109 protein-coding genes and 2 pseudogenes (2 of these 111 running past the window's edge) are annotated in these 110,696 nt (G+C 69.5%); 57 read left to right on the plus strand and 54 right to left on the minus strand.

Annotated elements, in window-relative coordinates:
- The 3 genes in view from ACFPOE_RS06335 to ACFPOE_RS06345 are tightly spaced (at most 44 nt apart) and all read right to left on the minus strand, a layout consistent with a single transcriptional unit that may run on beyond the window.
- Positions 1-421: the 5' portion of a TlpA family protein disulfide reductase gene (locus ACFPOE_RS06335; RefSeq protein WP_376849167.1), read on the minus strand. It extends 77 nt beyond the left edge of the window; only the first 421 of its 498 coding nucleotides appear in the window; its start codon is at positions 419-421; its stop codon lies off the left edge, out of view.
- Between the two features lie 44 nt (positions 422-465).
- A complete protein-coding gene (locus ACFPOE_RS06340; RefSeq protein WP_376849168.1) occupies positions 466-1,203 on the minus strand; it encodes an alpha/beta fold hydrolase in 738 nt (245 codons plus the stop codon).
- Between the two features lies 1 nt (position 1,204).
- Positions 1,205-2,440 carry a CaiB/BaiF CoA transferase family protein gene (locus ACFPOE_RS06345; protein WP_376849169.1) on the minus strand — a complete coding sequence of 412 codons (1,236 nt, stop codon included), beginning with the start codon at positions 2,438-2,440 and terminating at the stop codon, positions 1,205-1,207.
- Between the two features lie 34 nt (positions 2,441-2,474).
- Between ACFPOE_RS06345 and ACFPOE_RS06350 the strand changes: the two genes are divergently transcribed.
- From ACFPOE_RS06350 to ptsP, 5 genes are read left to right on the plus strand one after another with little or no spacing between them, the layout of a single operon-like run.
- The gene (locus ACFPOE_RS06350) at positions 2,475-2,993 is read left to right on the plus strand and encodes a hypothetical protein (protein ID WP_376849170.1); all 519 of its coding nucleotides are present in this window, start codon (positions 2,475-2,477) and stop codon (positions 2,991-2,993) included.
- Positions 2,990-4,222, plus strand: a complete 1,233-nt coding sequence (locus tag ACFPOE_RS06355; protein ID WP_376849171.1) for an MFS transporter — start codon at positions 2,990-2,992, stop codon at positions 4,220-4,222. Before ACFPOE_RS06350 ends, ACFPOE_RS06355 begins: the two co-directional genes overlap by 4 nt.
- On the plus strand, positions 4,219-4,677 hold the full coding sequence (locus ACFPOE_RS06360) for a PTS sugar transporter subunit IIA (protein WP_376849172.1): 459 nt from the start codon (positions 4,219-4,221) through the stop codon (positions 4,675-4,677). Before ACFPOE_RS06355 ends, ACFPOE_RS06360 begins: the two co-directional genes overlap by 4 nt.
- A complete protein-coding gene (locus ACFPOE_RS06365; RefSeq protein WP_376849173.1) occupies positions 4,646-4,915 on the plus strand; it encodes an HPr family phosphocarrier protein in 270 nt (89 codons plus the stop codon). The genes ACFPOE_RS06360 and ACFPOE_RS06365 overlap by 32 nt, the downstream gene beginning before the upstream one ends.
- A 22-nt stretch (positions 4,916-4,937) precedes the next feature.
- Positions 4,938-6,701 (plus strand): phosphoenolpyruvate--protein phosphotransferase, encoded by a 1,764-nt coding sequence (gene ptsP, locus ACFPOE_RS06370; RefSeq protein ID WP_376849174.1) that lies wholly within the window; start codon positions 4,938-4,940, stop codon positions 6,699-6,701.
- 8 nt (positions 6,702-6,709) lie between these two features.
- Here the strand turns inward: ptsP and ACFPOE_RS06375 are convergent, their stop codons facing one another.
- From ACFPOE_RS06375 to ACFPOE_RS06400, 6 genes are read right to left on the minus strand one after another with little or no spacing between them, the layout of a single operon-like run.
- Positions 6,710-7,534, minus strand: coding sequence for a DMT family transporter (locus tag ACFPOE_RS06375; RefSeq protein ID WP_376849275.1), 825 nt, complete (start codon positions 7,532-7,534; stop codon positions 6,710-6,712).
- 10 nt (positions 7,535-7,544) lie between these two features.
- Positions 7,545-8,534, minus strand: coding sequence for a lipoyl synthase (lipA, locus tag ACFPOE_RS06380; RefSeq protein ID WP_376849175.1), 990 nt, complete (start codon positions 8,532-8,534; stop codon positions 7,545-7,547).
- A 6-nt stretch (positions 8,535-8,540) separates the two neighbouring features.
- Entirely contained in the window at positions 8,541-9,227 is a 687-nt protein-coding gene (gene lipB, locus ACFPOE_RS06385; RefSeq protein WP_376849176.1) for a lipoyl(octanoyl) transferase LipB, read from the minus strand.
- A 2-nt stretch (positions 9,228-9,229) separates the two neighbouring features.
- The gene (locus ACFPOE_RS06390) at positions 9,230-9,538 is read right to left on the minus strand and encodes a YbeD family protein (RefSeq protein ID WP_376849177.1); all 309 of its coding nucleotides are present in this window, start codon (positions 9,536-9,538) and stop codon (positions 9,230-9,232) included.
- A 9-nt stretch (positions 9,539-9,547) separates the two neighbouring features.
- Positions 9,548-10,432, minus strand: a complete 885-nt coding sequence (locus ACFPOE_RS06395) for an aminotransferase class IV (protein ID WP_376849178.1) — start codon at positions 10,430-10,432, stop codon at positions 9,548-9,550.
- A 23-nt stretch (positions 10,433-10,455) separates the two neighbouring features.
- Positions 10,456-10,902 carry a DUF4149 domain-containing protein gene (locus tag ACFPOE_RS06400; protein WP_376849179.1) on the minus strand — a complete coding sequence of 149 codons (447 nt, stop codon included), beginning with the start codon at positions 10,900-10,902 and terminating at the stop codon, positions 10,456-10,458.
- 165 nt (positions 10,903-11,067) lie between these two features.
- On the opposite strand from ACFPOE_RS06400, the gene ACFPOE_RS06405 reads away from it, so the two are divergent.
- The 10 genes from ACFPOE_RS06405 (at position 11,068) to ACFPOE_RS06450 (ending at position 18,998) form a co-directional block, all read left to right on the plus strand.
- Complete coding sequence (locus ACFPOE_RS06405; protein WP_376849180.1) at positions 11,068-11,538, plus strand: ATP synthase subunit I; 471 nt, start codon at positions 11,068-11,070, stop codon at positions 11,536-11,538.
- Between the two features lie 6 nt (positions 11,539-11,544).
- The gene (gene atpB, locus ACFPOE_RS06410) at positions 11,545-12,420 is read left to right on the plus strand and encodes a F0F1 ATP synthase subunit A (RefSeq protein ID WP_376849181.1); all 876 of its coding nucleotides are present in this window, start codon (positions 11,545-11,547) and stop codon (positions 12,418-12,420) included.
- A 64-nt stretch (positions 12,421-12,484) separates the two neighbouring features.
- Positions 12,485-12,748 carry a F0F1 ATP synthase subunit C gene (atpE, locus tag ACFPOE_RS06415; protein WP_376849182.1) on the plus strand — a complete coding sequence of 88 codons (264 nt, stop codon included), beginning with the start codon at positions 12,485-12,487 and terminating at the stop codon, positions 12,746-12,748.
- A 63-nt stretch (positions 12,749-12,811) separates the two neighbouring features.
- Positions 12,812-13,282: a F0F1 ATP synthase subunit B gene (locus ACFPOE_RS06420; RefSeq protein ID WP_376849183.1), complete on the plus strand. Its 471-nt coding sequence runs from the start codon at positions 12,812-12,814 to the stop codon at positions 13,280-13,282.
- A gap of 12 nt (positions 13,283-13,294) precedes the next feature.
- Positions 13,295-13,825, plus strand: coding sequence for a F0F1 ATP synthase subunit delta (locus ACFPOE_RS06425; RefSeq protein ID WP_376849184.1), 531 nt, complete (start codon positions 13,295-13,297; stop codon positions 13,823-13,825).
- Positions 13,826-13,853: 28 nt separating this feature from the next.
- Complete coding sequence (atpA, locus tag ACFPOE_RS06430) at positions 13,854-15,407, plus strand: F0F1 ATP synthase subunit alpha (RefSeq protein ID WP_376849185.1); 1,554 nt, start codon at positions 13,854-13,856, stop codon at positions 15,405-15,407.
- Positions 15,408-15,436: 29 nt separating this feature from the next.
- Entirely contained in the window at positions 15,437-16,303 is an 867-nt protein-coding gene (atpG, locus tag ACFPOE_RS06435) for a F0F1 ATP synthase subunit gamma (RefSeq protein WP_376849186.1), read from the plus strand.
- A gap of 33 nt (positions 16,304-16,336) precedes the next feature.
- On the plus strand, positions 16,337-17,770 hold the full coding sequence (gene atpD / locus ACFPOE_RS06440; protein WP_376849187.1) for a F0F1 ATP synthase subunit beta: 1,434 nt from the start codon (positions 16,337-16,339) through the stop codon (positions 17,768-17,770).
- Positions 17,771-17,821: 51 nt separating this feature from the next.
- Positions 17,822-18,250 (plus strand): F0F1 ATP synthase subunit epsilon, encoded by a 429-nt coding sequence (locus tag ACFPOE_RS06445; RefSeq protein WP_376849188.1) that lies wholly within the window; start codon positions 17,822-17,824, stop codon positions 18,248-18,250.
- A gap of 286 nt (positions 18,251-18,536) precedes the next feature.
- Positions 18,537-18,998: a cache domain-containing protein gene (locus ACFPOE_RS06450; RefSeq protein ID WP_376849189.1), complete on the plus strand. Its 462-nt coding sequence runs from the start codon at positions 18,537-18,539 to the stop codon at positions 18,996-18,998.
- 55 nt (positions 18,999-19,053) lie between these two features.
- On the opposite strand, the gene ACFPOE_RS06455 is transcribed toward ACFPOE_RS06450, so the two are convergent.
- Genes ACFPOE_RS06455 through ACFPOE_RS06465 form a run of 3 tightly spaced genes read right to left on the minus strand, consistent with a single transcriptional unit; the run spans position 19,054 to position 21,089 of the window.
- Complete coding sequence (locus ACFPOE_RS06455; RefSeq protein ID WP_376849190.1) at positions 19,054-19,581, minus strand: TPM domain-containing protein; 528 nt, start codon at positions 19,579-19,581, stop codon at positions 19,054-19,056.
- Positions 19,581-20,492, minus strand: coding sequence for a TPM domain-containing protein (locus ACFPOE_RS06460; protein WP_376849191.1), 912 nt, complete (start codon positions 20,490-20,492; stop codon positions 19,581-19,583). Before ACFPOE_RS06460 ends, ACFPOE_RS06455 begins: the two co-directional genes overlap by 1 nt.
- A gap of 6 nt (positions 20,493-20,498) precedes the next feature.
- On the minus strand, positions 20,499-21,089 hold the full coding sequence (locus ACFPOE_RS06465; protein WP_376849192.1) for a LemA family protein: 591 nt from the start codon (positions 21,087-21,089) through the stop codon (positions 20,499-20,501).
- A gap of 45 nt (positions 21,090-21,134) precedes the next feature.
- Between ACFPOE_RS06465 and ACFPOE_RS06470 the strand changes: the two genes are divergently transcribed.
- From ACFPOE_RS06470 to ACFPOE_RS06480, 3 genes are read left to right on the plus strand one after another with little or no spacing between them, the layout of a single operon-like run.
- Positions 21,135-21,881, plus strand: a complete 747-nt coding sequence (locus ACFPOE_RS06470) for a hypothetical protein (RefSeq protein WP_376849193.1) — start codon at positions 21,135-21,137, stop codon at positions 21,879-21,881.
- Positions 21,882-21,907: 26 nt separating this feature from the next.
- Entirely contained in the window at positions 21,908-22,354 is a 447-nt protein-coding gene (locus ACFPOE_RS06475; RefSeq protein ID WP_376849194.1) for a YybH family protein, read from the plus strand.
- Between the two features lie 7 nt (positions 22,355-22,361).
- A complete protein-coding gene (locus tag ACFPOE_RS06480) occupies positions 22,362-23,351 on the plus strand; it encodes a YheT family hydrolase (protein WP_376849195.1) in 990 nt (329 codons plus the stop codon).
- A 16-nt stretch (positions 23,352-23,367) separates the two neighbouring features.
- Here the strand turns inward: ACFPOE_RS06480 and mrdA are convergent, their stop codons facing one another.
- The 4 genes from mrdA to ACFPOE_RS06500 all read right to left on the minus strand — a co-directional run bounded on the left by mrdA (position 23,368) and on the right by ACFPOE_RS06500 (position 28,308).
- The gene (mrdA, locus tag ACFPOE_RS06485; RefSeq protein ID WP_376849196.1) at positions 23,368-25,737 is read right to left on the minus strand and encodes a penicillin-binding protein 2; all 2,370 of its coding nucleotides are present in this window, start codon (positions 25,735-25,737) and stop codon (positions 23,368-23,370) included.
- 76 nt (positions 25,738-25,813) lie between these two features.
- Positions 25,814-26,332, minus strand: coding sequence for a rod shape-determining protein MreD (gene mreD, locus ACFPOE_RS06490; protein ID WP_376849197.1), 519 nt, complete (start codon positions 26,330-26,332; stop codon positions 25,814-25,816).
- Complete coding sequence (gene mreC, locus ACFPOE_RS06495) at positions 26,329-27,246, minus strand: rod shape-determining protein MreC (protein WP_376849198.1); 918 nt, start codon at positions 27,244-27,246, stop codon at positions 26,329-26,331. Before mreC ends, mreD begins: the two co-directional genes overlap by 4 nt.
- An 18-nt stretch (positions 27,247-27,264) precedes the next feature.
- Positions 27,265-28,308: a rod shape-determining protein gene (locus tag ACFPOE_RS06500; protein WP_376849199.1), complete on the minus strand. Its 1,044-nt coding sequence runs from the start codon at positions 28,306-28,308 to the stop codon at positions 27,265-27,267.
- A gap of 237 nt (positions 28,309-28,545) precedes the next feature.
- Here ACFPOE_RS06500 and gatC point away from each other — a divergent pair, with 237 nt between their 5' ends.
- The 3 genes from gatC to gatB are packed head-to-tail and all read left to right on the plus strand — an operon-like array spanning position 28,546 to position 31,777.
- Complete coding sequence (gatC, locus tag ACFPOE_RS06505; RefSeq protein ID WP_376849200.1) at positions 28,546-28,845, plus strand: Asp-tRNA(Asn)/Glu-tRNA(Gln) amidotransferase subunit GatC; 300 nt, start codon at positions 28,546-28,548, stop codon at positions 28,843-28,845.
- Positions 28,842-30,302 (plus strand): Asp-tRNA(Asn)/Glu-tRNA(Gln) amidotransferase subunit GatA, encoded by a 1,461-nt coding sequence (gatA, locus tag ACFPOE_RS06510; RefSeq protein ID WP_376849201.1) that lies wholly within the window; start codon positions 28,842-28,844, stop codon positions 30,300-30,302. The genes gatC and gatA overlap by 4 nt, the downstream gene beginning before the upstream one ends.
- 2 nt (positions 30,303-30,304) lie before the next feature.
- Positions 30,305-31,777 (plus strand): Asp-tRNA(Asn)/Glu-tRNA(Gln) amidotransferase subunit GatB, encoded by a 1,473-nt coding sequence (gatB, locus tag ACFPOE_RS06515; protein WP_376849202.1) that lies wholly within the window; start codon positions 30,305-30,307, stop codon positions 31,775-31,777.
- Here gatB and ACFPOE_RS06520 read toward each other — a convergent pair.
- Positions 31,743-32,456: a DUF4124 domain-containing protein gene (locus ACFPOE_RS06520; RefSeq protein WP_376849203.1), complete on the minus strand. Its 714-nt coding sequence runs from the start codon at positions 32,454-32,456 to the stop codon at positions 31,743-31,745. The genes gatB and ACFPOE_RS06520 overlap by 35 nt on opposite strands.
- A 15-nt stretch (positions 32,457-32,471) precedes the next feature.
- The gene (gene pyrE, locus ACFPOE_RS06525; RefSeq protein ID WP_376849204.1) at positions 32,472-33,152 is read right to left on the minus strand and encodes an orotate phosphoribosyltransferase; all 681 of its coding nucleotides are present in this window, start codon (positions 33,150-33,152) and stop codon (positions 32,472-32,474) included.
- Positions 33,153-33,162: 10 nt separating this feature from the next.
- Between pyrE and ACFPOE_RS06530 the strand changes: the two genes are divergently transcribed.
- Positions 33,163-33,954, plus strand: coding sequence for an exodeoxyribonuclease III (locus ACFPOE_RS06530; RefSeq protein WP_376849276.1), 792 nt, complete (start codon positions 33,163-33,165; stop codon positions 33,952-33,954).
- Here ACFPOE_RS06530 and ACFPOE_RS06535 read toward each other — a convergent pair.
- Genes ACFPOE_RS06535 through ACFPOE_RS06545 form a run of 3 tightly spaced genes read right to left on the minus strand, consistent with a single transcriptional unit; the run spans position 33,936 to position 36,449 of the window.
- Complete coding sequence (locus ACFPOE_RS06535; protein WP_376849205.1) at positions 33,936-35,381, minus strand: sensor histidine kinase; 1,446 nt, start codon at positions 35,379-35,381, stop codon at positions 33,936-33,938. The genes ACFPOE_RS06530 and ACFPOE_RS06535 overlap by 19 nt on opposite strands.
- Positions 35,381-36,040: a response regulator transcription factor gene (locus ACFPOE_RS06540; RefSeq protein ID WP_376849206.1), complete on the minus strand. Its 660-nt coding sequence runs from the start codon at positions 36,038-36,040 to the stop codon at positions 35,381-35,383. The genes ACFPOE_RS06535 and ACFPOE_RS06540 overlap by 1 nt, the downstream gene beginning before the upstream one ends.
- A 13-nt stretch (positions 36,041-36,053) precedes the next feature.
- Positions 36,054-36,449 (minus strand): PepSY domain-containing protein, encoded by a 396-nt coding sequence (locus ACFPOE_RS06545; protein WP_376849207.1) that lies wholly within the window; start codon positions 36,447-36,449, stop codon positions 36,054-36,056.
- A gap of 49 nt (positions 36,450-36,498) precedes the next feature.
- Here ACFPOE_RS06545 and ACFPOE_RS06550 point away from each other — a divergent pair, with 49 nt between their 5' ends.
- The 3 genes from ACFPOE_RS06550 to ACFPOE_RS06560 are packed head-to-tail and all read left to right on the plus strand — an operon-like array spanning position 36,499 to position 38,190.
- Positions 36,499-36,900, plus strand: coding sequence for a DUF1924 domain-containing protein (locus ACFPOE_RS06550; protein ID WP_376849208.1), 402 nt, complete (start codon positions 36,499-36,501; stop codon positions 36,898-36,900).
- 28 nt (positions 36,901-36,928) lie between these two features.
- Positions 36,929-37,441: a diheme cytochrome c gene (locus ACFPOE_RS06555; RefSeq protein ID WP_376849209.1), complete on the plus strand. Its 513-nt coding sequence runs from the start codon at positions 36,929-36,931 to the stop codon at positions 37,439-37,441.
- 29 nt (positions 37,442-37,470) lie between these two features.
- Positions 37,471-38,190 (plus strand): cytochrome b/b6 domain-containing protein, encoded by a 720-nt coding sequence (locus tag ACFPOE_RS06560; protein ID WP_376849210.1) that lies wholly within the window; start codon positions 37,471-37,473, stop codon positions 38,188-38,190.
- 6 nt (positions 38,191-38,196) lie between these two features.
- On the opposite strand, the gene ACFPOE_RS06565 is transcribed toward ACFPOE_RS06560, so the two are convergent.
- The 3 genes from ACFPOE_RS06565 to ACFPOE_RS06575 are packed head-to-tail and all read right to left on the minus strand — an operon-like array spanning position 38,197 to position 41,830.
- Positions 38,197-39,291, minus strand: coding sequence for a phospholipase A (locus ACFPOE_RS06565; RefSeq protein ID WP_376849211.1), 1,095 nt, complete (start codon positions 39,289-39,291; stop codon positions 38,197-38,199).
- 8 nt (positions 39,292-39,299) lie between these two features.
- Positions 39,300-39,719: a hypothetical protein gene (locus ACFPOE_RS06570; RefSeq protein WP_376849212.1), complete on the minus strand. Its 420-nt coding sequence runs from the start codon at positions 39,717-39,719 to the stop codon at positions 39,300-39,302.
- Positions 39,716-41,830, minus strand: a complete 2,115-nt coding sequence (locus ACFPOE_RS06575) for an ATP-dependent helicase (RefSeq protein ID WP_376849213.1) — start codon at positions 41,828-41,830, stop codon at positions 39,716-39,718. The genes ACFPOE_RS06570 and ACFPOE_RS06575 overlap by 4 nt, the downstream gene beginning before the upstream one ends.
- 254 nt (positions 41,831-42,084) lie before the next feature.
- On the opposite strand from ACFPOE_RS06575, the gene ACFPOE_RS06580 reads away from it, so the two are divergent.
- From ACFPOE_RS06580 to ACFPOE_RS06600, 5 genes are all read left to right on the plus strand, one after another.
- Positions 42,085-43,050: an AEC family transporter gene (locus ACFPOE_RS06580; protein WP_376849214.1), complete on the plus strand. Its 966-nt coding sequence runs from the start codon at positions 42,085-42,087 to the stop codon at positions 43,048-43,050.
- A gap of 72 nt (positions 43,051-43,122) precedes the next feature.
- Positions 43,123-44,256 (plus strand): ATP-binding protein, encoded by a 1,134-nt coding sequence (locus ACFPOE_RS06585; RefSeq protein WP_376849215.1) that lies wholly within the window; start codon positions 43,123-43,125, stop codon positions 44,254-44,256.
- 104 nt (positions 44,257-44,360) lie between these two features.
- Positions 44,361-46,241: a malto-oligosyltrehalose trehalohydrolase gene (gene treZ, locus ACFPOE_RS06590; protein WP_376849216.1), complete on the plus strand. Its 1,881-nt coding sequence runs from the start codon at positions 44,361-44,363 to the stop codon at positions 46,239-46,241.
- Positions 46,234-48,276 (plus strand): amylo-alpha-1,6-glucosidase, encoded by a 2,043-nt coding sequence (locus ACFPOE_RS06595; RefSeq protein WP_376849217.1) that lies wholly within the window; start codon positions 46,234-46,236, stop codon positions 48,274-48,276. Before treZ ends, ACFPOE_RS06595 begins: the two co-directional genes overlap by 8 nt.
- A 66-nt stretch (positions 48,277-48,342) precedes the next feature.
- Positions 48,343-48,732 carry a phage holin family protein gene (locus ACFPOE_RS06600; RefSeq protein WP_376849218.1) on the plus strand — a complete coding sequence of 130 codons (390 nt, stop codon included), beginning with the start codon at positions 48,343-48,345 and terminating at the stop codon, positions 48,730-48,732.
- Between the two features lie 10 nt (positions 48,733-48,742).
- Here ACFPOE_RS06600 and ACFPOE_RS06605 read toward each other — a convergent pair.
- A pseudogene (locus ACFPOE_RS06605) lies at positions 48,743-50,557 on the minus strand (carboxyl transferase domain-containing protein); the annotation flags it as partial.
- A gap of 43 nt (positions 50,558-50,600) precedes the next feature.
- On the opposite strand from ACFPOE_RS06605, the gene ACFPOE_RS06610 reads away from it, so the two are divergent.
- Positions 50,601-51,605 (plus strand): asparaginase, encoded by a 1,005-nt coding sequence (locus ACFPOE_RS06610; protein WP_376849219.1) that lies wholly within the window; start codon positions 50,601-50,603, stop codon positions 51,603-51,605.
- A 52-nt stretch (positions 51,606-51,657) separates the two neighbouring features.
- Entirely contained in the window at positions 51,658-52,569 is a 912-nt protein-coding gene (gene rocF / locus ACFPOE_RS06615) for an arginase (protein ID WP_376849220.1), read from the plus strand.
- 210 nt (positions 52,570-52,779) lie between these two features.
- Here the strand turns inward: rocF and ACFPOE_RS06620 are convergent, their stop codons facing one another.
- Together ACFPOE_RS06620 and ACFPOE_RS06625 are read right to left on the minus strand one after the other, a co-directional pair.
- Positions 52,780-54,513, minus strand: coding sequence for a RecQ family ATP-dependent DNA helicase (locus tag ACFPOE_RS06620; RefSeq protein ID WP_376849221.1), 1,734 nt, complete (start codon positions 54,511-54,513; stop codon positions 52,780-52,782).
- Between the two features lie 7 nt (positions 54,514-54,520).
- Positions 54,521-54,847, minus strand: coding sequence for a hypothetical protein (locus tag ACFPOE_RS06625; RefSeq protein ID WP_376849222.1), 327 nt, complete (start codon positions 54,845-54,847; stop codon positions 54,521-54,523).
- 173 nt (positions 54,848-55,020) lie between these two features.
- Here ACFPOE_RS06625 and ACFPOE_RS06630 point away from each other — a divergent pair, with 173 nt between their 5' ends.
- Positions 55,021-59,676 carry a CheR family methyltransferase gene (locus ACFPOE_RS06630; protein WP_376849223.1) on the plus strand — a complete coding sequence of 1,552 codons (4,656 nt, stop codon included), beginning with the start codon at positions 55,021-55,023 and terminating at the stop codon, positions 59,674-59,676.
- Here the strand turns inward: ACFPOE_RS06630 and ACFPOE_RS06635 are convergent.
- Positions 59,673-62,666 carry an L-glutamate gamma-semialdehyde dehydrogenase gene (locus tag ACFPOE_RS06635; protein WP_376849224.1) on the minus strand — a complete coding sequence of 998 codons (2,994 nt, stop codon included), beginning with the start codon at positions 62,664-62,666 and terminating at the stop codon, positions 59,673-59,675. The genes ACFPOE_RS06630 and ACFPOE_RS06635 overlap by 4 nt on opposite strands.
- Positions 62,667-62,740: 74 nt before the next feature.
- Between ACFPOE_RS06635 and ACFPOE_RS06640 the strand changes: the two genes are divergently transcribed.
- From ACFPOE_RS06640 to ACFPOE_RS06650, 3 genes are all read left to right on the plus strand, one after another.
- Positions 62,741-63,217, plus strand: coding sequence for an Lrp/AsnC ligand binding domain-containing protein (locus ACFPOE_RS06640; RefSeq protein WP_376849225.1), 477 nt, complete (start codon positions 62,741-62,743; stop codon positions 63,215-63,217).
- Positions 63,218-63,241: 24 nt separating this feature from the next.
- A complete protein-coding gene (glpK, locus tag ACFPOE_RS06645) occupies positions 63,242-64,735 on the plus strand; it encodes a glycerol kinase GlpK (RefSeq protein ID WP_376849226.1) in 1,494 nt (497 codons plus the stop codon).
- A 77-nt stretch (positions 64,736-64,812) separates the two neighbouring features.
- Positions 64,813-65,379: a DUF3617 domain-containing protein gene (locus ACFPOE_RS06650; protein ID WP_376849227.1), complete on the plus strand. Its 567-nt coding sequence runs from the start codon at positions 64,813-64,815 to the stop codon at positions 65,377-65,379.
- Positions 65,380-65,415: 36 nt separating this feature from the next.
- Here ACFPOE_RS06650 and ACFPOE_RS06655 read toward each other — a convergent pair whose 3' ends face one another.
- Entirely contained in the window at positions 65,416-66,117 is a 702-nt protein-coding gene (locus tag ACFPOE_RS06655; RefSeq protein ID WP_376849228.1) for a YggS family pyridoxal phosphate-dependent enzyme, read from the minus strand.
- A 40-nt stretch (positions 66,118-66,157) separates the two neighbouring features.
- Here ACFPOE_RS06655 and ACFPOE_RS06660 point away from each other — a divergent pair, with 40 nt between their 5' ends.
- From ACFPOE_RS06660 to ACFPOE_RS06675, 4 genes are all read left to right on the plus strand, one after another.
- Positions 66,158-67,201: a type IV pilus twitching motility protein PilT gene (locus ACFPOE_RS06660; RefSeq protein WP_376849229.1), complete on the plus strand. Its 1,044-nt coding sequence runs from the start codon at positions 66,158-66,160 to the stop codon at positions 67,199-67,201.
- A 34-nt stretch (positions 67,202-67,235) separates the two neighbouring features.
- Complete coding sequence (locus ACFPOE_RS06665; protein ID WP_376849230.1) at positions 67,236-67,868, plus strand: cyclic nucleotide-binding domain-containing protein; 633 nt, start codon at positions 67,236-67,238, stop codon at positions 67,866-67,868.
- 29 nt (positions 67,869-67,897) lie between these two features.
- Positions 67,898-69,034 carry a PilT/PilU family type 4a pilus ATPase gene (locus ACFPOE_RS06670; RefSeq protein WP_376849231.1) on the plus strand — a complete coding sequence of 379 codons (1,137 nt, stop codon included), beginning with the start codon at positions 67,898-67,900 and terminating at the stop codon, positions 69,032-69,034.
- Positions 69,035-69,147: 113 nt separating this feature from the next.
- The gene (locus tag ACFPOE_RS06675) at positions 69,148-70,050 is read left to right on the plus strand and encodes an NAD(P)-dependent oxidoreductase (protein ID WP_376849232.1); all 903 of its coding nucleotides are present in this window, start codon (positions 69,148-69,150) and stop codon (positions 70,048-70,050) included.
- 142 nt (positions 70,051-70,192) lie between these two features.
- Here the strand turns inward: ACFPOE_RS06675 and ACFPOE_RS06680 are convergent, their stop codons facing one another.
- Both ACFPOE_RS06680 and ACFPOE_RS06685 read right to left on the minus strand, forming a co-directional pair.
- Positions 70,193-70,840 carry a BON domain-containing protein gene (locus tag ACFPOE_RS06680; RefSeq protein WP_376849233.1) on the minus strand — a complete coding sequence of 216 codons (648 nt, stop codon included), beginning with the start codon at positions 70,838-70,840 and terminating at the stop codon, positions 70,193-70,195.
- The gene (locus ACFPOE_RS06685) at positions 70,837-71,436 is read right to left on the minus strand and encodes a phosphoheptose isomerase (protein ID WP_376849234.1); all 600 of its coding nucleotides are present in this window, start codon (positions 71,434-71,436) and stop codon (positions 70,837-70,839) included. Before ACFPOE_RS06685 ends, ACFPOE_RS06680 begins: the two co-directional genes overlap by 4 nt.
- A gap of 109 nt (positions 71,437-71,545) precedes the next feature.
- Between ACFPOE_RS06685 and ACFPOE_RS06690 the strand changes: the two genes are divergently transcribed.
- The 3 genes from ACFPOE_RS06690 to ACFPOE_RS06700 are packed head-to-tail and all read left to right on the plus strand — an operon-like array spanning position 71,546 to position 73,811.
- Entirely contained in the window at positions 71,546-72,316 is a 771-nt protein-coding gene (locus ACFPOE_RS06690; RefSeq protein WP_376849235.1) for a basic amino acid ABC transporter substrate-binding protein, read from the plus strand.
- 18 nt (positions 72,317-72,334) lie between these two features.
- Positions 72,335-73,102 (plus strand): amino acid ABC transporter permease, encoded by a 768-nt coding sequence (locus ACFPOE_RS06695; protein ID WP_376849236.1) that lies wholly within the window; start codon positions 72,335-72,337, stop codon positions 73,100-73,102.
- Entirely contained in the window at positions 73,089-73,811 is a 723-nt protein-coding gene (locus ACFPOE_RS06700; protein WP_376849277.1) for an amino acid ABC transporter ATP-binding protein, read from the plus strand. Before ACFPOE_RS06695 ends, ACFPOE_RS06700 begins: the two co-directional genes overlap by 14 nt.
- Positions 73,812-73,813: 2 nt before the next feature.
- On the opposite strand, the gene ACFPOE_RS06705 is transcribed toward ACFPOE_RS06700, so the two are convergent.
- The gene (locus ACFPOE_RS06705) at positions 73,814-74,191 is read right to left on the minus strand and encodes a YraN family protein (protein ID WP_376849237.1); all 378 of its coding nucleotides are present in this window, start codon (positions 74,189-74,191) and stop codon (positions 73,814-73,816) included.
- Between ACFPOE_RS06705 and rsmI the strand changes: the two genes are divergently transcribed.
- Complete coding sequence (gene rsmI, locus ACFPOE_RS06710; protein ID WP_376849238.1) at positions 74,191-75,114, plus strand: 16S rRNA (cytidine(1402)-2'-O)-methyltransferase; 924 nt, start codon at positions 74,191-74,193, stop codon at positions 75,112-75,114. The genes ACFPOE_RS06705 and rsmI overlap by 1 nt on opposite strands.
- Before the next feature lie 35 nt (positions 75,115-75,149).
- Here rsmI and ACFPOE_RS06715 read toward each other — a convergent pair whose 3' ends face one another.
- The 8 genes from ACFPOE_RS06715 to ACFPOE_RS06750 form a co-directional block, all read right to left on the minus strand.
- Positions 75,150-77,195 (minus strand): primosomal protein N', encoded by a 2,046-nt coding sequence (locus tag ACFPOE_RS06715; RefSeq protein ID WP_376849239.1) that lies wholly within the window; start codon positions 77,193-77,195, stop codon positions 75,150-75,152.
- A gap of 364 nt (positions 77,196-77,559) precedes the next feature.
- Positions 77,560-78,654 carry a uroporphyrinogen decarboxylase gene (hemE, locus tag ACFPOE_RS06720; protein WP_376849240.1) on the minus strand — a complete coding sequence of 365 codons (1,095 nt, stop codon included), beginning with the start codon at positions 78,652-78,654 and terminating at the stop codon, positions 77,560-77,562.
- A gap of 19 nt (positions 78,655-78,673) precedes the next feature.
- Positions 78,674-79,054 (minus strand): response regulator, encoded by a 381-nt coding sequence (locus tag ACFPOE_RS06725; protein ID WP_376849241.1) that lies wholly within the window; start codon positions 79,052-79,054, stop codon positions 78,674-78,676.
- Between the two features lie 109 nt (positions 79,055-79,163).
- Positions 79,164-79,484: a hypothetical protein gene (locus ACFPOE_RS06730; RefSeq protein ID WP_376849242.1), complete on the minus strand. Its 321-nt coding sequence runs from the start codon at positions 79,482-79,484 to the stop codon at positions 79,164-79,166.
- A gap of 155 nt (positions 79,485-79,639) precedes the next feature.
- A complete protein-coding gene (locus ACFPOE_RS06735; RefSeq protein WP_376849243.1) occupies positions 79,640-80,974 on the minus strand; it encodes an O-acetylhomoserine aminocarboxypropyltransferase/cysteine synthase family protein in 1,335 nt (444 codons plus the stop codon).
- 1 nt (position 80,975) lies between these two features.
- Positions 80,976-81,467, minus strand: coding sequence for a CoA-binding protein (locus ACFPOE_RS06740; RefSeq protein WP_376849244.1), 492 nt, complete (start codon positions 81,465-81,467; stop codon positions 80,976-80,978).
- A gap of 2 nt (positions 81,468-81,469) precedes the next feature.
- Positions 81,470-83,497, minus strand: coding sequence for a protein-disulfide reductase DsbD family protein (locus ACFPOE_RS06745; protein ID WP_376849278.1), 2,028 nt, complete (start codon positions 83,495-83,497; stop codon positions 81,470-81,472).
- Between the two features lie 122 nt (positions 83,498-83,619).
- A complete protein-coding gene (locus tag ACFPOE_RS06750) occupies positions 83,620-84,399 on the minus strand; it encodes an alanyl-tRNA editing protein (protein WP_376849245.1) in 780 nt (259 codons plus the stop codon).
- 63 nt (positions 84,400-84,462) lie between these two features.
- Here ACFPOE_RS06750 and ACFPOE_RS06755 point away from each other — a divergent pair, with 63 nt between their 5' ends.
- From ACFPOE_RS06755 to ACFPOE_RS06765, 3 genes are all read left to right on the plus strand, one after another.
- A complete protein-coding gene (locus tag ACFPOE_RS06755) occupies positions 84,463-85,863 on the plus strand; it encodes a PQQ-dependent sugar dehydrogenase (protein WP_376849246.1) in 1,401 nt (466 codons plus the stop codon).
- Between the two features lie 122 nt (positions 85,864-85,985).
- Positions 85,986-86,447, plus strand: a complete 462-nt coding sequence (locus ACFPOE_RS06760) for a (2Fe-2S)-binding protein (protein ID WP_376849247.1) — start codon at positions 85,986-85,988, stop codon at positions 86,445-86,447.
- The gene (locus tag ACFPOE_RS06765) at positions 86,444-88,621 is read left to right on the plus strand and encodes a xanthine dehydrogenase family protein molybdopterin-binding subunit (protein ID WP_376849248.1); all 2,178 of its coding nucleotides are present in this window, start codon (positions 86,444-86,446) and stop codon (positions 88,619-88,621) included. Before ACFPOE_RS06760 ends, ACFPOE_RS06765 begins: the two co-directional genes overlap by 4 nt.
- A 24-nt stretch (positions 88,622-88,645) precedes the next feature.
- On the opposite strand, the gene ACFPOE_RS06770 is transcribed toward ACFPOE_RS06765, so the two are convergent.
- Entirely contained in the window at positions 88,646-89,110 is a 465-nt protein-coding gene (locus tag ACFPOE_RS06770) for an Lrp/AsnC family transcriptional regulator (protein WP_376849249.1), read from the minus strand.
- A 104-nt stretch (positions 89,111-89,214) separates the two neighbouring features.
- Between ACFPOE_RS06770 and aceE the strand changes: the two genes are divergently transcribed.
- Entirely contained in the window at positions 89,215-91,902 is a 2,688-nt protein-coding gene (gene aceE / locus ACFPOE_RS06775) for a pyruvate dehydrogenase (acetyl-transferring), homodimeric type (RefSeq protein WP_376849250.1), read from the plus strand.
- Here aceE and ACFPOE_RS06780 read toward each other — a convergent pair.
- Positions 91,899-92,051, minus strand: coding sequence for a hypothetical protein (locus ACFPOE_RS06780; RefSeq protein ID WP_376849251.1), 153 nt, complete (start codon positions 92,049-92,051; stop codon positions 91,899-91,901). The genes aceE and ACFPOE_RS06780 overlap by 4 nt on opposite strands.
- Positions 92,052-92,196: 145 nt before the next feature.
- On the opposite strand from ACFPOE_RS06780, the gene ACFPOE_RS06785 reads away from it, so the two are divergent.
- The 6 genes from ACFPOE_RS06785 to ACFPOE_RS06810 all read left to right on the plus strand — a co-directional run bounded on the left by ACFPOE_RS06785 (position 92,197) and on the right by ACFPOE_RS06810 (position 96,047).
- Positions 92,197-93,015, plus strand: a complete 819-nt coding sequence (locus ACFPOE_RS06785) for a creatininase family protein (RefSeq protein ID WP_376849252.1) — start codon at positions 92,197-92,199, stop codon at positions 93,013-93,015.
- Between the two features lie 3 nt (positions 93,016-93,018).
- Complete coding sequence (locus tag ACFPOE_RS06790) at positions 93,019-93,438, plus strand: PaaI family thioesterase (RefSeq protein WP_376849253.1); 420 nt, start codon at positions 93,019-93,021, stop codon at positions 93,436-93,438.
- A 128-nt stretch (positions 93,439-93,566) separates the two neighbouring features.
- Positions 93,567-94,007, plus strand: coding sequence for a CBS domain-containing protein (locus tag ACFPOE_RS06795; protein WP_376849254.1), 441 nt, complete (start codon positions 93,567-93,569; stop codon positions 94,005-94,007).
- 110 nt (positions 94,008-94,117) lie between these two features.
- On the plus strand, positions 94,118-94,339 hold the full coding sequence (locus tag ACFPOE_RS06800) for a hypothetical protein (protein WP_376849255.1): 222 nt from the start codon (positions 94,118-94,120) through the stop codon (positions 94,337-94,339).
- 94 nt (positions 94,340-94,433) lie between these two features.
- Positions 94,434-94,901: a nuclear transport factor 2 family protein gene (locus tag ACFPOE_RS06805; RefSeq protein ID WP_376849256.1), complete on the plus strand. Its 468-nt coding sequence runs from the start codon at positions 94,434-94,436 to the stop codon at positions 94,899-94,901.
- A gap of 90 nt (positions 94,902-94,991) precedes the next feature.
- Positions 94,992-96,047 (plus strand): RNA methyltransferase, encoded by a 1,056-nt coding sequence (locus ACFPOE_RS06810; RefSeq protein WP_376849257.1) that lies wholly within the window; start codon positions 94,992-94,994, stop codon positions 96,045-96,047.
- A gap of 8 nt (positions 96,048-96,055) precedes the next feature.
- Here ACFPOE_RS06810 and ACFPOE_RS06815 read toward each other — a convergent pair whose 3' ends face one another.
- From ACFPOE_RS06815 to ACFPOE_RS06860, 10 genes and pseudogenes are all read right to left on the minus strand, one after another.
- Positions 96,056-96,343, minus strand: coding sequence for a KGG domain-containing protein (locus tag ACFPOE_RS06815; protein WP_376849258.1), 288 nt, complete (start codon positions 96,341-96,343; stop codon positions 96,056-96,058).
- A 137-nt stretch (positions 96,344-96,480) separates the two neighbouring features.
- On the minus strand, positions 96,481-96,828 hold the full coding sequence (locus tag ACFPOE_RS06820; RefSeq protein WP_376849259.1) for a thioredoxin domain-containing protein: 348 nt from the start codon (positions 96,826-96,828) through the stop codon (positions 96,481-96,483).
- Between the two features lie 25 nt (positions 96,829-96,853).
- Positions 96,854-97,525 (minus strand): histidine phosphatase family protein, encoded by a 672-nt coding sequence (locus ACFPOE_RS06825; RefSeq protein WP_376849260.1) that lies wholly within the window; start codon positions 97,523-97,525, stop codon positions 96,854-96,856.
- Positions 97,526-97,623: 98 nt separating this feature from the next.
- Positions 97,624-98,600, minus strand: a pseudogene (locus ACFPOE_RS06830) (threonine dehydratase).
- Positions 98,601-99,281: a VOC family protein gene (locus ACFPOE_RS06835; RefSeq protein ID WP_376849261.1), complete on the minus strand. Its 681-nt coding sequence runs from the start codon at positions 99,279-99,281 to the stop codon at positions 98,601-98,603. It lies immediately after the preceding pseudogene.
- A complete protein-coding gene (locus ACFPOE_RS06840; protein ID WP_376849279.1) occupies positions 99,278-100,126 on the minus strand; it encodes a PhzF family phenazine biosynthesis protein in 849 nt (282 codons plus the stop codon). The genes ACFPOE_RS06835 and ACFPOE_RS06840 overlap by 4 nt, the downstream gene beginning before the upstream one ends.
- Positions 100,127-100,166: 40 nt before the next feature.
- Positions 100,167-100,787, minus strand: coding sequence for a glutathione S-transferase family protein (locus tag ACFPOE_RS06845; protein ID WP_376849262.1), 621 nt, complete (start codon positions 100,785-100,787; stop codon positions 100,167-100,169).
- Between the two features lie 2 nt (positions 100,788-100,789).
- A complete protein-coding gene (locus tag ACFPOE_RS06850) occupies positions 100,790-102,013 on the minus strand; it encodes an aminotransferase-like domain-containing protein (RefSeq protein WP_376849263.1) in 1,224 nt (407 codons plus the stop codon).
- A 27-nt stretch (positions 102,014-102,040) separates the two neighbouring features.
- Positions 102,041-102,937, minus strand: coding sequence for a DMT family transporter (locus tag ACFPOE_RS06855; protein ID WP_376849264.1), 897 nt, complete (start codon positions 102,935-102,937; stop codon positions 102,041-102,043).
- Complete coding sequence (locus ACFPOE_RS06860) at positions 102,934-103,548, minus strand: LysE family translocator (RefSeq protein ID WP_376849265.1); 615 nt, start codon at positions 103,546-103,548, stop codon at positions 102,934-102,936. The genes ACFPOE_RS06855 and ACFPOE_RS06860 overlap by 4 nt, the downstream gene beginning before the upstream one ends.
- A gap of 133 nt (positions 103,549-103,681) precedes the next feature.
- On the opposite strand from ACFPOE_RS06860, the gene ACFPOE_RS06865 reads away from it, so the two are divergent.
- The gene (locus ACFPOE_RS06865; protein WP_376849266.1) at positions 103,682-105,088 is read left to right on the plus strand and encodes an aminotransferase-like domain-containing protein; all 1,407 of its coding nucleotides are present in this window, start codon (positions 103,682-103,684) and stop codon (positions 105,086-105,088) included.
- Between the two features lie 3 nt (positions 105,089-105,091).
- Here ACFPOE_RS06865 and ACFPOE_RS06870 read toward each other — a convergent pair whose 3' ends face one another.
- Both ACFPOE_RS06870 and ACFPOE_RS06875 read right to left on the minus strand, forming a co-directional pair.
- Positions 105,092-106,810, minus strand: a complete 1,719-nt coding sequence (locus tag ACFPOE_RS06870) for a phospholipase D family protein (protein ID WP_376849267.1) — start codon at positions 106,808-106,810, stop codon at positions 105,092-105,094.
- Positions 106,811-106,894: 84 nt separating this feature from the next.
- Positions 106,895-108,778 carry an ATP-binding cassette domain-containing protein gene (locus ACFPOE_RS06875; protein WP_376849268.1) on the minus strand — a complete coding sequence of 628 codons (1,884 nt, stop codon included), beginning with the start codon at positions 108,776-108,778 and terminating at the stop codon, positions 106,895-106,897.
- Between the two features lie 99 nt (positions 108,779-108,877).
- On the opposite strand from ACFPOE_RS06875, the gene ACFPOE_RS06880 reads away from it, so the two are divergent.
- On the plus strand, positions 108,878-109,366 hold the full coding sequence (locus ACFPOE_RS06880; RefSeq protein ID WP_376849269.1) for a (2Fe-2S)-binding protein: 489 nt from the start codon (positions 108,878-108,880) through the stop codon (positions 109,364-109,366).
- Positions 109,363-110,696 carry the 5' portion of a xanthine dehydrogenase family protein molybdopterin-binding subunit gene (locus tag ACFPOE_RS06885; RefSeq protein WP_376849270.1) on the plus strand. It continues 931 nt past the right edge of the window, so the window shows 1,334 of its 2,265 coding nt (coding positions 1-1,334); the start codon lies at positions 109,363-109,365; the stop codon falls past the right edge of the window. Before ACFPOE_RS06880 ends, ACFPOE_RS06885 begins: the two co-directional genes overlap by 4 nt.

A 110,696-nucleotide genomic window follows, 5' to 3' on the forward strand; every position in this document is an offset into this window, starting at 1 on the left:
TCTCGCCGCGCTTGTTGACCACGAAGGTGGTCGGCGTCAGCTGGACATCGCCCCAGGACTTGGCCACCGCGCCGGTGTTGTCGATCGCCACCTGGAACGGCAGCTTGCGCGTCTCTGCGTAATTGACGACGTAGCTGGGCGGGTCGTAGCTCATGGCCACCGCCAGCGTGTCGTAGCCACGGCCCTTGTATTTCTCGTAGGTCGAAATGACCTTGGGCATCTCCGCCACGCAGGTCACGCAGCTGGTGGCCCAGAAATTCACCAGCGTCACCCGGCCCTTCAGGTCGGCCGTGGTCTTGCGCGTTCCGTCCAGCAGCACGAAGGTCGATTGCGGCGCGGCGGGGCTGGCCGTCCCCATGTACAGCGCCGCACCGCCGGCGACGGCTGCAGCGACTGCCAATCCAATGAACACTCGTTTCATGGCTGCATTTTACGGCCGGACGGTCCGCCCCGACTTGCGCAAGGTCAGGCGGCGCCCTCCAGCAGGATCCGGGTCAGGTCGGCCGGCGCCGTGATCATCGGATCGTGGCCGGTCTGCAGGTCGATCACCCGGGCGCCGCCGCCGCCCTGCCAGGCGCCGTCCCAGAAGCGCGGGTCCCGCACCCGCGGCCGGATCGCGTCGATGGTGCCGAGCGTCGGATTCACGCAACTGACGAAGGTGCGCGGCACCGTCGCAACCCGCACCGGGTCGAACTGCAGCGCCGCCTGGTAGGTGTGGCCGGGATGCGGGGTCTGGCGCCGCCGCACCCATTCCAGGTCGGCACCGGCCAGGCCGAACACCGCCGGGTCGGGCGGCGGGAAGCTGTAGTCGGGCGAAGCAGCGGCGGCGGCCAGGCGCGCCTCCCGCACCGCGCTGGAATGCGTCCCGCCCCAGCTCTCGCCCGGCCGGGGGACCACCGCATCGACATACACCAGTTGCCTGAGCCGCTGCGGCTCGCGGTCGGCGACGGCGGTGCCGAGCATGCCGGCGTAGGAATGGACGGCCAGCACCACGTCGTCCATCTCTTCCGCGTCGATCGCCGCCAGCACGTCCGCGATGTGAGTTTCCAGCGTGATGGCCGACGACATCAGGTGGGCCCGCTCGCCGACGCCGGTGAGCGTGAGCGCATGCGCGCGATGACCCTGCGAAGCCAGCGCCTGCACCACCCGGCGCCAGCACCAGCCGCCGTGCCAGGCGCCATGAACGAGCACGAAATTCGCCATCTCAGACCACCTTCCTGTCCTTGAGCTGCGCCAGTTCCGCCGGCGTGCGCCGCAGCAGCTCGCCAAGCACTTCGTCGGTGTGCTGCCCCAGCAGCGGCGGCGGCAGGTCGGTCCGCACCGGCGTCTTGCCCAGCTTCATCGGGCTGGCCACCAGCCGCAGGTCGCTGTGCAGCGGATGCTGCCACCGGTCGACCATCGCGCGCTCCTGCACCTGCGGATCGGCGAACACCTCTGCCAGGTTGTTGATCGCGCCGCACGGCACCTTCGCGCCTTCCAGCGCCGCCAGCCATTGCGGCTTGCCGCGCTGCTTCATGACCGCTTCCAGCATCGGCACCAGCTGCGCGCGGTTGCGCACCCGGTCCTGGTTCTTGGCGAAGCGCGGGTCCTGCGCCAGCTCCGGCCGTCCGGCCACCTCGCAGAATTTGGCGAACTGACCGTCGTTGCCGACCGCCAGGATGATGTGGTCCTTGCTGCCGTCGGCGGCCGGCGCGGTTTCGAACACCTGGTAGGGCACGATGTTCTGGTGGGCGTTGCCCGAGCGCCCCGGCACCTTGCCGCTGACCAGGTAGTTGGCCCCGAGGTTGGCCAGCATCGCAACCTGGGTATCGAGCAGCGCCATGTCGACCGCCTGGCCCTCGCCGGTGCGTTCCGCATGGCGCAGGGCCGCCAGGATGGCGACCGTCGCATACATGCCGGTGAACAGGTCGGCCACCGCGACGCCGACCTTCTGCGGACCGCCGCCGATGTCGTCGCGCTCGCCGGTGATGCTCATCAGGCCGCCCATGCCCTGGATGGCGTAGTCGTAGCCCGCGCGTTCGCGGTACGGCCCGGTCTGGCCGAAGCCGGTGACGCTGCAATAGACCAGCCGCGGGTTCAGCGCCTTGAGCGCTTCGTAGTCAAGCCCGTAGCGCGCCATGTCGCCGACCTTGAAGTTCTCGACGAACACGTCGCACAGCGGCACCAGCTCCCGCACCAGCGCCTGGCCTTCCGGCTGCGAGATGTCGCAGGTGACCGAGCGCTTGTTGCGATTGGCGCCCAGGTAGTAGGCCGCTTCGGCCGTTTCCCGGCCCTCGCTGTCCTTGAGGAAGGGCGGGCCCCAGCCCCGGGTGTCGTCGCCGCTGCCGGGCCGCTCGATCTTGATCACGTCGGCGCCCAGGTCGGCCAGGGTCTGGGTGCACCAGGGTCCGGCCAGCACGCGCGAGAGGTCGAGAACACGGATGCCGTCGAGTGAGTTCATCCGGGCATTCTCGGCGCAAACCGATAATGGCGGGATGCTCCGTCCCGCCTTCGCGGCCGCCACGCTCGCCCTGGCCGCCTGCAGTCCGACCTTCAACTGGCGCGAGGTCCGCGCCGAATCTGTCCCGCTCAAGGCGATGATGCCGTGCAAGCCGGACAAGGCCGCCCGCACGGTACCGATGGCCCGGCGGCAGGTGGAACTGAAGGTGCTCGGTTGCGAGACCGGCGGCGCCACCTTCGCGCTGCTGGCCGGCGACATCGGCGACCCGTTGCGTGCCGGCGAAGTGATGGCGCAATGGCGGGCGGCGACCCTGGCCAACCTGCACAGCGCAGCCGGCAGCGCGCAGGACCGGCCCTTCCTGCCGGCCGGCGCGATGGCGCTGCCGCAATCGCTGCGGGTGACGGCGTCCGGCCAGCGTGCCGACGGCAGCAAGGTGGAAAGCCAGGCCGCCTATTTCGCGCGCGGCAGCCAGGTGGTGCAGGCCGTCATCTATGCCGACAAGGTGCCGCCCGAGGCGGCTGAGACCTTCTTCGCCGGGCTGGCCTTCGAATGAGCCTGCTGCGGCCCCGCACCGCCGTCGCGGTGTTCCTGGCGTTTGCATTCGCGTATTTCTTCGCCGCCTTGCTGCGCGCCATCACGGCCACGCTGTCGCCGGTGCTGACGCAGGAGTTCGCGCTGCATTCGCGCGACCTCGGCCTGCTGGCCGGCGGCTATTTCCTGGGCTTCGCCGCGATCCAGCTGCCGCTGGGCGCCTGGCTGGACCGGCACGGCCCCAAGCGGATGATCCTGGCCTTCCTGGGGATCGCGGTCGCCGCCTGCATCGCGTTCTCCCTGGCCCGGACCTTTTCCACGCTGCTGGCGGCGCGCATCCTGTGCGGCGTCGGCCTGGGCGCCTGCCTGATGGCGCCGCTGACCGGCTTCCGGCGCTGGCTGGAGCCGGCGGCGCAGTTGCGCGCCAACAGCTGGATGCTGATGACCGGATCCTTTGGGATGATGGCGTCGACGCTGCCGGTGCAATGGCTGGTGCCGGTGTTTGGCTGGCGGCCGCTGTTCCTGGTGCTCGCCGCCGCGATCGCGCTGTCGATGCTCGTGATCGCGCTGGCGGTGCCGGCCTGGCAGCGCCCATCGGCACCGGCCGGCGAGCGTCCGGGCAGCTACGCGCAGGTGTGGCGCGATCCGTACTTCCGCCGGCTGGCGCCGCTCGGGTTCTTCAGCTACGGCGGGATGATCGCGATCCAGACCCTCTGGGCCGGTCCGTGGCTGGTGCGGGTGGCGGCCGATCCCCCGCTGCAGGCGGCCGCGGGCCTGTTCACGATCAACATCTGCATGCTCGGTGCCTTCCTGAGCTGGGGCGCGCTCAATCCGCAGCTGGCGCGGCGCGGCATCACCACCGACCGCTTGATCGCGGCCGGCCTGCCGCTGAGCCTGGCGGTGCTGGCGGCCATCGTCCTGGCCGGCCCGGCGGCCGGCGCCTGGGCCTGGGCCGCGTTCTGCGTCTGCAGCACCTTCGTTTCGCTGGCGCAGCCGGCGGTCGGCATGGCGTTTGCCCCGGCGCTGGCCGGCCGCGCCCTGTCGGCCTTCAACCTGGTGATCTTCAGCGGCGTGTTCGTGGTCCAGTGGGGCATCGGGCTGCTGGTGGACGGTTTCGGCGCGGCCGGCCTGGGGACGGTCGACGCATTCCGGGCCGCGATGGCGGTGTTCCTGGCATGCAGCGCGGGCTCCTACGGATACTTCATGCTCGCGAATCGGGATAATGACCGGACCGTCACCGTCCATCCATGAACGCCATCCTCCTGATCGCCCACGCACCGCTGGCCAATGCCCTGCGCCAGTGCGCGCTGCACGTGTTTCCGGATTGCGAGGCCATGGTGGCGGCGATCGACGTCCAGCCCAATCTGTCGCCCGACGAGACCCTGGCGACCGCCCGCATCGCGCTCGAACAGCTCGGCGGACTGCCGCAGGTCAAGGGGGTGTTGGTTCTTGCCGACATCTTCGGCGCGACGCCGAGCAACGTGGCCCAGAAGCTAGTCGATGGCGTGCGCAGCCGCCTGATCACCGGCGTCAACCTCCCGATGCTGCTGCGCAGCGTCAGCTACCGCCACGAACCGCTCGAGGCCCTGGTGTCGCGGGCGGTGATCGGCGGCACCCAGGGCGTGATGCAGGTGGCCGTCACCGCTCCCCAGAACCAGCCCAGGCGCACCACCAATGATCAAGACCAGCACGACCATCAGCAATAAGCTCGGCCTGCACGCGCGCGCCTCGGCCAAGCTCACCAAGCTGGCCGGCAGCTTTCCCTGCGAGGTCTGGATGAGCCGCGGCGACCGGCGCGTCAATGCCAAGAGCATCATGGGCGTGATGATGCTGGCCGCCGGCATCGGCAGCGAGGTGGTCGTGGAGACCAGCGGCGAGCGCGAGCAGGAGGCGATGGACGCGATCCTGGCGCTGATCGCCGACAAGTTCGGCGAAGGCGAATGAGCACCGCCGGCGTGAGGGCCCTATGACTTTCAGCATCCACGGCCTGCCGGTCGCGCGCGGCATCGCCATCGGAAGGGCGGTGCTGATGGCGTCCAGCCGGGTGGACGTCGCGCACTATTTCATCGAGCCGGGCCAGGTGGAGTCGGAGATCACCCGGGTCCGGGTCGGGCGCAACGCGGTGGTCGACGAGATCCACCGGCTGCAGCAGACCATCGCCGCGATGGGCCCGAAGGAAGCGCCGCACGAACTGGCCGCGCTGCTGGACGTGCACCTGATGCTGCTGCAGGACGAAGAGTTGATCAGCGGCGTCAAGCACTGGATCAGCGAGCGCCTGTACAACGCCGAGTGGGCGCTCACCACGCAGCTGGAAGTGCTGGCGCGCCAGTTCGACGACATGGAGGACGAGTACCTGCGCGAGCGCAAGGCCGACCTCGAACAGGTGGCCGAGCGCATCCTGCGCTACATGAAGGGCGTGGGCTCGCCGGTGGCGCCGCCGGCGGCCCGGCGCAAGACCCAGCAGGACCTGCTGCTGGACGACAGCATCGACGTGCCGCTGGTGCTGATCGCGCACGACCTGTCGCCGGCCGACATGCTCCAGTTCAAGCAGAGCGTGTTCGCCGGCTTCGCCACCGACGTCGGCGGCAAGACCTCGCACACCGCCATCGTCGCCCGCAGCATGGACATCCCCGCGGTGGTCGGCGCCCGGGGCTCCAGCCACCTGGTTCGGCAGGACGACTGGGTGATCATCGACGGCGACGCCGGCGTGATGATCGTGGACCCGTCGCCGATCATCCTGGCCGAGTACGGCTTCAAGCAGCGGCAGGCGGAACTGGAGCGCGGCCGCCTCTCGCGGCTGCGCCACACGCCCGCGGTGACGCTGGACGGCCAGAAAGTGGAGCTGCTGGCCAACATCGAGATGCCGGAAGACGCGCCGGGCGCCGTGCTGGCGGGCGCCGTCGGCGTCGGCCTGTTCCGCAGCGAGTTCCTGTTCATGGGCCGCAAGGGCGACCTGCCCGGCGAAGAGGAGCAGTACCAGGCCTACAAGAAAGCCGTGGAGGGCATGCAGGGCCTGCCGGTGACCATCCGCACCATCGACGTCGGCGCCGACAAGCAGCTGGACGACTCGATCAGCGACGCCGCCCACCTGAACCCGGCGCTCGGGCTGCGGGCGATCCGCTGGAGCCTGGCCGATCCGGCGATGTTCCTGACCCAATTGCGCGCGATCCTGCGTGCCGCGGCCCATGGCCAGGTGAACCTGCTGATCCCGATGCTGGCCCACGCCAGCGAGATCCGCCAGACCCTGTCGCTGGTGGACTTCGCCCGGGCCGAACTGGACAACCGGGGCCTGCCCTACGGCCCGGTGAAGCTGGGCGCGATGATCGAGATCCCCGCCGCGGCGCTGACGCTGAAGATCTTCCTGAAGTACTTCGACTTCCTGTCGATCGGCACCAACGACCTGATCCAGTACACGCTGGCCATCGACCGCGCCGACGAATCGGTGGCGCACCTATACGACCCGCTGCATCCGGCAGTGCTGCGGCTGGTGGCCGAGACCATCGCCGAATGCGACGCCCAGGGCAAGGGCGTGAGCGTCTGCGGCGAGATGGCGGGCGACATCACGCTGACGCGGCTGCTGCTGGGCATGGGGCTGCGCAGCTTCTCGATGCATCCGGCGCAGATCCTGGCCGTCAAGCAGGAAGTGCTGCGCGCCGACGCCGCCCGGCTGGCGCCGTGGGCGCAGCGGGTCATCGAGGCCGAAGACCCGGCCAGCATGCTGGCCAAATAGCCGCCGCCTCAGCGCGCGCGGGTGCCCAGCACCGCGGCGCCGATGATCATCGCCGCCGCCAGCCCGATCGACGCACTGAAGGGCCGGCCGCTCACCACCATCAGCAAGGCGGTGGACAGCAGCGGCGTGAGGTAGCTCAGGATGCCGATCTGGCGCGGGTCGCCGAGCTTGAGCGCGCGGTCCCACAGGAAGAAGGCCGCGCCCAGCGGCCCCAGCCCCATGGCGGCGACCAGCAGCCAGTCCCGCACCTGGAGCGTCACCGGCGGTTCCAGCAGCGCGTGGCATAGCAGCGACAGCAGGCCGGACCCCAGCCCGAACAGGCCGATGGCGGCGGTGGGAAAGGCCCGGACCCGGCGGGTGCCCAGCGAATAGCTGGCCCAGATGAAGGCCGAGCCCAGCGCCGGCAGGTAGCCCCAGGACCACGCCGCGGAGGTGCCGCCAGCAGCACCCAGGATCGCGACCGCGGCACCAGCGAAACCGAGCAGCGCCGCCACGACGTGAACGGCGCGCAGTTTCACTTCGCGCAGGAACAACGGCGCCAGCACCACCAGCAGCAGCGGCCACAGGTAATTGACCAGGTTGGCCTCCACCGGCGGCGCCAGCCGCAGCGCGACGAACAGCAGGAAGTGGAAGCCGAACAGGCCGTAGATGCCCAGCGCCAGCGTGGCAGCCGGCACCCGCCATTGCCGCGCCAGCGGCCAGGACGGGATGCTGCCGATCACCAGCGCCAGGCCGGTCAGCAGGAACGGCGGGACGTGCTTGAGCGAGACGCCGAGCGACGCCAGCGTGGCCCACAGGACGATCGCGCCGAGCGCGTGCAGATTGGCGCGCAGCGCGGCACCGTCAGGTGTTGGCGACGCCTGCCGCGTGGGCCTGTTCGTCGGCGTGGTAGGAGCTGCGCACCATCGCGCCGACGGCGGCGTGGCTGAAGCCCATCTCGCGCGCCTGTTCCTCGAACATCCTGAAGGTGTCCGGATGCACGTAGCGGCGCACCGGCAGGTGGCTGCTGCTGGGCGAGAGGTACTGGCCGATGGTCAGCATGTCGATGTCGTGCGCGCGCATGTCGCGCATGGTCTGCAGGATCTCGTCGTCGGTCTCGCCCAGGCCGACCATGATGCCGCTCTTGGTCGGCACGCCAGGGTGCAGGGACTTGAACTTCTTGAGCAGGTTCAGGCTGAAGGCGTAGTCGGAGCCGGGCCGCGCTTCCTTGTACAGGCGCGGGATGGTTTCCAGGTTGTGGTTCATCACGTCCGGCGGCGCGGCCTTGAGGATCTCCAGCGCGCGGTCGTCGCGGCCGCGGAAGTCCGGCACCAGGATCTCGATCGTCGTGCCGGGCGACAGCTCGCGCGTGCGCTTGATGCAGTCGACGAAATGCTGGGAGCCGCCGTCGCGCAGGTCGTCGCGGTCCACGCTGGTGATCACCACGTACTTGAGCTTGAGGCGGGCGATCGTGCGGGCCAGGTTCTCCGGCTCGTTGGCGTCCAGCGGATCGGGCCGGCCGTGGCCGACGTCGCAGAACGGGCAACGCCGGGTGCACTTGTCGCCCATGATCATGAAGGTGGCCGTGCCCTTGCCGAAGCATTCGCCGATGTTCGGGCAGGAGGCCTCTTCGCAGACCGTGTGCAGGTTGCTCTCGCGCAGGATCTGCTTGATCTCGTAGAAGCGCGTGCTCGGCGAGCCGGCGCGCACCCGGATCCAGTCCGGCTTCTTCAGCACCTCGCCCTGCTCCACCTTCACCGGAATCCGCGACAGCTTGGCGGCGGCCTTCTGCTTGGCCAGCGGGTTGTAGTTCTCGGCGCTTTGCGCTTCGCGGACGACGTTGTCGGTGCTCATGGTGGGTCAGGGGGCGAGGTAGGCATTGAGCTTTTGGCCCAGCACCGATGCCGCTTCGTTCCAGGTGGTTGAGACCCCGATTGTAGAAAGGTCCACCGTTTCCAGCCCGGCGTAGCCGCATGGGTTGATGCGCCGGAAGGGTTCCAGGTCCATCGCCACGTTCAGCGCCACGCCGTGGTAGGTGCAATGCCGGCTGACCTTGATGCCCAGCGCCGCGATCTTGCCCAGCGGGATGCCGTTCTCCCTGAGCTTGTCGAAGGGCGCGCCGCCGGGGGCTTCGGGAAGCCGCGCATGCCCGAACGGGTCGTCCAGCCGCACGTAGATGCCGGGCGCGCCGCCGACGCGGTGGCCGGTCACGCCGAAATGGGCCAGGGTGCGGATCACCGCTTCCTCCACCCGGAACACGTATTCCTTGACGTAGATGCCGGTGCGCCGCAGGTCCAGCAGCGGGTAGCCGACCACCTGGCCGGGGCCGTGGTAGGTGACCTGGCCGCCGCGGTCGGTCTGCACCACCGGGATGGCGCCGGCGTCCAGCACGTGGTCCGGCTTGCCGGCGACGCCCTGCGTGAAGACCGCATCGTGCTCGCACAGCCAGAGTTCATCGGCGGTCGAGGCGTCGCGGGCGGCGGTGAATTCCCGCATCGCCTGCCAGGTCGGCAGGTACGCGACCCGGCCGAGGTCGCGCATGTCCATGCCTAGAGGACGACCTTGACCATCGGATGGGTCGAGAGCGTGCGGTACAGCTCGTCGAGCTGCGCGCGGCTGGTGGCCGTGACGGTGATCGTCACGCCCAGGTACTTGCCGCCCTTGCTGTCGCGCAATTCGATGGTGGATGCATCGAAGGCCGGATCGAACTGGACGGCGATGGCGGTGATGGCGTGGACATAGCCGTCCACGTTCTCGCCCATCACCTTGATCGGGAACTTGGAGGGGTACTCGATCAGCGATTCGCTGGTCGGGTCGGTCGCCAGGACGGGCGGGAGCGCGGGGGTGGGAGTGGTCATCGGGTGGTTTCAGGCAAGCTTGGCACGCTGGTAGCCGGCGTACAGAGCCTGGTAGATGGGGCCGGGGCGGCCGGTTCCAATGGGCTGGCCGTCCAGCAGGGTCACGGGCAGCACCTCCTTGGTGGCGGACGACACCAGCAGCTCGTCGGCCGCGAACACCTCGGCGCGCGAGATCCGGCGCAGCTCGAACGGGATGCCGGCCTCGCGGCACAGCGTTTCGAACAGCCCGTAGCGCACGCCCTCCAGCACCAGGTTGTCCTTGGGCGTGCCCAGCAGCTTGCCATCCTGCACGACCCACATGTTGGACGCCGCCGCCTCGCTCAGGAAGCCGTCGCGGAACATCACCGTCTCGGTTGCGCCGACGTCGGCGCTGATCTGGCGCGCCAGCACCGCGCCGGCCAGGCTGATGCTCTTGACGTGCGCCTTCTTCCAGCGGAAGTCGTCGGCCGTGACGCAGGCCACGCCCTCGATGCGGTCCTTCTCTGGATAGATGTACATCCGGTTGCTGGTGACGAACACCGTGGGCGTCAGGCCCGGCGGCATGACGTGGTCGCGCATGGCGACGCCGCGCGTGATCTGGATGTAGACCATCTGGTCGGTCTGCTCCGGGCGCTTGTCCATCGCCTTGGCGTAGGCGGCGATCAGCTGCAGCACCAGCTCGCGCCACTGCGCGTGGCTCATCGGGTTGGCGATGCGCATTTCCGCCAGGCTGCGGTCCAGCCGCGCCATGTGCTCGTCGAAGCGGAACGGCCGGCCGGCGTAGGCTGGCGCCACCTCATAGACGCCGTCGCCGAAGATGAAGCCGCGGTCCAGCACGCTCACCTTGGCGTCGCGCAGGGTGGAGAACTCGCCGTTCAGGTAGCAGGGCAGCAGGGGCAGGGTGGTGTCTGTCATGAACCGATTGTGGAAGAAGTCGTTCAGCGCCAGAGCATCACGGCGGCGATCGCCAGCCAGCCCAGGCCGAGGTTGATCTTGACCAGCAGCGCGATCTGGCCGGCGCGGCGGCCGCCCTCGGCCCAGTCGGCGGCAGCGACCGCCGAGATCAGCTTGCGATAGGGCGAGAAATAGATGTGGCCGAACAACAGCATCATCAGCAGGCCGATCCCGAGCATCGCGTGCCAGCCGGGCGGCGCCTTGGCCATGCCGGCCTGCGCCAGCAGCGCGGTGCCGGTGACAAGCAGCACGCCGATGCTCGCGATCACCACCAGGAAGAAGCGCTTGAGCACCGCCACCATCAGCGGCAGCCGCTGCGACGGCCCGAGCTGCTGCGCCAGCGCCGGGCGCAGCGCCAGCACCATGAAGGCCATGCCCCCGATCCAGAAGATGGCGGCGGCGAGATGGAAGAAGAGGATCAGTGGCTGCATGGCGGGCCTGTCGGGATGAAGCGTGCATTGTGCGGCGCGGGCAAAACTGTTTTGACCGCGCATTTAGCTGACTGATGTACTCAGAGTTGTGGAGTGGACCCGGGGTTTTTACTTATAATCAGTGGCTTTGTGTAATTTCAGGCCGGACAAGAGTGGCGCCAGATCATGAAAACAATCGCCCGCCTGCCTGAAGCGGAGGAAGAAGTCCCGTTCCAGCCGCTGACCGCCGAACAGGCGCGACAGCTGCGGGAGCGCAACCCGCCGGTGTCCCCCTGGTGGGTGATCGCAGGACAGGTGGTGGTCGGACTCGTGGTGGCCCTGGCCGCTTGGGCCCTGACCGGGAGGCAGAACGTCGGATGGTCGGCCGGATACGGCGCGTTGGCTGTGGTGATTCCCTCGGCCGTCTTCGCGCGCGGGCTCACGGGGCGGTTCGCCTCCCTGAACGCCGGGTCGGCCGCCGTCGGATTCATGCTGTGGGAGATGGTCAAGATCGCCTTGACGGTGGCCATGCTGGTGGCCGCGCCAAGGCTGGTGTCAGCGCTGAGCTGGCCGGCGCTGCTGGTCGGCCTGGTGTTGACGATGAAGGTGTACTGGCTGGCCCTGGCGTATGCGCCCAGGCGAAAACTGAAGAACTGAAGAAACATGGCTGCTGAACAAGGACAAACCTCCGGTGAATACATCATTCACCACCTGACGCACCTGCGAAACCACCCGGCCAGCAACGTTGTCGATTTCTCGGTCTTCCATTTCGATTCGATCTTCTTCTCGATTGCAGTCGGCGTGCTGGGCTGCTGGCTGCTGTGGCTGGGGGCGCGCAAGGCCACCTCGGGCGTGCCCGGCCGGTTCCAGGCCGCGGTGGAGATTCTGGTGGAAATGGTCGACTCGCAGGCCAAGGGCATCATCCACAACGCGCACAGTCGCAAGCTCGTGGCCCCGCTTGCGCTGGTGGTGTTCGTCTGGATCCTCTTGTTGAATGCGATGGACCTGCTGCCGGTCGACCTGCTGCCGTTGATCTGGCGCGGCATCTACGGCGCGGCCGGCCACGACCCCGAGCATGCATACCTGCGTGTCGTGCCCACCGCCGACCTGTCGATGACGATGGGCCTGTCGGTTGGCGTGCTGGTGCTGGTCTTGTTCTACAACATCAAGATCAAGGGCGTTGGCGGCTGGGCGCACGAACTGGTGACGGCGCCGTTCGGCACCAGCAAGAATCCGGTCTTCGCCTTGCTGCTGGGCTTCGTCAACTTCGGCATGCAAATGATCGAGTTCGTCGCCAGGACCGTTTCGCACGGCATGCGACTGTTCGGCAACATGTACGCCGGCGAACTGATCTTCCTGCTGATCGCCATGATGGGTGGCGCCTGGTCGCTGTCGGCCACCGGCATCGGCCTGGCCATCGGCCACATCGTCGCCGGCACGGTCTGGGCGCTGTTCCACCTGATCATCATCACGCTGCAGGCCTTCGTGTTCATGATGCTGGCCCTGGTGTACCTGGGCCAGGCGCACGACGCGCACTGATCCGTTTTCGTTTTCCCCCTGCCTTTTCCCTTTTCTCGTTAACCAAAGTCCCTTAGGAGCAATCATGGAAGTTATCAGTTTCACCGCACTGGCCGCCGGCCTGATCATCGGTCTCGGTGCCATCGGCGCCTGTATCGGTATCGGCATCATGGGCAGCAAGTACCTCGAGTCGGCCGCCCGCCAGCCCGAGCTGATGAACGAGCTGCAGACCAAGATGTTCCTGCTGGCCGGCCTGATCGACGCGGCCTTCATTATCGGCACCGGTATCGCGCTGTGGTTCGCCACCGCCAACCCGTTCCTGGCGCAGATCGCCAACCTGCCGCGCTAAGCATCCCTCGGTCCATGTCATGTCCCGGCGGCGCCACGGCGCAGCGGGACGAAGGATGAAAAAGTGAGCATCACCGGTACCCTGATCATTCAGATGATCGTGTTCCTGATCCTGGTCGGGTTCACGATGAAGTTCGTGTGGCCGCCGATCGCCGCGGCGCTCGACGAGCGCGCCACCAAGATCGCCGACGGCCTGGCCGCCGCCGACAAGGCCAGGTCCGAGCTGTCCGCCGCCAACCAGCGGGTGGAAGCGGAGTTGGCGAAGTCGCGCGCCGAGACCGCCGCGCTGCTGGCGGACGCCGAGCGCCGGGCCCAGCAGATCGTGGAAGAAGCCAAGTCGCGCGCCACCGAAGAAGGCAACAAGGTGCTGGCGGCAGCCCGTGCGGAGGCCGAACAGGCCACCGTCCAGGCCCGCGAGGCACTGCGCGAGCAGGTCGCGGCGCTGGCCGTGCGCGGCGCCGAGCAGATCCTGCGCAAGGAGATCAATCCCGGCGTTCACGCCGAGTTGCTCAACCGCCTGAAGACCGAGCTTTGAGGATCCAGGCCCATGGCTGAACTCGCCACCATCGCAAGACCGTACGCCGAGGCGCTGTTCAAGGCGTCGCAGGCCGACCTGGAGGCCACGGCCGGCTGGCTGGAGCCGCTGGCGGCCGTCGCCGGCGACCCGCAGCTGCTGCAGCTGGCTGCCAACCCCAACGTGCGCGCCCAGCAGGTGATCGACCTGATCGCCGGCGTGGTCGGGCAGCCGCTGCCCGGGCCGGCCATGAACTTCCTGCGGGCGGTGATCGAGAACGATCGCATCGCCGCGCTGCCGGAAATCGCCACCCAGTTCCGCGCGCTCAAGAACGCCCGCACCGGCTCGTCCGATGCCGTCGTCTACAGCGCCTTCCCGATGGACGCCGGCGCGCTGGCCGCGGTGGCGCCGTCGCTGGAAAAGCGGTTCGGTCGCAAGCTGAACCTCACGGTGCAGGAAGACCGCTCGCTGCTGGGCGGCATCCGCGTGGTCGTCGGAGACGAGGTGCTGGACACCTCGGTCAAGGCTCGCCTCGAACAAATGAAAGTCGCGCTGACAGCCTGATGGCTGCCAGCTAACCCAAGGAAGAGTCATGCAACTCAATCCCGCAGAAATTTCCGAACTGATCAAGAGCCGCATCGAGGGCCTCGCCGCCAGCGCCGACATCCGCAACCAGGGCACCGTGGTGTCCGTGGCCGACGGCATCTGCCGCATCCACGGCCTGTCCGACGCGATGCAGGGCGAGATGCTGGAATTCCCGCCGACGGCGGACGGCACGCCCACCTACGGCCTGGCCCTGAACCTGGAGCGCGACTCGGTCGGCTCGGTGATCCTGGGCGAGTACGAGCACATCTCCGAAGGCGACACCGTCAAGTGCACGGGCCGCATCCTGGAAGTGCCGGTCGGCCCCGAGCTGATCGGCCGCGTGGTCAATGCGCTGGGCGCGCCGATCGACGGCAAGGGCCCGATCAACGCCAAGATGACCGACGTGATCGAAAAGGTCGCCCCCGGCGTGATCGCGCGCCAGTCGGTCAGCCAGCCGATGCAGACCGGGCTGAAGTCGATCGACTCGATGGTGCCGATCGGCCGCGGCCAGCGCGAGCTGATCATCGGCGACCGCCAGACCGGCAAGTCCGCCGTGGCGGTGGACGCGATCATCAACCAGAAGGGTCAGAACATGACCTGCGTGTACGTCGCCATCGGGCAGAAGGCGTCCACGATCAAGAACATCGTGCGTTCGCTGGAGCAGGCCGGCGCGATGGATTACACCATCGTGGTCGCCGCTTCCGCTTCGGAATCGGCCGCCATGCAGTACGTCTCGGCGTACTCCGGCTGCACGATGGGCGAGTACTTCCGCGACCGCGGCCAGGACGCGCTGATCGTCTATGACGACCTGTCCAAACAGGCCGTCGCCTACCGCCAGGTCTCGCTGCTGCTGCGCCGCCCGCCGGGCCGCGAAGCCTATCCCGGCGACGTGTTCTATCTCCACTCCCGCCTGCTGGAGCGCGCCGCCCGGGTCAACGAAAAGTACGTGGAAGACTTCACCAAGGGTGCCGTGAAGGGCAAGACCGGCTCGCTGACCGCGCTGCCGATCATCGAGACCCAGGCCGGCGACGTGTCCGCCTTCGTCCCGACCAACGTGATCTCGATCACCGACGGCCAGATCTTCCTGGAGACCAGCCTGTTCAACGCCGGCGTCCGTCCCGCCATCAACGCCGGCATCTCGGTGTCGCGGGTCGGTGGCGCTGCCCAGACCAAGCTGATCAAGAACCTGTCGGGCGGCATCCGGACCGACCTGGCCCAGTACCGCGAGCTGGCCGCGTTCGCGCAGTTCGCCTCCGACCTGGACGAAGCCACCCGCAAGCAGCTCGATCGCGGCGCCCGCGTGACGGAACTGCTCAAGCAGGCCCAGTACAGCCCGCAGCCGATCAGCCTGATGGCCGCCACGCTGTTCGCCGTCAACAAGGGCTTCCTGGACGACATCGACGTCAAGAAGGTGCTGGCATTCGAGCACGGCCTGCACGGCTGGCTCAAGGACAAGCATTCCGCGCTGCTGGCCAAGCTGGAAGCCGACAAGGCGATGGACAAGACCGCCGAGTCCGAGCTGGGCGAAGCCATCGAGAAGTTCAAGAAGTCGTTCGCCTGAAAAGCGGACTGAACGAATAGGAGCCGCCAGTGGCTGCAGGTAAAGAGATTCGGGGCAAGATCAAATCGGTGGAGAACACCAAGAAGATCACCAAGGCCATGGAAATGGTGGCCGCCTCCAAGATGCGCAAGGCGCAGGAGCGGATGCGCCACGCCCGGCCCTACAGCGACAAGGTGCGCAACATCGCCGCCAACCTGGGCAAGGCCAATCCGGAATACACGCACGCCTTCATGAAGATCAACGACTCGAAGGCCGTGGGCTTCATCGTCGTGACGACCGACAAGGGGCTGTGCGGCGGCATGAACACCAACGTGCTGCGGATGGTGACCAACAAGCTGCGCGAGCTGCAGGCCGAAGGCGTCAAGTCGCAGGCGGTGGCCATCGGCAACAAGGGCCTGGGCTTCCTGAACCGCGTCGGCGCGCAGGTGGTTTCGCATGTCACCCAGCTGGGCGACACGCCGCACCTGGACAAGCTGATCGGCCCGGTCAAGGTGCTGCTGGATGCGTATGCCGAAGGCAAGATCAGCGCCGTGTACCTGGGCTACACGCGCTTCATCAACACGATGAAGCAGGAGCCGGTGGTGGAGCAGCTGCTGCCCCTGACCGCCGACAACCTCAAGGCCGACGAAGGCCAGCCGGGCTGGGACTACATCTACGAGCCGGACGCGCAGTCCGTGATCGACGAGCTGCTCACGCGCTACGTCGAGGCGCTGGTGTACCAGGCGGTGGCGGAGAACATGGCGTCCGAGCAGTCGGCGCGGATGGTGGCCATGAAGGCCGCCACCGACAACGCCGGCAGCGTGATCGGCGAGCTCAAGCTGGTCTACAACAAGACGCGCCAGGCGGCGATCACGAAAGAGCTTTCGGAGATCGTGGCCGGGGCTGCGGCCGTTTGAGTTTTACAGATTAATTTATTGGAGCAAGGTCAAATGGCTCAAGCACAAGCAAACGCACCGACGAACACAGGCGTTCAGGGCAAGATCGTTCAATGCATCGGCGCCGTGGTGGACGTCGAGTTCCCGCGCGACAAGATGCCGCGCGTCTATGACGCGCTGAAGATGGAAGGCACGGCGCTGACGCTGGAAGTGCAGCAGCAGCTGGGCGACGGCATCGTGCGCACCATCGCGCTGGGCTCGTCCGACGGCCTGCGCCGCGGCAACATGGTCTACAACACCGACAAGCCGATCACGGTGCCGGTGGGCAAGGCCACGCTGGGCCGCATCATGGACGTGCTGGGCAACCCGATCGACGAGCGCGGTCCCGTGAGCTCGGAACTGATGGCCTCGATCCACCGCAAGGCGCCGGCGTACGACGAACTGTCGCCGTCGCAGGAACTGCTGGAAACCGGCATCAAGGTGATCGACCTGATCTGCCCGTTCGCCAAGGGCGGCAAGGTCGGCCTGTTCGGCGGCGCCGGCGTCGGCAAGACCGTGAACATGATGGAGCTGATCAACAACATCGCCAAGGCCCACTCCGGCCTGTCGGTGTTCGCCGGCGTCGGCGAGCGCACCCGCGAAGGCAACGACTTCTATCACGAGATGGCCGAATCCAAGGTCGTCGACCTGGAGAACCTGCCCAACTCGAAGGTGGCCATGGTGTACGGCCAGATGAACGAGCCGCCGGGCAACCGCCTGCGCGTGGCGCTGACCGGCCTGACCATCGCGGAATCGTTCCGTGACGAAGGCCGCGACGTGCTGTTCTTCGTCGACAACATCTACCGCTTCACGCTGGCCGGCACCGAAGTGTCCGCGCTGCTGGGACGGATGCCGTCGGCCGTGGGCTACCAGCCGACGCTGGCCGAGGAAATGGGCCGCCTGCAGGAGCGGATCACGTCGACCAAGGTCGGCTCGATCACCTCGATCCAGGCCGTGTACGTCCCGGCGGACGACTTGACCGACCCGTCCCCCGCCACCACCTTCGCCCACCTGGACTCCACCGTGGTGCTGTCGCGCGACATCGCATCGCTGGGCATCTACCCCGCGGTGGACCCGCTGGATTCCACCAGCCGCCAGCTGGACCCGCTGGTCGTCGGCGAAGACCACTACAACACCGCCCGTGCCGTGCAGAACACGCTGCAGCGCTACAAGGAACTGCGCGACATCATCGCCATCCTGGGCATGGACGAACTGGCGCCGGAAGACAAGCTGGCCGTGGCCCGCGCCCGCAAGATCCAGCGTTTCCTGTCGCAGCCGTTCCACGTGGCCGAAGTGTTCACCGGCTCGCCCGGCAAGTACGTGCCGCTGTCGGAGACGATCCGCGGCTTCAAGATGATCACCGCCGGCGAGTGCGACCACCTGCCCGAGCAGGCGTTCTACATGGTCGGCTCGATCGACGAGGCCTTCGAGAAGGCCAAGAAGGTTTGATTTGTCTTGCGGGGCAGACCTTCAGCTCTGTCCCCAACTGACTAGGAACATATGGTTGATTCCACCCACACCATCCACGTCGACGTGGTCAGCGCCGAGGAGTCGATCTTCTCCGGCGAGGCCCGCTTCGTGGCGCTGCCCGGCGAAGCCGGCGAGCTCGGGATCTTCCCGCGCCACACGCCGCTGATCACGCGCATCAAGCCCGGCTCGGTGCGCATCGAGATGGCCGACGGCTCCGAGGAGTTCGTCTTCGTCGCCGGCGGCATCCTGGAAGTGCAGCCCAACGCCGTCACCGTGCTGTCGGACACCGCGATCCGCGGCAAGGACCTGGACGAAGAGAAGGCCAACAGCGCCCGCGCCTCGGCCGAGGAAGCGCTGCGCAACGCCAAGGGCGACATCGACATCGCCAAGGCGCAGTCGGAGCTGGCCGTTCTGGCCGCGCAGATCCAGGCGCTGCGCAAGTACCGGCAGAAGAAATAAGCACGAAGTACGGCTTTGGGGGGCAGACCGGAACATTTACTGCTCTGCCCCCCAACTGATGAGATCATTGGCGCTTGACCACATCTCGACGAAATAAGAAGCGCTAAAAACCGCGCCCTCGGCCCCGCTCGCAAGACCGGGGCCTTTTTATTGGCCGGCCATTAGTGAAACAACGTGTTGCAATATGTATCACATTGTGGCAATCTGGCGCCTGCCACTGCCGTGGATCGCACAACGGGCCCCCTCGGAGCCCTCCACCGTCGTCGGCTCAACTGAGGACGAGACAATGCGCAATATTTCGATCGTGGCGGGACTGGTTCTTGGCGCCCTGTCGGGGGCGGCGGTGGCCGCAACCGCGGAACGGGCCACGGCCAAGGAGGCAGAGGCCATGGTCAAGAAGGGCGTGGCTTACATCAAGGCCAATCCCCACGACAAGGCCTTTGCGGACATCAGCGATCCCAAGGGGCAGTTCGTCGATCGCGACCTGTACCTGGTCGTCTATCGTCTCGATGGCATGAACCTGGCGCACGGGTACAACAGGAAATTCATCGGCAAGAACATGATCGACCTGCAGGATTCGGACGGAAAGCTGTTTCATCGCGAACGGATTGAGCTGGCCAAAACCCAAACCAGTTTCTGGCAGGACCTGAAGTTCGTCGATCCGCTGAGCAAGAAGATCGAGCCCAAGCAGACGTATTGCGAGCGCACCGCCGACATGCTCGTCTGCGGCGGCATCTACAAGCCCTGATCGAGCCCGTCCGTCGCGGGACTCCGCAGTGGTCAGGCGAAGCCTAGCCGCTGCGTCAGCCCAGCACCGGTTCGTCCGGCAACTCGTTGCTGTTGCTCGCGCCGGGCGCCAGCGGATAGTGCCGCGCCAGCACCGCGGACACCTCGTCCACCGCCTGGGTCAGCCCTTCCTCGAAGCGGCCCTCGCGGAACGCGGCGCCCATGCGCTGGACCATTGCCGCCCATTCGGCTGCGGGCACCCGCCGGCTCAGGCTGCGGTCGGCGACGATCTCGATGGCCCGCTCGGCCAGCAGCAGGTAGATCAGCACGCCGTTGTTGTGCTCGGTGTCCCAGACGCCCAGCTTGGCGAACATCGCCACCGCCCGCTCGCGCGGCGTGGCATCGCGCCACACATAGCCGGACGGCAGGCTGGCCTCCACGTAGATGCGGATTTCGCCGCTGTGCCGGCGCTCGCTGGCCGCCACCTGCTGCTGCAGGCGGGCCAGCAGCGCCGGCGGAATCGCCTTGCGGGTGTCGGATTCGTCCAGCAGGCGGTGCTTGAACAGGCGCCCGATGCGGGAGGTGAGTGCGCGCTTGGCCGCCATTACCAGCTCCCCGATGCGCCGCCGCCGCCGAAGTCGCCGCCGCCGCCGGAGCTGAAGCCCCCGCCGCCGCCGCCGCCGCCGGAGAATCCACCACCGCCCCCGCCGAAGCCGCCGCCACCCCAGCCGGTGCGCCGACCGCTGCCAAGGGCGCTGCCGAGGCCGGACAGGCCCGACGACAGCAGCGTATAGAGCAGCGCCGCGATGCCGGCAACCGCCGCGACCACGATGCTGGAGGTGATGGCCATCGCGATCGCCCCGACCCCGCCGCCGACGGCCAGCGCGCCGAGCTTGCTGCCCAACATGCGGCGCAGGACGGCGCCGGCGATCGGCACGGCGAAGAACAGGAAGATCGCCAGGTCCATCCAGTCGAAACCATGGCCGCTGCCCTGGGCCGGCTGCGGCGCGGCGGCCGGGGGCGCCGGCAGCGCCTCGCCCTTGATGCGCGCGATCAGCTGGTCGGCCGCGGCCTGCAGCCCGCCGGCGTAATCGTCCTTGCGGAAACTGGGTTTGATCGCGTCGTCGATGATCTGGCTGGCGGCCAGGTCCGGCAGCGCGCCCTCCAGCGTCTTGGCCACCTCGATCCGCACCTTGCGGTCGTTCTTGGCCACCACCAGCAGCACGCCGTCGCCCACGCCCTTGCGGCCGATCTTCCAGTCATTGGCCACGCGGTTGGCGTAACTGGCGATGTCCTCCGGCTGCGTGGTGGGCACCAGCAGGAAGGCGATCTGCGTGCCCTTCTCCTTCTCGAATGCCGCCAGCTTGTCGTCCAGGCCCTTGAGCTGGATGGCGTCCAGGGTGCCGGTGGTGTCGATCACCCGCGCCGTCAGCGACGGCACGGGCAGCAGGCCCTGGGCCTGCGCGGCAGAGAGCCACAGGAACAAGGCCCACAGGAAGACGCGCAGTGCTTTCAAGGCGTGCTACTTCTTCGGCCCGAAGTCCACTTGCGGCGGGGTGGAGATCTGCGCCTCGTTCTGCACCGTGAACACCGGCTTGGGCTGGTACTTGAACACCATCGCCGTCAGGTTGGTCGGGAAGCTGCGCGCCAGCACGTTGTACTCCTGCACGCTGGCGATGTAGCGGTTGCGCGCCACCGTGATCCGGTTCTCCGTGCCTTCGAGCGACACCCGCAGGTCGCCGAAGGCCTTGTTGGCTTTCAGGTCCGGGTAGCGCTCGCTGACCGCCATCAGCCGGCTGAGCGCGCTGGACAGCTCGCCCTGGGCCTGCTGGAATTTCTGGAAGGCGGCCGGGTCGTTCAGCGTCTCGGGCGTCACCTGGATCGAGGTGGCCTTGGCGCGCGCCTCGATCACCTTGGTCAGCGTCTCCTGCTCGAAGTTGGCCTCGCCCTTGACGGTGGCCACGATGTTGGGGATCAGGTCGGCGCGCCGCTGGTATTGGTTGAGCACTTCGCTCCAGGCCGACTTGCTCGCTTCGTCCAGCCGCTGGAAGTCGTTGTAGCCGCAGCCGGTGAGGGCCAGCGCGGCGACGATGCACAGTAACCACCGTTTCATGGGTTCGTCCTTTGGTCGGGAGGGGGCAACGGTAGCATAGATGGGATGCCAGCCGACCCGTTTCAAGCCTTGCAGGCCGCCGCGCGCCGGCCGGGCGCCGCGGCCGGCAAGCCGGCCCTGCTGATCGCCGGCGCCACCGGCGCGCTGGGCAATGAGATGCTGCGCCGGCTGGCCGGCTCGGGCCGCCACGGCCACGTCAACGTGCTGGCGCGCGAGCCGATGACCGAGGGCCTGCGCGGCGTCGCCTGCCTGGTGGTGCCGCCGGAGGTGGATGGCGGCTGGCCGGCCGTCGATGCCCAGGTCGGCGTGATCCTGTTCGATCCGCCGCGCCTGTTCTACGACCGCGAGCGCGCGCTGTGGACGCCGCGCCCGGACCAGCTGCCGGCGCTGGCGCTGTGGATGCGCCGCTGCGGCGTGACGACGCTGGCGGTGGTGCTGCCGCACGCGCAGGGCCGGCTGCCCGATGCGCTCAAGCGCGGGCTGGCCAGCCTGGACGAGCACGCCGTGGCCGCGCTGGGCTTCGAGCGCGTGCTGTTCGTGCGGTCGGCGCAAAAGCCCGTGCCGCGGCCGGCCGGCAACCTGCTGCGGCAGGCCGCGAACCTCATGCTGTCGGTCTTCCACTACATGGTGCCGGGCAGCGAGCAGCCGGTGCGCGCCACCAAGGTCAGCGAACTGGTGGCGGCAGCGCTGCAGATCGCGCCGCCGGGCATCCACGTCGCCGGCCCGGAGCTGGTCTGGAGCGCCGCACAGGGCAACCTGCGCGAGCTGGTGGCCGCCTGGCTGGCCCGCTGAAAGCAGGCAGAATCGCGGACAACCCCATGCGCAAGAGCCGAATCCCCGCCAGCCTCCAGGGCAGCCCCGACGAGATCGAGGCGGCTTTCTACGAGGCGCTGCAGACGGCCGACATCGACAAGCTGATGGCCTGCTGGGCCGACGAGGACGACATCGTCTGCATCCATCCGGGCGGCCCGCGGGTGATCGGCGCCGGCGCGATCCGGGCGACCTTCGAAGCGATGTTCGCCAACGGCAGCATCCGCGCCTGGCCGGAACGGGTGCGCAAGACCGAGTCGCTGGCCAGCGCCGTGCACAACCTGCTCGAGCGGGTGGAGGTGCCGTCGCCCGAAGGACGCAAGAACGCGTGGGTGATTGCAACCAACGTCTATCTCAAGACCGCGCAGGGCTGGCGGCTGGTGGCCCACCACGCGAGCCCCGGCACCGAGAGCGAGGTGCAGGAAGTCTCGCTCTCGCCGCCGGTCCTGCACTGAGGCGGCGATGAATTACGTCGCGCCGTGGTGGTTGCCCGGCGGCAACCTGCAGACCATCTGGCCGGCCCTGCATGCAGCCCGTGGTGCGCGGCCCGCTTACCGGCGCGAGCGCTGGATCACGCCGGACCAGGATTTCGTCGACGTCGACTGGCTGGACTCAACCGTTCGCCCTGAGCCTGGCGAAGGGCCCTCGCAGCCGCTCCTCGTCCTGTTCCATGGCCTGGAGGGCTCCTCGCGCAGCCACTACGCCGAAGCCTTCGCCGACTTCGCCCGCGAGCGCGGCATGGCCTTCGCGGTGCCGCATTTCCGCGGCTGCGGCGGCGAGCTCAATCGGGCGCCGCGCGCCTACCACTCCGGCGACCACGAGGAGATCGGCTGGATGCTGCAGCAGCTGCGCGCGGCCCACAGCGGCCCGCTGGTAGCGGTCGGCGTCTCGCTGGGCGGCAATGCCCTGCTGCGCTGGGCGGCAGAAACGGGCGACAGCGCGCGCCAGGCCGTGCGGGCAGTGGCCGCGGTGTGCTCGCCGATCGACCTGGCCGCCGGCGGCTGGGCGATCGGCCGCGGCTTCAACCGGCTGGTCTACACCACCATGTTCATGCGCACGATGAAGCCCAAGGCGCTCGCCAAGCTGGACCAGCACCCCGGACTGTTCGACCGCGCGCGGATGCTGGCGGCGCGCGACCTGCGCGACTTCGACAACCTCTTCACCGCCCCGCTGCACGGCTTCCGGGATGCGGATGACTACTACGCCCGGGCGTCGGCCAAGCCGCACCTGGCGCGGATCCGGATACCGGCGCTGGTGCTCAACGCGCGCAACGATCCGTTCGTGCCGGCCTGGAGCCTGCCGTCGCAGCAGGAGGCGGGCCCGAACGTCACCCTGTGGCAGCCGGCGCAGGGCGGCCACGTCGGCTTTCCGGACGGCCACCTGCCGGGGCACGTGCGGCGCATGCCGGACGAGGTGGGCAGCTGGCTGCGGCGCGCGGCCCAACTAGGCTGAAGCGCCCGTTCGGGCCTCAGTCCTGTGTCGGCACGCTGGCGCCGCCGGTGGCGGAACCGGTCGCAGGCCTGGCAGGCGCGGCCGGCGCAGCGGCCTGGGGCCGCGCGGCCGGCACGTGCGCCTTCGGCGGGGAGGCGGCCGGACGGGCAGCGGCGGCCACTTTTGCAACTGCTGCGGATGCGGCCGGCCGCGCGGCTGGCGCCGAGGCCACTGGCGCAGGCGCTGAAGCAGGCCTGGCGATGACCGCAGGCAGCGCCACCGGGATCGCCGACGCTGCCGACGCCGCTGCGGCCGCCGGTCTGCCCGGCGCCGCGCCGGAGGCCGGCATCGATGCCGACACCACGGCTTCCAGCGAGGCTGGCGGCGCGGCCGCCGGCGGGATCAGCGTCGGGGTTGCCGCCGCCACGGCTGCTGCCGTCGCCGCGACCGAGGCGGCGCTGCCGCTGGGCGGCCACGCCGCTTCGGCCGCGCTGCGCTGCTTGCCGATTGGCGCCGTCGCCTGGCCCTTGCGCACCGCCGCCATGTCTTCCTCGCTGGGGTACAGCCCGGTCAGCCAGTAGTCGAAGGCGCGGCGGGCGATCGGCGCCGCGTTCTGCGCGCCGAAGCCGGCGTTCTCCACGATCATCGCGATCGCGATCTTCGGGTTGTCGGCCGGCGCGTAGGCGGTGAACAGCGCGTGGTCGCGGTGGCGCTCATCGGTCTGCGAGGCGTTGTACTTCTCGCCCTGCTTGATCTGGACCACCTGCGCCGTGCCGGTCTTGCCGCCGCTGGTGTAGGGCGCGCCGCGGAACGCCGCCGCCGAGGTGCCTTCCAGGTTGACGCCGACCAGCGCGTTGCGCACGATCGCGATGTTCTCCGGCTTGGCGGTGAGCGTGCCGGTGGTGGTGAATTCGGTGGTCTTGGGCGTCTTGGTGACGATGTCCACCACCTCGTGCACCAGGTGCGGCTTCATCTTGACGCCGTTGTTGGCGATGATGCTGGTGGCCAGCGCCAGCTGCAGGATGGTGAAGTTGTTGTAGCCCTGGCCGATGCCAAGCGAGATCGTCTCGCCGGCGTACCACTTCTGCTGTTCCGGCCGCTTGTAGGCGGTGCGCTTCCACTGGGTCGACGGCAGCAGCCCCTTGGCCTCGCCCAGGATGTCGATGCCGGTCAGCTCGCCGAAGCCGAAGTGCTGCATCTGCTCGTGCATCAGGTCCACGCCCATGTCGTTGGCCAGCGCGTAGTAGTAGGTGTCGCAGGACTGCACGATCGACTTGTACATGTCCACCGAGCCGTGGCCGCCTTCCTTGTCGTCGCGGAAGCGGTGGCCGCCGAAGTTGAAGTAGCCCGGGTCGAAGGTGATCTGGTGCGGCGTGCGCTTGCCGGTCTCCAGGGCCGCCAGCGCCATGAACGGCTTGTAGGTGGAGCCGGGCGGGTAGGTGCCGCGCAGCGCCCGGTTCAGCAGCGGCTTGTCGATCGATTCGTTCAGCGCCTGCCAGTTCTCGCTGTCGATGCCCTCGACGAACAGGTTGGGGTCGAAGGTCGGCTTGCTGACGAAGGCCAGGATCTCGCCGGTGTGGGGATCCATCGCCACCAGCGCGCCGCGCCGGTCGCCGTACAGGTCCTCGATCAGCTTCTGCAGCTTGATGTCGATCGACATCACCACCGTGTTGCCCGGCGTCGCCGGGTTGCTGGCCAGCTTGCGCACCGCGCGGCCGCCGGCCGAGGTCTCCATCTGCTCGACGCCGGTGATGCCGTGCAGCTGCTGCTCGTAGCTCTGCTCGACGCCCAGCTTGCCGATGTATTCGGTGCCGCGGTAGTTGGCCTCGTCGTCGCCCTCGTCGATCCGTTCCTTCTCGGCCTGGTTGATGCGGCCGATGTAGCCGATCACGTGGCTGGCCAGCTCGCCCCAGGGATAGTTGCGGAACAGCCGGGCCTTGATGTCCACGCCCGGGAAGCGGTAGCGCTGGGCGGCGAAGCGCGCCACTTCCTCGTCGGTCAGGCGGGTGCGGATCGGCAGCGACTCGAAGCTCTTGGATTCGTCCAGCAGCTTCTTGAAGCGGCGCTTGTCGCGCGGCTGGATCTCGATCACCTGGCCCAGCGCCTCGATGGTCTTGTCCAGCGTCTGCTCGATCCGCGAGGGCGTGATCTCCAGCGTGTAGGCCGAATAGTTGCTGGCCAGCACGATGCCGTTGCGGTCCAGGATCAGTCCGCGGTTGGGCACCACCGGCACGATCGCCGTGCGGTTGTTTTCCGCCTGTTCGCTCAGGTCCTCGTGGCGCACCACCTGCAGGTAGACCAGCCGGGCGCACAGGAGCATGAAGGCCACCAGCACGCCGATGCTGACCACCAGGACCCGCAGCCGGAAGCGGGACAGGTCCGCTTCGACGTTGCGCATCTCCGTCATGCGACGACCCTGATCGGTTGGGGACAGAGCAGTGCTCTGCGCTGACGCGCGCGCCCCAGGTCTGTCCCACAAGGTCTCATAGAGGCCTATTTTCGTCCGGGTCGGGCGCGCGGCGCTGGGGCGCCAACAAAATGACACTGATCACCGGCCAGAGCACCGCTTCCAGCAGCGGCGCCAGCAGGATGTTCAGGCCCGGGAAGGCGCTCCCGGACAGCATCCGCAGCGCCAGCTCGATCGCGTGGGCGGCGGCGAACAGCGGCAGCACCTGCACCGCCTGCGACGGCACCGAGAACCACAGCAGGCGCCGGTGGATCGTGATCGCGAAGAAGCTCAGCGCGGTGTACGACAGCGCGTGCTGGCCCAGCAGCGAAGCCTGGTGCACGTCCATGCACAAGCCGAAGAAGAAGGCCACGCCGATGCCGACCCGCTGCGGCTGGTGCACGCTCCAGAACACCAGCGCCACCGCCACGATGTCGGGAATCCACGGCGTGCGGCCCAGCGGCAGCATGTTGACGATCAGCGCCAGCAGCAGGCTGCCCCAGATGAAGAAGGGATTGGCCGGCAGCAGCAGCTGCTGGCCGGGACGCATGATCATTTGCGTCCTCCCCGCTTGGCCGGCGGCACCTCGTCGGGCGCCGGCCGCGCCGGGATCTGCACCGCCACCGGCTTGAGCACCATCACGTGGCGGGCACCGTCGACCAGCGCCTGCGGCGCGCAGGAGATGCGGGCGAAGGCCGAGTCGGCGCGCCGCTCCACGCTGACCACCTTGGCCACCGGCAGGCCCGGCGGATAGACGCCGTCCACCCCGCTGGTGGTGAGGATGTCGCCGGCCTGGACGTCGGCATTGCCGGCCATGAAGCGCAGTTCCAGCGAGCCGCCGCGGGTGATCGGGTCGCCGAAGGCCACGCTGCGGGCGCCGGTGCGGGCATTGAGCACCGGGATGGCGTGGTCGCGGTCCGTCACCAGCGTCACTTCGCTGATCAGCGGGTGGACCCGCGTCACCTGGCCCAGCACGCCGGATTCGTCGATCACCGGCGAGCCGGCCTCGATGCCCTGCGTCATCCCCTTGTCGATGATCACCTTGCGGGTGTAGGGATCGGCGGCGTCATAAAGAACCTCGGCGGCCTCGGCCGGCGTCGTGATGCGTTCGCGCAGCCCCAGCAGGTTGCGCAGGCGGGCGTTCTCCTGCGCCAGCTGCTCCACCTGGCTGGCGCGCTGCGATTGCAGGGCCAGCTTCACGCGGGCCGCCTCCTCGCTGGCCTGCGCCGACTTGAGCGATTCGAAGTAGCTTTCCGCATTCTTGAGCAGCTTGACCGGGCCCATCGCGACCAGCTGCACCGGATACAGGACCGTCGCGATCGCTGCGCGCACCGGCTGGGTGACCTTGAAGCGGGCGTCGGCCACCATCAGGAACAGCGCCAGCGCGCTGCAGACCATGAGCTTGGACAGGGCCGAGGCGCCCTGCCGGAAAAACGGCGGTGGGGTTCTGTCCAGCGTACCGAGTGGCATCGCTGCTCCGGGGGCGGGTTATTCGCTGGTGAAGATCGAGCCGAGCCGGTCCATGCGCTCCAGCGCGATGCCGCAGCCCCGCACCACGCAGGTCAACGGATCCTCGGCCACCAGCACCGGCAGCCCGGTTTCCTCCGCCAGCAGCCGGTCCAGGTCGCGCAGCAGGGCGCCGCCGCCGGTCAGCATCATGCCGCGCTCGGCGATGTCCGCGCCCAGTTCGGGCGGCGTCTGCTCCAGCGCGTTCTTCACCGCCGAGACGATGTTGTTCAGCGGGTCGGTGAGCGCTTCCAGGATTTCGTTGGAGGAGATCGTGAACGAGCGCGGCACGCCTTCGGAGAGGTTGCGGCCCTTGACTTCCATTTCCTTGACTTCGCTGCCGGGGAAGGCCGAGCCGATGTTCTTCTTGATCGCTTCGGCCGTCGGCTCGCCGATCAGCATGCCGTAGTTGCGGCGGATGTAGCTGATGATGGCTTCGTCGAACTTGTCGCCGCCCACCCGCACGCTGCCCTTGTAGACCATGCCGCCCAGCGAGATCACGCCGACCTCGGTGGTGCCGCCGCCGATGTCGACCACCATCGAGCCGGAGGCTTCGGAGACCGGCAGGCCGGCGCCGATCGCCGCCGCCATCGGCTCCTCGATCAGGTACACCTCGGAGGCGCCGGCGCCCAGCGCCGATTCGCGGATGGCCCGGCGCTCCACCTGGGTGGAGCCGCAGGGCACGCAGATGATGATGCGGGGGCTGGGCTTGAGGACGGACCGGGGATGGACCATCTTGATGAACTGCTTGAGCATCTGCTCGGTGACGGTGAAGTCGGCGATCACGCCGTCCTTCATCGGGCGGATCGCCTCGATGTTGCCGGGAACCTTGCCGAGCATTGCCTTGGCTTCGCGGCCGACTGCCTGGATGGTCTTCTTGCCCTGGGGGCCGCCTTCGTGGCGGATCGCGACCACCGATGGTTCGTCCAGCACGATGCCCTTGTCGCGAACGAAGATGAGGGTATTGGCGGTGCCCAGGTCAATGGCCAGGTCGGTGGAAAAATACCGACGAAACGCTCCGAACATCAGGAAGTCCTCTCGCGGGCATGGGCGGCAGTGCCAGCCGCTGCCTTTTTATCGATCAATGGATTGGCCCGAAGACCCCAGTTTTTTCGGCCCCTCCGGGCCGATTTTGTCCGTCGTACAACGCCGTTCGCAGGTGCTGCACTAAAGGCGGGATAATACCCGATCCCCTGTGAATCCCCGGGCCGTCGCCGCCCGAAATATGCGCTTACATGTGTCGGCGCGCCAACGTTCTTCACCATGTCCCTCAGTTCCCAAGACATCGACCGCATCGCCAACCTCGCGCGGCTGCAACTGCGCCCTGAAGAAAGCGAGCGCATGCTGACGCAGATCAACGGCTTCTTCGACATCGTCGAACAGATGCGGGCCGTGGACACCACGGGCATCGAGCCGCTGGCCCATCCGGTCGCAACGGTGCAGGCGATCTCCTTGCGGCTGCGGGAAGACCGCGCCACCGAGGTGATCGACCGCGAGGCCAACATGCGCAACGCCCCGGCCCGGGAGGCCGGCCTGTTCCTGGTGCCCAAGGTGATCGAATGAGCGCCCTGCACGACCTGACGGTGGCCGAACTGGCCGCCAGGCTGCGCAGCAAGGACGTCTCCGCGATGGAGGCGGCGCGCCATTTCCTGGCCCGCGGCAAGGCGAACGAGAAGCTCGGGGCGTATCTTTCGACCAACGAGGATGTGACGCTTGCCCAGGCCGCGGCGGCCGACCGGCGCCTCGCGGCCGGCGAGCGCTCGCCGCTGCTGGGGGTGCCGATCGCCCACAAGGACATCTTCGTCACCCGCGATTTCCCGACCACGGCCGGCTCGAAGATGCTCGAGGGCTATCTGTCGCCTTTCGACGCCACCGTGGTGCGCCAGCTCGCCGACGCCGGCATGGTGACCCTGGGCAAGCTCAATTGCGACGAATTCGCGATGGGATCGTCCAACGAGAATTCGGCGTTCAAGCCGGTGCTCAACCCCTGGGACCCGTCGCGCATTCCCGGCGGCTCCTCCGGCGGCAGCGCTGTGGCGGTGGCCGCCCGGCTGGCGCCGGCCGCCACCGGCACCGACACCGGCGGCTCGATCCGCCAGCCCGCGTCCTTCACCGGCATCACCGGCATCAAGCCCACCTATGGCCGGGCGTCGCGCTACGGGATGATCGCCTTCGCCTCCAGCCTGGACCAGGCCGGCGCGATGGCGCGCACCGCCCAGGACTGTGCGCTGCTGCTGTCGGCGATCGTCGGCCCGGACCCAGACCGCGATTCCACCTCGCTGGACCTGCCGGCGGAAGACTTTTCCCGTTCCCTCGACGGCTCCATCGACGGTCTGCGCATCGGCGTGCCGAAGGAATTCTTCGGCGAAGGGCTGGCGCCGGACGTGCGCGCCGCCATCGAGGCCGCGCTGCAGCAGTACGTGAAGCTGGGCGCGACGCTGGTGGACATCTCGCTGCCGCGCACCGAGCTGTCGATCCCCGTCTACTACATCATCGCCCCGGCCGAGGCGTCCTCCAACCTGTCGCGGTTCGACGGCGTCAAGTTCGGCCACCGCGCCAGGGACTACGGCGACCTGCTGGAGATGTACAAGAAGACCCGCGCCGAAGGCTTCGGCGACGAGGTCAAGCGCCGCATCATGATCGGCACCTATGTGCTGTCGCACGGCTACTACGACGCCTACTACCTGCAGGCGCAGAAGATCCGCCGCATGATCGCCGACGATTTCCAGCAGGCATTCAAGCAGTGCGACGTCATCGCCGGCCCGGTGGCGCCCACCGTCGCCTGGAAGCTGGGCGAGAAGAGCGACCCGGTGGCCAACTACCTGGCCGACATCTTCACGCTGCCCGGCTCGCTGGCCGGCCTGCCCGGCATGAGCCTGCCGGCCGGCTTCGGCGCCGGCGGCATGCCGGTGGGGTTGCAGCTGCTTGGCAATTACTTCGGCGAGGCCAGGCTGCTGAACGCGGCCCACAAGTTCCAGCAGGCGACCGATTTCCACCTTCGCAAGCCGGAAGGTTTCTGACCATGAGCTCAAGACTAATCCAGGGGTATGAGGTCGTGATCGGCTTCGAGACCCACACCCAGCTGTCCACGCAGTCGAAGATCTTCAGCCGCGCATCGACCGCCTTCGGCGCCGAGCCCAATACCCAGGCCGCACCGGTCGACCTCGCCCTTCCTGGCACGCTGCCGGTGATGAACAAGGGCGCGGTGGAGCGCGCGATCGAGTTCGGGCTGGCGGTGAACGCGACGATCGCGCCGCAAAGCGTGTTCGCGCGCAAGAACTACTTCTATCCCGACCTGCCCAAGGGCTACCAGATCAGCCAGTTCGAGATCCCGGTGGTGCAGGGCGGCAGCGTGGAGTTCTTCCTTCCTTCGACAGGCTCAGGACAGGCGGTTCTGGAAAAGAAGTCGGTGCGGCTGGTGCGCGCCCACCTCGAGGAAGACGCCGGCAAGTCGCTGCACGAGGACTTCGTGGGCATGTCGGGCATCGACCTGAACCGCGCCGGCACGCCGCTGCTGGAGATCGTCACCGAGCCCGACATGCGCTCCTCCGACGAGGCGGTGGCCTATGCGAAGGAACTGCACAAGATCGTGACCTGGATCGGCATCTGCGACGGCAACATGCAGGAGGGGTCGTTCCGCTGCGACGCCAACGTCTCGGTGCGCAGGCCCGGCGCCCCGCTGGGCACGCGGCGCGAGATCAAGAACCTCAACAGCTTCAAGTTCATGCAGCAGGCGATCGACTACGAGATCCGCTGGCAGATCGCCGAGATCGAGGACGGCCGCGCGATCCAGCAGGCCACCGTGCTGTTCGACCCCGACACCGGCGAGACGCGCGCGATGCGGACCAAGGAAGACGCGGCGGACTATCGCTACTTCCCGGACCCGGACCTGCCGCCGCTGGTGGTGGCGCCCGAATGGGTGGAGCGGGTGCGCTCCGAGATGGCGGAGCTGCCGCGCGTGATGGCGGCGCGCTTCGTCGCCGACTACGGCCTGCCGGAATACGACGCCACCACGCTGACGCAGAGCAAGGCCATGGCGGCCTATTTCGAGGCCGCGGCCAAGGCCAGCGGCCAAGCCAAGCTGGCCAGCAACTGGATCATGGGCGAGCTGTCGCGGCGGCTCAATGCCGGCGACACGACGATCGAGCAGGCGCCGGTCGATGCCAAGGCGCTGGCGGCCTTGATCAACCGGATTGCGGACGGCACGATCTCGAACAACGCGGCCCGCCAGGTGTTCGATGCGCTGTGGAGCGGCGAGGGCAAGGACGTGGACGCCGTCATCGAAGCCAAGGGCCTCAAGCAGATGAGCGACACCGGCGCGCTGGAAAAGATCATCGACGACGTGCTGGCCGCCAACGCCGACAACGTGGCGCAGTTCAAGGCCGGCAAGGAAAAGGCGTTCAACGCGCTGGTCGGCCAGGCCATGAAGGCCAGCAAGGGCAAGGCCAACCCGGCCCAGGTCAACGAGTTGCTGAAGAAGAAGCTGGCCGGCTAGCGGAGGCGGCGCGGGCCACGGTGGTCGGGACCGGCGCCGCCGCGGATGCGGCAGCGGCGCCCTGTTGCTGCGCCCACAGCAGCTTCAGCCGCGACAGTTCCTCGTCGAAGCGCGCGTTCACGCGCACCTTCTCCACCTCCTGGCTGGCCACGAAGCGCCGTTGCGCGTCCAGCTGCTTGTCCACGTCCTCGATCTGGCGCTTGAGCTTGGGCGGCGTGCGCGACGGATTGATCTTGTAGAACTCCACCTCGCCGTCCAGGTACTTGCGCTGCACCTGCAATTCGCGGGTGCGGACGAGCGCGGCGGCCGTGACGCTGTCCACCATCGTCAGCGCTTCCGCCCGCTCCTTGTCGTGCACGGCGCGGTTCGGGTAGCGGGTGAGCAGCGCCTTCTCGCGCTTCCTTTCCTCGGCCTGCCGGCTGCGGTCTTCCTCCAGCCGGCGCACCTTTTCTTCCTCCGCGGCGCGCTCGGCGGCAGTCAGCGACGGGCCGATCCTGCGGCGCACGCCGCCGGAGCTCAGTTCCACCTGCTCGCGGTCGATGCATTCGAGGATCGGACGGTCTGCGGTGAGATGGCGCCCTTTGGCATCGGTGCAGGTGTAGACGCCTTCGGCCAGGACCGGTGCGGCGAGCGCAGCCAGCAGCGGAGCCAGGATGGCCACCCGGACGGTCGCAAACACCACTTGTCGGTCCCTTTACTCCACGCCGTAGCGCTGTCGATAAGCCAGCACCTGCGGGTAATGAGCGCCGATCGCGTCGCCGCTGTGCTGCTGCAGATACTGGAGCAAATCCGACAGCCGTGCAATCGCGCAAACCTCGAGCCCCAGCCGGTCGCGGACATATTGCACGGCGGAGTAGGGCGAATCCTCCCCGTTGTCGGTGGCCATCTCCTGCCGGTCCAGCGCGATCGCCACCGCATGGGCGCGGGCGCCGGCCGCCTCGATGATGCCGATCGATTCGCGCACCGCGGTGCCGGCCGACATCACGTCGTCGACGATCAGCACCCGGCCGCGCACCGGCGCGCCCACCAGCGAACCGCCTTCGCCGTGGTCCTTGGCTTCCTTGCGGTTGTAGGCATAGGGCAGGTTGCGTCCCAGCCGCGCCAGTTCGATCGCGACCGCCGCCGCCAGCGGGATTCCCTTGTACGCGGGCCCGAACAGCATGTCGAAGCCGATGCCCGAGGCCAGGATGCGCTTTGCATAGAATTGCGCCAGCCGACCGAGCTTGGCGCCGTCGTCGAACAGGCCGGCGTTGAAAAAATAGGGGGAGAGCCGCCCGGCTTTCGTCTTGAATTCGCCGAAGCGCAGGACACCCGATTCGACGGCGAACTGCACGAACTCCTGGGCCAGCGGATCCTGGCTGCCACCTGCCACCATGGGAATGTCCTTGTTCAAACTCACCAGCCTCAACCTCAACGGCCTGCGCTCGGCCGCCAGCAAGGGCGTGGAAGCGTGGATCGCCAAGGCCAGGCCCGATTGTATTTGCGTGCAGGAGGTCAGGGTGCAGGCAGCCGACGTGGAGGGCCGCTTCGAGGAGATGGCGGGCCTGAAGGGACACTTCCATTTCGCGCAGAAGAAGGGCTACTCCGGCGTCGCGGTTTACTCCAGACACGCGCCCAGCGACGTCATCGTCGGCTACGGCTCGCCGGAGTTCGACGCCGAGGGCCGCTACGTGGAGCTGCGCTTCGACACGCCCAAGCGCAAGTTCTCGGTGATCAGCTGCTATTTCCCCAGCGGGTCCTCGGGCGAGGAGCGGCAGCAGGCCAAGTTCAGGTTCCTCGACGAGTTCGATCCGCACCTGGCCCGGCTCAGGACGCAGCGCGAGTTCATCCTGTGCGGCGACGTCAACATCGCCCACCGGGAGCAGGACCTGAAGAACTGGCGCAGCAACCGCAAGAACAGCGGCTTCCTGCCGCAAGAGCGGGCCTGGATGACCAAGATCCTGGCGGACACCGGGCTGGTCGACGTCTACCGCAAGCTGTGCCCGGACAGCACCGAGGACTGCTACACGTGGTGGAGCAACCGCGGCCAGGCCTATGCGAAGAACGTCGGCTGGCGGCTGGACTACCACCTGGCGACGCCCGCGATCGCGGCGCTGGCGCGCAGCGAGTCGATCTACAAGGCCGAGAAATTCTCCGACCACGCGCCGATCACGGTGGACTACGAGTTCACGCTCTGAGCCTTGCCGGGCACCGCCGCCGCCGGCAGCAGCAGAACCGCATGCAGGCCTCGTGGCGCCGCCGGCTCCAGGTCCAGCCGTCCTCCGTACAGGCCCACCAGGTCCTGCACGATCGCCAGGCCCAGCCCTGAGCCGGGCACCGTTTCGTCGGCACGGACCCCCCTGGCGCGCACCGTTTCGACGTCCGCGGCGGCGATGCCTGGCCCGTCGTCCTCGATGTGGACGGCGAGTGCGGCACGCGTGTCGATCGCGGCCGCTTCCACCCACACCTTCACCTCGGCGGCGGCCCACTTGCAGGCGTTGTCCAGCAGGTTGCCCAGCATTTCCTGCAGGTCCTGCGCCTCGCCGGCGAAGGACAGCTGCTGCGCGCAGGGCGCGACCCGGATGCGCAGGCCACGTTGCGCGTGGACGCGTTCCATCACCCGCACCAGGCCCGCGATCGCCGGGCCGATCGGCGTCCGCAGGCCCGGCAGGCGACGCGTCGCCGCGACGCGCGAGCGCGCCAGGTGCCAGTCGATCTGGCGCATGGCCAGGCCCAGTTGCTCCTGGACCACCCGCGCCAGCTCGCTGTCATGCGTGCGCAGCGCGCGTGCGGCGGCCTGGTCGATCACCGACAGCGGCGTCTTCAGCGCGTGCGCCAGGTTGCCGGCGTGGGTGCGGGCCCGCGCCAGCCCGGCGGCCTGGTCGTCCAGGATGGCGTTGAAGTCGTCCACCAGGGGCTGGACTTCGGAAGGAAACCGCCCGTGCAGGCGCCCCGCGCTGGCCTGGCGGACTCCCTGCACCGCGTCCTGCAGCGCGCGCAGCGGCTTCAGTCCGATGCCGACCTGCGCCCACGCGGCCAGCGCAAGCAGCACCAGCAGCACGGCGAGCGACGGGGCCAGCACGCCGCTGAAACGGCTGGTCGCGGCGCGCACCTCGTGCAGGTCGGCCGCCACAACCAGGCGCCAGCGGGCGCCCGGCTGCGCGTCCGACTGCACGGTCCGCTCCAGCATCAGCACCGAAGAATCGGCGGGGCCGCGGCCTTCGTGCGCGTGGACGGCGCCTCCGGGCAACGCGTCGGCCGGCAGCACCAGGCGCGTGTCCCACAGCGAGCGCGAACGCAGTACCGCCGCCTGGCCGGGACCGGCGCCGCCGGCCTCGTCGACCTGCCAATACAGCCCCGAGTACGGCCGCTGCCAGCGCGGATCCGACAGCGACTGCGGATCGATCACCGGCCGGCCCTGCGCATCGAACTCGAGGCGGGCGGTCAGCTGGTCCAGATGCTGGGAGAGCGAAGCGGAGAACTGGCGCAAGACGTGCTCGCGAAACAGGCTGTCCAGGACGATGCCGGCCAGCAGCACCGCGAGCGCGACACCGCATACGGTGGCCACCAGCAGGCGCAGGCGCAGCGACCCGGTCCAGCGCGGTTGCTGCGGCGCCGTCGCCATCACGCCGCCAGCAGGCGGTAGCCCAGGCCGCGCACCGTCTCGATCCGCACCGAGGGCAGCTTCCTGCGCAGCCGGCCGACGAACACCTCGATGGTGTTGGAGTCGCGGTCGAAGTCCTGCGCGTACAGGTGTTCGGTCAGCTCGGTGCGCGACACCAGCACGTCCGGCCGGTGCATCAGGTATTCGAGCAGCCTGTACTCGTGGCCGGTGAGCGCGACCGCATGGCCGCCGACCGTGACCCGGCCCCTGCGCGTGTCCAGCATCAGGTCGGCGCAGCGCAGCACGGGCGACGCCATGCCGCTGGCGCGGCGGATCAGGGCGCGCAGGCGCGCCAGCAGCTCCTCGGCGTGGAACGGCTTGGTCAGGTAGTCGTCGGCGCCGGCATCGATGCCGGAGACCTTTTCGTGCCAGTTGTCGCGCGCAGTGAGGATCAGGACCGGCATCGAGCGACCCGCATCGCGCCAGCGCGCCAGCACGGTGAGTCCGTCGAGCTGCGGCAGTCCCAGGTCCAGCACCACGGCGTCGAAAGGCTCGGTCGACCCCAGGTGCAGGGCGGTGCGGCCGTCGGTGGCGACATCGACGGCGTAACCGGCCTCCTGCAGGGCGCCGCGCAGCTCCTCGCGCAGGCCGGGGTCGTCTTCCACCAGGAGGATGCGCATCGCGGGCCGGCCCTCAGCGTCCGCCGTCCCGCGGCCCGGACCGCAGCAGTGACCCGGAGCGCGCGTCCAGCTTGACCTTCAGCAGGCGGCCGTCCGCTCTCAGCAGCTTGATCTCGTAAATCCAGACGCCGCCTTCCTGCTCCAGCTCCACCTCCAGCACCTGCCCCGGCTGCTCGCGCGCCAGCCGCTCCAGCGCCGTCGGCAACGGCAACACCTGGCCGGCCTGCAGCGCCTGGAGGGCGCGTTCGTGGTCTTTCTCGCCGGCTCGCGCGGGCAGCACCAGCACGGCGCACAGGACGAGCGCGGCGGTGGCGGCGGCAGTGACGGACGGCATTCGGCGAGTGTGCGCAAACGTTCCTGAACCGGGGATGAACAGCGGCTTCAGCTCCGGTTCAAACGCGGTTTTCAACAATCCTCCCATGCAACACAAGCACCCGCCACACAGAAGGAGCCAACCCATGATCTCGATCAAACCGAGCGCGCTTGCACTGGCCGCAGCGCTGCTGGCAGGCGCGGCGCAGGCGGTGGACACGTCGCCGGCGCAGCAGCTCGCCCACTGGAGCGCGCAGGCGGCCAGCCCGGGCCAGGCCGAGCGAGGCAAGGCGTTCTTCACGGCACGCCACGGGGCCGATTGGTCCTGCTCGTCCTGCCATGGCGCTCCGCACACCAGCACCGGCAAGCACGCCAGCACCGGCAAGCCGATCGACCCGCTGGCGCCGGCCTTCAACCCCCGCGCTTTCACGGAGTCGGCGAAGGTCGACAAGTGGTTCCGGCGCAACTGCAAGGACGTCGCCGGCCGCGAATGCACAGCCGGCGAGAAGGCCGACGTGCTGGCGTATCTCCTGGCGCTCAGGCCCTGATCCGTCCCATCCCCATCTGGAGCACTCCATGCCAACTTCCTCCATCATGCTGCGGCTTGCGTCTGCGGCCTGCCTGGTCCTGACGGGCCTGACCGCCCATGCCGACGGCGGCCGCGCGATGCCCGGCGCCGTACCGCCTGCCTACGGCGCCGAATGCGCCTCCTGCCACATGGCCTACCCGCCCGGCCTGCTGCCCGCGCCTTCGTGGCAGCGGCTGATGGCGGGGCTCGACCGGCACTTCGGCACCGATGCGTCGCTGGACGCCGCCACGGTGCAGCACCTTTCGCGCTGGCTGCAGGCCAATGCCGGCACCGGCCAGCGCGCCGGCGCCGAGCCGCCACAGGACCGCATCACGCGCTCGCCCTGGTTCGAACGCAAGCACCGCAAGGTCGACGCGGCGACCTGGAAGCTGGCGTCGGTCAGGACAGCCTCGAATTGCGCCGCTTGCCACTCCGGCGCGGAACGCGGCAGCTTCGACGAGCACGCCCTGCGCATGCCGGCGGGCCTGGCGCCCGGGCAGCAACGCGCGTGGAACGACTGATCACCCGCTTCAACGAAGGACCACCCACCATGACCACATCGTCCCAGCTCACGCCGTCCGCCCGGGCCGAGCCGCGGGCCCGGGCGCCCGGCCGCCGGGTCAACGACGCGCCGACGCGCATGTTCCACTGGCTGTTCGCCCTGAGCTTCACCGGCGCCTATGCGACGGCTGAGAGCGAGCACTTGCGCCTGCTGCACGTCACGCTCGGCTACACCCTTGGCGGCTTGCTGGCGTTCCGGCTGCTGTATGGCCTGGTCGGGCCGCGCCAGCTCCGGCTCGGCGCGCTCTGGCGCAGGCTCGCGGGCGTGCCCGCGTGGCTGCGGTCCGGCTGGCGGGCGCCCGGCCAGTGGCGCCAGGGGCAGCACCTGCTGATGGCGCTGGCCCTGGCGTCCCTGCTGCTGCTGGTGCTGCCGCTGACCCTGAGCGGCTATGCGACGTTCAACGACTGGGGCGGCCATGCGCTGGAGGAGGCGCATGAATTCTTCGGCAACGCCTTCCTGGCGGTGGCCCTGGCCCATGTGGGGCTGGTCGTGGCCATGAGCCTGCTGCGGCGCCAGAACCTGGCCGCGCCCATGGTCACGGGGCGCACCGCCGCGCCCGGGCCGGACCTGGTGAAAGCCAACCGCGTCTGGCTCGCCATCGTGCTGTTGCTGGCGGTCCTCGCGTTCGGCGGCTGGCAGTGGCAGCAGTCGCCCAATGGCCTGTTCTCCGCGACGCCGGCCGCGCGCAGCATGCGCGGCGAGGATTGAAACGCGCTACCAGTCCACCAGGCTCAGCCCCACGCTAAGCACCGTGCGGCGGAAGTTGTAATCGAGCAGGCTGTCGCCGTAGCCGCTGAACAGCTGCGTGTGCAGCCGCAGGCCGGCCGGCGCGCCGCGGCTGTCGGTGCCGATGGCGCGCAGCCATTCGAGCCGCAGCGAGCCGCGGCTGGAGTGGCTGAGCGAGTGGCGCAGCGTGGCGGCCAGCACGTTCTGCCGGTTCACGTCCCAGCTGGCGACCAGTTCGGCGCGGCCGATGTAATCGCTGATGCCGGGGTTGTCGTCGCTGCTCTCGGGCAGGCGGCGCCAGACCCGGCCCTGCAGCCGCACCCCGCGGGCGTGCTCGGCCCCGGCCATCAGGTACACGCGGTTCCAGCTGCGCGACAGCGGCAGCGTCTGGCCGTTGGACTGGTGCACCACGCCCAGCCCGGTGTAGCGCAGGCGCCAGCCGGCCGGCATGGTGTAGTCGCTCGGGTAGACGTAGATCAGTTCCGGCTCGTGGTCGGTGCTGCGGAACGGCCGCGAGATGCCGCCGTTGAACACCTGCCAGTAGGACTGCTGCGTGTACCCGAACCACAGCGAATCGCTGATCGCCGGATTGGCGCGGGTGAGCAGGTTGGCGGCCAGCTTGGTGCGCACCGACAGCTGCAGCCGGGTTTCGGTGGTGCCGTAATCCTGCGCCGTCGGCGCGCTGTTGGCCGGGTTGCCGGACTTGGGTTCGGTGTTGACCACGTTGCCCTTGACCACCGACAGGCTGATCGCGCGGTAGCCGCGGATGTCGAAGGTGCCGCAGTCGCTGGCCGCCTCCAGCTCCCAGAAGCGCGACAGCTCGGTGGAACGGCGGTCGTGGCAGCCGCCCGCCGACGGGGGGCCAGCCGCCGGCGCTTGCGCGACCGGCTGCGGCTGCTGCGGGACGGGCTCGGGCACGGCTGCGGGCTGGGCCGGCGCCGCCGATTGCGCCCAGCGGTCGAAGCAGGCGAGCCGGGCGCCGGCATCGGCCAGCGCCATGCAGGCCTGCCAGCCGGCGCTGTCGGTGGCGGCAGCCGGCAAGGCGATGCACAAGACGGCGGCGCGCAGGCAGGAGCGGAGCATGGGGGCGATTATGGGAGCTTGCGCAGCACGAAGGGGCGCGGCGCCGGTCCGGCGGCGCGCTGCCAGTCGCCACGAATCTCCAGCCCGCAGGAGCCGTCGATCACGGTGCCGCTCCAGATGGCGTCGATGTGCACGCCGTCCACCGATTCCTCCAGCGTGAACTCGCCGTCGTCGACGTCGCCGGCCACCAGCGCCTGCCGGCCGTCGCGGTCGATGGCGCCGCGCACGCTCTCGGCCAGTTCCGGATGGCGCTCCAGCAGCAGGGTCGCGCCCTGCTGCAGGCCGTCGAAACTGGCGCGCCACAGGCCCAGCAGGTGGCGCTGCGTGATTTCGCCGGGGCTGGGGCAGGGCGTCTGCAACTCGCCGGCCGTGCCGGCCCGTGCCTGGGCTGCCGCCAGGCAAACGGCCAGCACCAGCGCCGTCTTCATGGCGCGGCTTGCGAGGCAGCGGCGGCCGCCGCCGATTCCAGCGCCTTCTTGGCGAACTCCGCCCGCAGCGCCTTGAGCTTCTCGCGCGGGTCCTCGCGGGTGCTCGCCTTTTCCAGCGCCATCTCCGCGATGAAGCGGCTGGGCTGGGCGGCGATCATCTCGCGGCCCTTCTTGCGCTTCTTGGTCCAGCTCACCGCGAGCGACCGCTGCGCGCGCGTGATGCCCACGTACATCAGGCGCCGCTCTTCCTGCAGCCGCTGCAGGATGCCTTCGGACATCGGGCCGTCGGCGCGGCCGGTGGGGTTGTCGTCATCCCCAAGCTTGAACGGCAGCAGGCCTTCGGTCACGCCCACCAGCATCACGTGCGGCCACTCCAGGCCCTTGGCCGCATGCAGCGTCGACAGCGTCACCACGTTCTGGTCGGTCTCGCGTTCGCTGATGGTGGACAGCAAGGCGATGGTCTGCGCCACTTCCAGCAGGGTCTTCTTCTCGCTGGCGATGCTGACGCCGGCCGTGTCGTCGATCTCGCCGCCGCAGCGCTTGGCCATCCAGTCGCAAAAGTCCAGCACGTTGGTCCAGCGGGACGCCGCCAGCTTCTCGCTGTCCTCGCCGTCGAACAGGTGCTTCTCGTAATCGATGTCCTTGAGCCATTCCAGCAGGAAGGCGTGCGCCGCCTCGTAGCCCTCGGTCTGGCGGGCCCGGAACTCCAGGTCGTTCACGTAGCGGCCGAATTCGTGCAGGCTGCCCACCGCCTTGGCCGGCAGCACCGAGCCGAGCGAGGGCGAGAACAGCGACGCGAACAGGCTCAGCCTGTACTTGCCGGCGAACTCGCCCAGGTTCTGCAGCGTGGTGTGGCCGATGCCGCGCTTGGGCGTGGTGATCGAGCGCAGGAAGGCCGGGTCGTCGTCGTTGTTCACCCACAGCCGCAGCCAGGCGCACAGGTCCTTGATCTCGGCGCGGTCGAAGAAGCTCTGGCCGCCCGACACCTTGTACGGGATGGCCGCCTTGCGCAGCGCCTTCTCGAAGGTGCGGGCCTGGTGGTTGGCGCGATAGAGCACCGCGAAGTTCTTCCACTCCTGCACCTGGCCGCCGCCGCCTTCGGTGGCGCCGTTGGCGCGTGCCGACTGGATGCGGGCGACCACCCGCTCGGCCTCGTGCTCCTCGTTGTCGGCGTCGACCACGCGCACCGGCTCGCCCTCGCCCAGTTCGGAGAACAGCGTCTTGGGAAACAGCTTGGGGTTCGGCCCGATCACGTTGTTGGCGGCCCGCAGGATCGCGCTGGTGGAGCGGTAGTTCTGCTCCAGCTTAACCACCTTCAACTGCGGGAAGTCCAGCGGCAGCCGCTTGAGGTTGTCCAGCGTGGCGCCGCGCCAGCCGTAGATCGACTGGTCGTCGTCGCCCACCGCGGTGAAGCGCGCGCGCTCGCCGACCAGCAGCTTGAGCACCTCGTACTGGGTGGCGTTGGTGTCCTGGTATTCGTCCACCAGCACATGGCCCATCTGCTGCTGCCACTTGTCCCGCACCTCGGCGTGCTCCTGCAGCAGCTTGAGCGGCAGCTTGATCAGGTCGTCGAAGTCGACGCTCTGGTAGGCCGTCAGACGCTCCTCGTAGCGCGCCATCACGCGGGCGATGATCTTCTCGTTGTCGTCCTTGGCCTGGGCCTCGGCCTGCACCGAAGTCAGCCCCATGTTCTTCCACAGGCTGATGGTCCACTGCCACTGGCGGGCGGTGGCCGAATCGACGCTGCCGCCGGCGTCCTTCAGGATGCTGGTGACGTCGTCGCTGTCCAGGATCGAGAACTGCTTCTTCAGCCCCAGCACGTCGCCGTCCTGGCGCAGCATGCGCACGCCCAGCGCGTGGAAGGTGCAGATCAGCACTCCCCTGGCCTCCCGCCCGATCAGGCTCTTGGCCCGCTCGCGCATTTCGGCGGCGGCCTTGTTGGTGAAGGTGATGGCCGCGATCCGCTGCGGCTCCAGCCCGGCCTGGATCAGGCGGCCGATCTTGTGCGTGATGACGCGCGTCTTGCCGGAACCGGCGCCGGCCAGCACCAGGCAGGGGCCCTGCATGAAGTTGACGGCTTCCTGCTGGGCGAGATTGAGACCGGCGGACATCGGGGGGGGACTGCAGACGAAAGAGAGCGAGCGGCGATCATACCGGCCGCCCGGCGGCGGGCGCGGTACAAATGCCGGATCAGGCCACTCCGGAAACAGCCGTCGATCCAGGGGACTGTCATGCCGGACCCCGATCCGGCATCCAGACGCTGGCGCGCTGGCCAAGGCCGTTGCGCCAAGGGGCATGGCGCGGCCTCTTCCTGATCGACGGCTGTTGGTTTTCTGCCAACGCGCAGCGCCTGAGACAATCCGGCGTGCTCGACGTCCTGCTGATCACCTTTCCCTTCTTCGCGCTGGTGCTGTGCGGCTACGTCGCCGCGCGCCGGCGGATGCTGCCGTTCGAGGCGATCTCGGGCCTGAACAGCTTCGTGCTGTACTTCGCGCTGCCCTGCATGCTGTACCGCTTCGGCGCCAGCACGCCGATCGCGCAGCTGCTCGATGGCTCGGCCATCGCCGTGTACCTGGTGTGCGCGCTGGTGCTGGTGGCCTTCGTCGTCGCCGTCAGCATGAACCGGCGCATCGGCTGGAACGACGCCGCCTTCGGCGCGCTGGTGGCCGCCTTTCCGAACACGGGCTTCATGGGGGTGCCGCTGCTGGTGGCGCTGCTGGGCGCCGGCGCGGCCGGGCCGGCGATCCTCACCATCCTGGTCGACCTGCTGGTCACCACCTCCCTGTGCGTGGCGCTGTCGCGGCTCGACGGCGCGGACCAGCACGGGGCGTCGCGCGCCGCCAGCAATGCGTTGCGGGGCGTGGCGCTCAACCCCATGCCGTGGGCGATCGTGCTGGGCGGCATCTCGTCGGCGCTGCAGATGCAGCCGCTCAAGCCGGTGATGCAGACCATCGGGCTGCTGGCCGACTCGGCCTCGCCGGTGGCGCTGTTCACCATCGGCGCGGTGCTGGCGCGCTCGCAGGCCATGGCGGCGCAGCGCGAGCAGGCGCCGATGCCGCTGCGCGACTTCGTGCCGGTCGCGCTGATCAAGCTGGTCGTCCATCCGCTGCTGGTGCTGATGGTCGGCGCCGCCGCGATCTATCTCGGCCTGCCGCTGGCCAAGTTCGCCCTCACCGTGATGGTGCTGGTGGCTGCGCTGCCGAGCGCCAGCAACGTCTCGCTGCTGGCGGAGCGCTTCGGCGCCGACACCGGGCGCATCGCGCGCATCATCCTGCTGACCACGGCTGCCGCCTTCCTCACGTTCTCGGGGGCCGTTGCGCTGATGCGCTAGTGCCCCGGTGCGCGGCCGCAAGGCATGGAGTAACGTTCGGGGTGCGCCGCTTGCGCATGCCGAGGAAACCCCGTGAAACTGTCTGTCTTCATCACCGAGCACGTTGACGAGATCCTGCTCGAATGGGTGGCCTTCGCCCGGACGCTGGGCCCGGCGACGCACGACATGTCGGTGCTCGCGCTGCAGGACCATGCCAGGCCGATCCTGGAGGAGATCGCGCTGGACATCGAGACGCGCCAGAGCGCCGAGCAGCAGGAAGAGAAGTCCCAGGGGCAGGCGCCCGAGGACCTGCGCAGCGCCGCCGCGGTGCACGGCACGCAGCGCCAGGTCAGCGATTTCTCGCTGGTGCAGCTGGCCGCGGAGTTCCGTGCCTTGCGCGCCACCGTGCTGCGCCTGTGGCTGCCCAACGTGAGGCTGATGTCGGGTGCGACGGTGCAGGAGATGGTGCGTTTCAACGAGGCGATCGACCAGGCGCTGGCCGAATCGATCGTGACCTACTCGGCCCGCGGCGACCAGTCGCGCGAACTGTTCCTGGCCGTGCTCGGGCACGACCTGCGGGCGCCGCTGTCCACGATGTCGATGGCCGCGACCTTGCTGCTGCGGCCCGGGCTGGAGGCCGACCAGGTGCCCGTCATCGCCGCACGGGTGCAGCGCAGCGCGAAACTGATGACCAGCATGGTCGCCGACCTGCTGGGCTTCACCCGCACCCAGCTCGGAAGCAAGATGCCGACGCTGCGCGCGCCGACCGACGTGAAGAGAGTGTGCGAGGAAGCGGCGGAGGATGCGGCCGCAACCCACCCGTCGACGGCCTTCGAGGTGCACGCGAGCGGCGACCTGGCCGGCTCCTTCGACCCGGTGCGCCTGCACCAGCTGTTTGCCAACCTGCTGGTGAACGCCGCGCAATACGGCAGCAAGGGGCTGCCGGTGGTGATCAGTGCTGCCAAGGTGGAGCACGACCTGGTGGTGGGCGTCACCAACCACGGGCCGCCGATACCGGAAAGCGCCTGGCGCTCGATCTTCAAGCCGCTGATCCAGTTGCCGGCGGGCGATGACGACGAGCGGCCGCGCACCAGCCTCGGGCTCGGACTGTTCGTCGCGCGCGAAATCGCGCTGGCCCATGGCGGCTCGATCGACGTGCGGTCCGACGAGGTGGACGGCACCACGTTCACGGTTCGCCTGCCGCTGCATGCGGCCGAGGCGGGTTGAGCCTTTTCCAGCGCTTTTTACAAGCTCAGCCGGCCCCGTGCAGCGGGGGGCTCCTGCACAATTAACGCGTGCAATCCGCATCGCGTGAATCAGGCTCCGCCCCGTTGTGTCCCCTGCGCCGCCTTCCGGTCGGTGCCGAGCTCCTCGCCGGCGCCGGGGCGCATTTCCGGGTCTGGGCGCCGGCGGCCCGGCAGCTGGAGGTGGTGTTCGACGGCCCGGGCGCTGCCTGGCCGCTGGAGCCGCAACCCGGCGGCTATTTTTCCGGCGTCGTGCCCGACGCGCGCGCCGGTGCACGTTACCGCTTGCGCCTGGACGGCGGCGACGCCTGGCCCGACCCGGCGTCGCGCTTCCAGCCGCAAGGGCCGCACGGCCCGTCGGAAATCGTCGATCCCTGCGCCTTCGCATGGACCGACGGCGAGTGGCGCGGCCTGCAGCGCCACGGCCAGGTGCTGTACGAACTGCACGTGGGCACCTTCACGCCCGAAGGCAGCTACGCGGCGGCGCAACGGCACCTGCCGTTCCTGAAGGAGCTGGGCGTCACGGCGATCGAACTGATGCCGCTGAACGAGTTCAACGGCCCCTTCGGCTGGGGCTACGACGGCGTCAACCTGTTCGCCCCGACCCGCCTGTACGGCCGGCCGGACGAGCTGCGCGCCTTCATCGACCGGGCCCACGCGCTCGGGCTGGGCGTGATCCTGGACGTGGTCTACAACCATTTCGGCCCCAGCGGCAACTACCTGGGCAGGTTCTCGGGCGACTACGTCACCGACCGCCACAAGAAGGAATGGGGCGACCCGATCAACTTCGACGGCGAGCACAGCGCCGCGGTGCGCGAATTCTTCATCGCCAACGCCGGCTACTGGATCGACGAGTACCACTTCGACGGGCTGCGGCTGGACGCGACGCAGTCGATCCACGACGCCAGCCCGACCCACGTGCTCACCGAGATCGCGCAGCGCGCCAGGAGCGCCGCCGGCGCGCGCTCGGTGTATCTGGCGGCGGAGAACGAGCCGCAGCACGCGCGCCTGGTGCGCCCGCCGGCGCAGGGCGGCTGCGGACTGGACGCGCTGTGGAACGACGACCTGCACCACAGCATGGTCGCCGCTGCCACCGGGTTGAGCGACGCCTACTACTCGGAGACGCGCGGCACGCCGCAGGAGCTGATCTCCGGCATCAAGTGGGGCTACCTGTACCAGGGCCAGTACTACGGCTGGCAGCAGCAGCGGCGCGGCACGCCGGCGCTGGACCTGCCGGCGCTGGCCTTCGTCAACTTCCTGCAGAACCACGACCAGGTGGCCAACAGCGCCACCGGCAAGCGGCTGCACCAGCGCACCTCGCCCGGCCGGCTGCGCGCGCTGACCGCGCTGCTGCTGCTGGCGCCGGCGACGCCGATGCTGTTCCAGGGACAGGAGTTCGCCGCGTCGGCGCCGTTCCTTTACTTCGCGCGGCACGAGGACGAACTGATCGGGCAGGTGTGGCAAGGACGCAGCGACTTCCTGGCGCAGTTTCCCGACATCGGCAGCCGCGCCGGCCGGACCCTGCTGGCCGACCCGGCGGACCCGGCGACCTTCGCGCGCTGCAAGCTCGATCACCGCGAGCGCGAAACGAATTCGCAGGTGGTCGCGCTGCACCGCGACCTGCTGCGGCTGCGGCGGGACGACGCGGTGTTCGCGGCGCAGGACGCGAGCCGCCTGCATGGCGCCGTGCTGGGGCCGGAAGCCTTCATGCTGCGGTACCTGGGCCGGGACGGCGACGACCGCCTGCTGGTCGTCAACCTGGGCGCCACCCTGCCGCTGGTGCCGGCGCCGGAGCCGCTGCTGGCCCCGCCCGCAGGCAGGCGCTGGCGCCTGCTGTGGAACAGCGAAGACCCGCGCTACGGCGGCGACGGCATGGCCGAGCCCGAAACCGAAACCACCTGGCGCCTGGCGCCCCACGCGCTGGCCGTGCTGGCGCCTGCCGACCGGAAGGAGGCGGCCGATGCCTGAATCGATCCTCAACACCATGCCGTGGCCGCAGGCCGAGCAGCCGCAGGAACGGCTGCTGACCCGCGAATGGCTGGTGACCAACGGCCTGGGCGGCTACGCCTCGGGCTCGGTGGCCGGCACCAGCACCCGCCGCTACCACGGCCTGCTGGTGGCGGCGCTGCCGTCGCCGCTGGGGCGGATGGTGATGTTCAATCATCTGGCGGAATTCCTGCAGCTGCCCGGCGGGCGCCAGGTGCGGCTGGCGGGCGAGGAGTCGACACCCGCGCATGGCGAGTTTCCCGAGATCCTCACCGGCTTCCGGCTCGAATGGGGGCTGCCGGTGTGGCGCTACGAGCTGGGCGGCGCGGTGCTGGAAAAGCGCGTGGTGCTGCCGTACCGGCAGAACACCGTGCACGTGAGCTACCGGCTGCTGCACGGGGATGCGCCGGTGGACCTGGTGCTGCGTCCGCGCATGAACTTCCGCCCGCACGAGGCCCCGGTCTCGCACCCGCTGGAGGGCGGCTATGAGCTCAAGGCCGTGGGCGGGCGCTACGAGCTGCGTTCGCTGCACCACGAGCACCTGCCGCCGCTGCGCATGGTGCTGCAGGGCCATGCCGCGGAGCTGGTGCTGGACGGCGGCGCCGCCACCGAGTTCTTCTACCGCGTGGAAGCGGGCAGAGGCTACGAGGACCGCGGGCCGGTCTGGTCGCCGGGGCGCTTCCACATCCGGCTGGCGCCGGGCGAGGAATGCACCCTCACCGCCTCCACCGACAGCTGGGACACGGCGCTGGCGATGAGCCCGCAGCAAGTGCTGCATGCCGAACTCGGGCGGCGCGAGCGCGTGCTGCAGCAGGCCCATCCGGCCGTGCGCAGCGGCGTCGCGGCGCAGCTGGTGCTGGCGGCCGACCAGTTCATCATCCTGCCGTTCAGCCGGCAGGCCGACGCGGCGCGGGCCGAGGCCGAGGGCGACCAGGCCCGCACCGTGATCGCCGGCTACCACTGGTTCACCGACTGGGGCCGCGACACCATGATCAGCCTGGAGGGCCTGACGCTGGCCACCGGGCGCCACGCCGAGGCCGGCTACATCCTGCGCACCTTCCAGCATTACGTGAAGGACGGCCTGATCCCCAACATGTTCCCCGAGGGCAAGAACGAGGGGCTGTACCACACGGCCGACGCCACGCTGTGGTTCTTCCACGCGATCGACCGCTACGTGGACGTCACCGGCGACCGCGCCACGCTGCGGCAGGCGCTGCCGGTGCTGCAGGACATCGTGGAGCACCATGTGCGCGGCACCCGCTTCGGCATCGGCGTCGACCCGGCCGACGGCCTGCTGCGGCAGGGCGCCGAGGGCTACCAGCTGACCTGGATGGACGCCAAGGTGGACGGCTGGGTGGTGACGCCGCGCCGGGGCAAGGCGGTGGAGATCAACGCGCTGTTCTACAACGCGCTGCGCCTGATGCAGCGCTGGTGGCGCGAGGAAGGCCAGGAGGAGCGGGCGCAGGCGATGCAGCAGCTGGCGCGGCGCGTCGCTGCCAGCTTCAACGCGCGCTTCTGGAATCCGCAGACCGGCTGCCTGTTCGACGTGGTCGACGGCGAGCAGGGCGACGACCCGGCGATCCGGCCCAACATGCTGTTCGCCGTCTCGCTGCCCAACCCGGTGCTCGATCCAGCCCGCTGGCGCGCCGTGCTGGACGTGGCCCGCGCGCAGCTGGTGACGCCGGTCGGGTTGCGCTCGCTGGCACCCGGCCATCCCGACTACAAGCCGCGCTACGACGGCGACCTGCGCGCCCGCGATGCCGCCTACCACCAGGGCACGGTGTGGGGCTGGCTGGCCGGCCCGTTCGCCGACGCCTGGCTCAAGGTCCATCCGGGCGACGCCGACGGCCTGCGCCAGGCCATCGCCGGCTTCGTGCCGCACCTGGGCGAGGCCTGCATCGGCTCGATCAGCGAGATCTTCGACGCCGAGCCGCCCTACACGCCGCGCGGCTGCGTGGCGCAGGCCTGGAGCGTGGCGGAGGTGCTGCGCATCCTGCTGAAACTGGAAACGCTCTGAGCGCGGCGCCGCGGGCTGGCAGAATCGCGCAAGGCACTCCCGCCCGCTCGACCCAGGCCTTTCCGCATGACCGACTTCCTGCTGCAATGGGCCGTCACCGCGGTGTCGCTCTGGCTGGCCAGCCTGCTGTTCAAGGGCATCAAGTTCGACAGCACCGGCGCGCTGGTGGTCTCGGCCCTGCTGCTGGGGCTGGCCAACGCCGTCGTCAAGCCGCTGCTGATCATCCTGACGCTGCCGCTGACGCTGGTGACCTTCGGCCTGTTCATCCTGGTGATCAACGCGCTGATGATGCTGCTGGTCGCCTGGCTGATCAAGGGCTTCAAGGTCTCGGGTTTCTGGACCGCCTTCTTCGCCGGGGTCTTCGTCTCGGTGCTCAGCATCGCCTTCGGCGCGGTGTTCAGCGCCAGCCCGGAGACCACGCTGGAAATGCCGCACGGCAACAGCGTCTGGCTCTGAGGCCGGCCGGCTACCAGCTGTCCACGGGTGACGAGCGCGCCGCCGGCACGGCGCCGGCCGACGCCAGCCCGCGCGCCAGCCAGTGGCGGGTCTGCGCCGGGTCGATCACGGCGTCGATCTCCAGCGTCTGCGCCATGTGGATGGCGGCGCCGTCGGCATATTGCCGGTCCACCAGCCGCTGGTAGAGCGCTTCGCGCTCCGGACCCTCGGGCAGCGCTTCCAGCTCCTTGCGATAGCCGAGCCGCACGGCGCCTTCCAGCCCCATCGCGCCGAACTCGCCGCTGGGCCAGGCAACGGTGAACAGCGGGCTGTGGAAGCCGCCGGCCGCCATCGCCATCGCGCCCAGGCCGTAGCCCTTGCGCAGCACCACGCTGAAGAACGGCACCCGCAGGTTCGCCGCCGCCAGGAACATCCGGCTGGCATGCCGCACCTGGGCCTGGGCCTCGATCTCCGGCCCCACCATGAAGCCGGGCGTGTCCACCAGGCTCACCAGCGGCAGGCCGTGCGCGTTGCACAGTTGCATGAAGCGCGCCGCCTTGTCGGCCGCGTCGGGATCGATGGCGCCGCCCAGGTGCAGCGGATTGTTGGCCAGCATGCCGACCGGCCGGCCTTCGATGCGGGCCAGCGCGGTGTGGATGCCCCGGCCGAAGCCCGTGCGCAGTTCCAGCAGCGAGCCTTCGTCCGCGATGCCGTGCAGCACCGCCCGGCTGTCGTAGACCCGCAGCCGGTTCTCCGGCACCACCGAGCGCAGCGCCACCGCGTCCGGCGCGGCGAAGTCTTGCAGCCGGCCCTGGAAGAACGACAGGTAATGGCGCGCCGCCTGCACCGCCGCCGCCTCGTCCTCGACCAGCACGTCGATCACGCCGTTGCCGTGCTGGACGCCGGCCGGTCCGACCTGCTCGGGCCGGAACACGCCCAGGCCGCCGCCCTCGATCATGGCCGGGCCGCCCATGCCGATGTTGCTGGCGCGGCTGGCGATCACGACGTCGCTGCATCCGAGCAGCGCCGCATTGCCGGCGAAGCAGCGGCCGGCGACGATGCCGACCACCGGCACCCGGCCGCTCAGGCGCGCATAGCTGGCGAAGGTGCTCACGTGCAGCCCGGCGACGATCGGCATGTCGGTGTCGCCCGGCCGGCCGCCGCCGCCTTCGGCCAACAGCACCACCGGCAGCTGCTGCGCCAGCGCGATGCCCAGCATGCGGTCGGCCTTCTGGTGGTTGCGCATGCCCTGCGTCCCGGCCAGCACCGTCGCGTCGTAGGCCATCACCACGGCGCGGGCGGCGTCGCCGAACTGCGCGCCGTTGACCGCGCCGATGCCGGTCACCATGCCGTCGGCCGGCGTGTTGCGCACCAGGTCCTCCTCGCTGCGGCGGCTGCGCTGGGCGGCCACCGCCAGCGCGCCGTATTCGATGAAGGAGCCGGCGTCGCACAGGGCGGCGATGTTCTCGCGCGCGCTGCGCAGGCCCAGCGCGTGGCGCCTGGCCATCGCCTCGGGGCGGGCGGCGTCGAGCGTCGCCGCGTGGCGGTCGATCACCCGCTGCAGGTCCGGACGGACCGCGCCCGCAACTGCGATGTCGACGGCCTCGTCCTGCTCCTGCCCGCCGCCGGCCGCGGCCGACCATGCCTCGGCGCGCCACAGCGGCGCGCCCTGGTCCACCGTTTCCCCGGCCGCGAACAGCAGCTCGCGCACCGTGAGGTCGGCCGGCGCGCGCAGCTCGTGCTCCATCTTCATCGCCTCGACGATCAGCACCACCTCGCCGGCGCGCACGCTGGCGCCGGGCTGCACCAGCCATTGCACGATCTGGGCTTGCAGGGGGGAGCGGAGGTCGGTCATGGCGGGATTGTCGGCCACTACGATAATCCGGCGAATGAGCACCTATGTCCCCCTGATCGACCTCACCCGCGGCGATACGCTGGAGTGCCAGCATGCCGGCGCGATCGCCGTCGTCGACACTGCCGGCAGGCTGCTGGCCCATGCGGGCGACCCGCAGGCGATGACCTTCACCCGCTCCACGCTCAAGGCGCTGCAGGCGCTGCCGTTCATGGAAGCCGACGGACCGGCGAAGCTGGGCTTCGACCAGCGCGACATCGCCATGCTGTGCGCCAGCCACAGCGGCGAGCCGATGCACGTGGCGCAGGTGCAGCACATGCTGGACCGCGCCGGGCTCAGCTACAAGCGGCTGCAGTGCGGCTGCCATGTGCCTTACTACGTGGAGCTCGGTGTCGGCCCGGCGCCGGCGCACATCGACGAGCGCCACCACAACTGCAGCGGCAAGCACTCGGGCTTCCTGGCCTATTGCGTGCAGCACGGGCTGTCGCTGGAGGACTACCTCGACCCCGCGCATCCGCTGCAAGAGGCGATCCGGCGCGACGTGGCGCGCGCCGCCGGGGTGCCGCCGCAGGACCTGCGGCTGGGCATCGACGGCTGCTCCGCGCCCAACTACGCGATGCCGCTGGCGGGCCTGGCGCGCGCCTATGCGCGGCTGGCCAGCGGCGCGCAGGACGGCGAGTTCGGCGCCAGCTTCGCGCAGCTGGCCGACGCGATGGTGGCGCATCCGGAACTGGTCTCGGGCACCGGCCGCAACGACGAAGCCTTCATGCGCGCTGGCCGCGGCGACTGGGTCAGCAAGGTCGGGGCCGACGGCGTGCAGGCGATCGCCAGCCGCAGCCGCGGCCAGGGCATCGCGATCAAGATTGCCGACGGCAACAAGACGGCGCTGTTCGCCGCCAGCGTCGCCGCGCTGGACCAGCTGGGCTGGCTGGACGAACGCCAGCGCGAGGAATTGCTGCCGTGGCGCGCCGAGGTCATCGCCAACTGGCGCGGCACGCCGGTGGGCGAGCGCAAGCCGGTGTTCCGGCTGCAGGCGGGCTGAAGAAGCCAGGCAGGGACGCCCCAATCCCGGCGATTGCCCGCACAATCGCCCGATGCTGAAAACGGTCAACCTCATCGGGGCGCCCACCGACGTCGGGGCCAGCACCCGCGGCGCCGGCATGGGGCCGGACGCGCTGCGGGTGGCCGGCCTGGTCGACGTGCTGCGCGCCAACGGGCTGGACGTGGTGGACAGCGGCAACCTCGCCGGCCCGCCCAATCCGTGGGACACGCCGCAAGGCGGGTTGCGGCACCTGGACGAGGTGGTGGCCTGGAACCGGTCGGTGTTCGCCGCGGTCGCCGAGACGCTGGCGCAGCAGCGCATCCCCCTGCTGATGGGCGGCGACCATTGCCTGGCGATCGGCTCGATCAGCGCCATCGCCCGCCATTGCCGCCAGCACGGCAAGCTGCTGCGGGTGATCTGGCTGGACGCCCATTCGGACGTCAACACCGCGGCCAGCAGCCCCAGCGGCAACATCCACGGCATGCCGGTCGCCTCGCTGCTGGGGCTGGGGCCGCCGCAGCTGACCGGCTGGAGCGGTTCGCCGGCGGCGCTGTCGGCAGCCGACATCGACTTCATCGGCATTCGCAGCGTCGACGCCGAGGAGAAGCAGGCGATCCGCCAGCTCGGGCTGCAGGTGTTCGACATGCGGCACATCGACGAGCACGGCATGCGCAACACCATGACCGAGGCGCTGCAGGACGTGGACGAGAACACCCACCTGCACGTGAGCTTCGACCTCGACTGCCTGGACCCGCTGGACGCCCCCGGCGTGGGCACCGGCGTGCGCGGCGGGCCGACCTACCGCGAGATGCAGCTGTGCATGGAGATGATCGCCGACACCGGGCAACTCGCCTCGCTCGACGTGGTGGAGATCAACCCGGCGCTGGACGTGCGCAACCGCACCGCCGAACTGGCGGTGGAGTTCATCGCCAGCCTGTTCGGCGCTTCGACGCTGGCGCGCTGAAAGCGCTGTCGTCGCGGGCTTGAGCCGGGACCCAGACGCCGGCGCAGGGCCGAAGTCCAAAGTCCGAAGGCCGAAGGCCGTCGATCAAAAAGGAGGCCCCGGCACCGCGCCGCCGGTGTGCAGACGGGCCGACTCCGACCGGCGCGGACGCTTCTTCCTTGATCGACCGGCCGTTCGGGTTCCGCGCCAACCAGGCGTCTGGATTCCGGGTCAAGCCCGGGATGACAGGTTCGCGCGATGCGGCCTCCCCGGCGCGACAAACTCCGGCTGGAAGCTGCGCCGGCTGCCATCGGCGAATTCGACCGTCACCGACACGGCATCGGCATCGGCGACCAGCCCCGCGCCGTAGCGGCGTACCTTGACCGTGTCGCCCTTGCTGAAGGTCACCGTGGTCGGCGCCTTCGGTTCCGGCTCCGGCGCCTGGCGCAGCGGGTCCGGCTCTGCGGCCTGCGCCAGTGCCTGCTGCTGTTCGTGCCGGGCCAGCCGCAGGCAGTTGTCGCAATGCTTGCAGCGTTCGGCCGGTGCCTCGTCCTCCATGTACTGCAGCAGCACCTGCCAGCGGCACTGGCCGGTTTGCGCGTAGAACACCATCCGCTCCAGCGTGTCGTGGTCCAGTTCGCGCTTGTCCTGGTAAGCCGTCATCAGCGCTTCCAGCGCCGCCTGGTCCAGGCCTTCGCGCGCCAGCCGCAGCACGCCGGCGTGGTCCTGCGTCACCACCTTCTGGCGCCGCAGCAGGCTCAGCATCACTTGCAGCTTGGTGCGCGGGCGCTGCAGCCGTTCCTTCAGCAGGTCCAGCGTCCAGCCGCCGGCGTCCGGCGGCGGCTGCTCCAGCAGGGCGCGATAGACCGCGTCGAGATCGGCCGGCGTCGGATAGCGGCCGGCCAGGAAGAACTGCTGCACTGCCTTGTCGCTGCGCAGGAACAGCAGGCTGCAAGTGGCCGGCTGGCCGTCGCGGCCGGCCCGGCCCATCTCCTGGTAGTACGCATCCAGGCTGCCCGGCATCTGGTAGTGGACGACGAAGCGGATGTCCGGCTTGTCGATGCCCAGGCCGAAGGCGTTGGTCGCGACCATCACGCGGCATGCGCCCGACATGAATGCTTCCTGCGCCGCGTGGCGCTGCGCCGCGCCCAGCTTGCCGTGGTAGATCCCGACCGATTCGTCCTTGAGCAGCAACGCCTCATGCACTTCCACCGCCGCTTTCACGGTGGCCGTGTAGATCAGGCCGCTGCCTTCGGTGGCCGCGACGATGGCCGCCACCCGTTCCAGCTTGTCCTCCTCGCGCGCCACCTGTTCCACCCGCAGGTAGAGATTGGGCCGGTAGGAGCCGGTGTTGAGCACGCCGCCGGCCGGGATGCCCAGCTGCTGCGCGATGTCCCTGGTGACGGCCTCGGTGGCGGTGGCGGTGAGGGCCAGCACCGGCGGCGCGCCGAGCTTGCGGCGCAGCGGGCCGATCTCCAGGAAGGCCGGCCGGAAGTCGTGGCCCCATTGCGAGATGCAGTGGGCCTCGTCGACCACCAGCAGCGCGGTCTTCTGCGCCGCCAGCAGGTCGATGAACTGCGGATCGGCCAGCCGCTCCGGGGTGGTCAGCACGATGCGCGTGCGGCCTTCGGCCAGTGCGGCCAGCGCCGCCTTGGTGTCCGGCGCGTCGAGCGCGCTGTTGAACTGCACCGCGTCGATGCCCAGCGCCTGCAGCGCCTCGCACTGGTCCTTCATCAGCGCGATCAGCGGCGAAACGACGACGGTGCGCCCTTCCAGCAGCAGCGCCGGCAGCTGGTAGCACAGCGATTTGCCGGCGCCGGTGGGCATGATGGCCAGCGTGCTGGCACCGGCCAGCACGCGCTCGATCACCTCGCTCTGCCCATGCCGCAGCCGCTTCAGTCCGAAGCGCTGCTGCAGGGTCTGCTGGATCCGGGGGTCGGGGGTTGCCTGTCGCTTGGCTGGCATGCGGCGATCAGGAGCGGTCGCTCTCGGCGCCGTCGTCTTCGTCCTCGTCCATCGCCAGGTCCGCCACCTCCAGCTCGCCTTCGGCGCCGCCGCGGCTGGCGCGGTCCACGTGGTCGGGCAGGATGTCCAGGCCGCTGCCCGAGTCGGCCAGGTCGGCCGAGGCGCGCTCACCGGTGCCGAAGCGGTCGGTGTCGCTGTTGATCTGGTCCGGTCCCAGTTCGCCCTGGGCGTCGCTGCCGCTGTCGGAACTGTCGCTCGGGCCGAGCAGGTCGGAGCCCCGGCCGCTGGGTTGTACAGCGGCGCGCTCGCCGCCCAGGATGCTGCTGTTTGCCATCGTGAGTCCTCGTTGGTTCGGAATCCAGTGTTGCGCGCCCGGCCGCGGCCCGGCGTCGGTCGCTGCGCACTCGGTTTGTCAGTCGTTGCCGATGGGCCGCGGCGGCGCGCGGGCCGGGGGCGGCTCGAGCCATGCCGGCAGCGCATAATTTGCCTTCAACCCATGAGTCCAGGATGAGCGACTTGACGCCCGACCACGCCGAAGAAGAGTCCGCTGCCGTGGTCGACGATGCCGTGCCGGCGCCGGCGCCGGCGCGCGGCATCGAAATGACGCCGATGGTGGGCCTGGGCGGGTCGGCCGGCTCGATCCCGGCGCTGCAGACCCTGATGCGCGGCTTCCCCGCGGACTGCGGCCTGGCCGTCGTGGTGGTGATGCACCTGTCGCCGGAACACGAGAGCACGCTGCCTGAATTGCTGCAGCACTGTTCGGCGATGAAGGTGGTCGCTGCCGCCGCCGACCAGGAGGTATTGCCCGGACATGTCTATGTGATCCCGCCGGCCCGCGCCATCCGCGCCGTCGGCAGCCGCCTGGTGCTGGCCGAGGAGCCGCTGGCGCCGCGTGGACGCCACGTGGCGATCGACCTGTTCTTCCGCACCCTGGCCGACACCCATGGCCCGTATGCCGCGGCGGTGGTGCTGTCGGGCGCCGACGGCGACGGCGCCATCGGCATCAAGCGCATCAAGGAACGCGGCGGCCTGACCGTGGCACAGGATCCCGAGGAAGCGGAGCACGACAGCATGCCGCGCTCGGCCATCGCCACCGGGATGGTGGACTGGGTGCTGCCGGTGGCCGACATCGCGCCGCGGCTGCTGCAATATTTCGCGCAGGGCAAGACCCTGCGGCTGCCACCGGAGGAAGTGCCGAACGCGCCGGACACCGGCGTGCCCGCCGGCAGCGACGAGGAAGCCGCCCTGCGCGACGTGCTCAATTTCCTGCGCACCCGCACCGGCCGCGACTTCTCGTACTACAAGCGGGCGACGGTGGTGCGGCGGATCGCCCGCCGGATGCAGGTCAACGGCGTTTCCGATCTGGCGGGCTACCTCAACTGCCTGCGGGTGCAGCCGGGCGAGGCCGCGGCGCTGCTGCAGGACCTGCTGATCAGCGTCACCAACTTCTTTCGCGATGGCGAGTGCTTCGAGGCGCTCGACTCGCACCTGAACGAGCTGTTTGCCGGCAAGGGGCCCGGCGACGCGGTGCGGGTGTGGGTGGCGGCCTGCGCCACCGGCGAGGAAGCGTATTCGCTGGCCATCCTGCTGAGCGAAAGGGCGCGGCTGCTGGATGCGCCGCCCAGCATCCAGATTTTCGCGACCGACCTGGACGAAGAGGCGATCCGCGAGGCGCGCGAGGGCAGCTATCCGTCCATGATCGAGGCCGACGTGTCCGAGGAGCGGCTGCAGCGCTATTTCGTCAAGGAGCACCGGGGCTACCGGGTGCGGCGCGAGCTGCGCGAGATGATCCTGTTCGCGCAGCACGACCTGCTCAAGGACGCGCCCTTCTCCCGGCTCGACCTGGTCAGCTGCCGCAACCTGCTGATCTACCTCACCCGCAATGCCCAGCAACGCGTGCTGGAGACATTCCACTTCGCGCTGTTGCCCAACGGCCTGCTGTTCCTGGGCTCTTCCGAGTCGGTGGAGGACAGCAGCCTGCTGTTCAGCGTGATCGACAAGAAGTACCGGATCTTCCGGCAACGGCCGATGCCGCGCGTCCATCCGCCGCTGCCGGTGGGCCCGAGCATGCTCACCATGGCTGCCGAGGCGCAGCGGCGCGCGCTGGCCGGTCCGGTGGTGGCCAGTGCCGCCTTCGAGGCCGGCGCGGTGCCCGGACGGGTGGAGCGCGGCGCCGTCGACGGGCGCAACCTGTCATGGGGCGAGCTGCACTTCAAGATGCTGGAGGCGATGGCGCCGCCCACCATCCTGGTGGACGGGGAGCACAACATCCTGCACCTGTCGCCGTCGGCCGGCCGCTTCCTGCAGTTCACCGGCGGCGAACCCAGCCGCAACCTGCTGCGCTCGGTCCATCCCAGCCTGCGGGTGGAGTTGCGGGCGGCCCTCTTCGAGGCCACCCAGAGCGGGCAACGCTCCGAGCTGGTGGCGCCGGCGGTGGAGATGGGCAAGGACACGGTGGAAGTTGCCATCCGCGTCTCGCCCGCCGCCGACGTCGCGCCCGACCTGCTGCTGGTGAGCCTGGAGGCGTTGCCGCCCGCGCACCCGTCGGATGCGACGGCCGAGACGCCGTCGCGTTCCGGCCCGGACCCGGTGGCGCGCCACCTGGACCGCGAGATCGAACGGCTGCGCCGCCAGCTGCGCGAGACCGTGGAGCAATACGAAGGCTCGACCGAGGAACTCAAGGCCAGCAACGAGGAGTTGCAGGCCATGAACGAGGAGCTGCGCTCGGCGACGGAAGAACTGGAGACCAGCCGCGAGGAGCTGCAGTCGATCAACGAGGAGCTGACCACCGTCAACGTCGAACTCAAGGGCAAGGTCGACGAGCTGGGCCACTCCAACAGCGACATGCACAACCTGATGGACGCGACGGCCATCGCCACCGTGTTCCTGGACCGCGAACTGCGGATCAACCGCTACACGCCGTCGGCCGTGACGCTGTTCAACCTGATCCCCAGCGACGTCGGCCGCCCGTTGGCCGACCTCGCGACCCGGCTGGACTACACGCAGCTGGGCGACGACGCCCGCCGGGTGCTGGAAAAGCTGGTGCCGATCGAGCGCGAAGTGGGCATGCCCGACGGCAAATGGTTCCTGTCGCGGCTGCTGCCGTACCGCACGATCGAGGACCACATCGCCGGCGTGGTGGTGTGCTTCATCGACATCACCGAGCGCAAGGAGGCCGAGGAGGTGCGGCTGTGGCTGTCGGCGGTGGTGGCGTCGTCCACCGATGCGATCATCAGCTTCTCCATCGACCTCACCATCCTGAGCTGGAACGCGGGCGCCACCAGGGTGTTCGGCTACGACGCCGCCGAGACGATCGGCCGGCCGCTCGGCATGCTGGATCGCCAGGGCGACGCCGACCAGGAGGTGATCGCCACCGCGCTGCGCGAGGGCCGGCCGGCGCAGAACCTGGAACGGGTGCGCCAGCGCAAGGACGGCAGCGAAGTGCATGTCGCGCTCAGCATCTCGCCGATCAAGGACGGCCTGGGCCAGGTGATCGGCGGCACGGCGATCGCGCGCGACGTGACCGAGCAGAAGAAGGCGGCCGAGGCGCTGCGCAACAGCGAGGAGCGGCTGCGCCTGATCGTCGAGAGCGCCACCGACTACGCGATCTTCTCCACCGACCTGGCGCGCCGCATCACCATCTGGAACAGCGGTGCCGAGCGCCTGCTCGGATACACCGAGGCGGAGGCGATGGGCCGCGAGGCCGACATGATCTTCACGCCCGAGGACCGCGCCGCCGGCGCGCCGGACAACGAACAGCGCACCGCCATGGCGGAGGGCCGCGCGGCCGACGACCGCTTCCACATGCGCAAGGACGGCAGCGTGTTCTGGGCCAGCGGCGCGATGATGGTGATGCGCGACGCCACCGGCGCCGCGGTGGGCCTGGTGAAGATCCTGCGCGACCAGACCGCGGTGCGCGAGAGCCAGCAGGCGCTGGAGCGCAGCCAGGGCGAACTGGTCGACGCCCTGCAGGCCAACGAGAAGGCGCGGGTCGCGCTGCAGGAAGCGGACCTGGCCAAGGACCGCTTCCTGGCGGTGCTGTCGCACGAACTGCGCAACCCGCTGGCCTCGATCGACAGCGCCGCGTCGCTGCTGCTGACGCCCGGGGTCGACGGGCCGGACCGGGAGGCGGCGGCGCAGGTGGTGCGGCGCCAGGCGCAGGCGATGAAGAGCCTGATGAACGACCTGCTGGACGTGTCGCGGCTGACCTTCGGCCGGCTGGAGCTGCACCGCCAGCAGGTGCTGCTGGCGCCGATCGTGGACGCCGCGCTGGAGACCACGCGGCCCTTGCTGGACGCCGCCGGCCATACATTGAGCGTGGAGCTGCCGCCGTACCCGGTGCAGCTGGACGCGGACCCGCTGCGCCTGAACCAGGTGCTGTCGAACCTGCTGACCAATGCCATCAAATACACGCCGCCGGGCGGCCGCGTGGAGCTGCACGTGAGTTTCGAAGGCGAGCATGTCCTGATCACCGTGCGCGACAACGGTGTCGGCATGAAGCCCGAGGACATCGGCCGGATGTTCGAGATGTTCGCCCAGGCGGACGCGCCGGCCAACCGCGCCAACGCCGGCCTGGGCATCGGGCTGGCGCTGGTGCGCAGCATCGTCGAACTGCATGGCGGCACGGTGGAGGCCTCGTCGCCCGGGCTGGGCCAGGGCAGCGAGCTGCGCGTGCGGCTGCCGGCCCGGCGCGCCGCCCCCGGCGCCGCTCCCGCCGCGGAGCAGGAAGGCACGGCGCCGCCGGTCGATCGCAGCACCCGCAAGCGCGGGCTGATCCTGATCGCCGACGACAACGTGGATGCCTCCTGGGGCATCAGCAAGCTGCTGGAGATCTCCGGCTTCGCCACGGTGCGGGTGGCAGGCGGGCAGGAGGCCGTGAGCGAATGCGCGCGCCGCCAGCCCGATGTCGCCATCCTCGACATCGGCATGCCCGACCTCAACGGCCACGACGCCGCCCGCCAGATCCGGGCCACGCCCTGGGGCCGGCAGATGGTGCTGATCGCCGCTACCGGCTGGGGCCAGGAGTCGGACGAGCGCAAGGCGCTGGAAGCGGGCTTCGACGCCCACATGACCAAGCCGGTGGACCTGCGCAAGCTGGCCGCGCTGGTGGACACGCTGCTGGAGCAGCGCAAGGCCCAGCCGTCGCCAGGTGGGCCCGGCTAGGCCAGCAGTGCCACGTTCCCGCCGGCGGCGGTGGTGTTGATGGTCAGGGTCTGCTCGGCGCAGAAGCGCTGCAGGTAATACGGCCCGCCGGCCTTCGGTCCGGTGCCCGACAAGCCTTCGCCGCCGAAGGGCTGGACGCCGACCACGGCGCCGATGATGTTGCGGTTGACGTAGACGTTGCCCACGTGCGCGCGCGCCGCCAGCGCCTGGGCCCGGCTGTCGATGCGGGTCTGGATGCCCAGCGTCAGGCCGTAGCCCAGCGCGTTGATCTGGTCGATCACGGCGGCCGGGTCGCCGCTCCAGCGCACCACGTGCAGCACCGGGCCGAAGATCTCCTGCTGCACCTCGGCGATGCTGGCGACCTCGAAGATCTGCGGCGGGATGAAGAACCGGCCGTCATGCCGGGCCTGGTCCGGCATCGGGACGCCGGCATGCAGGGGCATGGAGCCCGGCTCGAGGCCGGGATGACGGTCCGTCGCGGTGCGCTGCAGGCGCTCCACCTGCCTGGCGATTCCTTCCCAGGCTTCCCGGTCGATCACCGGTCCGACGTCGGTGGCCAGCAGCGCCGGATCGCCGATGACCAGCTCCCGCACCGCGCCCGCGAGCATGCCGGTCACGGTGTCGGCGATGCCTTCGTGCAGGCACAGCAGCCGCAGCGCCGAACAGCGCTGGCCGGCCGAGCGGAACGCGCTCTGCACCACCGCGTCGGCGACCTGCTCCGGCAGCGCGGTGGAGTCCACCAGCATCGCGTTGATGCCGCCGGTTTCGGCGATCAGCGGCACGATCGGCCCGTCCTTGGCCGCCAGCGCGCGATGGATGATGCGCGCCACCTGGGTCGAGCCGGTGAACACCACGCCGGCGATGCCCGGCTGCGCCACCAGCGCCGCGCCCACCGTCTCGCCGGGTCCGTGCAGCAGTTGCAGCGCGTCGGCCGGCACGCCGGCCGCATGCAGCAGGCGTACGGCCTCGGCCGCGATCGCCGGCGTCTGGTCCGCCGGCTTGGCCAGCACGCTGTTGCCGGTGGCCAGCGCCGCTGCCACCTGGCCGGTGAAGATGGCCAGCGGGAAGTTCCAGGGGCTGATGCAGACCCAGGCCCCGCGCGCCGTCAGCCGCAGCTCGTTGGATTCGCCGGTGGGGCCGGCAAGCGCCAGCGGCTGCATCAGCCGCTGCGCTTCATCGGCGTAGTAGCGCAGGAAGTCGATCGCCTCGCGCACTTCCGAGACGGCGTCGCCCCAGGTCTTGAAGGCTTCCTTCACCAGCAGCGCGCACAGCTGCGGCAATTGCGTCTGCATCGCATCGGCGGCCTTGCGCAGGATGGCGGCGCGCCGTTCGACCGGGGCGCGGCTCCAGTGCCGGCCGGCGGCCAGCGCGCGGGCGACGGCATCGCCGACGGATGCCACGTCGGCCAGCGGCACCGTCGGCACTCTGGTCGTTTCATAGGCGGCCAGCAGCGGCGCGCGCATGCTCTCCACCGTGAGGTCCACCCCTTCGCTGTTGCGGCGTGATGCACCGTACAACTGCGGCGGCAGCGGCAGCGCGGCTTCGCGCTCCAGCCACAGCGGCGACACCAGCAGCTGCTGCATGCCGACCGATTCGTCGGCCAGCTGGTGGACGAAGGAGGAATTGGCGCCGTTCTCCAGCAGCCGCCGCACCAGGTAGGCCAGCAGCTCGCGGTGCTGCCCCACCGGCGCATAGACCCGGCAGCGGATCGACGGGTCCTTGAGCACCTCTCGGTAGATGCCCTCGCCCATGCCATGCAGGCGCTGCAGCTCGAACCCGCCCGTGCCGCCGGCCATCTGCACGATGGCGGCGATGGTGCCGGCGTTGTGGGTGGCGAACTGGGCAAAGATCACGTCGCCGGCATCGAGCAGCGCCCGCGCGCAGGCCAGGTACGAGATGTCGGTGTGGTGCTTGTGGGTGAACACCGGGTACTGCGGCAGCCCCATCTCCTGCGCCCGCTTGATCTCCGCATCCCAGTAGGCGCCCTTGACTAGCCGGCACATGAACCGCAGCCCGAGCCTGCGCCCCAGCTGCGCCACATGCGCCACCAGCTCCTGCGCCCGCGACTGGTAGGACTGCAGCGCCAGCCCGAAGCCCTGCCACTGCGGCTGCTCGCGTGCCACCTGCAGCGCCAGTGCCTCGAAGACGTCGAGGGAAAGCTCCAGCCGGTCGACCTCCTCGGCGTCGATGGTGAGGTTGATGTTGGCCCGCGCCGCCTGCTGGCACAGGGCCCACACCCGCGGCACCAGCTCCGCCAGCACCCGGGCGCGCTGGGCGTCTTCGTAGCGCGGGTGCAGCGCGCTCAGCTTGATCGAGATGCCGTCGTTGTCGGCCGGCGAGCGCTGCGCGTCGCCGCCGGCGGCGATGGCGGCGATCGCGTCGCGATAACTCTCCAGGTAGTGCAGGGCGTCGGCCTCGGTGCGGGCGCCCTCGCCGAGCATGTCGTACGAATGGCGCAGGTTCGGCTGGCGCCGGCGGGCGTCCGCGGCTTCGCCCAGCGCTTCGCCGATCGACTGGCCCAGCACGAACTGGCGTCCCAGCAGCTGCACGGCGCGCAGCGTTGCGGCGACGACGGTCCTGGCGCCCAGGCGCGAGAGCAGCCCCTGTTCCTGCCCGCCATCGGGCAGCATCTTCTTGGACATCGCGATGGCGGCCTGCGACAGCCGCGCCAGCGGCGAATCCGGCGCGCCGTCGAAATCGGCCCGGCCGAGCTGGTCGGCCGTCAGGGCGATCGCGGTCTCGGCGTCGGGGACGCGCAGCAGCGCCTCGGCCAGCCGCATCAGGGCCAGGCCCTCGGCGCTGGCGATCGGGTATTCCTTCAGCAGGCTTTCCATCGCCCAGAACGGCGGCGGATGGCGGCGGACCGCGTCCACCCACGGCCGCGCGGCGGCGGCTGCGGCGGGCCAGTCCAGCGCGCCTTCAAGGGCGGCGAGGGCGGCGCTGACGATGCCGGCTTCGGGCCGGTAGGGCGAGGGAAGGTGTTGGCTCATGACCAATCGTCGCTGGATTCGCAGTGAATTTCACGCTAAATTCCAGGAATGTTCAGAACAAATCACTAGCAGTGGTGGCCGATCTTGCGAATCTGGATCGCATCGACCTGCGCATCCTGGACGCCCTGCAGCGCGACGGCCGGCTGTCCAACCTGAAGCTGGCCGAGGCGGTGGCCCTGTCGCCGACGGCGGTGCTGGCCCGGGTGCAGCGGCTGACGCGCGAGGGCTACATCCTGGGCTACGAGGCGCGGCTCAACCCGATGCAGCTGGGCGCCGGCATGCTGGTGTTCGTGGAGGTGCTGCTCGATCGGACCACGCCCAACGTGTTCGAGGCCTTCAAGGCGGCGGTGCAGGTGCATCCCGAGATCATGGAGTGCCACATGGTGGCCGGCGGCTTCGACTACCTGCTCAAGACCCGGATGGCGGACATGCGGGCCTACCGCGATTTCGCCGGCACCGTGCTGTGGCAGCTGCCGGGCGTGCGCGAAACCCGCACCTACGCGGTGATGGAGGAAGTCAAGAGCAGCACCCGGCTGCCGCTGCCTGTGTAGGATGCCCGCTGCTGGAGACCACCAATGACCTATCTGCTGGCCCTGGACCAGGGCACCTCGAGTTCGCGCAGCATCGTGTTCGACGAACTCGGCAACATCGTCGCGCAGGCCCAGCAGGAGCTGCCGCAGATCTATCCGCAGCCCGGCTGGGTCGAGCACGACCCGATGCAGATCTGGAACGGCCAGCTGGCGACCGCGCGCGAAGCGCTGGCCAAAGCCAAGCTCAAGGCCGCAGACATCCGCGCCATCGGCATCACCAACCAGCGCGAGACCACGCTGGTGTGGAACCGCAAGACCGGCCGGCCGGTCCACCACGCCATCGTCTGGCAGGACCGGCGCGGCGAACCGGTCTGCGCGCAACTGCGCGAGCAGGGGCAGGCCGCGAAGATCCAGCAGCGCACCGGCCTGCTGATCGACTCCTACTTTTCGGCCACCAAGATCAAGTGGTTGCTGGACAACGTGGCCGGTGCGCGGGAGCAGGCGCAGCGCGGCGAGCTCGCCTTCGGCACGGTGGACAGCTGGCTGCTGTGGCAGCTCACCGGCGGCAAGCTGCACGCCACCGACGTCAGCAACGCATCGCGCACCATGCTGTTCGACATCCACCGCAACCAGTGGGACGCGGAGCTGCTGGCGATGCTGGATGTGCCGGCGTCGATGCTGCCGCAGGTGCTGCCGTCCAGCGCGCAATACGGGTCCACCGACGCGGTGCTGCTGGGCGCGCCGATCGCGATCGGCGGGGTGGCCGGCGACCAGCAGAGCGCGCTGTTCGGCCAGGCCTGCTTCAAGGCCGGCATGGCCAAGAACACCTACGGCACCGGCTGCTTCCTGCTGATGCACACCGGCGGGCATTTTCAGACCTCGGCCAACGGCCTGCTCACCACCAGCGCGGCGCAGACCGGTGCCGAGCCGGAGTTCGCGCTGGAAGGCAGCGTGTTCGTCGGCGGCGCGGTGGTCCAGTGGCTGCGCGACGGCCTCAAGGCGATCAAGGGCAGCGAAGAGGTGCAGGCGCTGGCGCAAAGCGTTCCCGATTCGGGCGGCGTGATGGTGGTGCCGGCCTTCACCGGGCTGGGCGCGCCTTACTGGAAGCCCGACGCGCGCGGCACCATCACCGGCCTGACGCGCGGCACCACCGCGGCCCACATCGCCCGCGCCGCGCTGGAGAGCATCGCGTACCAGAGCGCCGCGCTGCTGCTGGCCATGAGCCGCGACGCCACTGCCGCCGGCGGCACGCCGGTGAGCGAACTGCGGGTGGACGGCGGCGCCTGCGTCAACGACCTGCTGATGCAGTTCCAGGCCGACCTGCTGGGCATCCCGGTCGTGCGTCCCGCCGTCACCGAAACCACCGCGCTGGGCGCCGCTTACCTGGCCGGCCTGTCCAGCGGCGTGTACCGCAGCCGCGACGAACTGTCGGCGCTGTGGCGGGCCGGGCGCCGCTTCCTGCCGACGCTGGAACGCAGCCGCGCCGGCGAACTGATGGCGCAATGGGAGCACGCGGTGCGGCAGGCGACGGCAGCCTGAGGAGGCCGGGAAAGCGCTGATGCCCGCCGCCGGCAGCCCATTTGACAATCGCTGATCTTGAACTTCAGGAAACCGACATGACCAAGCACCACTGCGCCATTGCCGCCCTCGTCGCCGCCGCCGCTGCCTTGCCGGCCGCCGCCCAGACGCTCAAGCCGGGCCTGTGGGAGATCACCAACAAGATGCAGAGCGGCAGCGGGCAGATGGAGAACGCCATGTCGCAGATGCAGCAGCAGATGGCGTCGATGCCGCCCGAGCAGCGCAAGATGATCGAGGAGCAGATGGCCAGGTCCGGCGTCAAGATGGGCTCCGCCGGTCCGGCCGGCGGCATGAGCGTGCGCATCTGCATGACCAAGGAGATGGTCGAGAAAAACGAGATGCCGGCGCAGCAGGGCGACTGCAAGACCACCGCGCAGAGCCGCACGGGCAACACCATGAAGATGGCCTTCGCCTGCACCAACCCGCCCTCCAGCGGCGACGGCCAGATCACCTTCAACGGCTCGGAGTCCTACTCCAGCAAGATGAACGTCACCACCACCATGCAGGGCAGGCCGGAAAAGATGACCATGGAAGGCAGCGGCAAGTGGCTGGCCGCCGACTGCGGTGAGATCAAGCCGTTCCGCCAGCCGTTGCCGAAGAAATAGGCTGATGTCCTGCCGGACCCGATCCGGCCTTGCGGATCAAGCCCGCGACGACAGGGGCGGCCGGCCGCCGAAGATCGCGGTGCCAACCCGCACCATCGTGCTGCCGGCCAGGATCGCCGCTTCGAGGTCGGCGGTCATCCCCATCGACAGCGTGTCCAGCGGCAGGCCCGCTTCCCTGAGCTGGTCGAACAGGGCGCGCGTGCGCATGTGCAGCGCGCGCTGCGCGGCGAAATCGTCCACCGGCTCCGGGATCGTCATCAGGCCGCGCAGTTTCAGGCGGGGCAGCGCGGCGATCTCCGCGGCCAGCGCCGCCACGTCTTTCGGCGCGACGCCGGCCTTGGTGGCGCCGCCGTCGATGTTCACCTGGATGCACACTTGCAGCGGCGCCAGCTCCGGCGGACGCTGCTCCGACAGCCGTTGCGCGGTCTTGAGGCGGTCGATGCTGTGCACCCAGTCGAAGTGGCCGGCCACCAGCCGGGTCTTGTTGCTCTGCACCGGGCCGATGCAATGCCACTGCAGCGGCAGGTCGCGCAGCAGCGCGATCTTCTCCACCGCTTCCTGGATGTAGTTCTCGCCGAAGGCGCTTTGGCCCGCTTCATACGCCTGGCGCACTGCGTCCGGGCCGAAGGTTTTCGACACGGCAAGCAGCGTGACATCGGTCACGGGGCGTTGCGCCTGCGCACAGGCATCAGCGATCCGTTGGTGAACTCGCTGGAGGTTGTTTCGAATCGTGGTCATAATTAACCGGCACTAGAGCAACCAACTACCGAGGGGATCCGTGGATATTACCCAGCTGCTGGCGTTCAGCGTCAAGAACAAGGCATCCGACCTGCACTTGTCCGCCGGCCTGCCGCCGATGATCCGGGTCCACGGCGACGTGCGGCGCATCAATGTCGACGCGCTTGACCACAAGCAGGTGCACGGCATGGTGTACGACATCATGAACGACACCCAGCGCAAGATGTACGAGGAATTCCTGGAAGTCGACTTCTCGTTCGAGATCGACGGCCTGGCGCGCTTCCGGGTCAACGCGTTCAACCAGCAGCGCGGCGCCGGTGCCGTGTTCCGGACCATTCCCTCCAAGATCCTGACGCTGGAGCAGCTCAACGCGCCCAAGATCTTCGGCGAGCTGGCGCTCAAGCCGCGCGGCATGGTGCTGGTCACCGGCCCCACCGGCTCGGGCAAGTCCACCACGCTGGCGGCGATGGTGAACTTCCTGAACGAAACCGAATACGGCCACATCCTGACGGTGGAAGACCCGATCGAGTTCGTCCACGAGTCCAAGAAGTGCCTGATCAACCAGCGCGAGGTGGGCAACATGACGCTGTCGTTCGCGGCGGCGCTCAAGTCGGCGCTGCGCGAAGACCCGGACGCGATCCTGGTGGGCGAAATGCGCGACCTGGAAACGATCCGGCTGGCGATGACGGCCGCGGAGACGGGCCACCTGGTGTTCGGCACGCTGCACACCTCGTCGGCGGCCAAGACCATCGACCGGATCATCGACGTGTTTCCGGCCGACGAGAAGGAAATGGTGCGGGCCATGCTGTCGGAATCGCTGCAGGCCGTGATCTCGCAGACGCTGTGCAAGACCAAGGACGGCACCGGCCGGGTCGCGGCGCACGAGATCATGCTGGGCACCTCCGCCATCCGCAACCTGATCCGCGAGGCCAAGGTGGCGCAGATGTATTCGGCCATCCAGACCGGCAACAGCTTCGGCATGCAGACGCTGGACCAGAACCTCACGGACCTGGTCAAGCGCAACATGATCAGCCCGGCCGAGGCGCGCGGCAAGGCCAAGATCCCGGAAAACTTCCCGGGCTGAGGCCCGCGCCGCCGCGGCCAGCCAAGGAGGAACGATGAACGAAGGCAGCGATCGGACCCAGCGCGGCGGCCTCAGGGCGGCAGCCGAACGGCCGGATCCCCTTCTGTTCAGCAGCGCCTTCGACGACCTGGGGGTCGATCCTTCCAGGCTCGTGGCGTGGAGCGCGCGGGCTGCGGCGATCGGTGCCAGCGCGCTGCCGCCGGACCATGGCACCGCCCTGCTGCGTTCGCTGTGGAGCCGCGACAAATACATGGGGCGCCTCGGCGTCGCCGCGATCGGCCGGCTGGAGCGCTTCATCGACTTCGCCATGGTGGCGGCCGGGCGCAACGTCATCGAGCAGGACGAGCACGGCAATTTCATGATGGTGCTTCTCAGCGGCAGCGTCGCGGTGGACCGGCGCCAGCCCTGGGGCGAGCTGATGCGCATGGCGGAAGCGCGGCCCGGGGATATCCTGGGCGAAATGTCGCTGCTGGACAGCGGAATGCGCTTCGCCCGCTGCACCACGCTCACCCATTGCGAGATCGGCGTGCTGGACGCGGAAGCGCTCGACGGCATGATGGCCACCGACCCCGAGCTGGCCGCCAGCCTGATCGCGCTGCTGGCGCGGCGGCTGTCGCTGCGGCTGCGCACCGTCGGCGCGCGGGTCTCGGACCGCAAGACTTTCTGAAGCAGCGAAGAATTTAGCGAGGACTTTCCATGGAACGCGACCAGGCAACCAAATTCATCAACGACCTGCTCAAGCTGATGGTCAGCCGCAACGGCAGCGACCTGTTCATCACCGGCGACTTCCCGCCCGCGATGAAGGTGGACGGCAAGGTCACCAAGGTCTCGCCCCAGCCCCTGAACAGCGGCCACACGCTGGCGCTGGCGCGCTCGATCATGAGCGACAAGCAGGCCGCCGAGTTCGAGCGCACCAAGGAGTGCAATTTCGCGATCTCGCCGCCCAACATCGGGCGCTTCCGCGTCAACGCATTCGTGCAGCAGGGCAAGGTGGGGATGGTGCTGCGGGTCATTCCGCAGGTGCTGCCGACCATCGACGGGCTCGGCGTGCCCCAGGTGCTCAAGGAGGTCGCGATGTCCAAGCGCGGCCTCACCATCCTGGTGGGGGCCACCGGCTCGGGCAAGTCCACCACGCTGGCGGCGATGGTGGACTGGCGCAACGAGAACTCGTACGGCCACATCATCACCATCGAGGACCCGGTGGAGTTCGTCCATCCGCACAAGAACTGCGTGGTCACGCAGCGCGAGGTGGGGCTGGACACGGACAGCTGGGAAGCGGCGCTGAAGAACACGCTGCGGCAGGCCCCGGACGTGATCCTGATGGGCGAGATCCGCGACCGCGAGACGATGGAGCATGCCGTGGCCTTCGCCGAAACCGGCCACCTGTGCCTGGCCACCCTGCACGCCAACAGCGCCAACCAGGCGCTGGACCGGGTGATCAACTTCTTCCCGGAAGAGCGCCGCGCGCAGTTGCTGATGGACCTGTCGCTCAACCTCAAGGCCTTCATCTCGCAGCGCCTGGTGCCCAAGCAGGACGGCAAGGGCCGCGCGGCCGCGGTGGAGATCATGCTCAACACGCCGCTGATCTCCGACATGATCTTCAAGGGCGAGGTCTCCGAGATCAAGGAGATCATGAAGAAGAGCCGCAACCTGGGCATGCAGACCTTCGACCAGGCGCTGTACGACGCCTACGAGAACAACGTCATCACGTACGAGGACGCGCTGCGCAACGCCGACTCGGTCAACGACCTGCGCCTGCAGATCAAGCTCAACTCGCAGCGCGCCAAGACCCAGGACCTGTCCGCTGGAACGGAACACCTCGCGATCGTCTGAAGCAGCTGTCGTCCCGGGCTTGACCCGGGACCCAGACGGTGGAATGCAGATACCGTCGATCAGGAAGGGCCAAAATAGCGCCATCCGCAACCCCTTCTTTCAGGACGACGACCATGGCCAGCACCAACCCGAAAACCTATGAACCTACGGCGCCCCGCAAGGTCGCCTTCCTCGGCCTGGGCGTGATGGGCTCGCCGATGGCGGGGCACCTGGCGCTGGCCGGGCACCATGTCACGGTCTACAACCGCAGCGCGCCGAAGGCCGAGGCCTGGAAGAAGGAGTTCAAGGGCCATTCGGCGGCGACGCCGGCACTGGCCGCCAAGGATGCCGATTTCGTCTTCTGCTGCGTCGGCAACGACGACGACCTGCGCAGCGTCACGCTGGGCGAGGAGGGCGCCTTCATCGGCATGAAGAAGGGTGCCATCTTCGTCGACCACACCACCGCCTCGGCCGACATCGCGCGCGAACTGCAGGTGCAGGCGCAGGCGCTGGGGCTGCAGTTCGTGGACGCACCGGTGTCGGGCGGGCAGGCGGGCGCCCAGAACGGCATGCTGACGGTGATGTGCGGCGGCGACAAGGCCGCCTTCGAGGCCGCCCGGCCGGTGGCCATGGCCTTCTCGCGCGCCTTCACGCTGCTGGGCGCGGCCGGCGCCGGCCAGCTGGCCAAGATGGTCAACCAGATCGCCATCGCGGGGCTGGTGCAGGGGCTGTCCGAGGCGATCGCCTTCGGCCAGCAGGCCGGCCTGGACATGAACCAGGTGCTGGAGGTGATCGGCAAGGGCGCCGCCCAGAGCTGGCAGATGGACAACCGCGGCAAGACCATGATCGAAGGCAAGTTCGAGTTCGGCTTCGCCGTCGACTGGATGCGCAAGGACCTGGGGCTGGTGCTGGACGAAGCCAAGCGCAACGGTGCCCGGCTGCCGGTGACGGCGCTGGTGGACCAGTTCTACGCCGACGTGCAGGCCGCCGGCGGCCGCCGCTGGGACACCTCCAGCCTGATCACGCGGCTGAAGTGACCGAAGGCGGCAATGCCCGCCGCGGTCATCCCGGGCTGGACCCGGGATCCATCCTGTTCCCATCCGCGGAGTTGCTGGCGCGGCCCCGTCCGGATCCCGGCTCGAGGCGGGATGACAGCCACTCGGACCGGACGACAGCCGTCTAAGGCTTCGCGCTGGTCGGCGACGTGGGCGCCAGCTGGGTCTGGATCCGGCGCATCTCTTCCTCGCTGATCAGCTCGAAGATCCGGACCACCCGCTGCACGCCGTTGATCTGGCGGGCGATGGCCGTGGCGCGGTCGGCTTCCGGCGGCGTCACCCGGCCCATCAGGAAGACCGTGCCGCGCTCGGTCACCACCTTGAAGGCGCCCGCGTACAGGTCTTTGGCGTCCACCAGCGAGGCCTTGACCTTGCCGGTGATCAGCGTGTCGTTGGAGCGCTGCACCAGCGTGCTGGTGCCGGCCACCACCAGCTCGTTGACGATCAAACGCACGTTCTCCACCCGCGAGATCAGCTGCTCGGCCTGCTGCTTGGCCGCGTCGCTGGGCACCTCGCCGGTCAGCAGCACCTGCCGGTTGTAGCTGGTGACGTTGATGTGCGCGCGGTCGCCGAAGGCATCGCGCAGCCGGCTGGCGCCGCGCAGCTCGATGGTTTCGTCCTCCAGCTGGGTGCCGGACGTGCGCCGGTCAGCGGCGACCATTGCCGACATCGCGGCGCCGCCGACCACCAGCGGAACGCACGCACTCAGCGTGCCGGCCAGCGCTGCAGCCAGCGCGATGGCCAGGATGGGTGACGGGAGCTTCGATGTCATGTTGGGGATTCCTGTTCGCCGAGAAGCTGGGTGTCCACGCCGTCGCAGATGCAGTGCAGCACCAGCAGGTGCACTTCCTGGATCCGCGCCGTGCGGTCGTGCGGCACGCAAATGTGGACGTCGGTCTCGCGCAGCACGTTGGCGATCTTGCCGCCGCCGCGCCCGGTCAGCGCCACCACGCTCATCTCGCGCTCGTGCGCCGCTTCGATCGCCGCCAGGATGTTGGCGGAGTTGCCGCTGGTGGACAGCGCCAGCAGCACGTCGCCGGCCTGGCCAAGGCCGCGCACCTGCTTGGCGAAGATGCGGGTGAAGTCGTAGTCGTTGCCGATCGCGGTGAGGATGGAGCTGTCGGTGGTCAGCGCGATGGCGCCCAGCTCGGGCCGCTCGCGCTCGAAGCGGCCGATGAACTCGGCCGAGAAATGCTGGGCGTCGGCGGCCGAACCGCCGTTGCCGCAGGCCAGCACCTTGCCGCCGCTGGTCACGCAGGCCAGCACCGCCTGCACGGCGGCGGCGATCGGCTTGCTCAGCGATTGCGCGGCCTGGTACTTCAGGTCGGCGCTGTCGATGAAATGCTGTTGGATCCGTTGTTCGAGCATGGCTGGGGATGATAACCGGGGCCTGCCGGGCGCAAGCCCGCGCCTGCAAGTCGGTTAACCTCGACGGTTTTGCGCGCAGCGCGCATCCCACCCCCGGAAAGGACCGTTCATGACCATCAAATCCCTGGCTCGCCTTGCCGCCGCCATGCTGGCGCTGTGTGCGTGCGCCTGCGCTTTCGCCCAGAACAAGGAGCTGGTGGTCGGCTCCAGCGCCACCTATCGCCCGTTCGCCTACGAAAATCCCAGCAAGGAAATCGTCGGCTACGACGTCGACATCATCAAGGCGGTGGCCCAGAAGGCCGGCCTGCAGATCAAGATCGTCAACACGCCCTGGACCGGCATCTTCGCGGCGCTGAACAACGGCGATCTCGACCTGGTGATCTCCGGTGTGACCATCAACGACAAGCGCAAGCAGTCCTACGACTTCACCGCGCCCTATTTCGAGGCCCGCCAGCTGATCGCCGTCCACAAGGACGCCAACGTCCGCAGCCTGAAGGACCTGGCCGGCAAGAAGATCGGCGTCGTCACCGGCAGCACCGGCGACGACACGGCCTCACGCGAATTCGGCAAGACCAATCCCGACATCCGCCGCTTCGAGAGCACGCCGGTGGTGATCTCCGAACTGGCCAACAACGGGCTGGATGCCGCCATCGGCGACAACGGCGTGATCGCCTTCCGGGCCCAGGAACACGCGCAGCTCAAGACCGTCGCCGACCCGGCGTTCCCGAAGGAATATTTCGGCATCGTGGTCAAGCAGGGCAACAAGCCGCTGCTGGCCAAGCTGAATGCCGGCCTCGCCGCGATCAAGGCCGACGGCAGCTACGCGCAGATCTACAAGAAGTGGTTCCAGGCCGAGGCGCCCGCCCTGCCCGCGCAATAAGCCGTTCGCCGCTCGCCGATGGAACAGGTCCTCTGGTTCGGCTGGTTCCGCGCCGACATCATCGCGGAGTACGCGCCGCTGTTCTGGCGCGGCCTGGCGATGACGATCGCGCTGACGCTGATCTGCATCGTGCAGGGCACGGCGCTGGGGCTGGCGATCGGCATGGCGCGGGTGGCGCAGGCGCGCCATGCGCCGGCCCGGCAGCTGTGCCGCTACCTGCTGCGCTGGCCGTCCACGGTGTACGTGAGCTTCTTCCGCGGCACGCCGCTGTTCGTGCAGATCCTGCTGATCCACTTCGCGGTGCTGCCGCTGTTCATCAATCCGGCCGACGGGCTGCTGATCTCGGGCGAGACCGCACGTCACCTGAAGCAGAACTACGGCGCCTTCCTGTCCGGCGTGGTGGCGCTGACGCTCAATGCCGGCGCCTACATCTCGGAGATCTTCCGCGCCGGCATCCAGTCGATCGACCGCGGCCAGGTGGAGGCCTCGCGCTCGCTCGGCATGTCATTCCCGCGCACGATGTACCACGTGGTCCTGCCGCAGGCGTTCCGCCGGATGCTGCCACCACTGGGCAACAACGCGATCTCGCTGCTGAAGGATTCGTCGCTGGTCTCGGCCATCGGGCTGGCGGAACTGGCCTACGCCGCGCGCACCGTGGCCGGCGCCTATTCGCGCTACTGGGAGCCGTACCTGACGATCTCCCTGATGTACTGGCTGCTCACGCTGGGCCTGGCGTACGCCGTCAAGAAGCTGGAGGCTCGGTATGGACGAGGTGATTCGCGTTGAGGGCCTGACCAAGCAGTTCGGCGACCTGCAGGTCCTGCGCGGCATCGATTGCACCGTCAAGGCGTCCGAGGTGGTCTGCGTGATCGGGCCGTCGGGCTCGGGCAAGAGCACCTTCCTGCGCTGCCTGAACGGGCTGGAAGAGGCATCGGGCGGCCAGGTACTGGTGCACGGCGTCTCGGTGCACCAGCCCAGGACCGACGTCGACGCGCTGCGCTCGGAGATCGGCATGGTGTTCCAGCGCTTCAACCTGTTCCCGCACATGACGGTGCTGGAGAACATCATGCTGGCGCCGCTGAAGGTGCGCCGGCTGGGCTTGGCGCAGGCTCGCGGCCGCGCGACCGTGTTGCTGGAGAAGGTGGGGCTGATCGACAAGATCGACGCCTATCCCAACCAGCTGTCGGGCGGCCAGCAGCAGCGCGTCGCCATCGCCCGGGCGCTGGCGATGCAGCCGCGCATCATGCTGTTCGACGAGCCGACCTCGTCGCTGGACCCCGAGATGGTGGGCGAGGTGCTGGCCGTCATGCGCGCGCTGGCCGGCGAGGGCATGACCATGGTGGTGGTGACGCACGAGATGGGCTTTGCCCGCGAGGTGGCGAACCGGGTGATCTTCATCGACCAGGGCGTGATCGTGGAGGAGGGCGATCCCGCGGTCATCTTCTCCAGCCCGGCGCAGGAGCGCACCCGCGCGTTCCTGGGCAAGGTGCTGTAGCCTCAGCCGGCGTCGAAGGCCGCCTGGAGCCACTCGATCCGCCCGCCTTCCAGCGCGACGACGTCGAAGCGGCAGGGCGGCTGTTGCGGCAGCCGGGCAAGGTAGTGCCGCGCCGCGAACACCACACGCCGCTGCTTGATGGCGCCGACGCTGGCGGCGGCGCCGCCGTAGCTGGCACTGGCCCGCCTGCGCACCTCCACGAACACCAGCGTGCCGTCGCGATCGCGCATCACCAGGTCGATTTCGCCGCCGCCGCGGCCGGGGGTCCGATAATTGCGCGCTACGAGCCGCAGGCCGGCCGCCTCCAGGTGGGCGAGCGCGCGGTCCTCGGCGGCATCGCCGGCCTGCTTGGTGGTGGCCGTCTTCCTGGGGAATTCCATTGAGCGCTTCTTTCGCTTCAGCCCTGGCCGCCGCGCGCGATGCGGCGGCGTCACAGCATTATCCGCAGGGGGCGCTGTATGTCGTGGCGACCCCGATCGGCAACCTGGCGGACATCAGCCTGCGGGCGCTGCACGTGCTGCAGCTGGCCGACGTGGTGGCCTGCGAGGACACCCGCCACACGCAGTCGCTGCTGCGCGCCTATGGCATCGACAAGGCGCCGGCGCAGCTGCTGGCGCTGCACCAGCACAACGAGCACGAGGCCGCCCAGGCGGTGGTGGCCCGGCTGCAGCAGGGCCAGCGGGTGGCATACGCCAGCGATGCCGGCACGCCGGCGGTCAGCGATCCCGGTGCCCGGCTGGTGGCGGCGGTGCGCGAGGCCGGGCTGCGCGTCGTGCCCCTCCCTGGCGCCAGCAGCATCACCGCGGCGATCAGCGTGGCCGGCGCGCATGGCGACGACGGCGGTTTCGTGTTCGGCGGCTTCCTGCCGTCCAAGGCCGGTGAGCGCGACGCCGCGGTGCAGCTGCTGGCGCGCGAGCCGCGGCCGGTGGTGCTGCTGGAGGCGCCGCACCGGGTCGAGGCCCTGGCCCGGGCGCTGGCGGTGCTCGGCCAGCGGCCCATCACCGTCGGGCGCGAACTGACCAAGCAGTTCGAGGAAGTGGCCACGATGGCCTGCGCGGCGCTGCCGGCGTGGCTGGCGGGGGAGCCGTCGCGCACGCGGGGCGAGTTCGCGCTGGTGCTGCACGGCACGCCGCAGCCGCAGGCCGAGGACGACGGCCAGCGGGTGCTGGAGTTGCTGCTCAAGGAGCTGCCGCTCAAGGGCGCGGTGAAGCTGGCGGCGGAGATCACCGGGGGGTCGAAGAACGAGCTGTACGAGACTGCCTTGCGATTGAAGCGTCTGGATCCCGGGTCCAGCCCGGAATGACTTTGCCATTGCGGGCTTGACCCGCAAGCCAGCCCTCAGATCGCCAGCGGGTCCACGTCCACCGCCCAGCGGATCATTCCCTTCTCCCGGGTCGCCTGCAGCACCGGGTGCCAGGCCGCGAGGAAGCGCTGCAGCGCCGCACGGGAAGCGCTTTCCACCAGCATCTGGGCCCGCTCCACGTTCGCCACCCGCTGCACGCTCATCGGCACCGGCGAATACAGCATGACGCGGTCGGCCGCCTCGATGCCGGCGGCGGCCGCGGCGGCGGCTGCCAGGAAGGCCTGCGCCCCCTCCTGGGTGCGCGCATCGGCCCGCACCAGCGCCTGGAAGCCGAACGGCGGCATGCCGGCCTGTTCCCGCTCTTTCAGCTGCTGCGCCGCGAACGCCGGGTAGTCGTGCTGGCGCAGCGCGGCGAACAGCGGGTGGGTGGGATGGAAGGTCTGCACCCACATCTCGCTGCTGCCGGATTGGATGGCGTCGCGGCCGGCCCGGCCGGCGGCCTGCATCAGCAGGCCGAACAACCGCTCGGGCGCGCGGAAATCGGCCGAGAACAGCGCCGAGTCGGCGTTGAGCGCCGCCACCAGCGTGATGCGGCGGAAGTCGTGGCCCTTGGTGATCATCTGCGTGCCCACCAGCACGTCGACTTCGCCGGCGTGCACCTGCGCCAGCTGCACTTCCAGCGATCCCTTCAGCCGCGTCGTGTCGGCGTCCATCCGCGCGATGCGCACCGGCTCGCCGCCCGGGCGCCGGGTGCCCGCCAGCAGCTGCGCCAGGCTCTCTTCGAGCCGCTCGGTGCCGCGGCCGACCGGCGCGATGTCGACGTTGCCGCACAGCGGGCAGGCCCGCGGCACCCGCTCGGTGAAGCCGCAGTGGTGGCAGCGCAGCGTGCGGTCGATCTTGTGGAAGACGCGAAAGGCGCTGCAGTTGGGGCACTCGCTCTTCCAGTCGCAGGCGGTGCAGGCCAGCACCGGCGCGTAGCCGCGGCGGTTCAGGAACACCAGCGACTGCTCGCCGCGCGCGATCCGCTGCGACACCGCATCCAGCAGCTGGGGCGAGAACACCGTCTTGTGCGGCTGCAGGTTCATGTCGACCAGCCGCACCTTGGGCAATTGCGCCTGGCCGATGCGCGATGGCATCACCAGCCTGGTGTAGCGGCCCTTCTCGCAGGCCTGCCAGCTCTCCAGCGAGGGCGTGGCCGATCCGAGCAGCACCTTGGCGCCTTCCAGCCGGCCCCGGTACACGGCCAGGTCGCGCGCCGAATAGCGCGCGCCCTCCTGCTGCTTGTAGCTGGGGTCGTGTTCCTCGTCGACCACGATCAGCTTGAGCCCCGGCATCGAGGCGAACACCGCCATCCGCGTTCCCAGCACCACCCGTGCCGCGCCGCTATGGGCCGCCAGCCAGCTCTTGAGCCGCTGCGGATGGGTCATGCCGCTGTGCAGCGACACCACGTCGGCAGCGCCGAAGCGCGCGACGAAGCGCTCCTCCAACTGCGGCGTGAGATTGATCTCCGGCACCATCACCAGTGCCTGCGCTTGCGGCTCGCGCTCGAACAGCCGCTGCACCGCCTGCAGGTAGACCTCCGTCTTGCCGCTGCCGGTGGCGCCGAACAACAGGAAGCAGCCCGTGCCGGCCTCGAAGGCGTCGAGCGCCGCCGCCTGTTCCGGGGTCGGCGCCGCGGCGATCTGTCCCGCGGTGGCGGGCGCGGGACCCGCGGTCCGCTTCATGCGCCGCGCGACCTGCTCGGCGCTCAGACCGCGCAATTGCGGCGGCAACGCCATCAACGCGACTTCGCCAAGTCCGCGCTGGTAATAACTGGCGGCGAAAGATACAAGTTCTCGCCAACGCGCAGTCAGCGGCGCGATCCCGTCGAGCACGCCTGCGATCGGCTTGAGTTCGTACTCCGGCGCGGCATTGTCGAACTGCGCTTCCGGATCCCAGACGACGCCCAGCAGCTCGCGTCGACCCAGCGGCACGCGCACCAGTGTGCCGGGCGCGAGTGGAAACTCACTTCGATAGCTCAGCGGCCCGCCCAGCGTACTGTGGGCCGGCGTCGGCACCACGACCGACAGCTGGCAGGTCACGAAAAACCGCGGTTAGCCGCTTCTGTTGAGGTCGTCTGGCGAAACATCGGCTAAGTCTTTGATTCGTATGCGGTTTGAAGCTGAAGTCTGTTTTATGTGGATAACTTTGTTGACAACCGCCCCACTTGCGTTCGCAAGCCCTTGAAATTGCAGGGCCGGGCTGGATTGTCAGGAAAAAACACCATGAGAAATCATTAATGAAATCAACAACTTGCAAACGCTCTGGATTTTGTAGCAGCAGCTCCGGGAAGCGCCTGGTTGTGCAGCGCCGCAACACAACTTTTGTGCATAAGTCAAGTCGGAGGCGCCGAATTTTCAACCAGTTGTCAGCTAGGGAACATCCTGATGACGAATTTGCGGGACATCACTTTTGTCCGCGCATGCGGCGCGAATGGGCGTGGACCGCATCCACCAGCACCGAGACGTGTTCGGGCGGCGTGTGCTGGCTGATGCCGTGGCCGAGGTTGAAGATGTGGGTCGGGCCGGTGCCGGCGCCGGTGTGCGGCGCGCCGAAACTATCGAGCACCTTCCGGGCCTCGGCCTCGATGCGAGCGGGCGGCGCGAACAGCACGTTGGGGTCGAGGTTGCCCTGCAGCGCCTTGCGGTCGCCCACCAGCCGGCGCGCCTGCGCCAGGTTGACCGTCCAGTCCACGCCCAGGACCTCGCAATCGAGCTGCGCCATCTGCTCCAGCCAGAGCCCGCCGCCCTTGGTGAAGACGATCCGCGGGATCGCCGCGCCTTCCCAGGTGCGGTGCAACTTGGCCAGCACCTGCGCCGTGTACGCCAGGCTGAATTCGTGGAACGCGGCATCTGCCAGCACGCCGCCCCAGCTGTCGAAGATCATCACGGCCTGCGCGCCGGCCTCGATCTGCGCGTTGAGATAGAGCGCGACCGCGTCGGCGTTGACCTGCAGCATGCGGTGCATCAGGTCGGGGCGGCTGTACAGCATGGTCTTGACCAGCCGGTAGTCGTCCGAACCGGCGCCCTCGACCATGTAGCAGGCCAGCGTCCACGGGCTGCCGGAAAAACCGATCAGGGGTACCCGGCCGTCCAGCGCGCGCCGGATCGAGGTGACCGCGTCGAACACGTAGCGCAGCTTGTCCATGTCCGGCACCGCCAGCGCCTGCACCGCGGCTTCGTCGCGCACCGGCGAGGCGAAGCGGGGACCCTCGCCGAGCGCAAAGCTCAGCCCCAGGCCCATCGCGTCCGGCACCGTCAGGATGTCCGAGAACAGGATCGCGGCGTCGAGCGCGTACCGCTCCAGCGGCTGCAGCGTGACCTCGGTCGCGTAGTCCACATTGGTGGCCAGGCCCATGAAGCTGCCGGCACGGGCGCGGGTGGCGCGGTATTCGGGCAGATAGCGGCCGGCCTGGCGCATCAGCCATACCGGCGTGTGCGGCGTGGAAAGGCGCTGGCAGGCGCGCAGGAAACTGTCGTTGCGCAGGGGCGGGAAGCTCATGCCCCGATTGTCGCAGGCCCTACGCGCCGGGGGAGGGGTGGGCCAGGGCCCCGCAGAAGGCCAGGAAAGCCTGCAGGTCGTCGCCCTTCTGGAAGGCGGCATCCGCGCCCAGCTTGACGCAGTGCTTGCGGATTCCTTCGGTGGCGTAGTCGCTGAACACCACCACCTTGCTGCCGGCCGGCCGGTTGCGCGCCTTGGCGACGACGCCGAGGCCGGTGCCCTGTTCCAGGATCAGGTCGATCACGGCCAGGTCCCATTTGCCCTCGTTTTCCTCGATCCAGAGGTTGGCCTCGGCCTCGGTGGAGACCGAGTGGACCAACTGGAAGTCGCCGACGGTGGCGAGCAGGTCAAGGACAACTCCGCGCACCTGCGGGAGATCTTCGACCAGCAACAACTTCACCGGCACATCCACCTCACTTCATTTCACGACTCAACGTTGTTCGGGCCTGTCCGGCATTCTTGCCCATCCGCCGGGATGGCGCTCACCGTGGTGTCCAAAGGTAAGGCGCTCAGGCCGGCGGGCGGCTGGCGAGCTCGCGTTCGAGCCGCTCGCGCTCGGCAACTTCCTCCTGCAGCAGGTCCGTCACCACCTGCAGTTCGTCCGCGGCTTCCTGCACCTTTTCCTCGATGGCCTCGTTCTGCGACAGCGCGCGCTGCACCTCGCCGGAGCGCTTCACGCTGTCCGGCAGGCTGTGGCCCAGCACTGCGTTGGTCAGCCCCAGTTCGGCGCTGGCAACTTCCAGCTGGTCGCGGACTTCGCTGGTCTTCTGGCGCGCCTGGTACAGCGGCCGGCTGGGCCGCGCTGCCGAGGTCTGGACATTCATCTGCATCGGATTTCCCCGTTACTCGTGACCAGTCAAGAGTAGCCAGTAGGCATTGCCGCGGCTGTAGGCCAAGAGCAGGGCGCGGCGACAGATAGGCTCTTTTCAGCGCGTGCGCAAATCAGCGGCCACCGATGTGCCAGCGCGGGAAACGGATGAGCGGCTCAGGCCGCGGCTTGGCGCAGCGCCTGGTCGATGTCCCAGAGGATGTCTTCTGCGTCCTCGATTCCCACCGACAGCCGGATCATGTCGGGCCGCACGCCGGCGCGCATCAGTTCTGCTTCGTCGAGCTGGCGGTGCGTGGTGGACGCCGGGTGGATCACCAACGTCTTGGCGTCGCCGATGTTCGCCAGATGGCTGAGGAATTCGCAGGCGTCGATGAAGCGCTCGCCGGCGCGCACCGGGTCCGCCGCCTTGATGCCGAAGGTGAGGATGCCCGAGGCGCCGGGCTGGCCGTCGATGGTGCGGAACTGCTTTTTCGCCAGTGCGTGGTACGGCGACTCCGGCAGGCCCGGGTAGTTGACCCAGCCCACCAGCGGATGAGCGCTGAGGAACTGCGCCACCCGCAGCGCGTTGCGGCAGTGGGCCTGCATCCGCAGGTGCAGCGTCTCCACGCCTTGCAGGATCAACCAGGCGTTCATCGGCGAGAGCGTCGCGCCGAAGGTCCGGTTGACCTCCATCCGCGCCTTCATCGTGTAGCCGAAATCGCCGAAGGTCTCGTAGAACTTGACGCCGTGGTACGCCTTGCTCGGTTCCAGCATGTCAGGGAACTTGTCCCTGGACAGCGGCGAGCCCCAGTCGAACCTGCCCGATTCCACCAGCACGCCGGCCATCGTCGTCCCATGGCCGCCCAGGTACTTGGTGGCGCTGTGGACCACGATGTCGGCCCCGAACGCGAACGGCGTGCACAGGTAGGGGCTGGCCACCGTGTTGTCGATCACCAGCGGCAGCCCGTGCTCATGCGCGATGCCGGCCACCGCTTCGATGTCCAGCACGTTGACCAGCGGATTGCCCAGCGTTTCTCCATACAGGGCGCGGGTGTTGGGCCGGATCGCGCGGCGGAAGTTGTCCGGGTCCTGCGGATCGACGAAGGTGGTTTCGATGCCCAGCCGGGAGAAGCCGATCCCGAGCTGGCCGACCGTGCCGCCATACAGCGTCGATGCCGCCACGATGTGGTCGCCTGCCTTCAGGATCGCCAGCAGCGCCGTCATCTGGGCCGCCATGCCGGTGGCGCAGGCCAGCGCCGCCCGTCCGCCTTCCAGCGAGGCGATCCGCTCCTCCAGCACCGCCACCGTCGGATTGCTGATGCGGCTGTAGACGTTGCCGAAGGTCTGCAGGTTGAACAGGCTGGCCGCGTGCTCGGCCGAGTCGAACACGAAGCTGGTGGTCTGGTGGATCGGCGTGGCGCGGGCGCCGGTCACCGGGTCCGGCACCGCGCCGGCGTGGATGGCGCGGGTGCCGAAGCCGTAGTCGTGGTCGGCGCCGTTGTCGTTGCTCATGTCAGTACGGAAGTTGCTGCGGCCGGCGCGACGAGATCACCTTGGTGTTCACGCCCGCCCAGCCGAGGCCGCCGAACAGGCGCGCATGCTCGATCTTCACGCAGCGGTCCATCACCGTCCACAGGCCTGCATCTCGCGCCTTCTGTGCCGCGGCTTCGTTGACGACGCCGATCTGCTGCCACAGGCAGCGGGCGCCGGCCGCGATCGCTTCGTCGGCGATCGGGCCGATGTCCTCGGTCCGGCGAAAGCAGTCCACCATGTCGATCTTCACGCCCTGCCCGGCGAGTGCCGCGGCGGCGGCCGTGACGCTCGGATAGCAGCGCTCGCCCAGGATCTCGGTCGCGCCCGGGTTGACCGGGACCACGCGATAGCCGTGGCCCTGCATGTACTTGGCGGCGAAGAAGCTGGGCCGGTGCCACTGCGGCGACAGGCCGACCACCGCGATGGTCTTGCAGCTGCCCAGGATCCGCCGCAACTCGCTGATGCTGTTCACGGTCAGAGGGCCCCGATCACCGAGCGCACTTCGTCCACCCCCAGCACTTCCGACAGCACCACCGGCGCCCGGCCCTGCCGGTACATCACGTAGACCGGCACGCCGTTGCGCCCGAGCTGGCCGAGGGCGGCGGTGATCGCCGGGTCGCGGCGCGTCCAGTCGGCCCGCAGCAGCGCCACCTTCTTGTTCGACAGGTCGGCCAGCACGTCGCGGTTGGACAGCGTGGTCTTCTTGTTGTACTGGCAGGTGACGCACCAGGCGGCGGTGAAGTCGACGAACACCGGCTGGCCGGTGGCCAGCAGCTGGTCCACCCGACCCGGCTCCCAGGGCTGCCAGCCGTCGGTGCCGGCAGCCAGCGGGGTTGGCGCCTGCGCCCGGGTGATGCTGGGGCCGGCAGTCCATGCCAGCAGCGCCAGGCAGGCCAGCGACAGCGTGGCCACGACGGTGCGCGCGCGACCGTGCAGCGTGAACGCCCACAGCACCATCGCCAGCGCCACCAGCAGCGCCAGCAGCGCGCCCGCGCCGTCGATGCCGCTTTGCTGGCCCAGCACCCAGACCAGCCAGGCCACGGTGGCGAACATCGGAAAGGCCATCAGCTTGCGGAACACCACCATCCAGGCGCCGGGCCGGGGCAGCAGCCGGGCCACGGCCGGCACCAGGCTGGCTGCCAGATAAGGCAGCGCCATGCCGACGCCGACCGCCGCGAAGATCAGCAGCGCCTGCGCCGCCGGCAGGGCGATCGCCAGTCCCACCGACGCGCCCATGAAGGGCGCGGTGCAGGGCGAAGCGATTGCCACCGCCAGCACACCCGAGAGGAAGGAGTTGCCCACCGGATGGCGCGCTTCCAGCGTCGCCAGGCGCGAGGGCAGGAAGGCGCCGAATTCGAACAGGCCGGCCAGGTTCAGGCCGATCACCGTGAACAGCGCGGCCAGCGTCGCCACCACGGCCGGCGACTGCAACTGGAAGCCCCACCCGAGCTGCTGGCCGGCGGCGCGCAGCGCCAGCACCAGCGCGCCGAGCGCGACAAAGGACAGCACGACGCCGGCGGTGTAGGCGAGGCCGCTGATCCGGTGGCCGCGCCGGTCGGCGGCGTGGCGGGTGAAGCCCACCACCTTGATCGCCAGCACCGGGAACACGCAGGGCATCAGGTTCAGGATCAGGCCGCCCAGCAGCGCCCCGAACAGGGCGGCCAGCAAGCCGATCGACGCGGCGGGCGGCGGCGTGCCGGCGTTGTCGCGCAGCGCCGCCTCCAGCGCCGGCGACACGGTGCCGGCCGCCTCGGCCTTGGGCCACTGGCCGAGCACCTTCAATTCCGCGCGATAACCCTGGGCGCCATCGGCCAGCACCACCGGCATTACCGACGGACTGCCGGTGCGCTGCGGGGACAACGGCACCGTCGCCGTCCACACCTCGCCATTCCAGGCCTGCGTCCACGGCGCGGCGGTCTCGATCACCTCCGGCGTCTCGGGAAACAGCTCCAGCGTCTTGCCGCGCAGCGCCACCGGCAGCCCCTGCACCGTCAGCCGGATCGCGTTGCCCTCGATCTGCACCTTGCTGTCCGGGATGACGCCGCCGGTGGCGGCCAGCACCGGCCGCGGCTGCGCCTTGAAGGCCGCATCGAAGGCGGCCCCATTGATGGCGGTGGTGCTGTGCACCGGGATCTTCAGCACGAAGCTGCCTTCTTCCGGCACGCATTCCTTGCGGCAGACCAGCCAGTCGGCCTTGAGCCTGACCTCCAGGTCGTTGGACAACAGCGACGGCTTGAAGTCCGGCGCGATCGTCAGCGGCACCGGCAGCAGCACCGTGCCCTCGTAGCCGTAGTTGGCGAGGTTGCCGATCGGGATCTTCTTGGGCAGCGGCCAGGCGATCTCGCCCGCCGTCACGCCGGCCGGCAGCGTCCAGGCCAGCTGGGTGGGCAGGCCGGAATCGCCGGAGTTCTTCCAGTAGGTGTGCCAGCCGGGCTGGTGCGCGAGCTGCAGGCCGACCCAGACCTGCTTGCCGGGCTCCGCGCCGTCCGGCGCGTGGGCCATCAGCTCCGCGCGCACCCGCTCGGTGGTGACCACGCTGCCCGGGCTGGACTGCGGCTGGGCATTGGCAAAAAGGGGCAGGCAGGCCGTCAGCAGGACGGCGGCGGACAGGCGCAGGCGATGGATCACGGTGCCCCGTCCGAGCCGGCCGGGGCCGCCGAAGTTCCGCCCGCGGCGAAGCCCAGCACCACGCGGCGCGTGGTGGCGCTCTTCTTTTCGATCTTGGTGACGACCACGGCGCCGATCTCCGAAGTGTTGGCGACGTGGGTGCCGCCGCAGGGCTGGTAGTCGATGGCATCACCCACCCGGATCGTCCGCACCCGCCCGGTGCCCCGGGGCGGCTGCACCGACATGCTCTTGACCAGCGCCGGGTTGGCGTCCAGCTCCTCGTCGCTGATCGAGCCGACGCTGACCGGATGCGCGGCCGCCACCAGGCGCGCGATGCCGGCCGTCAGGGCGTCCTTGTCCAGCGGATCGGTCATGTTGAAGTCCAGCCGCGCGTACTCGGGCGTGATCGAGCAGCCGTTGACCAGTTGCGGCACCAGGTGGCAAAGCAGGTGGGTGGTGGTGTGGAAGCGCATCAGCCGGTGGCGCCGGTCCCAGTCCACCCGGGCCGTCACCGCGGCGCCGACCTGGAGCGCGGCGACCGCGCCGGCAGCCTCGGGCGCCGGCAGGTGGCAGATCGCGCCGGTGAACTGGCCGTCGGCGTCCTTGCCCTTGCGGGTGTCCGCGATGGCGATCTCGGCGCCGTCCGGCAGCAGCAGCCAGCCGCTGTCGCCGGCCTGGCCGCCGCCCAGCGGATAGAACACGGTCCGGTCCAGGACGATGCCCTGGTCGCCGATGGCCAGCACGGTGGCGCGGCATTCGCGCAGGTAGGCGTCCTGGCGAAAGAGGTCTTGGGTCATGGCGCCATTTTCGCGGTTTATGCCTACAGACGCTCAGCAGGGGCCGGAACACACTCCTGTGCTATGAAAATCCCCCGCTCCGCTCCCCTGTGCGCCGTGCTGCTGGTGCTCCTTGCCGCCTGCGGCACGGTCGCCGAATCGGCGACCAACGTGGGCGTCGGCCCCAACCCCAGCCTGCCGGCGCCGCAGAAGTCGCTGGTGCCGACGGTGCGGGTCGCCAAGGCGGTCGGCTGGCCGGCCGGGGTGCGTCCGAGCGCGGCGGCAGGTTTCCAGGTGCGCGCCTTCGCCTCCGGCCTGGACCATCCGCGCTGGCTCTATGTGCTGCCCAACGGCGACGTGCTGGTGGCGGAAACCAATGCGCCGCCCAAGCCGGAGGACGGCAAGGGCATCAGGGGCGCGGCGATGAAGCTGCTGATGAAGCGCGCCGGTGCCGGCGTGGCCAGCGCCAACCGGATCACGCTGCTGCGCGACGCCAACGGCGACGGCGTCGCCGAAGTGCGCAGCGTCTTCCTCGAGGGCCTGAATTCGCCCTTCGGCATGGCGCTGGTGGGTAACGAGCTTTACATCGCCAACAGCGACGCCATCGTCAAGGTCCCTTACGTGACGGGGCAGACCCACATCACCGGGACGCCGGTCAAGGTGACCGACCTGCCGGCCGGGCCGATCAACCACCACTGGACCAAGAACATCATTGCCAGCGCCGACGGCAGCAAGCTGTATGCGACCGTCGGGTCCAACAGCAACGTGGGCGAGAACGGGCTGCCGGCCGAAGAAGGCCGGGCCGCGATCTGGGAAGTGGACCGTGCGACCGGAGCCAAGCGGCTGTTCGCCACCGGGCTGCGCAATCCCAACGGCATGGCCTGGGAACCGGAAAGCAAGGTGCTGTGGACCGTCGCCAACGAGCGCGACGAGCTGGGCAACGACCTGGTGCCGGACTACCTCACTTCGGTCAAGGACGGCGCGTTCTACGGCTGGCCCTGGAGCTATTACGGAAAGAACGTCGACGTCCGGATGGTCCCGGTCAACGTCGACATGGTGAGCAAGGCGATCCCGCCCGACTACGGCCTCGGCTCGCACGTCGCGGCGCTCGGGCTGGCGTTCTCGGACGGCCGCATGCCCGCCAACTACGCCAGCGGCGCCTTCATCGGCGAGCACGGTTCCTGGAACCGCAACCCGCGCAGCGGCTACAAGGTGGTGTTCGTGCCCTTCGCCGGCGGCAAGCCGGCCAGCGAGCCGATCGACTTCCTGGTCGGGTTCCTCAACGACAAGGGCGAGGCCTACGGCCGCCCGGTCGGGGTCGCGCTCGACTCGAAGGGCGCGCTGCTGGTGGCGGACGACGTGGGCAACGTGGTCTGGCGGGTGGCGTCGGTGCGCCCGGCCGGGACTGCGGCGGCCCCCGCGCCGATGCCGGCGCCGGCAACCGCAACCGCTCCCGCACCCGGCACATCCGCACCAGCGCGCTGACGGCCGGCCCGGACCGGCTCCGGGCTCCATGGAAGCTTGTGCCGTCTTGAGTATGCCGCCGGTCGCTGGAATACTGGCGCACCCCGGCCGCGCCTCTGGGCGGGATCAAACGAAAGCAAGACTTGGAGATCAACGTCAACGGCGGCGCGCGCCACTGCGACGCGCCTGCCACCAGCATGGCGGCCTATGTGCTGCGCAACGACCTCGGCCTGGCCGGCGTCCGGCTCGGCTGCGGCGAGGGCCATTGCGGCGCCTGCACCGTGCTGGTCGACGGCCGGCCCGCCACCACCTGCGACATGCCGCTGTCGGCGCTTGAGGGCAGGCAGGTCACCACGCCCGAGGGCGTCGGCGCGGGCGGCCAGCTGCATCCGGTGCAGGCGGCGCTGCTGGAGCACCAGGCGGGCCAATGCGGCTTCTGCCTGAGCGGCATTCTGATGACCGCAGTGGCCCTGGTGGACGGCGAGCGCCCGCCGTCCGAACAAGAGGTGCGCGCCGCCCTCGACCGGCACCTGTGCCGTTGCGGTTCGCAGCACCGCATCCTGCAGGCGGTGCTGGCGGCGGTGCGCAAGGTGCATCCCGCATGAGCGCCGTCCCCCAGGCCCGCGGGTTTTCCAGGGGCAGCCTGGAGAAGAACCCGCTGCTGGGCCAGTGGCTGGGGCTGGAGCTTCCCGACGTGATCTGCCTGCGGGTGGGCAAGGTCGAATTCGGCCAGGGCATCGGCACGGCGCTGGCGCAGATCGCCGCCGAGGAACTGGACGTCGATCCGGGCAGGATCCGCCTCGATCCGATTCGCACCGGGCTCAGCCCGGACGAGGGCGTGACCTCCGGCAGCCTGTCGATCCAGCACTCGGGCGAGGCGGTGCGGCTGGTGTGCGCGACCCTGCGCGAACTGGCCATCGCCGCCTTCTGCCGCCGCCACGGCGTCGCACCGGCCTCGGTCGCGATCGAGGATGGCCGGCTGCGCTCCACGGCCACCGACGCCGTGGCCAGCTACTGGGATCTGCAGCTCGATGAGGCACTGGCGCAAGGCATTTCCGCCACCGCCACGCCCAAGCAGGCGGCCCACTACAACACCGTCGGCCGCTCGCTGCCGCGGCGCGACCTGGCCGGCAAGCTGTCCGGCCGGCCCTGCTTCATCCAGGACCTGGTGCTTCCGGCCATGCTGCACGGGCGGGTGGTCCGGATGCCGAACCGGTCGGCCACCCTGGTCGAGGTGGACACGGACGCCTTCGCGCGCCGCTTCCCCGACGTGGTGGTGGCGCGCGACGGGTCCTTCCTGGGCGTGCTGGCACAGCGCGAAGAGGTCGCGGTCGCCGCGGCCGCGGCGCTGGCCGCGCTTTGCCGCTGGGACCTGCCAGCTTCGCTTCCCGACAGCGCGGACCTGGCCGGCTTCCTGCGCAGCGCGCCGTCCCAGCCGCAGCTGGTCGAGCGCAAGGAGGGGCCGGCTGCGCCAGCCTCGCTTCGGCTGCAGGCCGAGTACTCACGTCCCTACATCGCCCACGCGTCCATCGGCCCGTCCTGCGCGCTGGCACACTGGCGCGACGGCGACCTGGAGGTCTGGTCGCACAGCCAGGGCATCTACAACCTGAAGGCCGACATCGAGGTCTACCTGCGGCGCGAGCATCCGCAGCAGGATCCGGCGCGGGTGGTGGTGCACCATGCCGAAGGCGCCGGCTGCTACGGCCACAACCCGGCCGACGACGTCGCCTTCGATGCCGTGCTGCTGGCGCGCTTTGCCGCCGGACGGCCGGTGCGCGTGCTGTGGTCGCGCGCCGACGAACTGAGCTGCGGCCCCTGCGGGCCGGCCCACCTGGTGGCGCTGGTGGCACAGCTCGATGCCGCGGGCCGCGTCAGCGACTGGCAGCACACCGTCTGGGCCAACGGCTACACCAGCCGGCCGGGCCGCAACGAGCCGGGCAACCTGTCGTTCCTGGGCGCCTCCCAGATCGACCGTCCGTTCCTGGCGCCGGTCTCGCTCGATCCGCCGATGTCCGCCGGCGGCGGCAGCGACCGCAACGCGGTGCCGCTGTACGACTTTCCGCGCCTCGAGGTGGTGACCAACCGGCTGCTGGCCATGCCGATCCGCACGTCCGCGCTCCGGGCGCTGGGCGGCTACGCCAACGTCTGGGCGATCGAATCGTTCATGGACGAACTGGCCCATGCCAGCGGCCAGGACCCGGTGGCGTTCCGGCTGGCGCACCTGGCCGATCCGCGCGCACGCGCCGTGATCGCCCGGGCCATCGAGGCGGCGCCGTGGTGGCACGACCGGAACGGCGACGCCGAAGGCACCGGGCGCGGCCTGGCCTTCGCCCGCTACAAGAACACCGGCGCCTGGTGCGCGGTGGCGGTGCGCGTGCTGGCGGAGCGGGCCGTGCGCGTGCTGGACATCTCGATTGGCGCCGACGTCGGACTGGCCATCAATCCGGACGGGGTAGCCAACCAGCTCGAAGGCGGCGCGATCCAGAGCTGCAGCTGGACCCTCAAGGAAGCGGTGGCCTTTTCGCGCGAGCAGATCACCACCCGCAGCTGGGCCGACTACCCGATCCTCAGTTTCTCCGAGGCGCCGTCGGTGCGGGTTTCGCTGGTCGAGCGGCCCGGCGAGCCGGCGCTGGGCGCGGGCGAGGCCTCGCAGGGGCCGACCGCCGCGGCGATCGGCAACGCCGTCTTCGACGCGCTCGGCATCCGCATCCGCCAGCTTCCCATCACGCCCGAGCGCATCCTCGCTGTCGCTTCAGCCGCCGATCCGCAACCAGCGTGAGCCAGCACGGCGCGCCGGCCTGGGCTAGCCCGGCAGCGGCAGCGCGGTCTTGTAGCGCACCTGCTTGAGCGCGAAGCTCGAGCGGATCTTCTCGATGCCCGGGATCGGTGTCAGCTGGTTCAGGATGAAGCGCTCCAGCGCCGCGATGTCGGCCAGCGCGACCCGGATCAGGTAATCGCTGTCGCCGGTCATCAGGTAGCACTCCATCACCTCGTCGTGCTCCGCGATCCGGCGCTCGAATTCGGCCAGCGATTCGCGGCTCTGCTCCTTCAGGCTGATCGAGATGAACACGTTCAGCCCCAGGCCGAGGGCGCGGGCATTGGCCAGGGCCACATAGCGTTCGATGACGCCGGCGGACTCCAGCGCCTTCACCCGCATCAGGCAGGGTGAGGGCGACAGGTGGACCCGGCGTGCCAGTTCCACGTTGGTGAGCGAGCTGTCCTGCTGCAGCTGCGCCAGGATCTTCAGGTCGATGGCGTCCAGTTGCATGAAATGCCGTGGCCAGGTTGGTTTCCGGAATTTTATGCTGGCAACAAGGTGGCCAGCATGGTCTTCGCAACCCTGTTGCGCGCATTCCTGCCTACAGTCGGCGGATGACCGACCACAGCCTCACCCGATTCCTGGCCGCCGCCGGCGCCGCCGACGCCGACCCGGCCGAAACCGCCGAATGGCGCGACGCCTTCCTGGCGCTGGTGGCCGCGCAAGGACCGCAGCGCGCCCGCTTCGTGCTGGACGAACTGGTGCGGCTGGCGCGCAGCTCGCAGGTGGACTGGACGCCGGAACTGGTGACGCCCTACGTCAACACCATCCCGGTCGACCGGCAGCCGGCCTTTCCCGGCGACCTGGCGATCGAGGAGAAGCTCGCTTCCCTGATGCGCTGGAACGCGCTGGCGATGGTCGCGCGCGCCAACGCGGCCTACGGCGACCTGGGCGGCCACATCGCCAGTTACGCCAGCGCGGCCGACCTGTTCGAGGTGGGCTTCAATCACTTCTTCCATGCTCGCAACGTTGAGCCGCGCCGGGCCGCCCCAAGCGGCGAAGGCCCCCCTCGGGGGGGCAGCGACCCACACGAGGTGGGGGAGCGTGGGGGGCAAGACCAGCACGGCGGCGACCTGGTGTTCTTCCAGCCGCACAGCGCGCCGGGGGTCTATGCGCGGGCCTTCCTCGAGGGGCGCCTCACCGAGAACGACCTGGCGCATTACCGCCAGGAGATCACGGCGCCGGCCGCCGGCGCCCGCGGGCTCTCCAGCTATCCGCATCCCTGGCTGATGCCGGACTTCTGGCAGTTCCCCACCGGCTCGATGGGACTGGGGCCGATCAGCTCGATCTACCACGCGCGCTTCATGCGCTACCTCACGCACCGCCAGCTGCTCGATTGCGGTTCGCGAAAGGTGTGGGGCGTGTTCGGCGATGGCGAGATGGACGAACCGGAAAGCATGAGCGCGCTGACGCTGGCCTCGCGCGAGAAGCTGGACAACCTGGTCTGGGTGGTGAACTGCAACCTGCAGCGGCTCGACGGCCCGGTGCGCGGCAACGGCCGGATCATCGACGAACTGGAGAAGCTGTTCCGCGGCGCCGGCTGGAACGTGATCAAGCTGGTCTGGGGCAGCGACTGGGACGGCCTGTTCGCCCGCGACACCACCGGCGCGCTGGTGAAAGCCTTCGCCCATACCGTCGACGGCCAGATGCAGACCTTCGCCGCCAAGGACGGCCGCTTCAACCGCGACACCTTCTTCGGCCAGGACCCGGAGCTGGCGCGGCTGGCGCAGGGCATGACCGACGAACAGATCGACCGCTTGAAGCGCGGCGGCCACGACCTGGTGAAGATCCACGCCGCCTATGCCGCCGCGGCCGCGCACCAGGGCCAGCCGACGGTGATCCTGGCCCACACCAAGAAGGGCTACGGCATGGGCGCCGCCGGCCAGGGCAAGATGACCACGCACAGCCAGAAGAAGCTGGACGAGGCCGCGCTGCTGGAATTCCGCAACCGCTTCAACCTGCCCCTGACCGACGCGCAGGCCGCCGGCCTGGAATTCTTCAAGCCGGCCGAGGACAGCACCGAGATGCGCTACCTGCACCGGCAGCGCCAGCAGCTCGGGGGCTACCTGCCGAAGCGCCAGACCACGGCGGACAAGGTAGCCGTGCCGGAACTTGCGAGCTATGCGAGCTTCGCGACCGCCGCCGCCGGCAAGGAGATGTCCACCACCATGGCCTTCGTGCGGATGCTGGGCAACCTGCTCAAGGACAAGGCGCTGGGCCCGCGCATCGTGCCCATCGTCGCCGACGAGGCGCGCACCTTCGGCATGGCCAACCTGTTCAAGCAAGTCGGCATCTACTCCAGCGTGGGCCAGAGCTACGAACCGGAGGACATCGGCTCGGTGCTGTCGTACCGGGAAGCGCTGGACGGCCAGATCCTGGAGGAAGGCATCAGCGAGGCCGGCGCCATCGCCAGCTGGACGGCCGCCGCCACCAGCTACAGCGTGCACGGCATCGCGATGCTGCCGTTCTACATCTACTACTCGATGTTCGGCTTCCAGCGGGTGGGCGATGCGATCTGGGCGGCCGCCGACCAGCGCTCGCGCGGCTTCCTGCTGGGCGCGACCTCGGGCCGCACCACGCTGGGCGGCGAGGGCCTGCAGCACCAGGACGGCAGCAGCCACCTGGTGGCGGCGACGATCCCGAACTGCAAGGCCTACGACCCGGCCTTCGCCGGCGAGATGGCAGCCATCGTCGACCACGGCATGCGCGAGATGCTGGTGGACCAGAAGGACGTCTTCTACTACCTGACGCTGATGAACGAGAACTACGCCCAGCCGGACCTGCCGGCAGACGCGGTCGATGGCGTGATCCGGGGCTGCTACCGCTTCGCCAGCTATCCGGCTGCGGGTGCGAAGAAGGCCGCAAGCGTGACCCTGCTCGGCTCCGGCGCGATCCTGACCGAGGTGATCAAGGCGGCGCAGCAGCTGGCCGCCGAAGGCATCGCCTGCGAGGTGTTCAGTGTGACCAGCTGGAGCGAGCTGGCGCGCGACGGGCAATCCAGCGACAGCGCCTACCTCACGGGGCAACTGGCCAAGACCAGCGGACCGGTGGTCGCGGCCACCGACTATGTCCGCGCCGTTGCCGAAAGCGTCCGCGCCTTCGTCCCCGCAGGTCGGCGCTACGTCACCCTCGGCACGGACGGCTTCGGCCGCAGCGACACGCGGGCGGCGCTGCGGGCATTCTTCAAGGTGGACGCGGCGAGCATCGCCGATGCAGCCAGGGGGGCGCTGGCCGGAGCCTAGAACGCCAGCTTCAGCGAGTGCAGCATCACGCCGGCCAGCGACGGCCGGCGCATCGACTGGTCCAGCTGGTCGAGCACCAGGGCCGCCACCGGAATGGCCGCCACGGCCAGGGCCAGCAGGCTGTGCGAGAGGGCGTCGAACTTCTTCATGGCTCCATGGTTGCGACGGCGCCGGCCCGCGTCATTCGGCCGTTTGCTGCACTGCACGACAGCCTGGGTACGCTCGGCGCGTCAGCCGTCGCCCTGCACGGCGCTGGCCGACGGCCAGGCAGGCGCTGTCCTACTAAGATGCGCCATGGCCATTCCTTCCCGTTTCTGGGCCGATCTCGGCACCCGCGATTTCGCTGCGCTCGACCCCGGCACCACGGTCGCCGTACTGCCGGTCGCGGCCACCGAGCAGCACGGCCCGCACCTGCCGCTGTCGGTCGACCAGACCCTGGTCGATGGCGTGGTCGCCGCCTGCCTGCCGCACCTCCCCGCGCAGCTGCCGGTGCTGTTCCTGCCGACCCAGCAGGTCGGCTACAGCCCTGAGCATTCGGACTTTCCCGGAACCCTGACCCTCTCGTCGGCCACCGTCGCCGCGATCTGGATCGAGCTCGGCCGGTGCGTGGCGGCCGCCGGCGTGAAGAAACTGCTGCTGCTCAACGCCCACGGCGGCCAAGTGAGCGTGATGGACATCGTGGCGCGCGAGCTGCGCGGCGCAGCCAAGCTGATCGTCTACAGCTGCAGCTGGTGGAACCTGCCGCTGGGGCAGGAGGTCAACGGGCTGTTCAGCGCGCAGGAGCACCGCTTCGGCGTGCACGGCGGCGACATCGAGACCTCGATGATGCTGGCGCTCAAGCCGCAGTCGGTGGCGATGGAGCGGGCCCGCGACTTCCGGTCCACCTCGCAGGACCGGGCCGACGCCTTCCCGATCCTGGGCAACGGCAGCAGCGCCAAGCTGGGCTGGCAGATGCAGGACTACAACCCGGCCGGCGCCGCCGGCAATGCGGCCGCCGCCACCGCCGAAAAAGGGGAGGCGGTGCTGCAGGCGGCGGGCCGCCAGCTTGCGTTGCTGCTGGCGGAGCTGTCGCGCCTCCCGCTGGCCACCCTGGTCGACCGTCCGCAGGCCTGAACCATGTCTGTCTACCGTCCCGCCTTCGACCGCGATGCCTTCAACGAGACCAGCAAGGGCTTCCTGCCCGGATTGCTCGGCATCCGCATCCTGGAGATCGGCCAGGGCCGGGTGCTGGCGGCACTGGACATCCGCAAGGAGCACCACGCCCCCAACGGATTCCTGCATGCGGGGGCGGTCGTCACCCTGGCCGACACCGCCTGCGGCTACGGCTGCGTCGCCCACCTGCCCGACGGCGCCAAGGGCTTCACCACCATCGAGCTCAAAAGCAACCATCTGGGCACCGCGCTGGACGGCACGATCGAAGCCGAGGTCACCGCGGTCCACCTCGGGCGCAGCACCCACGTGTGGGATGCCACCGTGCGGCGCCAGGCCGACCGCAAGACCATCGCGCTGTTTCGCTGCACCCAGATGATCCTGTAGCCGGCGCGGCATCGGTTGCCGCCTACGGACCCTGGACCTCCCCGCCGACAGCATTCGGCCGCAGCCCGCCCAGAGTCGAGGGTCCTGCCCGCGTTGCCGCGGGCCTGCCCCCCACCTGGAGTTCCCCAATGACGATCGTTTCCCAGTTCATGACCCGCGGCGTGCGGACCCTTGCCCCTTCCGACACCGTCATGATGGCGGCCCAGGCCATGGAGCACCTCGATGTCGGCGCGATTCCGGTGTGCGACGGCGACAAGCTGGTCGGCATGGTGACCGATCGCGACATCGTCCTGCGGGCCGTGGCCCGTTCGCTCGATGGCAGCACCAAGCTGTCCGAGGTGATGAGCCGCGAGGTGCACTGCGCCACCGAGGGCCAGTCGGTGGAACAGGTGCTGGCTGCCATGGCCCAGGCCCAGATCCGCCGGATGCCGGTGGTCGACGACAAGCGCAAGCTGGTGGGCATCGTGAGCCTCGGCGACATCGCCGCCAAGGACAGTGCCGACAAGGCCGGCGTGGCGCAGTCGCTGGGCGACATCTCGGCGCAGACGGCGCCCGATCGCAAGGCCTAGTCCACTGTTGCGGCGAGGCCGCATGGTCCTGGTTTATTCGCGGACTTGTGTGTTGCTTCACAGAGATTTCACACGGCGCTGCCTACACTGGGAACCAGAAAGGAACCGCCATGCGCATGTTTGCCGCCACCCTCCCGAACGACGCGACGCCGCGCACGGTGGTGCCGGTCGACATCCTGCGACGGCTGGCCTTCGGGCGGCCGCAGCGCGGCGCGATCCAGCCGGCCCTGCCGGTGCAGCCGGCGGCCCCGGCCGAGGCCGTTGCGGCCCCGCTGCCGCGCGACGACAGCGTCGACCTCGACCAGCGGGTGCGCCAGTCCGGCGAGTGGTAGCTGGCGGTCCCCGGGCGGTAGGCGGCAGGCGGCATTTGCCGCCTTTTCTTTTTTTGGCACACTGGGGCAGCGCCCACGGCGCCAAGGATGCCCGATGGAAACCCGACCGCCGCTGCCGCCGTTCACGATCGAGACCGCCGCCCAGAAGGTGCGGATGGCCGAGGACGCCTGGAACAGCCGCGACCCGGCCCGCGTGGTCCAGGTCTACACCGAGGACACGCGCTGGCGCAACCGGGCCGAGTTTCCGGTGGGACGCGAGGAAGTCCGGCGCTTCCTGGAGCGCAAGTGGAACCGCGAGATCGAGTACCGCCTGATCAAGGAGCTATGGGCCTTCACCGGCCACCGGATCGCGGTGCGCTTCGCGTACGAGTGGCACGACGACTCGGGCCAGTGGTTCCGCAGCTACGGCAATGAGAACTGGGAATTCAACAACGAGGGGCTGATGCAGCGGCGCTACGCCAGCATCAACGACCTGCCGATCACCGGCGACGACCGCAAGTTCTTCTGGCCGCTGGGCCGGCGGCCGGACGACTATCCGGGCCTGAACGCGCTCGGGCTCTGAGCCGCCGACCCCAGGGGCGACCGCGGCCAGGGGCTGCTCTCGGGCAGGTTCCTGCCGTACAAGACCTGCGGAGGGCGCTAAGCTCGGTGCATGCGCATCGACATCCTCCGCCAACGCCTGCGTGCCCTGGGCGCCCGCCCGCAGCACGAGCAGCGGGTGCTGCGGCTGTGGTCGCAGGCGCTGCCGCAGGACGGCGGGCGGCGCAGGCCCGAGGATTTCCTGCCCGCTGCGCTGCGCGCCGGCCTGCCGCAACTGCAGCTTGACCTGGACAACCTGGCCCGGCTGCGCTCCGCCCATCCGGGGGAAGACGGCTCGGAGCGGCTGCTGGTGGAACTGGCCGACGGCCAGACCGTCGAGAGCGTGCTGCTCCCGCGCGGCGGCCTATGCGTCTCCTCGCAGGTGGGCTGCGCGGTCGGCTGCGTGTTCTGCATGACCGGACGCGAGGGCCTGATCCGCCAGGTCGGCAGCGCCGAAATCGTCGCGCAGGTGGCGCTGGCGCGCACCCGGCGGGTCGTCAAGAAAGTCGTGTTCATGGGCATGGGCGAACCGGCCCATAACCTGGACAACGTGATGGAGGCGATCGACCTGCTGGGCACGGTGGGCAACATCGGCCACAAGAGCCTGGTGTTCTCCACCGTCGGCGATCCGCGGGTGTTCGAGCGACTGCCGCAAGGGCGCGTCAAGCCGGCGTTGGCCTTGTCCCTGCACACCACCAAACCGCAGCTGCGGGCCAGGCTGCTGCCGCGCGCGCCGCGCATCGACCCGCAGGAACTGGTCGACGCCGGCGAACGCTATGCGCGCGCGACCGGCTATCCGGTGCAGTACCAATGGACCCTGCTGGCGGGCATCAACGACGGCGCCGACGAAATCGACGGCATCGTCCGCCTGCTCAAGGGCAAGTACGCGGTCATGAACATGATTCCGTACAACCATGTGGACGGACTCGCGTTCGAGCGGCCGACCTGGGAACGGGCTGCCGAAATCGCCCGGACGCTGCACCGCCAGGGCGTCCTGACCAAGCTGCGGCAGTCCGCGGGCCAGGACGTGGAGGGCGGCTGCGGACAGTTGCGCGCCAGGGCCCTGGCGCCGGAACCGCCGCCGCAGCGGGTCATCGTGGTGCGGGCGTCGCAGCCCGCAGCGTCATGAAGCGCTGATCAGCGGTCGCTGGCGTTGCCGCGGTTGCTGCCCGAATCGCTGGCGCTTTCCGTGGACGGCATGGCCGAAGCGCGCTGGCGGGCCGAGCGGTTCTCCGCACGCGCCTGGCCGCCCTTGCGGCCGGCCTCGCGGGCCTCTTCCGATGTGAACTCATGGGCGGTGCCGCGCTCGTGGGCGGCGCGGCCGCCTTCGCTGGCGATCTCGCGCTGGCGTTGCGGATCCATGGAAGCGAAGCCGCGGCTGGAGCTGCGCTTGACCGGGTTGCCAGCTTGGTCGTTGGATTGCATCTGGTATCTCCTACAAAGGTTGCCTGAAAAAAGGACATGACGGCAGTAACCACCGCCATGGAACCATTACGGCTCTGCCGGGTGGCACTCAAAGTAAGGCTGGGGGGAAGGCGACTGTAGGACGAGACCTTGCCGAGTTACAACTGCGCCGAAACAAGCCGTTGCAACAGCGCAGCCGCTTCCGGCGGCGCGGAGGAACTGCCCGAGCCGTCCAGACTGGCGAGCAGGCGGGCCAGCAGGTCGGGTGCCGGCAGGATCGGGCCGAAGAACAGGACCCGCGCGCCCCGTCCCACCAAGAGGGTGGGAAAGGTCTCGATGTCGACGTCGCCGACCAGGTCGTCCTCGTCCTCGATGTCGACCCACGCGAAGCGGTCCAGCCGATGGCTGGCGGCCGCCGCGTCGAACGCCGCGCGCCACTCCTTGCAGACGCCGCACCAGTCGGCGCAGAGCCCGAACACCCATCGCTTGTCATCGTCGCCAGTCACGCCTGTTCCCCTTGCACGCAAGGCCTCAAGAATACGTGACCCAGCTGGCGTAGTCCGGGTGTTCCAGGTGCGGGATCGCGTTGTAGCTGACCAGCATGTGGCGCTTGGGCGTGAAGGCGAATTCAGTGATGGAGGTGTTGCGGATCCGCAGGTTCAGCTCGATCACCGTCTCGCTGCCGGTGCCGAGTACCTGGCCGACGGCGGTGGCGATCGGCCCGCCGCTGGAGACGATCAGCACGTTGCCGCCGTGGTGCCTGGCCCTGACGTGGTCCAGCGCGCCGGCCACACCGTCGACGAACTCGCGGTAGCTGGGCATGCCCTGCGGCGCGACCATGCCGGCCATCCATTTCGCCAGCCCCTCGCGCAACAGGCGGAAGTGCGCGCGGTACATCTCGGGCGAGGTGGGCCTTTGCAGCTTGTCCGGATGCACGGTGGCGATCACGGCTTCGCTGTCGTATTCGTTCAGCCCCTCCCAGGGCAGGTGCTCGCCCTCATGCTGCATGCCTTCGCGGATGCCGGCCAGGGTCTCGAGGTGGCGGCGCAGTGTCCCGGCCAGCACGGCGTCGAAGCGGATGCCCTTCTGCGCGAAGTACTCGCCCAGCCGCACGCTCTGCCGGTGGCCGAGCGCGCTGAGCTTGTCGTAGTCGTCGGCCCCGAACGAGGCCTGGCCGTGCCGCACCAGATAAAGCGTTCCCATGCTGCGATTCTCGGGCCAAGCGCGCGCCGGGCCCAGTCACGCGGGGGACGGGACAAGGCCCCAGCTGCGGCAACCTCAGCGACGATCCGGCGCTGCCATCACTTTGCAGCCGCTTGCCCGCCCAGGACGCGGGCGAACAGTTCGCTGTCGACGTTGCCGCCCGACAGCGCGACGCCCACCGACCGGCCCTGCCAGCGCTCGCGCTGCTGCATCGCGGCGGCCAGGCCGGCGGCGCCCGCGCCTTCGGCGACGTTGTGGGTGTCGGCGAACAGCACGCGCATGGCATGCGCCACTTCCTCGTCGCTGACGGCCACGACGTCCTCGGCCTGCGCCAGCACGATGTCCAGCGCCTGCTGGTCGGCGATGCGGCAGGCCATGCCGTCGGCCAGCAAGGTGCTCACCGGCGCCTCCACCACCTTGCGCTGGCGAAACGAGTCGAGGTAGGTCGTCGCATGGGCCGATACGACGCCGACCAGCTTGGTGCGCGCACCGGTGAAGGCGCGGGCGGCCGCCGCCGCGCAGAAGCCCGAGCCCTGGCCGATCGGCACGAACAGGACCTGCGGCGCCTCGCCGCCGGCAAAGCTGTGGAAGAACTCCACCCAGCCGGTCATCACGCCGCGGATCAGCTCGCTGTGGAACGAGGGCACCATGTGCAGGTCGCGCTCGGCCGCCAGCGCGATGGCGAACTCGCGCGCCGCCTGGAGTCGTCGCCGTGTTCCAGCAGCGTGACGCCCAGCGCGCGCATCGCCGCGTTCTTCTCGGTGGAGTTGCCCCGCGGCACGACGATGGTCGCCGCCAGCCCGTAGCGGCGGGCGGCCAGGCCGACGGACTGGCCGTGGTTGCCGCGGGTGGCGCTGACCACGCCGGCCACCTGCGGCTGCCGGCGCCGCAGGGCCTCGAAGTAGGTCAGGCCGCCGCGCACCTTGAAGGCGCCGGTGGGGGTGTGGTTCTCGTGCTTGACCCAGGTCGTGAAGCCGAGCCGCTCGCGCAGCAGCGGCCACGCGTATTGCGGCGTCGGCGGCATGACGGCGTGGACCGTCTGCATCGCGCTGTGGACCTGGTCGTTGCTGAACATCTAGAGTCCCCGGGAGTCGATCGTCACTTCGCCCAGCGGCGTCATCAGCCGGGCCGACAGGTTGGGCGGGCCGGCCTCGATCCCGACCCCCTCCAGGTGGATCGCGCGGTAGGCCGTGAAGAGGTCGTCCGGCCGCGGGTGGGTGGCGGTCAGCGACAGCAGCTTCAGCCCCGAGTCCGGCAGCATCTCGGCCGGATGGGCGCCGGCCCATTCGATCAGCGTCGGCAGGCAGCCGTAGAACAGGCGCTGCCCGTCGTCGCGCACGCTGATCTTCCACTTTAGCGGGCCGCGGGCGGTCTCGCGCTGGGCCGCCAGCTGCGGCCCGCGGTCGATGCCCAGGGCGTCGAGCGCGCTGCTGGCCACCGCCGCGCGCTCGCAGCTGGCCACGAAATGGACCAGGCGCGGCTCCTCCTTCACTGCGGCGCGCAGTTGCGCGTCGTCCAGGTCGAACCAGCGCTTGCGGCGCGGGTCGGCCGCCTGCGGATCGATCGCGATGATCTCCAGGTAGGCGCGGGCGAATTGCGCCGTCTCGATCTTCAGCAGCAGGTTGTGGGTCCCCATCAGCGGGTGTTCGCCGCCGGGCCCCGGCGTCACGAACAGCGTGGACTCGCACCAGGCGATGCCCTGCTGCAGCGAATCCGCCGCCACCACCAGGTGGTCGATGCCGGTGAACGTGCTCACAGGCGCACCTGCCCGTCGATGCAGGTGACGGACTCGCCGCCGACCCAGATCTGTTGCGAAGCATCCTGCTCGATGTGAACCCGCCCGCTGCGCTCGATGCAGCCGCCCTGGGCCGCCACGTAGGCGGCCGGCATGTGCCCCTGCGCGATCAGCCAGTGCGCCAGGCTGGCATTGAGGCTGCCGGTGACGGGGTCTTCCTCGATGCCGATCGGTGCGGCGAAGGCACGCACCTCCAGCGACGGTGCGCCCGCATCGGGGTTCGGATAGCGCGCGGAAACACCGACCTTCTGTCCCAGCGCCTTGAGGGTGCCGTGGTCCGGTTGCAGCCGCAGCACGGTCTGCGGCGAGTCCAGCAGCAGGCCGAGCCAGACCGGCCCGTTGTCCAGCATCTGCGCGGCGACGATGTGCTGCTGCCCGAGCCCCAGCGCATCCGCGACCTTGGCCAGCAGGCCGGGGCTGGCTGCGCCGAGCTTGAGCGGCGGCGCGGCGAACGCCAGCCGCGGCGCGGCGCGCCGGATGCGCACCAGGCCCACCTTGCACTCCTGCACCACGACGCCGGCGGACCTGGGGGCGCCGCCGGCCTCCAGCCAGGCATGGCAGCTGCCCAGGGTCGGATGGCCGGCAAAGGGCAGTTCTCCGCCCGGCGTGAAGATCCGCACCCGGTAATCGGCTTCGGCCTGCGTCGGCGGCAGCAGGAAGGTCGTTTCCGACAGGTTGGTCCAGCGGGCGAAGCGCTGCATCGCAGCGTCGTCCAGGCCGCTGCCATCGAGCACGACGGCCAGCGGATTGCCGCGGTAAGGCGTCTCGGTAAAGACATCGACCTGCTTGAACGGGCGCTCGCGCATGGGAACGGGGGAAACTGCTGGCATCGAGGGTCTCGGTCTTTCAGGTCAGTGGGAAATCGAACACGCCGCGCGCGGCCGGCCTGCTCCTCAACGTGTTGTACCAGCGATCCAGGTTCGGGTGTGCGGGCCGCGCCTGCGGCAGGGCGTGCCAGCGGTGCACCTCGCAGGCGATCGGGATGTCGGCCATCGTCATGCGCTCGCCGGCCATGAAGGGCTGGCGCGCCAGGTGCGCATCCAGCAGCGCCAGCAGGCCTTCGGTCGCCGCGGTCGATTCGGCGATCGCCGCCATGTTGCGCTTGTCGGCCGGCGTGCGGAACCACTGGACGAAGGCCGGGCGGCCGGCCGGATTGAGCGTGGTCTGCTGCCAGTCCATCCAGCGCTCGGCGTCGAAACGCTGGGCGAGGTCGAGCGGATAGAGCGCGCCGGGCGAATGCCGGGCGCACAGGTAGCGCACGATCACGTTCGATTCCCAGAGCTGCACCTCGCCGTCCTCCAGCAGCGGCACCAGCGCGTTCGGGTTGCGCGCCAGGTAGTCGGGCGTGCGGACGATGCCGAATTCGCTGCCGGCGTCGATGCGCTGGAACGCCAGTCCCAGCTCCTGCGCGGCGTAGACCACCTTGCGCACGTTGATCGAGGAGATGCGGCCCCAGATGCTGAGCATGCTCAGCCCCTGGTGCCGGCGCGAAGGCCCGGTGTCTCGCGAATCGCGGCAGCCAGCGCCGCGATGCCGGTGTCGATCTGGGCGACGCTGGCGGTGACGAAGGACAGGCGGACGGTGCGCGCATCCGGCTGGCCGGCGAAGAAGGCGGCGCCCGGCACGAAGGCCACGCCCTTGTCGACGGCGCGCGGCAGCAATTCGATCGCGTCGACCCCCCGGGGCAGCCGGGCCCACAGGAACATGCCGCCGGCCGGCGTGTTCCATTGCACGTCCAGGCCGGCCATCTCGCGCCCGAGCGCGGCCAGCATCGCGTCGCGCTGCGATTTGTAGAGCGCGCGGATGGTCGGCACATGCCGCTCCAGGAAGCCGTCCTTCATCACCTCGGCCACCATGCGCTGGTTGAAGCTGGGGCTGTGCAGGTCGGCGGCCTGCTTGGCCTGCAACAGCTTGGGGTAGATCGCCGGCGGCGCCACCAGGAAGCCCAGCCGCAGGCCCGGGGCCAGCACCTTGGAGAACGAGCCCAGGTAGATGCAGCCGTCCGGGTGGCGGGCCGTCAGCGGCAGCGGCGGCGGCTGGTCGAACCACAGGTCGCCGTAGGGGTTGTCCTCCACCAGCGGCAGCCCCGCCTGCGCCGCCAGTTGCGAGAGATCGGCGCGGCGCCCCTCGCTCATGGTGCGGCCGGTCGGGTTCTGGAAGTTGGGCAGGACGTAGAGGAAGCGGGCCCGGTCGGTGCCGCTGCCGGCCTTGGCTGCCAGGTCGCCGACGCGCACGCCCTCGTCGTCGCTGTCCACGCTCACCACCTGCGGCTCCATCGGCATGAAGGCCTGCAGCGCGCCCAGGTAGGTCGGTGTCTCCACCAGGATGCGCGAGCCGGCATCGATCAGGATCTTGGCCACCAGGTCCAGGCCCTGCTGCGAGCCGGTGGTGATCAGGACCTGGGCCGGGTCGACCTGCCAGGGCAGGGCGGCCGCCACCATCTCGCGCAGCGGCCCGTAGCCTTCGCTGGCGGCGTATTGCAGCGCGCCCGGCCCGTCGTCGCGCAGCACCTTGTCGCAGGCTTCGCGGAAGGCCTGCACCGGAAAGGTCTTGGGCGAGGGCAGGCCGCCGGCGAAGCTGATGATGCCGGGGCGCTCGGTCACCTTGAGGATTTCCCGGATCACCGACGGGTTCATCTTCTCGGCGCGCCGTGCCAGCGTCCAGGGCGTCTGCTGCAGGTCGTTCAGTTTCATCTCGTTCTTTCCGCTTTGGTTGGTTGTTCAGGCAACGGCCCGCACCGGCATTTTCTTCCCGATGAAGACGGTGGCGATCACGGCGACGGCAAAGCCCAGCGTCAGCGCGTCGAGCCGTTCGCCGAGCAGGGGTACCGCGAACAGCATGCCGAGGAAGGGCTGCAGCAGTTGCACCTGGCTGACGCGCACCGTTCCGCCCAGCGCCAGCCCGCGGTACCAGGCGAAAAAGCCCAGCCACATCGAGAACACGGCGACATAGCCAAAGGCCCACCAGGCGCTGGCCGCGAGCACCGCGTGCGGACGGCTGGCCCAGGCCCAGGGCAGGGTCAGCGGCAGGGCCAGCACCAGCGCCCAGCAGATCACGTGCTCGGCCCGCATGTGCTGCGACAGGCGTGCCCCGTAGCCGTAGCCGATGGCGGCGCAGCCCATTGCCGCCAGCAGCAGCGCATCGGCCGGCTGGATCGACAAGCCCGCGCTGCCCGAGCGCAGCACCGCGAATGCCACCACCAGGGCGCTGCCGACCAGCGCGCAGGCCCAGAATCCGGCGGACGGGCGCTGCCGGTGCAACCACGCGCCCACGGCAGCGGTGGCCAGCGGCAGCACGCCGACGATCACGCTGGCGTGCACCGCTTCCACGTGGCGCATCGCGATCGACGTCAGCAGGGGAAAGCCGAACACCACGCCGCCAGCCGTGAGCGCCAGCGGCGCCCAGTCGCGGCGCGCCGGCCAGGGTGCGCGGGTCGCCAGCAGGAACAAGGCCGACAGGCCGGCGGCGACCACCGCGCGGCCCAGCGCGATGAAGGGACCGGACATCTGCGGCGCGTCCGGCGTGCCCACTGCCAGCCGCGTCATCGGCAGCGTCAGCGCGAAGATGACGACGCCCAGCGCGCCGAGCCACAGGCCCTTGATTTCGTCGGCCTTCATACGGCGAGCATCCAGCCGGCGGTCGCCAGCAGCACCAGCGCCAGCACGCGGTTGAACCAGCGCAGCCGGTGGCCCTGCGCCAGCCATTGCCGCAGCAGCGAGCCGAGCAGGGCATAGCTGAAGTTGCTGGCGAACGCGAACGGCAGCATCACGCCGCAGATGATCGCCAGGCGCTGGCCGGGGTTGGTCGAGGGCCGGCCGGCCGCGTTCACCACCCAGCCGGCGGTCAGCGTGAGGGCCAGCATCCAGGCCTTGATGTTGAGGAACTGCAATCCCACGCCCTGCAGGAAGCCGACGTTCAGCATGGCGTGGTCCACCGGCGCCAGCCGGTCGGTCCGCGCCAGCTTCCACGCCAGCCACACCATGTAGCCGGCGCCGGCCAGCTTGACGCCCCAGCGCAGCATCGGCGCGCCGGTCACGAGCGCGCCCAGGCCCAGCCCGCTGGCCAGCATCAGCAGCGCCCAGCCGGCCGGCACCGCGAAACAGAAACGCAGGGCGCGCCGCAGGCCGTGGTTGGCGGCCAGTGCGGTGGACAGCGTCGTGTTCGGGCCGGGCGAGAAACTCATCGCCGTGCAGAACAACAGCAGGGCGGTGAGTTCAGCGGCGCTCATCGAAGCGGCCGGGGCGATGGGGTTGGCAGGGCATGAAGTTCAATGTAATCTCGCTGCCAGTACACGACCAGTACAGTGCGGCAGCGCAGTTGCTATTCTGTACTGCCTGGCCCGCCAATACAGGAACACCTCCATGCTGCTCAAGGGCTCGACCGAATCGCTGACCGGGCAATTGTCCTCGCGCTTCGCCGAACGCATCCGCACCCGGCTGCTGGCGCCCGGCGCGCGCCTGCCCTCGGTGCGCCAGTGCGCGCAGGAGCAGCAGGTGAGCCCGTCCACCGTGGTTGCCGCCTACGACCAGTTGCTGGCGCAGGGGCTGGTGGAGGCGCGCAAGAACCGCGGCTTCTTCGTGCGGGAACTGGCGCCGGCCCGGGTGGCAGACACGGGCCGGCGCCCGCCGGCAGCGGCCGAGGCACGGCGGCCGATCGACGCCACCGCGCTGATCCGCGGCATGTTCCACAAGGTCAGCGACAAGCCGCAGCCGGGCATGGGCGTGTTTCCGCCGGAGTGGCTGGAGTCGACCTTCATGCCGGCGGCGGTGCGCAAGGTCACGTCCTCCCGGGCGCTGCAGGAGTTCTCGTTGCAGTACGGCGAGCCGCTGGGCGACGGCGGGCTGCGCCGCGCGCTGTCCAAGCGGCTGGCGGCCTTGTCGGTGCACGCGGCGCCCGAGCACATCATCACCACCGTCGGAGCGACGCACGCGCTGGACATCGTCAGCCGCACCCTGCTGCGTCCGGGCGACCCGGTCATGGTGGAAGAGCCCGGCTGGGCAGTGGAGTTCGCCCGGCTGGCGGCCCTGGGCATGCGGATCCTGCCGGTGCCGCGCCATGCTGACGGGCCCGACCTGGAGGTGATGGCGCGCTATTGCGAGCAGCACCAGCCCAAGCTGTTCGTCAGCGTCAGCGTGTTCCACAACCCCACCGGCTACTGCCTGTCGCCGGGCAGCGCGCACCGCGTGCTGCAGCTGGCCAACCGCCACAACTTCCATATCGTCGAGGACGACACCTACAGCCACATCGCGCCGGAGCACGCCACCCGCATGTGCGCGCTGGACGGCCTGCAGCGCACCATCCACGTCGGCGGCTTCGCCAAGATCCTGGCCCCCAACTGGCGGGTCGGCTTCCTGGCCGCCCATCCCTCGCTGATCGAGCCGCTGCTGGACACCAAGCTGCTGCAGACGCTGACCACGCCGGCCCTGCTGGAGAAGGCGCTGGCGCTTTGCATCGAGCAGGGCCAGCTGCGGCGCCATGCCGAGCGCATCAAGACGTGGCTGGCGGCCGCGCGCAGCCGCAGCGTGAAGCTGGCGCTGAACGCCGGTTGCCGCTTCGCGGCCGAGCCGGCGGGATTGTTCGGATGGGTGGATACCGGCGTCGATACCGATGCGCTGGCCCAGCGCATGCTCGACGAGGGCTACCTGCTGGCGCCGGGATCGCTGTTCCACGCCGGCCGCACGCCCGGCACGCTGATGCGCATCAATTTCGCGACCACCCAGGACGCGGTGTTCTGGAAGAAGTACGGCGAGCTGGTGCGCCGGATGTGAGGCTCAGAGCATCTCGTCGGGCGCCAGCGGGCCCAGCACGTTCACCAGCAGCTTGAGCTTGGTGCTGGCTTCGGGTTCGCTGTCCGCGTCCTTGAACGGCGCGCCGGCAGGCGCGCGCCAGTGCAGCGCGCCATTGGTCCATTCGAGCCGGTAGGCGCCCTTGGCCAGGCTGTTTTCCACCAGCCGGATCGAATCGCGCGACAACGCGGGGCTGCGGATGACGAGCGCGACCTCGCTGTTCTTCAGCTGCGAGCGCAGGTCCAGGTTCATCGAGCCGATCACCGCCAGCCGGGCGTCGATGATGACTGCCTTGCTGTGCAGGCTGGCGCGGCCGGTGCTGGCCTTGGAGCCGCCGACCCCGCCGCCGGACCCGAACGCCGATTTGGAGGCGTGGGCGTTGATGCCGGAGCCGAGGCCGCCGGCCGAGCCTTCCTGCTCGGCCCGCATCTCGTACAGTTCCACGCCCAGGGCCAGCAGCTGCTTGCGGTAGCGCGCATAGCCGGCGTGGGCGGCCGGGGCGTCGTTGGATGCCAGCGAATTGGTGAGCACGCGGATGCGCACGCCGCGCTGGCGCAGGTCGGCGAACACCTTCATCATCGGCTGGCCGGGGACGAAGTAGGGCGAGACGATCAGCAGGTCGGTCTTGGCCTGGCCCATCAGGGCCAGCAGGCCGTCGATCAGCGTGTCGCCGGCATCGACCTCGTCGTCGCCCGGGCCGACCTTGCCCGGCTTGTCGACCATCAGGGCCGACGGCGCCCAGGTCAGCGCGACCTGCTGCAGGTCCAGGGCGCGGCTTTGCACGCCGGTGGTCGTGACGTCCGGCAGCACGGAAGCGGTGTGGGTCACGGTGGCCGTCACTCGCGCCGGTTGCGTCGCTTGCGGCGTTTGCGAGACGTCCGGCGCGCTGGCGGCATTCAGCGGCGTGCGCAGACGGTCCAGGTCCTTCTTGTCCAGCAACGATTCGACCGGAAAGGCCAGCTCGTTGTTCCAGTAGGTGTCGAAACTCGCGGACATGTCGCGCACGATGCGGCCAGCCGCCAGCACGTCGAGGTCGACGAAGTTGCTGTCCTCGCCGCGGCCGAAATAGGCGTCGCCGAGATTGCGGCCCCCGGCGATGCCCCAGGCGTTGTCGGCGATGAACAGCTTGTTGTGCATCCGCTTCTGCACCTGGCCGAAGTCGGCCAGCGAGGTGAAGATGCGCCCGACCAGCGAGCGGCGCGATCCGGGCAGCGGGTTGTACAGGCGCAGTTCGACGTTGTTCAGGAAGGCCAGCCGCAGCACCTGCGCATCGGCGCCGACGCTGTTGAAGTCGTCCAGCAGGATCCGCACCCGCACGCCACGGGCCGCGGCCGCGCGGATGCGCTCGAGCAGCTGCTCGGTGCTGCCGTCGGCGTGGATGGCGTAGTACTGCAGGTCCAGCGTGCGCTGCGCATTCTCGATCAGGGCGAGCCGGCTGGTGAAGGCCATGTCGACGCTGTCCAGGAGCCGGAAGCCGGAATCGCTGCGCGCCGTGGCCTGGGCCCGTCGTTGCTGGACCAGGCGGCCCAGCGCGGTGTCGTCCGGCGCTTCGAGGGCGTGCGAGACGGGCCGGGCGACATTGGTGGGCAGGTTGGCACAGCCGGCCGCCCACGCGGCGAGCATCGCCATCGCGACGATGCGCAGCAGTGCAAGCCAGCCACGGCCAGGAGAGGAAAGGGCGGCGGAGGGGCGGGGTTGCAGCATGGGTGCAACGAATGTACTTGCGGCCGGGCAGTGCCGCACGCCTGCCGAGTCAGCCGCCTTCGTCAAGAAATGCAGGACAACTGCTCAGGAAGCGCCCAGCCGCTCCCAGCGCTCCAGCGCTTCCAGCAGTTCTTCCTCGATCTTCGCGTTGCGCGCCCCCAGTTCGCTGGCGCGCTCCGGATCGCGCGCGTACAGGCTGCCATCGGCCAGTTCGCCGGCGATGGCGGCCTGTTCCTGTTCCAGCGATTCAATCAGCGCCGGCAGGGCCTGCAGTTCGCGCTGTTCCTTGAAACTGAGCTTTTTCTTCGGTGCCGCCGGTGCGGCAACAGGCTCGGTGGCCTTGCCCGCCACTTGCTTGGGTGCGCTCCTGGCGGCAGCCGTTTCCTGGGCCTGGGCGAATTCGCGCGAGCGGCGCGACTGCACCAGCCAGTCCTGCACGCCGCCTTCGTACTCGCGCCACTTGCCGTCGCCCTCGAAGGCGATGGTGCTGGTGACCACGTTGTCCAGGAAGGTCCGGTCGTGGCTGACCAGGAACACGGTGCCGTCGTAGTTCTGCAGCAGGTCTTCCAGCAGTTCCAGCGTGTCGATGTCCAGATCGTTGGTCGGCTCGTCGAGCACCAGCACGTTGGCCGGCCGGGCGAACAGGCGGGCCAGCAGCAGGCGGTTGCGCTCGCCGCCTGACAGCGAGCGCACCGGCGAGTTGGCCCGCGCCGGCGAGAACAGGAAGTCGCCAAGGTAGCTCTTGACGTGCTTGCGCTGGTTGCCGATCTCGATCCATTCGCTGCCGGGGCTGATGAAGTCTTCCAGCGTCGCATTCAGGTCCAGCGCGTTGCGCATCTGGTCGAAGTAGGCGACCTGCAGGTTGGCGCCCTGGCGCACCTTGCCGCTGTCGGGCGCGAGCTCGCCCAGGATCAGCTTGAGCAGCGTGGTCTTGCCGGCGCCGTTGGGCCCGATCAGTCCCACCTTGTCGCCGCGCAGGATGGTGGCGCTGAAGTTGCGCACGATGACCTTGTCGCCGAAGGATTTGCTCACCTCGGTCAGCTCGGCGACGATCTTGCCGCTGCTCTGGCCGGAGGCGACGTCCAGCTTGACGCTGCCCAGCGCCTCGCGCCGTGCGGTGCGCTGCGCGCGCAGCACATTGAGCCGTTCGATCCGGGCGACGGCGCGAGTGCGGCGCGCTTCCACGCCCTTGCGGATCCAGATTTCTTCCTGGGCCAGCAGCTTGTCCGCCCTGGCGCTGATCACCGCCTCCTGCGCCGCCTGTTCCTCCTTGAGCACCTGGTACTGGCTGAAGTTGCCCGGATAGGTGAGCAGGTGGCCGCGATCGAGTTCGACGATCCGCGTGGCCACCCGGTCCAGGAAGGCGCGGTCGTGGGTGATCGTGACGACGCTGCCCTTGAAGTCGATCAGCAGGTCTTCCAGCCATTCGATCGAGTCCAGGTCAAGATGGTTGGTCGGTTCGTCCAGCAGCAGCACGTCGGGCCGGCTGACCAACGCCTGCGCCAGCGCGACCCGCTTCTTCGTGCCGCCCGACAGGGTGGAGATCACGGCATCCTTGTCCAGGTGCAGGCGGTGCAGCGTTTCCTCGACCCGCTGCTCCCAGTTCCAGCCGTCCTGGTGCTCGATCGCGCTTTGCAGCTCGTGCAGGTCGCCCTCGCCATGCGAATACTGCTCGATCCACTTGATGACGTTGGCGACGCCGGCGCAGGCTGCCTGGAAGACGGTGGCGTCCTGATCGAGCACCGGCTCCTGGGCCACATAAGCGATCTGCACGCCGGTCTGGACCTGCAGCACGCCGTCGTCGGGTTTTTCCATCCCCGCCAGGATCTTGAGCATCGACGATTTGCCTGCGCCGTTGCGTCCGATCAGGCCGACGCGTTCGCCGGCTTCCAGTGAGAAATCTGCATGGTCGAGCAAGGCCACGTGGCCAAAAGCGAGCTGCGCGTCAAGAAGTGTGATTAGTGCCATTGAGCCTGCGATTATCCGGTGCGCCGTTGCAACGCATGCCTATCCGGTCCGGATGAGGCTGGCTATAGTGGTTCGAGACCAGAACCAGCAGGAGGCTCTTTGGAGTTGCAGATCAACGGCAAGCCCGTGCGCGTCGATGCCGATCCGGCCATGCCTTTGCTGTGGCTGCTGCGTGACGTGCTGGAGCTGACGGGGACCAAGTACGGCTGCGGCATCGGGGCCTGCGGCGCCTGCACGGTCCGCGTGGACGGCCAGCCGGTGCGCTCCTGCATGGCGCCGGTGTCGGGCCTGCAGGGAAGGAAGATCCAGACCATCGAGGCGCTGGGCGCGGCCGGCAAGCCGCATCCCCTGCAAACGGCGTGGATCGCCGAACAGGTTCCCCAATGCGGTTACTGCCAGAGCGGCATGCTGATGGCCGCGGCTGCCCTGCTGGAGAAAAAGCCCAGGCCGACCGACGCCGACATCGACGGGGCGATCAGCAACCTGTGCCGCTGCGGCACCTACCAGCGCGTGCGCGCTGCGATCCACCGGGCCGCCGGCACCCGTCCTGCACCCGTCACCCCGCCGTCAGCCAAGGTCCAGGCATGAGGCGCAGGGCGCTCCTGCTCAGCGCCATGGGAGGCGCCGGAGCGCTGGTGGTCGGCTGGGCGGTGATGCCGGCGCGCTCGCGCCTGGGAGCGGCGCGGCTGATGCTTGACGGAGAGGGTGTCGCGGCGCTCAACGGCTGGATCAAGGTCGCCACCGACGGCAGCGTGATCCTGGCGATGCCGCGCAGCGAGATGGGGCAAGGCGTGCATACGGCGTTGCCGATGCTGGCGGCCGAGGAACTCGACGTTCCGCTCGGTTCCGTCCGGATCGAGCAGGCTGGCGCGGACGCGATCTACGGCAACGTCGCGATGCTGGTGGCCGGCTTGCCGTTCCATCCGCAGGAGGTCGAGGCGGATGATGGGTACGGGCGCGTCAAGGCCAGCCGCTGGCTGGTGGGCAAGGTGGCACGGGAACTGGGGATCAACGCGACCGGCGGATCGTCGAGCGTGGCCGATGCCTGGGACGTCGTTCGCCTTGCGGCGGCCACTGCGCGCGCGCGCCTGCTCGGAGCGGCGTCGCTGCAGTGGCGGCTGCCGGTGGAGGAGCTTTCGGTGCGCGATGGCGTGGTCTCCCATCCGTCCGGCAAGAGCGCCAGTTACGGCCAGCTCGCCCGTTTCGCGGCGGCCACGCCCTCGGGCACGGTGCGGCTGAAGGAGCACAAGGAGTTCCGGGTCATCGGCGAACCGGCGGCGCGCATCGACATCCCCTCCAAGGTGAACGGGTCGGCGCGGTTCGGCCTCGATGTCCGGCTGCCGGGGATGCGCTACGCCGTGGTGCGGCTGTGTCCGATGCTGGGGGGCGCCCCCGGCCACGTCGACTCGCGCGCCGCGCTGGCCATGCCGGGAATCGACCGGATCGTGATGCTTCCCGCGTATGCCGGCTCCACGGCGGGCATCGCCATCGTCGGCAAGACGACCTGGCATGCGCGGCAGGCGGCGCTGGCCGTCGATGTCGAATGGCAGCAGCGCCCAGGCGGCGGGCTGGACACGCGCCGCATCGAGGCGGGCCTTGAGGCGGCCGTGCGGGCGCAGAGCGGGCACGTATTCCATGAGCGCGGCGACGTGGACGCGGCGGAAGCGGCAGGCCGGCAAGTCGAGGCCTGGTATCGCGCGCCCTACCTGGCGCACGCCACCATGGAGCCGATGAACTGCACGGCGCAGGTTCGGGGCGGAAAGGTCGAGATCTGGGTGCCGACCCAGGTGCCGCAGATGGCCAGCGCGATCGCGGCGCGCATCGCGGGTGTCGCGCCCGAAGCCGTCACGGTGCATGTCACGCTGCTGGGCGGCGGGTTCGGGCGCCGGCTGGAGGTGGACTACGTGGCGCAGGCGGT

The sequence above is a fragment of the Caenimonas terrae genome (assembly GCF_042655405.1).
Classification (GTDB): domain Bacteria; phylum Pseudomonadota; class Gammaproteobacteria; order Burkholderiales; family Burkholderiaceae_C; genus Ramlibacter; species Ramlibacter terrae_A.

Bases quoted from the DNA above. Each gene is read 5' to 3' on its own strand.
- ACFPOE_RS06340 (WP_376849168.1), bottom strand. From the start codon at position 1,203: ATGGCGAATTTCGTGCTCGTTCATGGCGCCTGGCACGGCGGCTGGTGC.
- ACFPOE_RS06345 (WP_376849169.1), bottom strand. From the start codon at position 2,440: ATGAACTCACTCGACGGCATCCGTGTTCTCGACCTCTCGCGCGTGCTG.
- ACFPOE_RS06350 (WP_376849170.1), top strand. From the start codon at position 2,475: ATGCTCCGTCCCGCCTTCGCGGCCGCCACGCTCGCCCTGGCCGCCTGC.
- ACFPOE_RS06355 (WP_376849171.1), top strand. From the start codon at position 2,990: ATGAGCCTGCTGCGGCCCCGCACCGCCGTCGCGGTGTTCCTGGCGTTT.
- ACFPOE_RS06360 (WP_376849172.1), top strand. From the start codon at position 4,219: ATGAACGCCATCCTCCTGATCGCCCACGCACCGCTGGCCAATGCCCTG.
- ACFPOE_RS06365 (WP_376849173.1), top strand. From the start codon at position 4,646: ATGATCAAGACCAGCACGACCATCAGCAATAAGCTCGGCCTGCACGCG.
- ptsP (WP_376849174.1), top strand. From the start codon at position 4,938: ATGACTTTCAGCATCCACGGCCTGCCGGTCGCGCGCGGCATCGCCATC.
- lipA (WP_376849175.1), bottom strand. From the start codon at position 8,534: ATGAGCACCGACAACGTCGTCCGCGAAGCGCAAAGCGCCGAGAACTAC.
- lipB (WP_376849176.1), bottom strand. From the start codon at position 9,227: ATGGACATGCGCGACCTCGGCCGGGTCGCGTACCTGCCGACCTGGCAG.
- ACFPOE_RS06390 (WP_376849177.1), bottom strand. From the start codon at position 9,538: ATGACCACTCCCACCCCCGCGCTCCCGCCCGTCCTGGCGACCGACCCG.
- ACFPOE_RS06395 (WP_376849178.1), bottom strand. From the start codon at position 10,432: ATGACAGACACCACCCTGCCCCTGCTGCCCTGCTACCTGAACGGCGAG.
- ACFPOE_RS06400 (WP_376849179.1), bottom strand. From the start codon at position 10,902: ATGCAGCCACTGATCCTCTTCTTCCATCTCGCCGCCGCCATCTTCTGG.
- ACFPOE_RS06405 (WP_376849180.1), top strand. From the start codon at position 11,068: ATGAAAACAATCGCCCGCCTGCCTGAAGCGGAGGAAGAAGTCCCGTTC.
- atpB (WP_376849181.1), top strand. From the start codon at position 11,545: ATGGCTGCTGAACAAGGACAAACCTCCGGTGAATACATCATTCACCAC.
- atpE (WP_376849182.1), top strand. From the start codon at position 12,485: ATGGAAGTTATCAGTTTCACCGCACTGGCCGCCGGCCTGATCATCGGT.
- ACFPOE_RS06425 (WP_376849184.1), top strand. From the start codon at position 13,295: ATGGCTGAACTCGCCACCATCGCAAGACCGTACGCCGAGGCGCTGTTC.
- atpA (WP_376849185.1), top strand. From the start codon at position 13,854: ATGCAACTCAATCCCGCAGAAATTTCCGAACTGATCAAGAGCCGCATC.
- atpD (WP_376849187.1), top strand. From the start codon at position 16,337: ATGGCTCAAGCACAAGCAAACGCACCGACGAACACAGGCGTTCAGGGC.
- ACFPOE_RS06445 (WP_376849188.1), top strand. From the start codon at position 17,822: ATGGTTGATTCCACCCACACCATCCACGTCGACGTGGTCAGCGCCGAG.
- ACFPOE_RS06450 (WP_376849189.1), top strand. From the start codon at position 18,537: ATGCGCAATATTTCGATCGTGGCGGGACTGGTTCTTGGCGCCCTGTCG.
- ACFPOE_RS06455 (WP_376849190.1), bottom strand. From the start codon at position 19,581: ATGGCGGCCAAGCGCGCACTCACCTCCCGCATCGGGCGCCTGTTCAAG.
- ACFPOE_RS06465 (WP_376849192.1), bottom strand. From the start codon at position 21,089: ATGAAACGGTGGTTACTGTGCATCGTCGCCGCGCTGGCCCTCACCGGC.
- ACFPOE_RS06470 (WP_376849193.1), top strand. From the start codon at position 21,135: ATGCCAGCCGACCCGTTTCAAGCCTTGCAGGCCGCCGCGCGCCGGCCG.
- ACFPOE_RS06475 (WP_376849194.1), top strand. From the start codon at position 21,908: ATGCGCAAGAGCCGAATCCCCGCCAGCCTCCAGGGCAGCCCCGACGAG.
- ACFPOE_RS06480 (WP_376849195.1), top strand. From the start codon at position 22,362: ATGAATTACGTCGCGCCGTGGTGGTTGCCCGGCGGCAACCTGCAGACC.
- mrdA (WP_376849196.1), bottom strand. From the start codon at position 25,737: ATGACGGAGATGCGCAACGTCGAAGCGGACCTGTCCCGCTTCCGGCTG.
- mreD (WP_376849197.1), bottom strand. From the start codon at position 26,332: ATGATCATGCGTCCCGGCCAGCAGCTGCTGCTGCCGGCCAATCCCTTC.
- mreC (WP_376849198.1), bottom strand. From the start codon at position 27,246: ATGCCACTCGGTACGCTGGACAGAACCCCACCGCCGTTTTTCCGGCAG.
- ACFPOE_RS06500 (WP_376849199.1), bottom strand. From the start codon at position 28,308: ATGTTCGGAGCGTTTCGTCGGTATTTTTCCACCGACCTGGCCATTGAC.
- gatC (WP_376849200.1), top strand. From the start codon at position 28,546: ATGTCCCTCAGTTCCCAAGACATCGACCGCATCGCCAACCTCGCGCGG.
- gatA (WP_376849201.1), top strand. From the start codon at position 28,842: ATGAGCGCCCTGCACGACCTGACGGTGGCCGAACTGGCCGCCAGGCTG.
- gatB (WP_376849202.1), top strand. From the start codon at position 30,305: ATGAGCTCAAGACTAATCCAGGGGTATGAGGTCGTGATCGGCTTCGAG.
- pyrE (WP_376849204.1), bottom strand. From the start codon at position 33,152: ATGGTGGCAGGTGGCAGCCAGGATCCGCTGGCCCAGGAGTTCGTGCAG.
- ACFPOE_RS06535 (WP_376849205.1), bottom strand. From the start codon at position 35,381: ATGGCGACGGCGCCGCAGCAACCGCGCTGGACCGGGTCGCTGCGCCTG.
- ACFPOE_RS06540 (WP_376849206.1), bottom strand. From the start codon at position 36,040: ATGCGCATCCTCCTGGTGGAAGACGACCCCGGCCTGCGCGAGGAGCTG.
- ACFPOE_RS06550 (WP_376849208.1), top strand. From the start codon at position 36,499: ATGATCTCGATCAAACCGAGCGCGCTTGCACTGGCCGCAGCGCTGCTG.
- ACFPOE_RS06555 (WP_376849209.1), top strand. From the start codon at position 36,929: ATGCCAACTTCCTCCATCATGCTGCGGCTTGCGTCTGCGGCCTGCCTG.
- ACFPOE_RS06560 (WP_376849210.1), top strand. From the start codon at position 37,471: ATGACCACATCGTCCCAGCTCACGCCGTCCGCCCGGGCCGAGCCGCGG.
- ACFPOE_RS06565 (WP_376849211.1), bottom strand. From the start codon at position 39,291: ATGCTCCGCTCCTGCCTGCGCGCCGCCGTCTTGTGCATCGCCTTGCCG.
- ACFPOE_RS06570 (WP_376849212.1), bottom strand. From the start codon at position 39,719: ATGAAGACGGCGCTGGTGCTGGCCGTTTGCCTGGCGGCAGCCCAGGCA.
- ACFPOE_RS06575 (WP_376849213.1), bottom strand. From the start codon at position 41,830: ATGTCCGCCGGTCTCAATCTCGCCCAGCAGGAAGCCGTCAACTTCATG.
- ACFPOE_RS06595 (WP_376849217.1), top strand. From the start codon at position 46,234: ATGCCTGAATCGATCCTCAACACCATGCCGTGGCCGCAGGCCGAGCAG.
- ACFPOE_RS06600 (WP_376849218.1), top strand. From the start codon at position 48,343: ATGACCGACTTCCTGCTGCAATGGGCCGTCACCGCGGTGTCGCTCTGG.
- ACFPOE_RS06610 (WP_376849219.1), top strand. From the start codon at position 50,601: ATGAGCACCTATGTCCCCCTGATCGACCTCACCCGCGGCGATACGCTG.
- rocF (WP_376849220.1), top strand. From the start codon at position 51,658: ATGCTGAAAACGGTCAACCTCATCGGGGCGCCCACCGACGTCGGGGCC.
- ACFPOE_RS06620 (WP_376849221.1), bottom strand. From the start codon at position 54,513: ATGCCAGCCAAGCGACAGGCAACCCCCGACCCCCGGATCCAGCAGACC.
- ACFPOE_RS06625 (WP_376849222.1), bottom strand. From the start codon at position 54,847: ATGGCAAACAGCAGCATCCTGGGCGGCGAGCGCGCCGCTGTACAACCC.
- ACFPOE_RS06630 (WP_376849223.1), top strand. From the start codon at position 55,021: ATGAGCGACTTGACGCCCGACCACGCCGAAGAAGAGTCCGCTGCCGTG.
- ACFPOE_RS06635 (WP_376849224.1), bottom strand. From the start codon at position 62,666: ATGAGCCAACACCTTCCCTCGCCCTACCGGCCCGAAGCCGGCATCGTC.
- glpK (WP_376849226.1), top strand. From the start codon at position 63,242: ATGACCTATCTGCTGGCCCTGGACCAGGGCACCTCGAGTTCGCGCAGC.
- ACFPOE_RS06650 (WP_376849227.1), top strand. From the start codon at position 64,813: ATGACCAAGCACCACTGCGCCATTGCCGCCCTCGTCGCCGCCGCCGCT.
- ACFPOE_RS06655 (WP_376849228.1), bottom strand. From the start codon at position 66,117: ATGACCACGATTCGAAACAACCTCCAGCGAGTTCACCAACGGATCGCT.
- ACFPOE_RS06665 (WP_376849230.1), top strand. From the start codon at position 67,236: ATGAACGAAGGCAGCGATCGGACCCAGCGCGGCGGCCTCAGGGCGGCA.
- ACFPOE_RS06670 (WP_376849231.1), top strand. From the start codon at position 67,898: ATGGAACGCGACCAGGCAACCAAATTCATCAACGACCTGCTCAAGCTG.
- ACFPOE_RS06675 (WP_376849232.1), top strand. From the start codon at position 69,148: ATGGCCAGCACCAACCCGAAAACCTATGAACCTACGGCGCCCCGCAAG.
- ACFPOE_RS06680 (WP_376849233.1), bottom strand. From the start codon at position 70,840: ATGACATCGAAGCTCCCGTCACCCATCCTGGCCATCGCGCTGGCTGCA.
- ACFPOE_RS06685 (WP_376849234.1), bottom strand. From the start codon at position 71,436: ATGCTCGAACAACGGATCCAACAGCATTTCATCGACAGCGCCGACCTG.
- ACFPOE_RS06690 (WP_376849235.1), top strand. From the start codon at position 71,546: ATGACCATCAAATCCCTGGCTCGCCTTGCCGCCGCCATGCTGGCGCTG.
- ACFPOE_RS06695 (WP_376849236.1), top strand. From the start codon at position 72,335: ATGGAACAGGTCCTCTGGTTCGGCTGGTTCCGCGCCGACATCATCGCG.
- ACFPOE_RS06705 (WP_376849237.1), bottom strand. From the start codon at position 74,191: ATGGAATTCCCCAGGAAGACGGCCACCACCAAGCAGGCCGGCGATGCC.
- hemE (WP_376849240.1), bottom strand. From the start codon at position 78,654: ATGAGCTTCCCGCCCCTGCGCAACGACAGTTTCCTGCGCGCCTGCCAG.
- ACFPOE_RS06730 (WP_376849242.1), bottom strand. From the start codon at position 79,484: ATGCAGATGAATGTCCAGACCTCGGCAGCGCGGCCCAGCCGGCCGCTG.
- ACFPOE_RS06735 (WP_376849243.1), bottom strand. From the start codon at position 80,974: ATGAGCAACGACAACGGCGCCGACCACGACTACGGCTTCGGCACCCGC.
- ACFPOE_RS06745 (WP_376849278.1), bottom strand. From the start codon at position 83,497: ATGGCCCACGCGCCGGACGGCGCGGAGCCCGGCAAGCAGGTCTGGGTC.
- ACFPOE_RS06750 (WP_376849245.1), bottom strand. From the start codon at position 84,399: ATGACCCAAGACCTCTTTCGCCAGGACGCCTACCTGCGCGAATGCCGC.
- ACFPOE_RS06755 (WP_376849246.1), top strand. From the start codon at position 84,463: ATGAAAATCCCCCGCTCCGCTCCCCTGTGCGCCGTGCTGCTGGTGCTC.
- ACFPOE_RS06765 (WP_376849248.1), top strand. From the start codon at position 86,444: ATGAGCGCCGTCCCCCAGGCCCGCGGGTTTTCCAGGGGCAGCCTGGAG.
- ACFPOE_RS06770 (WP_376849249.1), bottom strand. From the start codon at position 89,110: ATGCAACTGGACGCCATCGACCTGAAGATCCTGGCGCAGCTGCAGCAG.
- aceE (WP_376849250.1), top strand. From the start codon at position 89,215: ATGACCGACCACAGCCTCACCCGATTCCTGGCCGCCGCCGGCGCCGCC.
- ACFPOE_RS06780 (WP_376849251.1), bottom strand. From the start codon at position 92,051: ATGAAGAAGTTCGACGCCCTCTCGCACAGCCTGCTGGCCCTGGCCGTG.
- ACFPOE_RS06785 (WP_376849252.1), top strand. From the start codon at position 92,197: ATGGCCATTCCTTCCCGTTTCTGGGCCGATCTCGGCACCCGCGATTTC.
- ACFPOE_RS06790 (WP_376849253.1), top strand. From the start codon at position 93,019: ATGTCTGTCTACCGTCCCGCCTTCGACCGCGATGCCTTCAACGAGACC.
- ACFPOE_RS06795 (WP_376849254.1), top strand. From the start codon at position 93,567: ATGACGATCGTTTCCCAGTTCATGACCCGCGGCGTGCGGACCCTTGCC.
- ACFPOE_RS06800 (WP_376849255.1), top strand. From the start codon at position 94,118: ATGCGCATGTTTGCCGCCACCCTCCCGAACGACGCGACGCCGCGCACG.
- ACFPOE_RS06805 (WP_376849256.1), top strand. From the start codon at position 94,434: ATGGAAACCCGACCGCCGCTGCCGCCGTTCACGATCGAGACCGCCGCC.
- ACFPOE_RS06810 (WP_376849257.1), top strand. From the start codon at position 94,992: ATGCGCATCGACATCCTCCGCCAACGCCTGCGTGCCCTGGGCGCCCGC.
- ACFPOE_RS06815 (WP_376849258.1), bottom strand. From the start codon at position 96,343: ATGCAATCCAACGACCAAGCTGGCAACCCGGTCAAGCGCAGCTCCAGC.
- ACFPOE_RS06825 (WP_376849260.1), bottom strand. From the start codon at position 97,525: ATGGGAACGCTTTATCTGGTGCGGCACGGCCAGGCCTCGTTCGGGGCC.
- ACFPOE_RS06840 (WP_376849279.1), bottom strand. From the start codon at position 100,126: ATGCGCGAGCGCCCGTTCAAGCAGGTCGATGTCTTTACCGAGACGCCT.
- ACFPOE_RS06845 (WP_376849262.1), bottom strand. From the start codon at position 100,787: ATGCTCAGCATCTGGGGCCGCATCTCCTCGATCAACGTGCGCAAGGTG.
- ACFPOE_RS06850 (WP_376849263.1), bottom strand. From the start codon at position 102,013: ATGAAACTGAACGACCTGCAGCAGACGCCCTGGACGCTGGCACGGCGC.
- ACFPOE_RS06855 (WP_376849264.1), bottom strand. From the start codon at position 102,937: ATGAAGGCCGACGAAATCAAGGGCCTGTGGCTCGGCGCGCTGGGCGTC.
- ACFPOE_RS06860 (WP_376849265.1), bottom strand. From the start codon at position 103,548: ATGAGCGCCGCTGAACTCACCGCCCTGCTGTTGTTCTGCACGGCGATG.
- ACFPOE_RS06865 (WP_376849266.1), top strand. From the start codon at position 103,682: ATGCTGCTCAAGGGCTCGACCGAATCGCTGACCGGGCAATTGTCCTCG.
- ACFPOE_RS06870 (WP_376849267.1), bottom strand. From the start codon at position 106,810: ATGCTGCAACCCCGCCCCTCCGCCGCCCTTTCCTCTCCTGGCCGTGGC.
- ACFPOE_RS06875 (WP_376849268.1), bottom strand. From the start codon at position 108,778: ATGGCACTAATCACACTTCTTGACGCGCAGCTCGCTTTTGGCCACGTG.